We start from the raw sequence: 115,343 nt of genomic DNA on the forward strand, positions 1-115,343 counted from the left end.
CAAATAAAAGAGCATTCTATCAAAAAAAGAAGACAGTTGTATAATCAACAAAAATTAATAAATTTATAATCCGAAATACTCCTTAAGGATTTAACTGAAACTGTCCAATTTAGTTTGAAGACGTACAATTCTTGGTTAGATACAAATGAATATCCTTTCCCGCATTGGCAGGATTGAAAAAATAAGCCGATAATATATTGTTCCATTCTAAATATTTCATAATTCATTTTCCATAAATATCTCAATACGATGTAAACACATAAAATCTTTTTTTATCTAAAAAGCAAATAAAGTTTTGTGTTTTTTTGACCAGAAAATGCAATGATGAGGAAATAGATAAAATATTTCATAAGGTTAAAATTTAGTTTTAGTCTTTCAAACATAAAAAACTTCTTATAATTTTCCAAGAAAGAGCAATGAGATTTTGTTCCGGAAAAACTTATTTGCAGAAAAAAATCATCTGCAGCGAATTCTAAGAGATTTTTGAAAAAAAAGAACCATCCCTTATGAGGAAGATGGTTCGTTTGAAAGGATTGGGTCTTTTGGTTAGAAGAGACCTATAAAGAGGGAATGCGCAAATGTATTCAAAGTCTTTTGGATTTAACAAATAATTCCGGGAAACTTATACACCAAAACGCAAAATTATACACGAAAATATGGCAAACTTTACAAATGATAATTGCAGCTGTAAACTTTTTTCAGGATTATTATTCTTTCAACTTATTTTAGGTCGGAACATCAAAATTTCACCCCTTAGAGATGCTTCATAGATACTCCCTACTTAAGCCCAGTATAAGCCCACTTATCAACAATCTGAAATTCACAGTTAATAACTCATTTTTGTCATCAAAAATTCAAAAGTAAAATCTTCCAAATATTCCCAAAATCATATAAAATAAACAACAAAAAATCGAGGCTTTCTCCTTCGGTGAATCTGTCAAGCACGAACCGAAGGTTTGCTAGCGAAGCTAACGAGAAGAATGTCACTATTGTCACTTCGAGCATTTGCCCCCGATAGCTATCGGGGTAAGAGGAAACCCTCCACCGGAGGATTGGAAAAGATCGAGAAGCCAAATCCTCCCACATCCTCACAACGAATTTCTCAAAACTTTAACTCCAAAAATTTTGTCAGTCCCGCCAGAATGTTAAAATGGGGGTGTAATCAAATTTTTAATATGAATTATACAACCAAAACATTAAACGGAATTTCTTCCATAGAAATCGAAAAACTAACTAACTTCCTATATCACAACCTCGACCAGTATGGCGATACCAAATCCGCCATCAGAAAGGCAATCGAATACGCAGCCAAAGAACGCTCAGGCCTTGGCGGCTATCTGTTTACAATTGAAAGTAAAGACGAAATCGTCGGTGCTGTGGTCGTTAACAAAACCGGAATGGATGAATACATCCCGGAAAATATCCTCGTTTATATTGCCGTTCACAAAGAGCACAGGGGAGAAGGGCTCGGGAAACAATTGATGGAATATACTATCGAAAACTGCAAAGGCGATATCGCGCTGCATGTGGAAGCCGATAATCCGGCCAAACATTTGTACACAAAATACGGATTTGAAAATCCTTACTTGGAAATGAGACTTAAAAGAAGTAATTCAGCTTCTAAATCCAAAAAACCTTAGAAATGGCAGAGTTAATTATCAGAACCAAAAAGATACAGGACAATATTCGTTTTCTTAGTAATTATTTCGAGGATAAAAACATCCATTGGAGCCTGATTACCAAAGTCTTTTCGGGCGATAAAACCTTTCTCGAAACGGTTCTCACACCCGAAACCATTCAGTCAATCGGATCGGTTGGAGATTCCAGGCTTACAAGTCTTCGAAATCTCAAGGAAGTAAACCCCGAAATGCGTACGATTTACATCAAGCCTCCCGCAAAAATTTATGCGGAAGAAGTAGTGAAATATGCCGATATTTCCCTGAATTCTTCGTTCGAAACCATCTTGGCACTGAATGAAGCCGCTGGGAAAGCCAATAAAGTTCACCAAATTATCATTATGATTGAATTAGGCGAACTCCGCGAAGGCATCAACCGTGAAGACCTTATGGGATTTTACCAGAAAATATTTGAACTTCCTTTCATTGAAGTAATCGGCTTGGGCTCAAATCTTGGTTGTATGTACGGTATCATTCCTACTTACGATAAATTGCTTCAACTTGTGCTTTACAAAGAATTAATTTCAGCAAAATTTGATAAAGAACTTCCTTTTATTTCAGGCGGTTCGTCCATCACACTTCCTTTGCTGGAGCAGGAAACAATTCCCAAAGAAATCAACCATTACCGGATTGGCGAAGCGGCATTCTTCGGAATAAGTCCTTACGATAATCAAAAATTTGAGGGGCTGTCGGTCGATACTTTTGAATTCCGCGCCAACATCATCGAACTCGAAGAAAAAGAACTGGTTCCAGATGGCGTGATGGGCGAGGGGAATGTAGGGCACACGGCAGAATACAGTACCAAAGATGCCGGGGCTCATTCGGTAAAAGCCATTTTGGATTTCGGAATGCTCGATGTGGACAAGGCCGATATAGATGCGCTTAATGACGATTTGACTTTCGTGGGAATTACTTCCGATATGCTCGTGGTGGACCTAGGCGAAAATAAAGACGAAAACGGAAATCAGAAATACAAAGTAGGGGATCAGATTGCTTTCAAACCTTCTTATATGGCAGTTGCGCGTCTTTTGAATTCTAAATTCATCGACAAGGTTTTTGAATAATTGAATTTAACAAAGATTCAATTATTTAGAATTTAAATTGAATTATTCCAATAAAAAAACCGGTAGTTGAGGTTCTCGAAACTACCGGTTTTCACTATTATGACTGAGATTATTTCACGATTTTCATTTCATCAATCAGATAACCTGCACCGGCAAATTTATCGATGATAAACAAAATGTATCTTGCATCCACCATAATGTTGCGGCAGATTTCCGGATCATAATGAAGGTCGCTCATCGTTCCTTCCCAAACACGGTCAAAATTCAATCCGATTAAATTTCCGTCTTTGTCAAGCGCCGGACTTCCCGAATTTCCGCCGGTTGTATGATTTGAAGCAATGAAATTTACAGGCATTTTGGCTTTTTTCTTTTTGCCTTCGCCATAAATTCCAAAATCCTTATTTTTCTCCAATTCGATTAATTTTTGAGGCATATCGAATTCATAATCACCCGGAATATGTTTGGCAACTGCACCATCCAGGTAAGTCTGCGCATCATATCGCGGTTTGTCTTCAGGCTTGTATCCGTTTACTTTTCCATAAGTCACACGAAGTGTGGAATTCGCATCGGGGAAAAATTTCTTATCAGGAAAAACATCCAGTTGCGCCTGCATATAAGTTCTTTGCAATTGCGCAAGTTGATTTTGAATCGCGGTATATTTTGGCGAAACTTTATCTTCATAAGCTTTCAAAATCAGTCCGATTTCCTGAACCAAAGGATCACTTTCCAAAGCTTCCAAAAGTGCTGTGTTATTTTCAAATGCCTTGGCCGTATCATCCAGAATGCTCACGCCGTTTATCTTTTGTTTTCCGGTCAGAACCGAATTGGCAAAACTTGATGCATTGATATGAATGGCATTGTCGGGAAGGAATTGCGCAGGTACATTTTTCTTATACAAATCAATCAGCGCCAGTGAAACTTCTTGATCCAAAGCTGCATCATAATCCTTGTACAAACCTTTCAGATGGTTGACATATCTTTCTTTTAATCCGTCGAATTCAGGGGTTCCTTTTGCTTTGATTAAATTCTGCATCAACAAAGCCACACGGAAGGTTTCAGAATTTCGGTAAATCGCTTCGTCGAAATAAATTTCAGCCAGCTGATAAGCATCTCCGGCATCGTAAAGCTCATTGAATTCTTTCAGTAAATTACCATATTGGCTTTTCCATTGCGGATTGGCATTGATTCTTTGGGTGAATTCATTTTCATATTTCTGACGTTTTCCAACAGCATTGGATTTTTTTAGACCTAAACTTTCACCGGTCCATTTTTTATGATAATTCGAAATTCTTGCATATTTCGAAGCATATTTAATTCTTGTCGCATTGTCCTGACGCATTTTGGAATCCAGAATTCTCAAAGCCACATCACGGATTCCGATTCGGGCCGGATTGCTGGTATTCAGAATTTGTTCCAGTGCAGGCGACGGAAGGTATTCGTCAGTTGAGCCCGGGAATCCGAACACAAAAGTGAAATCGCCTTCTTTCACACCTTTGATTGAAATCGGTAGGAAATGTTTGGGTGTATAAGGAACGTTGTCCGGCGAATATTCAGCTGGTTTATTGTTTTTATCTGCATAAATTCTAAACAATGCAAAATCCCCAACGTGTCTTGGCCAGGACCAATTGTCTGTATCCATCCCGAAATTCCCGATTCCACCCGGAGGCGCTCCTACCAATCGCACATCACGATAAGTTTCGGTAATGAACTGATAGTATTTATTTCCTTTGTAAAATGCACGGATAAATACATCCTGATAGACTTCTTTTACCACATTTTTTGAAACGATTTCTATGTTGGATTTCACGAATTCCTGGCGTTTGTCTTCGCTCATATCGTCAGTTACACCTTGTAGGATTTTATCGGTCACATCTTTTATGTCAATGATAAAGGTTGCGGTCAGCCCTTTGTTGGGCAATTCTTCCGAAGCATTCATCGCCCAGAAACCATTTTTCAGGTAATCATTTTCCACGCTTGAATGGGATTGAATCTGACCATACCCACAATGGTGGTTGGTGAGCAGAAGTCCTCTGGAAGAAATTACTTCAGAAGTACATCCGCCGCCAAAGTGTGCAATGGCATCTTTGATGCTGGGTGCATTCGGGTTAAAAATATCCTGAGCCGATATTTTCATACCCATTTGTTTCATTTCTGCTTCGTTTAATTCTGTCGGAATCCACATTCCGCCGCCTTGTTGGGCAAAGGAAATTCCGCTGCAGAATACCGCAATCAGTGCAAATAATTTAATTCTTGTCATTTTTTTGATCATTTCCTCCAAAACTACATAAAAATCACGGAACCTTAAATAAAAAAGGGCTTCCATTGCGGAAACCCTTTCTTCATTTTATTGAATTAATTAATTATTTTTTAATCACTTTTATTACTTGAACATCGGTTCCTGAAGTGATTTTAACCAGATAAGTTCCTTGTTCGAATGAACGGAAATCAACCTGACCATTCTGAACTTCAGAAATATTCATCAGCTTTCTGCCTGTCAGATCAAAGATTTCTAAAGAATCAATCTGATTTTTACCTGTGATATTCAACACATCTTTCACCGGATTCGGATAATAAGCAAAAGCATTATTATTAAAATCACTGATACTTAATTCTTCAACCAGTACGGCAGTTGCTTCGCTTTCACATCCGTTAACCGTTTGAGTTACCCAATATGTGGTTCCGTCTACAATCAAAGTAGTATCAGGCAATACAGTTGTCAGATCTTCATCTGCATACCAGGTCAGATCACCTGTGAAATCAAGAGAATCTTCAAGGTCAGCCAATGTATCACCATCTTCGAAATAGAAATCACCTACCGCAAGAGGCGCATCTGGAGCCGGATTAACCGTAACCACAACTTCTGTCATATCAGATTCGCAGACAGTAATATCACCGGTCTGAACGGTCCAATTGTAGAAGAAATAATAAAGCGTATTGTTTGTTTCTGAATTGTTAATAGTTCCACCTATTACAGAACCTACATCACCAATCGGATAAGGGAATCCAGCATGTTCACTTGAGAATTCTCTTACCATAACAGGACTTGAAGCTGCAACCAGTCGGTAAGTATTTCCTGCTTCTACACTGAAATTCAAAGGAACTTCAAATTGAACAGGATTGGAAGAACTTCCTGCCGGACAAGCCACAGTGGTTTCTTCAAGAACCGCCCAGTTTTCATCCAGAAGCTGCATTACCAAATCGCCAGGATTATTAGATGCCAAATAAACATCCACAGAAGTAATCGTAAAGTCTGCAGTAGTGTCAAACGACAATCCCCATGGACTTGTTGCGGCTACTACCGATGAATTGGAATTGGAAGCCGGAGCTACGCGTGCACCACCTTCAATGATTTCACCATCACCGCCGGTCCCATAAGAAACTGCCTGAACCCAATAAGAAGTAGTTGCTGTCAGGGCAGGTGTTTCAAAAGTTGTTCCTGTGTAAATAGGAGTAGTGCCTGTCGCTGAATCATACCAGTTAACTTCATCTCCATTGGAAGTAGCCGTAAGCGTTGCGCTGCTTCCTTCACAGATTTCAGCATCTTCTACTGTCAGGGTAGGAGTCGTACAATCACTGTCATCAGGATTCAGAAGCGTAAAGAATTGTGCACCTCCAGCCGCTACTAATGTGCTGTTACCCGTTGCAACATCTAGTTTGAAAATACCGCTTCCGCTGGTCCAAAGAATATTACCATCACCGGTTTCAATCACACCACGGACACTGCTTTCGCTCCAGTAGTCAACTTGAGTTCCCGTAGCAGGATCAAAAATATAAACTCCGGAAGGGGAGCTGAAATTTCCAACTAATAGATTCCCTGAATCCATTAGCCACAATTGCTGAGCAAAGTTTAAAGTATTTGGGTTGACTACATTGTCGATGTAATTCCCACTGTAATCCCATCTTTCAATGGGAGAGCCACCGTCAATATAGGAAATGAAAACTTCGCCATTACCGGCATCAACCACATCAAAAGTCGAATTTCCATGAGTAGGATAAAAGCCCAGATAATTTCCGCTTGTGTCAAAACGGACAATGGCATCACCGGGAGCTCCGTTTCCTGAACCGGCATTCGTTACCCAAACTTCCGAATCATTTATCAACGCCAGTCCTTTGACGTTATCCATATTTCCTGTAATGGTGCTGAGATGTGTGCCACTCATATCAAAACGGAAAATAGCATCTTCGATCTGGTCAGAAACCCAGATTTCCGAACCTACCTGGATGATTCCTTTTGGCGTGCCGGCATCTACCAAAGAAAGGTCAATGAACTGAGGATCTTCAATGACTCCGGTTTCTGCATTCATTAATACAACATAGGGGTTCTGAATAACCGCAATCTGTTCCTGAGAAAAGACATTCGTGCAGTAAAAAAGAACTAACCCAAAAGAAAATAAAAGTTTTTTCATCTGATAAAATTTTAGAGTTATTAATTTGGGGTTAAATTACTAAAATATTTCAGCTTGAGACTTTAAACTATAATAGTTTAACATTATGATGCTGGCTCGCTTTGTATTTAGCAACTAACTATACTGATTTTTAATACGGATTTTATAACTTTACTCACTTATAAACTTATATGAAAAATATACTTATACTCTCTGTTACAGCTCTTCTAATGGTTTCATGCCAAATTACCGAAAGATTTTATTTGCAGGAATCGGGCGCCATTAAGTACGAAACGGAACTCAATTTCAGCGAAATGATGGCTTTCCTCTATGATGAACACACCAAAGACTCACTCAGACAAACAGGTGATTTCCCCTTGGATACCCTCATTAATTTTGCCGATCTCCAGGACTTCAACCAGATGAGTTCAGATAGCATAAGCCAGGCAGAGATTGATTTTATGCGTTCTATGGACAAAACAAAAGTTCATATGATTATAAATGACAATGAAGGGAAAATGATTATTCGTATTGAAGAGAAAAATATGAATGCTTTCAATCTTTATCTGGACAAAATGAATTCAGCTCTGGCAAAACTGGAAAAGGAAGATCCCGAAGCCGCAGCAGAAATGGGACAATCGGGACTGATGAAATCACTCGAAGTTAAATTTGATGGTAAAAACTTTCAGAGAATTGCAAAAAATCAAAATAAATTTCTGGATGAACTCGATGACAGTACAGCCGAAGCAACCCGACAAATGATGAATATGTTTCAATACAAAATGGAATACCATTTTCCAAAAAGAGTGAAAAAAGCTTCCATTGAAAATGCAACTTTCAGTATAGACGGAAAAACCATGACCGTTGATGTGCCTATGAGCGAATTATTGGAAAATCCGGATAAATATAATTTTACGGTTGAACTGGAATAAATGAGTGTAGGGCGTGTCATACTTTCCATACTTTTTCCTACGCTTGCCGTGCTGGACAAAGGATGTGGCTCTATTATCATCGTTTCAATCCTGACTGCCTTAGGATGGATTCCGGGCGTGATTGCTGCCTTAATTATTTTAAACAATCCCAACAGATGAATACCAGACTTATAGGCAAATATTCGCAATCACATCTGGCATATATCCATAAGGGGGTACTGGAAGAATCCGGACTGGACGTTTTTATTTTCGGGAATAATTTCATGAGTGTTGCGCCCAATTTAACAGGAATTCTGGATGCGGGAATTGAACTCAGGGTGAGGGAAGAAGATTTTGAAAAAGCCAGGGAAATTCTTCAGTTTCAGGAAGATGATAAAATGATTTGTGCCAATTGTGGTTCGGGAAATATAAAATTCAGCTATGGGAAAAATGGATTACTAGAGATAGTTTTTTCCGTCTTTTCGGCATTGGTTGTATCGACGCCTTTCGGCAATATAAAAAGACAGTATTTTTGCAAAGATTGTGGTTTTAAAAATCAAGACTAATGAAGGAGATTTTATTTAAAGATTTGGGAACAGATCAGGATTATCAGAAAACATGGGATTTTCAGGAATCTCTTCTGGCCGAATCGGTTGCCATCAAATCCCGAAACAGAGAAAAGGAAAAAAACGGACAAAAGGATTTTGAACAGACAAAAAATCATTTGTTATTTGTAGAACATCCGCACGTTTATACGCTTGGAAAAAGCGGACATATCGAAAACCTTCTCGCCAGCCAGGATTTTCTGAGTCAGATCAAAGCGACCTTTGTCAAAACGAACCGCGGTGGCGATATCACTTACCACGGACCGGGACAATTGGTGGGTTATCCCATTCTGGATCTGGACAACTTCAAACCCGATATTCATCTCTATATGCGGAATCTGGAAGAAGTCATTATCAAAACAATTGCCGATTACGGATTAAAAGGCGAACGTTCAAAAGGTGAAACAGGAGTTTGGCTCGATGTCGGGAAACCTTTTGCCAGAAAGATCTGCGCTATGGGCGTCAAAGCTTCGCGCTGGGTTACCATGCACGGGTTCGCCCTTAACGTAAATTCGGATTTGAAGTATTTCGAATACATCATTCCCTGCGGAATTCAAGACAAAGCAGTCACTTCTCTCGAGCGGGAATTAGGCCGGGAAGTTCCAATGGAGGAAGTAAAAGAGAAAGTGAAAAAATATTTCGCCGAAGTATTTGAAGCCGATATCCTAAATTAATCCGAATGAAGAAATTATTCCTACTGATTTTTTGCTTAAGCATCTTTCTAAAAAGTCAGGAGATTTCTTATGTGGATTACGTAAATCCCCTGATGGGCACACAATCGGTGTATGAACTTTCAAACGGAAATACCTATCCGGCGATAGGTGTGCCTTGGGGAATGAATTATTGGTCTCCTCAAACCGGGAAAATGGGTGACGGATGGATGTACACTTACACGGCCAATAAAATAAAAGGTTTCAAACAAACCCATCAGCCTTCACCATGGATGAATGATTACGGACAATTTTCCATCATGCCGGTCAAAGGTTTGAAAATAACCGAAACCGAACGTGAAAGCTGGTTTTCACACAAAGCAGAAATCAGTAAACCTTATTATTACAGCGTTTACCTGGCCGATCATGATATCACAACTGAAATCACGCCTACCGAACGCGCTGCTCAATTTCGTTTTACATTTCCCCAAACAGATGATGGTTGGGTGATTGTGGATGCTTTTGACAGAAATTCTTATGTGAAAATCATTCCCGAAGAACGAAAAGTCATAGGTTACAGTACGCGTTACAGCCGTGGAAATCTCATCAATTTCAAAAATTATTTTGTAATAGAATTTGATGAAAAGTTTACGGATTTCAAAGTCTGGGACGGTAAGAAAATTCAATCCGGAAAATCGGAGATAACAGCTCCTCATGCCATTGCAGCTGTTCAGTTTAAAACTAAAAAAGGTGAAACCATCCGGGCAAAACTGGCTTCCTCTTTCATCAGTTTTGAACAGGCTGAATTGAATTTAGAAAGAGAAATTGGCAATGATAAATTTGAAGAAACAAAAGAAAAGGCCAAAAATTACTGGAACGAACAATTAAGTAAAATAAAAGTGGAAGGAGGAACGGAGGAACAAATTCGGACTTTTTATTCCTGTTTGTATCGTACTTTGTTGTTTCCCAATAAATTATATGAAATAAATGAAGAGGAGAAAGTGGTGCATTGGAGCCCTTATAACGGTCAGATTCTTCCCGGTTATATGTTTGCCGGAACCGGATTTTGGGATACTTTTCGGGCACTTTATCCTTTGCTGAATTTGGTTTATCCCTCGATTAACAAAGAAATGCAGGCAGGTTTGGCCAATGCTTATTTGGAAGGCGGATTTTTACCCGAATGGTCCAGTCCGGGTTATGCCGATATCATGATCGGGAACAATTCGGCTTCCGTCGTAGCAGATGCCTACCTCAAAGGTTTGAGAGGTTATGACATCGATACGCTTTGGGAAGCAGTTATACATGGTGCCAACAATGAAGGCCCGATGACTGCAGTCGGTAGAGCAGGTGTTGATTATTACAATTCACTCGGATATGTTCCTTACGATGTGAAAATCAATGAAAATGCAGCAAGAACACTCGAATATGCCTACGATGATTTTTGTATCTGGCAGTTGGGAAAAGCATTGGGAAAACCTGATTCGGAAATAGATATTTATAGGCAGCGAAGTTTGAATTATCGGAATCTTTTTGATCCTGAAACCAAATGGATGCGCGGAAAAAATAAAAACGGAAGTTTTCAGTCGCCTTTTAATCCTTTGAAATGGGGTGATGCCTTTACCGAAGGAAACAGTATGCATTATACCTGGTCGGTTTTTCATGATGTTCAGGGCTTGATTGATCTGATGGGTGGGAAGAAAAAATTCGTAAAAAAGCTGGATGAGGTTTTTGAAATGAGCCCTGATTTTGATGAATCTTATTACGGACAAGTCATCCATGAAATACGCGAAATGCAGATTGTGAAAATGGGACAATATGCTCATGGCAACCAACCGATTCAGCACATGATTTACCTTTATAATTATGCAGGAGAACCTTATAAAACCCAATATTGGATCCGGCAGGTAATTGACCGCCTTTACAGTTCAGCACCAGACGGATATTGCGGAGATGAGGACAATGGACAGACTTCTGCCTGGTATGTTTTTTCGGCACTTGGTTTTTATCCGGTAACACCGGCGGTCAATCAATACGTGATGGGAGCTCCGCTTTTTGAGAGAGCCACAATTGAACTCGAAAACGGAAATTATTTTGTCATTCAGAAAAATGAAAACTCACCTGAAAAATTTTATGTGAACAAAGCCTGGTACAACGGAAAAGAATTTGAAAAAAACTTTATAAATTTCGAAGAAATCACAAATGGTGGTGTTTTTTATTTCGAAATGAATGATAAACCCAATAAAAAACGGGGAACTGACAATGCAGATGTTCCTTATTCGCTTTCAAATGAAAAATAAATGAAAGATTATCTTGACAAAAACCGGAATTCATGGAACAAACGTGCAGAGCTTCATATAGATTCTGAATTTTATGATGTAAAAGGATTTTTGGCAGGGAAATCCTCCTTGAATTCAATTGAACTTGAACTTTTGGGTGATATAAATGGAAAATCCGTTTTGCATTTGCAATGTCATTTCGGTCAGGATACAATTTCGCTCAGCCGGATGGGAGCAGAGGTTACAGGCGTTGACCTTTCAGATAAAGCCATCGAACTGGCAAAGGAACTGGCAGAAAAAGATAATTCTTCTGCTAAATTTATCTGTTGTGATGTTTATGATTTACCCAATCATTTGGACGAGAAATTCGATATTGTTTTCACATCTTACGGAACCATTGGTTGGCTGCCCGATCTGGATAAATGGGCAAAACTGATTTCACATTTTCTAAAACCGGGCGGTAAATTTGTCTTTGTGGAATTCCATCCTTTTATCTGGATGTATGACGATGATTTAAACCAAATTACCTATAATTATTTCAAAGATGAACCGATTGTTGAAGTCAAAGAATCTTCCTATACCGATGGGAAATTCTCAGATAAAATCGAAGATGTCAGCTGGAATCATAGTTTAAGTGAAGTAATTAATTCGTTGATAAATAATAACTTGAATATTAAATCTTTGAAAGAATTTGATTATTCGCCTTATGATATATTTGCCGATTCAATAGAGGTCGAACCGGGAAAGTTTCGTGTTAAGAAATTCGGGAATAAGGCGCCTTTGGTTTATTCTTTAATTGCAGAAAAGAAATCATTTTCTCAGGCTTAGTTTAAAGATTTTGAATAAACTCAATAAATAAATTCTTCAAATCCTCAAATTCAGCCAGATACAAGGATTCCGATGTGTCGAAAACATCGTGATAATGTCCCGGACCGCCCAGTGTATAAGTGAAAAACGATGGAACTCCTTTTTCATAAAAAGGACAATGATCGGAATTACAAGCTTCTCCGCGTTTCCGAATTTGTTTTAAATACTTCTTTTCGGAATTAATTTGATCAAGCAAAGCGTATTCTTTTTCAAAAATCGAACTGTTCACAATCTGAATTCCTTCTTCGCCGGCGCCCATGATATCGAAATTCAATAGAAATTTAATTTTTGCTAAATCAACCAAAGGATTTTCCACGAAATATTTAGAGCCAACAAGTCCGGCTTCTTCCGCAGCAAAACCTATAAAGACAAGGGAATATTTCGGTTTGTTCTGACTGAAATATTTAGCCAATTCCAACAAAAATGCAGTGCCGCTTGCATTGTCACTCGCACCTGGAAAAATCGTATTTCCAACTTTTCCCAAATGGTCAAAATGTGCAGTTATTAAAATCAGCGAATCCTTGTTTTCGCCTTCAATCAATCCGATTATATTTTTTGTTTTATAACTTACAATAAAGTCATTTTCAATTAAATAGTCATCTATGTTTAAACTATCACTATAAAAATTATCATTTACAAAAAAACGGCTAAAACTCTGTTCAGTCTGTGACAAAGAAGCCGTTAATTTATCCTTGCTGAAATGAAAAATCGCTCGGTTCCGGTTTTCTTCGGGGCGATAAAAATGAGGCCAATGTTTATAATATTGATTAAGTGAATCTACTTCGAAATGATGCGGCGGAAAGACGACGTGCTTTTCTTTTTGTTGAAGCATATCCGTCCTGATAAAATCAATAAAATCGCTTTCCTTATTCAGTGAATTCACAAAATCATTTGGATTGAAATAATAAATCGGTCTGGAATGAAAACTTTGGGATTTAGAGCCCGGATCGACCAGAAAATCAACTCCATACTTCAGTTCTTTTCCGTTTATTTTCAGTTTTGCTTCCTTGATGACGTTGATCGGCATTGAAAATTCCTGAAAATAAGAATCTCCGATTTTTTTCAGTCCGAATTTTTCAAATTCTTCGGCAATGAATTCGGCTGTTTTGTTCATTCCTTCGTCCACATAACCACGGCCTGCGTAACTTTCAGAAGTAAGTTGATTTATGACGGATCTTGCATAGTCTGAATCAGTTTTCTGGCTAAAACCAAAAATGGAGAAACTGAGGAGCAGAAATGAAAAATATTTAGTCATTTTTTCGGACTTTTTCAGGTGTTTTCCTTGAAATCAATCCAAAGAAAACGGCCAGTAATAAATGAATAACCATTGGGATTATACATAATAATTCCTGATTTCTAAAACTGAAATTCAGTAATATTAATCCGGTTATTAAGTTGAATGTCAGATTTGTAATGCTTATGGGTCTGCCATATATCCCTCCAATTAAACTGTTTCTGAAAAACCAGTTGAGATAAGCAAAGCTCAATATGGCCGCTCCAAATAACTGTGAAAAAAGAATTAATTCTTCTTCTGTATTAGAATGAATTTTTAAAAGAATTTCTTCCGGAAAGAAAAGACAGACAAGACCTGTGATGGCATAATAAAATGCAGAAAGTTTGATAAGATAAGCGGTTTTTTGCATTCTATTTCTGAATTATCTAACTGAAATTATCCGTTTATAGCTTCCACATTTTCGACTTTTCCGGGCATCATTTGTTTCAACATAGTTTCGATACCGTTTTTAAGCGTGATTGTGGAAGAGGGGCAACCCGAACAAGCACCTTGTAAAAGCATTCGAGCTGTTTTGGTTTCTTCTTCAAATTCAATCAGTTGTATATTTCCGCCATCTCCGGCAACTGCGGGCTGAATGTATTCAGAAATGATATCATTGATTTCCAGTTCAACGTCTGAATAATCCTTTTTAACGAATGTTTTTTCGTAAGGATTCTGAAGCGGAACATAGTTTTCACTAATAATTTCTTTATCGCTTTGCAAATAATCCAGCAGATAATAACGAAGTTCCAACGCGATTTCATTCCAATCGGCTTCCTGAACTTTTGTAATCGAAATATAATTCTCTGTTACAAAAACTTCTTTCACATAATCAAAGGAATATAATTCTTTGGCGAGAGGAAAATCTGCAACATCTTCCGGGTTTTTGGCTTCGGCAATTCCTTTGTACAATAATTTATTGGTCACAAATTTCATTACCGCCGGATTGGGTGTCATTTCTACATATAAAGTAAACGGATCTTCTTTTTGAAATTGTAAAAGGATAGTTCCTTCATTCAGGTGACGATTGACAATTTCCTTGATTTCATCAGCCACCATTTCCCATTCAATTCCATCTATTTTCTGAACGGCTACAAAATTGGCGGTAATAAAAACTTTGGATACAAAAGGAAATTGTAGAAGTTCCTGAGCGAGAAGTGATTCTTCGGCGGCATCTTCTTTGCTAATTTCAAGTCCGCCTGCAGTAAGGGTTTCATCGCAAACAAATTTCATTATGTTTGGATTGGGTGTCTGGTCTATATAAACTCTCATCATGCGGCAAAAATACGGCTTCTTTTGCTATATTTAGACCAAAATTTGATAGTTTAATTTTATGGCAGTTGTAAAAGAATTATTAGGCAAGAATCCCAAATTCGGAGAAAATTGTTTTTTGGCCGAAACCGCAGTGATAATCGGGGATGTGGAAATGGGTGATGATTGCAGTATTTGGTACAATGCGGTTTTACGTGGAGATGTTCATTACATCAAAATGGGAAATAAGGTCAATGTCCAGGACAATGCGATGATTCATTGTACTTATCAGAAATGCCCGACGAAAATCGGTAATAATGTTTCCATCGGTCACAATGCGGTGGTTCATGGCTGTACGATTCACGACAATGTGCTGATCGGAATGGGGGCAATTGTGATGGATGATTGTGTGGTAGAATCTTATTCGATTGTGGCGGCCGGAGCTGTGGTGACACAGAATACGCACATCCGCGAAGGCGAACTCTGGGCAGGAGTTCCGGCAAAAAAAATCGGAATGGTTTCTCAAAATCTGAAAGAAGGCGAAATCGAAAGAATTGCCAATAATTATGTGAAATACAGCAGTTGGTATAAGGAAGATTTATAGCTTACCTCACCCGAATTTCGGCCAGATAAGCATCGCCTTCTTTGAGGATTAAATCAGTTTTCAGGTTCTGTTTTTCAGCAAAATCACTCAGAATCAAATAATCCAGATAAAGCCATTTGAAGGGAACTTCTTTTTGGCCTTTGTAATAAAGATAATAATCAACTTCGCCATAATAATTCGCAAGCGGAATGGAGAAATTTCCATCCTGATTTTGATACATATAAAGCAAATCGGTTCCGTCGATGAGAATTTTTCCCTCTGGATTTAACAAAGAGGAAAGTTTATTCAAATAAATATCAATCTGATCCATCGTTTGAAAAATTCCGGTTCCGTTCATCAGAAGTAAAATCGTATCGAATTTTTCTTCGGGCGAATAGTTCAATAAATTTTCACAAACCGTTTTTTGAACACCTCGAAGTTTGCACACTTCAATGGATTTGGGTGAAATATCCAAAGCCGTCACGTCCAGATTTTTTTCGTTTTGTAAATACAAGCTATGCGAACCCGCACCGGCTCCAACATCCAAAACCTTTCCTTTTGCGAGTTCCAGCGCTTTTTGCTCAAGCAAATTCATTCCATCGAAATCCCGAAAAAGATATTCCACCGGAAGCTCATCCAGTTCGGAAATCGAAGTTTCGGTTTGAATATCCTCCGGCGAATTATCGTGGTAATAGTCCCAAATGGCCTGACCCATTAAATCTTTCATGCGATAAAATTAAGATTAAATTAATTATCGTTTTTCCCTGAGTTGAAACTCGGGGTTGCAAAGCCTTAAATTTTTGTGTGCTTTGTGTCAAAACTTTGTGTTCTTTGTGGTTAATCTTCGTTATGAATTTTAATTAATTATTTTTACGGCATAATTTTAAAAAAAATGAATAAAAAATACTTTTTCCTGATTCTGATTTTCTTAGCTTCAACCGTTTTTTCGCAGGAAATTCCCGAACATAAAGTCGATGTTTTGGTCGATAAAACCCTCGAAACTTTTAACGTTCCGGGTATTGCAGTCGGAATTGTTCACAACGGAAACCTTGTTCTGGCAAAAGGTTACGGCCTTGCCAACATCGAAACCGGAGAAAAAGTAAATGCCGATACCAATTTTGGGATTGCATCCAATTCCAAAGCTTTTACCACAACTGCCATTGCACTTTTGATCGACGAAGGAAAAATCAATTGGGACGATAAAGTCAAAAAATACATTCCCGAATTTAAAATGTACAATGATTATGTAACCGAAGAATTTACCATTCGGGATTTGGTGACGCACCGCAGCGGACTCGGACTTGGCGCCGGCGACCTGATGGTCTGGCCGGACGGACACGATTTCACGCCCAGAGATATCATTCAAAACATTCAGTTTCTAAAACCGGTTTCGGATTTCCGTTCGAAATATGATTACGATAATTTATTGTACATCATTGCCGGAGTGGTGATCGAAAGAGTTTCGGGAATGAGCTGGACCGATTTCATTCAAAAGAAATTTTTAGAACCTTTGGAAATGAACCGTACAGCGCCCAATTGGAATACGCTGAAAGATAAATCCAATGCCATTGCGCCCCATGTTCCGATTGACGGTAATTTAAAAGTCATCGACCGATATACCAATCCGATTTTTGATGCTGCCGCCGGAATTTATTCGAATGTCACTGACCTGACAAAATGGGTTCAGTTCCAATTGAATTACGGGAAAACGAAAGAGGGAATTCAACTGGTTTCGGAAGAGCGAATGCGCGAACTTTCCAAACCTCAGACTTTGATGCCGGTTACATCCAAAGAACCTTATCATTCTTTGTTTCGGGCATACGGACTTGGTTTTGTGGTGGAAGACATGGCCGGGAAATTACAGGTTTCGCACACGGGCGGACTGGAAGGAATTGTCACACAAATCATTATGTTTCCGCAGCTCGATTTGGGCATCATTGTTTTGACGAACCAACAAGAAGGTGCCGCTTTTATGGCGGTTTCCAATACGATTAAAGATTTCTATCTCGGACTTCCCGAAAGAGATTGGGTAAAGGAATACGACGAATTGATTTCCCAAAGAAGGGGCGATGCCGATAAAATCACTTCGGAAGTTTGGGAAACAGTTGAGAAGAATAAAAAATCAAAACAGCCCGACACCAAAGATTTAATCGGGACTTATCAAGACAATTGGTTCGGGGAAATTAGAATTTCAAACGAAAAAGGAAAACTTCGTTTCACGTCCAAACGATCAGGTCAGTTGAAAGGTGAAATGTTTTATTACAAAGACAATACCTATGCGGTGAAGTGGGACAATGCCTATCTGCACGCCGATGCTTTTGTTTTTGTCCAAACCGAAAACGGTAAAATCACCGGATTGAAAATGGAACCGATTTCTCCATTGACCGATTTCAGTTATGATTTTCAGGATTTGGATTTTGTGAAGGTTGATTAAATAAGATTTATAATTCACAAAATTGAATAGTGAATTGACAATTTAGTATTTAAAAATCATGAAAGTTTTAATTATCTCCTTTTTGATATTATTCATAACAAGTTCGTGTTCAACGAATGTTGTTGATAGTCAGGGAGTAAAAGAAAAACAATTCGCAACAGAATTTTCATTTTTGATAGCACAAAAAAATGACATCACGTTAAATGAAAATGACAATTACTTCATTGTTCGATATAATGATGAGGATTTTTATAAAAAAATGGAAAATGTATATATACTTTTTTTCTTTCATCAAAATGAACTTTCAATTCAGGCGTTTCATAATGAAAAAGAGTTTCAGGAAATAAAAGTAAACCCCGATCTATATTCTCAGCTTTTAAATGAAAATGTATCTAAATATAAATCTCAGAACTTTAAAAAGTTTACAACTGAAGATGGAAGTGAGATAAGTGTAAATAATACAGTTATTACAGAATATTACTTTAATTATTTAGGTAATAGATTTTATAAAGAAATTCGAGAGTTTGATTATTCTACCTTTGAAAAAATGAAAAACATAAATTCGGAGTATAATCTAAGTTTGTCATTATTGGAATTTGATACTTTTGTTAAGCAAGGATTGTTCTATTATTTTGAGAAAATTGATGAATAAGCAATTTTCAAATTAAAAACGAACTTCGAAAAAAATGAAGAAAAAAATAAAGAAAATGTTGATTGGATTTTTGGTGCTGATGACTTTGATGATCCTTGGAATTTGGGGTTATATGCAACATCCAATATTTGGGAAAGCACCATCGGGAGAGCGTTTGGAACGAATTCAAAAATCTCCGAATTACCGCAATGGACAATTTCATAACCTAACAGAAACACCTTCGTTGGCCGAAGGTTATACGATGTTTGGCGTTTTCTGGGATTTTCTTTTTACGAAATATCCGAATGTAGTACCGCTGGATTCTATTCCTTCTGTCAAACCCGATTGGAAGAATTTGGACCCCGATGAAGATTTGCTGATTTGGTTTGGGCATTCATCGTATTACATTCAATTAGAAGGAAAAAAATACCTGATTGACCCGGTTTTCAGCGGAAATGCTTCGCCGCTTGCGGGTACCAATCGTGCTTTTCCCGGAAGTGAAATTGCCACGGCCGCCGACCTTCCTGAAATTGATTATATGCTCATCACACACGATCATTACGATCATCTAGACCATAAAACAGTAATTGATTTGATTCCCAAAGTTAAAAAAGTGATTACCGGATTGGGCGTGGGTGCACATCTGGAACATTGGGGATATGCAAAAGAAAAAATCACTGAATTGGATTGGAACGAAAGTCTGAAACTGGATGATTCAATTCAGATTTATGCCGTTCCGGGAAGGCATTTTTCGGGAAGAACCTTTAAGCGAAACAACACACTTTGGGTTTCTTTTGTGTTGGAAACACCTAAAAGCAAAATTTTCATTGGCGGAGATTCCGGTTATGATTCGCATTTCAAAAAAATCGGTGAGGAATTCGGTCCATTTGATCTGGCGATTTTGGAAAACGGACAATATGATGAGAAATGGAAATACATCCACTTTTTGCCTGAAGAAGTTGTGAAAGTGGCGCAGGAACTGAAAGCGAAACGATTTATGCCGGTTCATAATTCCAAATTTAAACTGGGAAATCATCCTTGGGATGATCCGATGAAACGTGTGACTGTAGAGGCGGATAAACAAAATGCGTCTGTTCTTACACCAAAAATAGGTGAGAAAATTAAACTCAACGATGAGAAGCAAGTTTTCGAAAGATGGTGGGAATAGAATTTAATCCAGATTTAATTCGAGAATAAAATCATCCATCACATATCCGTTTCCAATGTCGAAAACACCTTCGTCAATTTTTTTGAAACCATTTCGTTTATAAAAACCAATGGAACCGGTATTTTCTTTATTGACATTCAGATAAATGTATTTTTTATGATTTAGCTTTGCTAATTCGATTGCGCGGTTCAGAAGTAATTTTCCAAAACCTTTTCCACGTGTTTCGGCTTTTAAGTAAATTTTTGAAATGTAAAGTTTTTCTTCCTCAAATTTACAAACCAAATAGCCAACCGGGTTATCTTTATCCATCAGCATTTCCCAGGAAATACCTTCTTCAATTTCAGTTCGGATTTTTTCGTCCGAATAAAACAAATCGAGCATATAATCAATCTGTTCCTGGGATAGAATTTTGATATAATGTTCGTCCCAAATTTCGCGTGCAAGTTGCTGCACAATTGGAATTTCTTTTTTATGAACGCTGATCAGTTTCAATTTCTAATGAATTAAAAATCAAAATTCAGCATTTAAAATTGAAAATTCAAAAAAACTTCCGTTGTCTGACTTCGACCAACCATCCAAAAACGATTATATTTGTTCACAACTTACAAATGCGAATTTCGAACATCGAACTTCGCAAAACGAAAAAAAAAATAAATATGTACAGCGAAAAATTCCGGCAGCATTTGGCCAACCAGTTAACCGATTTGGAAAATCAGGGATTATTTAAAAAAGAAAGAATCATCGCTTCGCCGCAAGCGGCTGAAATTACCTTGGAAAACGGAAGTAAATTATTGAATTTCTGTGCCAATAATTATCTGGGGCTTTCCGATAATCCGGAAGTGATCAAAGCATCGCAATCCACTTTGGACAATCGCGGCTATGGAATGTCGTCGGTACGCTTTATTTGCGGAACTCAGGACATTCACAAAGAACTGGAAGCCCGGATTTCAAAGTTTCTGGGTATGGAAGACACTATTTTGTATGCGGCGGCTTTTGATGCAAACGGCGGTGTTTTTGAACCTTTGTTTACCGATGAAGATGCGATTATTTCTGACGAATTAAATCACGCTTCTATCATTGACGGAGTTCGTTTGTGTAAGGCAGCCCGTTATCGTTACAAAAACAATAATATGGAAGATTTGGAAGCTCAATTAAAGGAAGCAGCTTCCAAAAATCATAGATTTACGATCATCGTGACCGATGGGGTTTTCTCAATGGATGGAATCGTTGCCAACTTGAAAGGGGTTTGTGACCTTGCGGAAAAGTACGGTGCGTTGGTGATGGTAGATGATTCACACGCGACAGGATTCATCGGGAAAACAGGAAAAGGAACGCACGAATATGCCGATGTGATGGGACGTGTAGACATCATTACCTCGACACTTGGAAAAGCTTTGGGAGGAGCAATGGGTGGATTTACTTCTGCGAAAAAAGAAGTAATCGAAATGCTTCGTCAGAAATCGAGACCTTATTTGTTTTCGAATTCTTTGGCGCCGGGAATCGTTGGTGCAGCTTTAAAAGTTTTCGATATGCTGGAAACCAATACTTCGCTGCGTGACAAAGTGATGGGAAATGCTGAGTATTTCAGAATCAATATGAAAGCAGCCGGATTTGACATTCCCGATGGTGATGCAGCAATTGTTCCGGTGATGTTGTACGACGCGAAATTATCACAGGAAATGGCCGATAAACTTTTGGAGGAAGGAATTTATGTAATCGGATTTTTCTTTCCGGTTGTACCTCGCGACAAGGCCAGAATCCGCGTTCAGCTTTCTGCTGCGCATACACGAGAACATTTGGACAAAGCTATTGCAGCTTTTACGAAAGTAGGGAAGGAGCTGGGGGTGATTTCCTGATATTTTAGTCTGAAAATTTAAGAAAATGGGGAATCTTAAGGCTTGGAATACGGATTTCATTTTAGCAAATGTTTAACAAGTAAGCAGACCAAAAAAGATTCCCTAACAAAGTTTTTTTATACCTTTAGCCACAAATTTAAACTGAATGTCAAAACAGAGCGATAAATTTAATCAGGGCCGGCTTCGTTCATCCAATATTACAGTTGTAATCAGTATAGCCTTGGTTCTTTTTCTCTTGGGTATTTTTGGATTAATTGTCATCAATGCGCAGAGTTATGCCGATTATATCAAAGAACAGTTGAAATTGGAAGCTTTTTTCAATGATGAATATGATCCGCGTGAACAGGACAAAGAATTGGCCAGGCAACAAGAGTTCATTGATTCTCTGAAAATTAAACATTCTTTTATAAAGAACACCGAATACATTTCAAAAGAAAAAGCATCTGAAATAGCCAAAAACGAATTGGGAATTGATGACAATGCGATTTTTGAAGCCAATATTTTTCCGGCTTCGGTACAGATAACACTACAGCCCGATTTTGTGGAACCTCACAAAGTGGACAGCATCAAACAAATCATTCAGGCAAATCCGATTATAAATGAAGTAGTTAATGATGATGAATTGATGACTACGGTTTACAATAATATTGATAAAATAAGATTCTGGCTGATGGTTCTCGCCGGAATTTTTCTGGTTATCGTAATGGTTTTGATTAATAACTCAATTCGTTTAAGGATTTACGCCAAACGATTCAGTATCAAAACGATGCAGTTAGTGGGGGCGAGGAGAAGGTTCATCATTCAGCCGTTCTTGTTACAAAGCGCAATATTGGGATTACTAGGCGCTGTCCTTGCCATTTTGGCTTTGGGCGGATTATGGTATTATTTTGCCGGAATTGTTTCTTTGCCTTGGTGGAACGACGATTTTTATTGGCTGATGTTGATACTTCTAGTAATAGGGGTGGTGATTGCGCTGATCAGTACCGGAATTGCAACCTGGAGATATCTGCGTTTGAGAACCGATCAATTATATTAATTCTGACTAAATATTTAGCATAAATGAGCAAAATGGCCAAAATTGACGATTCAAAATTCACCTTTCTTTTTGGTAAGAAAAACTATATATTCATGGCTTTGGGCGTTGTGGTAATTCTGATTGGATTTTTCCTGATGATGGGGGCTGATGCCAATACCCGTCCTGATGGAACTTTTGACCCGAACTATTGGAACGACGGAATTTTTTCGTGGAGAAGAATCCGTCTGGCGCCTTTCATTGTCCTACTTGGATTTGCCATCGAGGTTTATGCCATCATGCTGAATCCTGATAAAACCAAGTCAGAATGAGTGAAATCATCAAGGCGATTATAGTTGGACTGGTTCAAGGGCTGACTGAATTTTTACCGGTTTCTTCCAGCGGACATATCGTAATTGCACAGGAAATTCTCAATATTCATTTCGATGAAGAAGAAAATCTTTTGTTTGCCATCGTTCTGCATTTTGCAACAGCGCTGAGTACTATTGTAGTTTTCAGAAAGGATATTATTCAGATTTTCAAAGGTTTGTTCCAATTTAAAAATAATGAAGAATTCCAGTTTTCATTGAAAATTGTATTGTCGATGATTCCGGCTGCATTGGTGGGCGTTTTGCTGAAAGATACTTTGGAGGAATTGTTTTCAAATCTTTTGGTGGTGGGCTGTATGCTTTTGGTAACTTCGGGACTCTTGTTTTTTGCAGATCGTGCAAAAAACACCGGAAAACCGGTAGGATATAAAGATTCTTTTATTATAGGAATTGCTCAGGGGTTTGCTGCTTTATTACCGGGACTTTCACGTTCAGGTTCTACTATTTCCACTTCAATTTTGTTGGGAAATGACAAGGCAAAAGCTGCACGTTTTTCATTTCTTATGGTCTTGCCTTTGATTTTTGGAGCGACTGCCAAAATGTTTCTGGATGCATCTGAAACCGGCGGATTGTCAATTGGAGAAATGCCTGTTGGCGCTCTGGTTGGTGGATTTGCCGCAGCATTTCTTGCCGGATTATTTGCTTGTAACTGGATGATCGAACTGGTTAAGAAAGCCAAACTGACATATTTTTCTGTTTATTGTGTAATTGTAGGGTTGGTAGTTATTTCCTATTCTTTGTTTTTCAAATAAATGACCTCTGAAGAAATCCAAGAAGGAAAGATTTTTCTGATTGACAAACCACTTGACTGGACTTCCTTTGATGTGGTCAATAAAATTCGTTGGAACATCCGGAAAGCCTACAATCTCAAAAAAATAAAAGTTGGCCATGCAGGAACATTAGATCCGAAAGCCACAGGACTTCTGATTATTTGCACCGGAAAATTTACCAAACGAATTGATGAAATTCAGGCGGAATCAAAAGTTTATACCGGAACGATAAAGCTGGGTGTTACCACACCTACTTATGACACGGAATCCGAAGAAAATCAGACTTATTCGACCAATCATATTACCGAAGAATTAATCCATGAAACAACCCGAAAATTCGTCGGGGAAATTGATCAGCTGCCACCGGCTCATTCGGCTGTGAAGGTAGATGGGAAGAGGCTCTACGAATTGGCGCGTGCCGGAAAAGAAGTGGAATTAAAGCCACGACGAATTTTGATTCACGAATTTCGAATTACGAAAATTGAAATGCCTTTTGTTGAATTTGAAGTCCACTGCGGAAAAGGAACTTACATTCGTTCGCTTGCACATGATTTCGGGAGAGAATTGAATTCCGGCGGGTATTTAACGACGCTCCGTCGTACAAAAATTGGAGAATATTCTGTTGAGGATGCCGACAATGACCCTTTGGAAAAGAAATTTTTTGAAGATTAAATATTAATTTTGGTAACTTCCTGAAAATTTGCAGTATGCACACAACTAATTATTACAATGTGTTTATCGCGGCTTCAGAAGATTGTCCTGTTTTTGAATCTGAAATTCCCAAATTACGCGGCGAATCCAAATCTCTGGCTGTGCTTCAGTTTGAGATGATTTCGCAGAATCCTTATCGGTTTACATCAGATGAAGTTTTGTTTAGTATTCATGCCGTGCGAAATAATTTAAGTCAATCGGAGTCTGAAAAAGAAAAGTTTTTTTCAAAAGGTCAGGCTTGTTTCCGTGCTTCACCACTTGTGAAGCGTTATGGCTGGGGAATTCATTTTGATGAAAATGGAAAAATGGCACTTTACAATCTTGATTCGCCTGAATATCAGAAACTAAAATCAGATGAAAGTTTAAAGCAATTGGCTGGAATCAGAAGTAAAAGAAAGTAAGATTTGCTTCAGACTTCAGCGTTTATAAAATATATAATCGGAAACAATCGGTTCTAAACCTGATTCTCTGAACAATATCATCATTTGCCCACGGTGATAAGTAGTATGATTGATGATGTGAAAGAGAATATCTTCGGTTTTGTTTTCAAATAAATCGCCTTTTGAATTCCAGTAGCTTATAGTTTTGTTTAAATCGGAATTATTCAGAACAGACAAGCTTTTTTGAAAATTTGAATTATTAATTTCTTCTAAATCTTCAAACAGATGAATTTCCCAAACACCAAAAGGTTTTTCATTCAGAATCCTGCTCAGCCAGATTTGATGGGCATTTAAGGTATGATTGAGCAGAAAAAAAACAGCGTTCGGGAAGTATTTCTTTGTGAGTTTTCATCATTTCAATAACCTTATGGTTGAAGTGATGGGTGTATTCAAATAATTCTCCGAATTTTTCTTTCATGAAATATTGTAAATTACAAACCCTGTGCTCTGTATTTTTGAATGGCCGCACGAATTTTCTCCCGACGGTTTTCCGGTGCCGGATGTGTGCTTTGAAATTCCGGGACATTACTTCCGCCGGAAGCTGCTTCCAGAATGTCCATCACGCCAATTAGTGCTTCAGGATTATAGCCCGATTCCATCATAAACCGAACCCCCAGGTCATCGCTTTCCAATTCGTCTTCACGACCGTATTTCATATTGACCATATTGGCTACAACTTGAGCATAATAAGCCGAATTAGCGTCTCCGCCGGCAACACCTGCCGCTCCTGCGATTCCCTGCGAAAGTTCCTGTTTGGCCATTTGTTGTGCGCTGTGTCTTGCAATTACATGACCTACCTCATGCCCTAGAACGCCTGCCAGTTGGTCGATGTTTTCCAGTCGTCCGAGCAGTCCTTCGGTAATGAAAATTTGCCCGCCCGGTAAAGCAAAAGCATTTACAGTACGGTTATCTGCGAGCAAATGAAAGTCAAAGGGATATTGAGACTTTGCGGCTGCGCTTTTTCTGACAATGGTTTGTCCGATTGAATCCACCAGATAACGCGCTTGTGCATTCCGGCTGAGCCCGCCGAATTCAGCTGCCATCTGGGGTGCACTGTTGAGTCCTAGTGCGATTTCTTGTTCTTTATTGAGGCTTATATATTGTTTTTCGCCCGTAATTTCATTGACTTCTGAAGACGAATAAAATTTAATCAGGGAAAATATAACGATTCCGGCAGCAATTAAAATGCGTAACCAAAATCCTGAACTTCTGCTTCTCATGGTGTTAAGGTTTTACTAACTACTACCAAATATAAATATTTTATTGGTCTTATTTTGTAAGTTTGGTTTAGAAATCTAATTCAACTTTTATGTCATCCGAAATTATCATTCTGCTTTTTATTTTTTTGTTTTTCCTGTTGTTAATCGGCGGTATTTTTCTGATTGCTTATCTGGCAGCTCAAAGCCGTAAAAAGAAACAAAAGAAGATTTTGGAATCCTTACCCAACAATATGGATTTCTATGCATTTGTAAGATTCAATCGCGGAAATCAACAAGATAAAGTTTTGAAACTGAAAGCTTTTCAAGGAAGTGGTATAATTTATGTCATAGAGGATAAAGTTATTTTCAAAAGTACAACCGGATTTGAACATGAATTTGATTTGAGAAATTCAAAAGTATTTTGGGAAGGAGAAAACCTGATTAATGGACTTCTGAAATGGTTCAGTATCAACGACGGCCAGGAAAAACTTTATCTCAACGTGGAAACCGGGATGTTTATTTTTCATACGGGTGGAAGTAAGCCAACTACACGCAGTATTTATGAACAATTGTTGCTGAAGCAAGCAGCTTTAAGCTAGACAGGGAAGCAGCATTTAAACAAATTATTTGTATTTAGAATTAGGTGAAAATCCAAATAAATTTATAGTTTTGGTTTTAACTTAAATATTATGAAAAATCTTCTATTGATTCTTTTACCTTTCTCGTTTCCCTTAGTTTTTGGTCAGATTAAATATGAAAAGGGTTATTTTATAGACGAATCCAACAATCGCACTGAGTGTCTCATAAGAAATGTTGATTGGAAGAATAATCCGGCTGAATTTGAATACAAATTGAGTGAAGATGATAATGCTCAAAAAGGTACACTCAATAATGTGAGAGAGTTTGGAATATATGAGGATTCCAAATATGTAAAGCATAAAGTACAGCTGGACAGATCTAGTGATATTGTCGGGCGTCTCAGCGATACAGCGCAGCCTATATTCAATGATGAAACAATTTTCTTAAAGGTTTTAGTAGGAGGTCAGGCAAACCTGTATCAGTATACCGAAGATAATCTTATCCGCTATTTTTATGACATCAACAATGAAGAAGTAAAACAATTGGTGTACAAAAGATATTTATTAAGTTCCAATAAAATTGCAACCAACGAGCAATACAAAAGACAAATTTTCAATGATTTAAAATGTGATGGAATCACAAAAGAAAGAGTTGAAAAAATGGAATACAAACAAAATTCTCTGACGAGAGTTTTTGTGGATTTTAACAATTGTGGGAAGGAACCCGTTCAAGAGATAGGTGTAGCAAATAAAGGAAATATAAATTTAACCATAAGACCTCGTATTTATAGTTCATCCCTTAGCATAAACAATTCGACACTATCAGATCGTGACATTGACTTTGGCAACAAAATCGGGTTATCTGCCGGATTGGAGATTGAATATGTACTGCCCTTTAATAAAAACAAATGGGCCATTTTTGCTGAAGGCACATATATAACTTTTAAAGGTGAGAAAACTACGGATGCAGGAAATGTATCGGGCGGAAAGCTAACTACGAAACTCCAATACAATGCCATAAACATTCCGGTAGGATTCAGACATTATTTCTTCTTAAATGATAAATCCAAAATTTTTATTGATGCAGCTTATGTGGTTGAATTAGGAGTTGGTGACTCTTTTGTAGAGTTCACTCGCACTGACGGTTCCGGTCTTAACAAACTTAACCTCGAGGCAAATAATAACAATTTTACATTTGGATTGGGTTATAAATTTTTGGATAAATACAGCGCGCAGTTAAGATTGGATACGGGAAAAGATATCCTGAGCGGTTATTATAATTGGAGTTCAGATTATACCAATTTTTCCTTTATATTAGGATACACCATTTTTTAGGAAAAATAACACAACTTGATGTTTGGTCAAATCTAAAAGAAACACTACATTTGCAACCCAAATTAAAAATTATTTAAATGACTCATTACGAAACTGTTTTCATTTTAACTCCCGTTCTATCTGACGCGCAGGTGGAGGAAGCAGTAAAAAAAGTAGAAGATTTCCTTGCTGAGAGCAATGCGGAAATCGTGGCAAAAGAAAATTGGGGCTTGAAAAAATTAGCTTACCCAATTCAGAACAAACGCAATGGTTTTTACCATTTGCTTGAATTCAAAACTGATAACCATGAATTGGTGGCTGGTTTGGAATTGATGTACAAACGTGACGAACGTATTATTCGTTATTTGACTGTGAAATTGGACAAGCACGGTATTGACTGGGCTGAAAAACGCAGAACTAAGTTGAAATCAGAAAAGTCTAACGCTTAAAAAAGAGAATCATGGCAATTGATGAATTAGCAAAAAAAGCAGCCGAAGGAGGAGAAAGCGAAATCCGTTATTTATCCCAATTAGATATTCAGACACAAACAACCAAGAAATTCTGTCGTTTCAAAAAATACGGAATTAAATATGTGGATTACAAAGATCCAGATTTCTTGTTGCAGTTTGTAAACGAGCAGGGGAAAATTTTACCTCGCCGTTACACAGGTACTTCTTTGAAATACCAGAGAAAAGTTTCACAAGCTATCAAACGTGCAAGACACATGGCTTTGATGCCGTTTATCGGGGATCAGTTAAAATAAGTAAAACCTAAAAAAGAGAATAAAATGGACGTTATTTTAAAGCAAGATGTAGAAAATTTAGGTTTTGAATTCGAAATCGTTTCCGTAAAACCGGGATACGCACGTAACTTCTTGATTCCTCAGGGAAAAGCTGTTATTGCAACTGCTAAACAAAGAGAAGAATTAAACAAAACCCTTGAAACGCGCAAAGCGGAAGAAGCGGCTCTTATTTCTGCAGCGCAGGAAAAATCAGCAAAACTGGAAGGACTTGAAATCAAAATCGATGCGAAAGTTGGTTCAGGAGACAAATTATTTGGTTCAGTAAACAATGGTGATTTGGCGGATGCATTGAACGCTGCTGGTGTGGAAATTGAAAAGAAACACATCAAAATTCCAGGAAGTACAATCAAACGTCTTGGTAAGAACACAGCAAAAATCCGTTTCCACAGAGAAGTTGAAGTTGATTTCGAATTTGAGATCGTAGCAGACCAGGAATCCATCCAAAGAGCTGAAGCGGCTGCAAAAGCAAAAGCGGAAGTAGCAAGAATGGATGCGGAAAGAGCGGCTAACGCTAACAAAACTGATGATTCAGGTTTCAATTATGACAATCCTTTGTACGAAAAGAAACCAAAGACAGCAGAAGTTGAAGAAGTAAAAGTTGAAGAAGCACCAGCTGCTGAAACAACAGATACAAATTCTGAAGAAGCTTAATAAAGTTTTCAAAATAAAGAAAAACCACTCGGAAGAGTGGTTTTTTTGTTTAAAGTCCCGATTTATAAATTTCTTTTAGCTTAAAAATGGGATTATCATTTTTTATTCTCTCCCTATATTTTTCTAGTTCAACTTCATTTAATTCTTCCTCTGTGTCCAAATCATTAAATAAATAGCGAGCCTCTAGATTAAGCAAATCATCTATTTGGGAATAATAAATTCCATTTTCAATAACCAATGTCTGGATTTCGTCATGAATCCGATCTAATTGTTCATAAAAATTTTCTAAGTCACTTGAAATAATGATGCTTCTATAATCTTCTTTGATTTGAAGAATCCTTTTGTTAAAATTCAAAAGAAATTCAATTTCTTGGTGCGTCAGTTTTTTATTCAATTTTTGAGTCAGAATTGTGATGGTTTGTTTAAAATCCTTTGAAAAACTAATTTCCTTATTTTTGCGCGCCTTATCTGCGACTGTTTCCAGAATAAATATTAATTCTTTGAGATTAGGATTTCGAGGACTCCATGTTTTAGAGCTTTTAATTCCTGAATCCCAAATAGATAATAAATAAGTTGTCCCATCCAACCCTGAAGAATTGTCTGTTCGGAATTTTGTTTTGATGATGGCTGGATAAATCAATTGATAAAGAAGTGTATAATCTTCTTTTTTCAGTTTACTCGTATAAGTCGTAACATTAATATTAAAATCAGGATTCCCTTCAGTGATTCCCCAAATTGAACCTTCAGTTGGCTCTTTTACGATTATGTTATAATATTCAGTTGAATTTTCATCATTTTCAATTTGAAAAATATATTCTTTTGAAAAAGAAGGAAAAACAAGTAATCTAATTTTGGGTCTGTCATCTAATCCATTCAACAATAGACTTTTCACCTTTCCATAGTATTCATATTGATAATCATATAAATCAAAATAGTTTTTGGCCGGTTCCAAATGATTTTGTCCAAAAATGAACTGACTGAGAAAAAGAATACAAATCAAATTAAGTTTCATAGAAAAGTAATTTATTTAAATATATAAAAAAAGCCATCAAAAATGATGGCTTAGATATCTTTTTGTAGGTTTCTAAACGATCTCCGCACTCAAACCCCTGTCCAGCAAAGCGGTACACATGGGTTCCAGAAAATCAAAACTTCCGGTTTTGACTTCACATTTTCCTTTGTAGTGAACCAGCCAAGTGCATTGTTCAGCTTGTTCCATGGTATGCGCACAAACATCCACTAAGGAAACAATGACATAGTCAAACGTATTGTAATCATCATTGTGCAAAACCAAAACTTTCTTTTCCTCTTCTTCTGTCAAAACATCAACCTCCACATCTTCTTTCCAAAGAGGTTGAGTGTGAAATTTCAGATGTTCCATATTAATTAATCTTTTATAAATTTTAAAGCGATCCATTCGTTTCGCTGTTTTTTTGAAACAAATCTCAGACCATTTTCTTCGCATTTTTTGCGAATGTCTTCAAAATCTGTTTCCATTAAACCGCTCAGAATTAATTCTCCTGCAAAGTTAAGGACTTTTATGTATTTAGGGATGTCTTCCATGAGGATGTTTCGCTGAATATTGGCCAGGATTACATCAAAGTCCCTGTCTCCAAGCAATGAAGCATCTCCCAAACGAGCTTTTAGTTCCACATTGTTTCGTTCCGCATTTTCAATTGAATTTTCCACCGACCATTCATCAATGTCAATTCCTTCGGCATAAGCTGCGCCTTTCATTTTGGCAAGAATGGCAAGAATAGATGTTCCACAACCCATATCGAGCACGTCTTTTCCTTCGAACTCGGTTTCCAGAATGTATTCCACCATCAAATGTGTGGTTTCATGATGACCGGTTCCAAATGACATTTTGGGTTGAATCACGATTTCAAAAGGAATTTCAGGACGAGGTTCATGGAATTCCGCTCTGATGTAACAGCCGTCATTGACCAGAATCGGATGAAAATTGGATTCCCATTCGGCATTCCAGTTTTTTTGTTCAATTTCAGTCCGGACTAATTTTAAATCTACATCTGTCAAAAATGAAATTTGTTCATTTATAGTAGTTTTATCTTCCAAATTGGATTTTACATAAGCATTCAGGCCGTTTTCGGTTTCTACAAAACTTTCAAACTCGCATTCAGCCAGCATTGCCACAAGGATTTCACGCCATGGCTCAATAGGTGAGATGGTGAAATTGTATTCGATATAATTCATTGTAAATTTTTACTAATTTTTTATTTACGGGCAGAAATAATGGTTGTAAAATCATCAAAATTCAAAGAAGCACCACCCACCAAAGCACCGTCGATATCATATTGTTCAAACAAATCACGGGCATTTCCGGCGTTTACACTTCCACCGTACAAAATACTTGTATTATTGGCAACTGAAAGTCCATGTTGTCCACCGATGGTTTTACGGATAAATGCATGCATTTCCTGGGCTTGGTCAGGTGTGGCGGTTTTTCCGGTTCCGATTGCCCAGACAGGTTCATAGGCAACTATCAGATTTTTCAAATCTTCAGAATCCTGACGTTCCAGCGCGATGGTTATCTGTTCGCCGACCACATCAAAATGTTTTCCGGCATCACGGTCTTCCAGTTTTTCGCCTACACAAAGAATCGGACTCATGCCGTGTTCGTACAGATGGGTAATCTTTTTTCCGATATACTTATCCTGTTCGTAATGATAAGCTCTTCTTTCTGAGTGTCCTACAATACTCAGTTTGGTTCCTATTGATAATAATTGTTCAGCAGAAACATCTCCTGTATAAGCTCCATTTGGCATAGCCGATACGTTTTGTGAAGCTACGGTTATGTTGCTGTTTCTCAAATCTTTATTAAGTTGTTCTAAATATAAATGTGTCGGAGCCACGATGATTTCTGCAATTGGTTTATTTGCTTTTACCCAAGTGTTTAATCGGAGTGCTAACTCTCTTGCCTGTTGAAAAGTCAGGTTCATTTTCCAGTTTCCGGCTACTATTTTTCGTCTCATAGTCGTAAGTTTTTATGTTAATAAAGATTCAAATGCTTCAGTATAAATTTAAGAAAAAATCAAATGTGAAAAAAATCTTAATTTTAGTTTTTTATCTAATCTAACAAAAATCATTTCAACCGGACTTTCGGATCTAGAATTCCATATAATATATCGACAAGAATATTAATACAGATAAAGGTGGTGGCAATAATCAGTACAGCGCCCATCACGATGGGTAAGTCCAGCGTGTTCAGTGCATTCACGATTTCTTTTCCCAATCCGTTCCAGCCAAATATAAATTCCACGAAAACAGCTCCTGCAAGCATCGATGCAAACCAACCTGAAGTAGCAGTGATGACGGGATTCAATGAATTTTTCAAAGCATGTTTACGGATTATTTCTTTTCCTTTCAAACCTTTTGCATAGGCTGTACGAATGTAATCCTGGTTCAGGGTTTCCAAAAGCGAATTTCTTGTAAGCTGTGTGATAACTGCAAGTGGCCGGATTCCAAGCGTGAAGGCTGGGAGAATTAAGTTTTTCAATGTCAGATGTTTGCCTTCTCCCATATCGTCAATTTCGTATAAACTTCCGGTCATGGAAAGACCGGTGATGTGGTGAAGCAGAAACGCGAAAATATAGCCGATGATAATGGCTGAAAAGAAGGAAGGTGTGCTCATCCCGATGCTCGTAATAACCAGCAAAGCACGATCCCACCAACTGTCTTTGGCGAGCGCTGACCAGATCCCTAGTAAAATTCCGATGATTGTTGCGAAAACGATAGCAGAAACTGCCAGTATCAGGGTGTTGGGCAAAGTTTCTTTGATGATGTCCGAAACAAGTTTGCCTTGTTTCTGAAAAGAAACGCGCAAATACGGACTTTTTAACAAAACGGAAGTATTTCCAACAGAAAATAAGTTCAATCCCTCGTATTTTCCTGATTCCAGTGAAGTATAAGAATTTCCTGATTTTTCATGAAAAGAAACAGGTGAAAGGTCATTTAGATAATATAAATATTGCTTCCAAACCGGTTGATCTAATCCTAAATTTTTTCGAATTAATGCCAATTGCTCCGGATCTTCTTTCTGGTCGAGCATCATTCGTGCCGGATCGCCCGGAAGTACGGTAAACAAAAGAAAAACAATCGTGACAACGCCCAACAAAGTCAGGAAGCCGTAAACGATTTTATTCAATGTGTACCGAAGCATTTATTTTTTTATTAGTTGAAACTTTTCAGGATTTCAGCCGAGTCGGGCAGGGGATTGTCATGGAATTTCCCAACCACAGTTCCTTTTTCTAATGCAATGATGCCTGGATTATTTCTGATGATGGTCTTTAAAGTAATTTGATCCACAAAACAATACGGGAAATTATGATTTGTCAGATCTCCGTTTGTCAGCGCTGCAACTTGTACATTTTGTTTTGTGAGTTCCTCATACAATTTATTCAAATGAGAAATTTCTTCCGCGTTCACTTTATCGGAAAATGGAATGATAAAAAACACGACTTTTGGTTCATTCAGATAAAATTCAGTTTTGTCTTCGCCGTCGCAATCCAACATAAAATCTTTGACCGGCGGCTCATATCCGTTTGAAACCTTTTTACTTTCGGTCAGATCTGACTGGAATTCCCAAGGCGTTCCTTCAGCATACCATTTTTCGTCGCTTGTATATTCGGTATCGGAAATCTGAACAACTTCGCCTGTGTCTTTATTTTTTAAAGTATATAAAACCATATATTGAGGCGGTTCCAGACCCAATTCCTGTGCAGATTTCATTCCTTCAGTTATGTTTTTCCCTTCAGCGTAAGCGCGGAAATCAATGATAGGCAGATATTTAATTCCGGTAAATGCAATCCAGCCACAAATCAAAAGCACAAGTACAGAAATTCCGTAATTGACTTTCATATTGCTGATGAGCGGTTTGATGTGTTTTTGTCCGATGAAAATGATGAGAATCAGAATCAGTAAGAAAATATCTTTCCAGAAAGACTGCCACGGCGTAAGTTTCATCGCATCTCCAAAACAACCGCAATCGGTTACTTTGTTGAAATAAGCCGAATAAAAAGTCAGGAACGTGAAGAAGATAATCAGAATCAGCAAGGACCAATTCGTAAACTTTCTGAAAATTCCCAACAAAAGAAATACACCTAAAACAATTTCAAATATGCTGAAAAAAGTGGCTTGTGGCAAAGCCAAATCATGGAGAAAGCCAATGTTAAAAACGTCTGGCGCGAAATATTCTTCCAATTTGTAACCAAATCCAATCGGATCCACGGCTTTTACAAAGCCTGAGATGATGAAAATAATTCCAACTATAAATCTGCTTATTTGTACAATGTATTTCATTTTTATTTTTTTTAATCTTTAATTCTGATTGTATCCCGAATCACTTTTTCAGCTGAGAATTTCACATTCGGATATATTTTTTGAAACTCCTCTATATCTCTGTCGAAATTATTTCGGTGAATGATTCCATAGGTACTATTGTCTGAAAATTCGTCAATTATCAGATTTCCAATATATGTGATTTTACCCTCTTCAACATTAAAAGGAATTGAAAAGCCACTGAATACGGACGAGAAAGTAGTTGAAATTCCTTGTCCGGATACATCAATATGGTTAATTTCATAACTACCTTTCATTCTCTTAAAAACAATTAAGTATGTTTGACCATTGTCCAATTCGCCTCTATGCTTAGGTTTCCATAACAAATCAGGAATAATATTCACGGTTGTACTGTTTTGTTTTGCGATGTATTCATTTTCGTTTTTGTTAACGACCTGAATGCTATAATTGCCAAATCTAGCTCTTTCATGAACAAATGTCAGGGTTCCTACAACTAGCCCGGAAGTATTGTTTTCTGAGAAATACAATGGATTGGGCTCGATAGGTTTAGTCTGTTTTGATGATGTACAATTAAAGAATATGAATAATAAAAAAGTTAATACAAAGTACTTCATTTTTTTAATTCTTTTCATTCAATAAAATCAAAGCAAAAACCGCATAATTAATCATATCGAGATAGTTTGCATCCAAACCTTCGGAAACAATCGTTTTGCCTTTGTTGTCTTCTATTTGCTTGATTCTCAATAATTTTTGAAGAATCAAATCCGTAATGGAACTCACACGCATATCACGCCAGATTTCCCCGTAATCATGATTTTTGTTTTGCATGAGGTTAAGAGCTTTATCAACCTGAATATCATATTCCTGCATAGATTTTTCAATTGTAAAATCAGGGATTTCAACTACGCCGTATTCAAGCTGAATCAATGCGATGATGGAATAATTCAGGATGCCGATAAATTCGCCGGTTTCTCCCTCGTCCACTTTTCTTACATCCGATTCCTGAAGCGTTCTGATGCGTGCTGCTTTGATATATATCTGATCAGTCACCGATGGCAGTCTCAAAATCCGCCAGGCAGCGCCATAATCTTTCAGTTTGTTTTCAAAAAGTAATCTGCATTCAGCAATAACTGACTGATATTGCTCTAAGGTTTTTTCCATAACTTCGTTTCGGATTCAAAAATAGGATTTACGTTTTAATTTACCTAAAAACACCATGCGAATTAATTGTAAAGGAAAACTCGTGGACTTGACAGAACCCAAAATCATGGGAATTCTCAACACAACTCCGGACTCATTTTTTGCCGGAAGCCGAAGCCAGAACATTGATTCAGCTTTGAAAAGAATCGAAAAACTTCTGGAAGAAGGCGCTGATTTCATCGACATTGGCGGAATGTCCACACGCCCAGGTTCTGCCGAAGTTTCCGAAACCGAAGAACTAGAAAGAGTTGTGCCTGTTGTGGAAGCTGCCGTACACAAATTTCCCGAAATTTTGATTTCGGTTGATACTTATCGTGCCAAAGTTGCTCGGGAAACAATCGAAACAGGTGCAGCGATTCTAAACGATATTTCGGCCGGTTCTATGGATGAAAATCTTTTTCAGACCGTTGCGGCTTTACAAGTTCCTTATATTTTGATGCACATGCAGGGGACGCCACAAAATATGCAGCAAAATCCTGTATATGATGATGTTACTTTGGAAGTTAATCAGTTTTTATCTGAGAAAATTAGGGTTTTGAAAGAGCTCGGAGTTAATGATATCATCCTCGATCCGGGATTCGGATTCGGGAAAACAGTGCAGCATAATTATGAATTATTTAAAAATATGGATTTGTTGGGATTTGGGGAATTCCCTTTGCTGGTGGGTATTTCCCGGAAATCTATGATTACAAGATTATTAGATATACCGGCCGATGAAGCCTTGAACGGAACGACTGTTTTGAATACATTGGCTTTGCAGAAAGGCGCAAAAATCCTTCGCGTTCACGATGTGAAAGAAGCCCAACAAACCTTGATGATTTGGAAACAGTTTCAATAAAAAATGTCCGGAAGATATAATCAGCCGGACATTTATGTTATTGAATTCTAAATTATTGCGCAGTTGCTTTTGCGTAATTTTCGCTCACTACATTCCAATCCACTACGTCGAAAAATGCTGTAATGTAATCCGGACGTTTGTTTTGGTAACGCAAATAATAAGCATGTTCCCAAACATCAATTCCTAAAATCGGAGTTCCTGAAATATCAAGTCCGGGCATCAAAGGATTGTCCTGATTGGCCGTGCTTCCAACTGCTAACTTTCCGCTTTTGTCCACTACCAGCCAAGCCCATCCCGAACCAAATCTTTTTCCGCCTGCATCAGCAAGTTGATTTTTTAGTTCGTCAAATGAACCGAAATCTTTATTGATAGCATCAGCCAGAGCACCGCTCGGATTTCCGCCGCCATTCGGACTCAAAGTTGCAAAATACATGGCATGGTTATAATAGCCGCCACCGTTATTTCGCAGTGCAGAATTACTCATATCCATTCCTTTCATAATGTCTTCAATGGATTTTCCTTCCAACTCAGTTCCTTTTACGGCTTCATTTAATTTATTGGCATAACCCAAAAAGTGTTTTGAATAGTGAACTTCCATGGTTTTGGCATCAATGGATTTGTCTAGATCGGCATATCCGTATTTTAATTCCGGAAGTTGGAAAGGACCGCCGTCGGTTTTAACATCGGCCGGATTCCCCACGTTTCTTTCGGTTGTAAGTGTATCGGTTGAAGTGGTGTCTGTGTTTTCTGTTTTGGGTTGGTCACAAGAAATGATTCCCAATGCCAAAACAACTGAACTAATTACGATCGTTAATTTTTTCATTTTTTAAGTTTTTCTCAAATTTACCGCAAATAGAATTCCGTTTCTTAAGATTTGAATCCCATTATGTTAATTTTAACAATTATTTGAATTTGGATTGGGTTATTTTTTCACTATTTTTTTAGTAAATGTCCTCCCGTCAGATGTTTTGATTTTTAGAAGATAAATTCCTTTTGATAAGCCTGAAAAGTCTAGTTCTTTTGGATTATTATCATACTTCATAAGTAAGTTACCATTTAAACTGAACAATTTTATGTCTGAAATTTTATCTTGTGAATCAATTTTCAGTTTATCTGAAACAGGATTCGGGTACAGATTAACAAACGAATTATAATATTCATCTATCCCCATATCAGACCTGCTTAATTTGACAATCCACATATCATCTAATCCTTTATGATCAGATATGTCACCGTCACCTGACCGTGTATTTCCTACCAATGCTATGGTAGAATCACTTACCGCCATATCCCATACATCATCTGCCTCTGAACCTCCATAGGAATTTTCCCAAATAATATTTCCATCTGATGACATTCTGAAGATCCAGAAATCAGAACTGCCATGATTATTAGAAACATCGCCATCAATAGAAGAGCTCCTGCAAGCGACAATAATATCACCGTTTTCTAATTGATGCATAGCCATGGGAGTCTCAGATAAACTTCCTCCGAAATGATATTTCTGATGAATTAATCCAGGTTCTAATTCGAATAACCAGACATCGGAATGTCCGAAATTATTATCAAAATCACCATCAGTTGAATTTGAGTTTATACCCACCAGATATCGACCGTTGCTTAACTCAATCATCGAGTAAGTTTGGTCGCTTCCACTTCCTCCGATGATCATATGCCAGATTATTAGTCCATTTGGTGAAAAAGCAGCCAATAGAACATCGGTACCTGGTAGGGAATCTGAAAAATATCCGTCTTGAGAATTCCCAAATCCTGAAATTATAATTTGATCCATGCTGTTAATCAGAACATCGATTCCAAAATCATGCCCCGAACCACCTATAAGTTGTGACCATAAAAAATTGCCGGAATTATCTATTTTGACTATAGCAATATCAGAATTCCCATGATTATTTGAGAAAATTCCATCATTTGAGAATGAACTGCCAATTAAAACAAAATCACCGGATTCTGTTTCAGTAATCTTACTTAAATCATCAAAATTAGAACCTCCATAGGTCTTTTCCCATTCAATATTTCCGTCAGTGTCTAATTTTACAATCCAGAAGTCAGAAGCTCCGTTATTTTCAGAAATATCTCCATCAATCGAATCTGAATTACCTGCAAAAATATAGCCTCCATCATTCGTACTATGTATATCCCATATATAATCATTTCCGGATCCGCCATAGTTTTTCTTCCAAAGCAGATCTCCGTTCATACTATATTTCATTATCCAAATGTCAAGTTCACCTTGTGGATTTGAAATATCGCCGTCTACCGACAAAGCGGAACCACCAGCCACAATATTTCCATCATTGTCAATGATTACCGTATATCCGTAGTCTTCCTGTGTTCCGCCAAATGACTTTTCCCAATCAATAGCCGGAGCTTGGGAATATGAAGTAATTGAAAAAAACAGGAAACTAAGTAGTAGTATTTTCATTATGTTTGAATTTAGAGAATATAAATTTTAAGAACTAAATTTAAACAAAAAATAATCGATGGCCGAATTTGATCTGAATGATTTAGAAGAAATTTCGAAAAGTGAAGAAATCTTGGATTTACTCGTAGAAAAAGGAATTATCAAGGAAAAAAAGTTTCTGAAACAATTGAAATATGAAAAAGAGCTGAATCAATTGCAAAAAGAAATGCTGCGCCTTCAGGAATATCTGATTCAGAATAAAAAGCGAATGATGATTATCTACGAAGGTCGCGATGCAGCCGGAAAAGGCGGAACGATTAAAAGAACCATTTCGCAGATGAACCCCAAAAACTACAAAGTGATTGCGCTGCCCAAACCCACAGAAAATGAAACCCGACAATGGTATTTTCAGCGGTATATTGCTAATTTGCCGATGCAGGAAGAAATTGCGCTTTTTGACCGAAGCTGGTACAATCGGGCAGTTGTCGAACCTGTTTTTGGATTTTGCACCGAAGTGCAACATCAGAATTTCATGCAACAAGTCAATCCGTTTGAACATTTATTGATTGATGACGGAATCATTCTGATTAAATTATTCCTGAATATTTCAAAAGACGAACAGAAAAACCGTTTGGACGAACGTAAACAAGACCCAATGAAACAATATAAAATCGGCGGATTGGACGAGCAAGCACAGGAAAAATGGGATGATTATACTTTTTACATCGATAAAATGTTACAAGAAACTTCCACTGAGAAATCGCCTTGGATTGAAATCAAAACCGACAGCAAAAAATCAGCCCGACTCGAAACCATGAAATATATTCTCAAAAAAGTGAAAGGGTTTGAATCTAAATTGGATTTGAAAAATGATGATGAAATTGTGAAAATTCATTCCTAAAAAAAAAATCATAATAAATTCAAAAAGTAACAGTTATAATTACAATACTTTAAAACTTAAAATTATGAATTATAATGTTTTCAAACTGATCCCAATTTTATTATTTTCAGGGATGATGATTTCTTGTAATAATGATGATGATTCGTCTGAACAAATGGTGGAAACTGAGTTTTTCCCGTTGTCGGTTGGGAATTATTGGGTTTACAAAATGTATGAGACACCTAATCCTGAAACAGATGAACTTCTTTTTGCCAGCATAATTGATACTGTTAAAATTAAGGGTACAACTCTGGTGGATGACATCCAATATTTTGTCAAAGAAACAAAACGATATAATTCCAACATTTTGGAAGAAGAAAGTACGGAACTTATCAGAGTGAATGAATCCGGACATTTGGTTGCAGAAGGAGGAAAGGTGTTGCATCCGGGAAACGATATAGCTTACACAGTATCGCAGGAATGGATGGATTTTGTTTTAGAATATAAACTTGAGCAGGAATTTACTTGGAATTTCGAAGGATCGACATTTGCGGTTATGCCTTATGTCGGAAAACCTCAAAATGAAGATATTGTAAATCATCCCTATTTAGAAGGCAAAAAAGTAATATACGGCTATCAGGAAGGAATTGGTGAAGTTTATATGTCCTGTCCAGCAGTGTTCGGTACCTATTTATATGAAATGAGATTAGTAGACTTTCACTTGAATTAATAATGTTTAAGTAAAGTTTGGAGTTAGAAACTGAAAATGCTAAATTTTAACTAAATCTTCAAATTAGTTTCTGCCTGATACATTGTACTTTCTGCAATTTTTCGTACTTTTGCACCCTCAAATTTTTATATGCAAAACTTACGCAATATTGCGATTATCGCACACGTTGACCACGGAAAAACCACTTTGGTTGACAAAATTTTACACAGCACCAACGTTTTTCGCGAGAACCAAGAATCAGGCGAACTGATTATGGATAACAACGAGCAGGAGCGTGAACGTGGAATTACTATTTTCTCCAAAAACGTTTCGGTTGAATACAAAGGCGTGAAAATCAATGTGATTGATACACCTGGTCACGCCGATTTCGGTGGGGAAGTGGAACGCGTTTTGAAAATGGCAGACGGTGTTATTCTTTTGGTAGATGCCTTTGAAGGGCCTATGCCACAAACCCGTTTTGTTTTGCACAAAGCATTGCAGCTTGGTTTGAAACCTTTGGTGGTAATCAATAAAGTCGATAAACCTAACTGTCGCCCTGACGAAGTTCACGATGCGGTTTTTGAATTATTTTTCAATCTGGACGCGACCGAAGAACAATTGGAATTCCCGACTTTTTATGGCTCCTCCAAACAAGGTTGGTTCAATACAGAAAACGTTCCTACTGAAGATATATCGCCATTATTAGATGGTATCATTGAATATGTGCCTGAGCCTAAAGTATCTGAGGGTAGTTTACAAATGCAGATTACTTCGCTTGATTATTCTTCCTTTTTAGGCCGAATTGCTGTAGGAAAAGTTGCCCGAGGATCTGTCAAAGAAGGGCAGTGGGTAAGTCTTGTAAAACCAGACGGCACCATTTCGAAGCAAAAAGTAAAGGAACTTTATGTTTTTGAAGGACTTGGAAAGAAAAAAACAAACGAAGTACTGGCAGGCGATATCTGTGCGGTTGTGGGAATGGATAAATTCCAGATTGGAGATACCATTGCCGATGCCGAAAATCCGGAAGCTTTGGCCAATATAGAAATTGATGAACCGACGATGAATATGTCGTTCGGGATTAATAATTCACCTTTCTTCGGGAAAGACGGGAAATTTGTTACCAGCCGCCACTTGGTGGAACGATTGGAAGCCGAATTGGAAAAGAACCTTGCATTGCGTGTGGAGCCGACCGATGATTCCAATACTTATTTGGTTTACGGTCGCGGGATTATGCACTTGTCGGTTTTGATTGAAACAATGAGAAGAGAAGGTTATGAATTGACCGTTGGTCAGCCACAGGTTATCATCAAAGAAATCAACGGTGTAAAATCTGAACCTTATGAAACTTTGGTAATTGACGTTCCCCAAGATTTCGCAAGTAAAGCCATTGATTTGGTAACGCAACGAAAAGGGGATTTGTTGATTATGGAAGCCAAAGGCGAATCCCAGCATTTGGAATTCGATATTCCTTCACGAGGATTAATTGGATTGCGTTCTCAGATGCTAACAGCAACTGCCGGCGAAGCTGTGATGGCGCACCGTTTCAGCGAATACAAGCCTTTGAAAGGAAAAATTCCAGGACGTCTTGCAGGAGTTTTAATCAGCAAAGACCAAGGGGTTTCAACGCCTTATTCGATTGATAAATTACAAGATCGTGGGAAATTTTTCATTTCTCCAGGCGAGGAAGTTTACACAGGAATGATCATCGGAGAGCACAGCCGTGACAATGATTTGGTGGTAAACGTTGTGGAAGCCAAAAAGTTGAACAATATGCGTGCTTCCGGAAAAGATGATTCAACGGCGATCGCACCCAAAATTGATATGTCACTGGAAGAATGTATGGAATACATTCAGTCTGACGAATGTATTGAAGTGACGCCTAATTTCATCCGTCTGCGTAAAATCCATTTGAAAGAAGAAGACAGAAAACGTCAGCAGAAAGTTTTGGAAGGTTAAGATTTTTAGATAACATAAAAAATCCTCGTCATTCAGAAATGATGGGGATTTTTTTATGGTCTTATTCCATCATTTTCTTTGATGTATTTTCTAAAATTTGTTGAATTTTTTAATTCCTCAAGTGATTCTCCTCCGAACTCATAGAATTGTACTTCGCAACAATGCATACCACTACAAAATTCTCTTTCTCCATTTGGAAATTCATATATGGTTCCTCCTATATCATCAACTAAATGATGTGAAAGAAACCAAAATTTTATTTTCTCTCCATTTTTTAAATGCAAATATCCATATTGAATTAAACTATCTCTATTCGATTCCAAATTATTGCGCAGTGGATCTAGCTTAGTGAAGTCGTATTCGTATTTTTTAAGTTTTGATTCTAATATTCTCTGAGATTCCGATTTCCGTAATGTGAAGAATAGAACAATTCCAAGAATTATAATTCCTAGTCCAATTAATTTCTTTTGATCAGTACTTAATCTCAAAATATTGAATTTTAAAAGAAAGTAAACTTCAACGTCAGTTTCAAAAAGAAATTCTGGTCAAAACTTTCGTGCGCATAAGTCCCGAAACGATAATAAGTTCCGATTCCGAAAATACCATAAATCAACTGGTTGAACTCAATTCCTGCTTCCTGATAATATTTTTCAGCGGTTTGAAAGGTAATATTATGATGATCCCCCGGATTTTTCATATCGCCAATCAGTCCGCGGTAAATAAATTCGGGAAAAACTTCTTGTTTCAGGAATTTGAATCCGGCGATTTTATGGGCAATATTGAATGAAAAATAGCGATCTGAATAAAATTCTCCCGGCACCATCGTTTCGAAATTATTCAGTCCGGAAACGCCAAAATGCTTGAAAATCTGGTCGCCGCGTTTTGCATTTCCCATTCCTTCAAACCTATTCATAATCGGTGTTTCGCCAAAAACCGCTCCGGTTCTGACTTGCAGATGTGTCTGCCCAAACAATGTCTGAAATCTGTCCAAATAAGTGAAATCGAGTTTTGTCGGCGTATAATCAGCATTGAAAACATTCCAACCTTGTGTCAAAGTCAAGTAAAAAACAGGCATTCCGCTGCTGATGGTCACTTTTCCAAATGGCGTCCTTACATTCTGGTCTTTTGGCGCCCAGCGCAACGCGAGTTCTGTATCGAATGATAGAAATTTCTCGTCGGGTCGGTTGTTGAGGTATTGATAATCAAATTCTGCTGTTTTTTCGTTGTAAATTCCTGAAATACTAAAAGTTACATTTTGAAATAAATCCTGCTGATAACCGAGCTGAACTTTTCTATAACTGAAAAAATGATCGTTATAAATATTGGTCAGATTACCGCTTAGGAACTGTAAATAATTGTTTTGAAGTTGAATTGGATTTCTTCCGGAAGCTTCAACATCTTGTGCATAATTGGCAAATATTTTCCCTGAATAAGGTTTGTTGACCAACCAATCCACGCCACCGCCAAATTTGAATTTTTTATCCTGAAATCCATACGCAACATATCCGTTCAGTGAAATATTTTTATTGAATTTATAATTTGTATTACCGCCCAGCCCTAATCTAAGTCCTTCATAATCATTGTAGTTGATGATTTTAGTCAAATCGAGATCGTAATTTCCAATCGAATATTTTCCACCAGAACCCAGAATTCTAAGCAGCCGAATGTTTCGATCCATATTGTACTTTTCCCCGATAGAATCAATTTTCACATAAGTATTTTGTTCCATTTCGGTCAGCGCGTCATCCCGATAAGCTTCCAAAGTTGGCTCGGGATTTTCCATCGAAGCTAGATCAATTTCATTTGTATACCCCCGAAATTCTTTCGCTTCAAATTCTTTTGGCGAAACAATATCTTTAAAAGAAGTCGTAAGATGTAGCCAGACTTTTTCTTTCTTTTTGATAGTGTCTAGACGCAGGGTTCCGTCTGCCATAACGGAATCTTTCACACTCGGATAAGATAATTCGCCGCCGTCCATTCGGAAGCGTTGCTGTTTGGGAAACCAGTAATTTTTATAATTCGTCCAGTCCACTTCAAGTTCGGCTACACTTGTGTCAGAAAGGTTTTCGGCATAAAAATGAACCAGCGCTTTTTTATTTTTATCAATCCAGACGTTTCCTTTGATTTGTTGTTTATTCGGAATTCTTTTTTGCGGAAAAAATGAAACCACAATGATTTCTTTTCCTTCGTGCAAATCTTCATCTGAAATTCGGTAACGGTATTCGTTCAAACCGGCATTGGAAACCGGATTGATGAACTGACGAAAGAAGAAATTTATTTTTTCCTCATCGAAATTATGCGAAATCGGCTGCATCGCCACAAATTCATAAAGCGGAATTTTTGTACCTGAAATCCGGGTAGCTTTCACAATGTTTTTGTCGCCGTATTGACTTGAAAATTTATGATCCATCGCACGTTCGCCTAACATTAAATGGCTTTCATCCAGTAATTTACGTATGTCGTTATAACTGGAATCGTTTTCGTTTTTGGGAAAAAGAATATACGGCATTGAATCCTTGTTGGCCGTCACCAAAAATTTAGAATAACTTTTATATTCGTAGGTTTTCAGGTTTTGAATACTGTTTCTTTTACGGTTTTGAATGACTTCTCGGATGAGTTTTCGGGCTTCTGAATCGTCATTTGTGATTTCGCTGGAAGCTAACTGAATCGTAATTGGCTGAAGTTGAATAACTAAATCACGTCCGTAAACATATAATTTCTTTTCGTGATACCCTTCATAAAAAAGCGTTACCCGATTGATTCCTGCCGGAACTATAAAAATTCCCTTTGAATTTGTCTTACCCAATTCCTGGCGGTCATCGTTCAGGATGACTACATCCGCCATGGGTTGGTCTTCCATAAAACCGTCCATTACCGTGATTTTGGTTTGGGAAATCAGAGTAGAAGAGAGGATGATAAAAAGAAGCGGTAAAAGTTTGGACATAAGGGAATTCTAAATAATTAAAGGACAAAAATAACCATTAAATATGTTAAATTAAAGTATTTTGATTTGGCTTACCAACAATTCATCCACCAAAAATAACAATTCATCCCTAAGAATTTTTATTCGAAATTTGTCTGAGTCAACTTTGTGAAAAATCCAGATATGAAAACAATTTTCACTTCTCTGTTTCTATTGATTTCTCTGATCATTTTTTCCCAAACCACTGTTTCGGGAACGGTTTTGAATATTTCCGGAGAACCCGTAAAAAATATAAATATAAGTCTGAGCGGAACCTATGACGGGGCTTCCACCGATGAAAATGGATTTTTTACTTTCGAAACTGAAGAAACCGGTGAATTTGAACTCGAACTGGAAGGAAGCGGATTCTCTTCACAAACCTTATTCATCAGTTTACCTTTGGAATTACCGCTGGAAATCATAATGGATGAAGTCACTGAATTGGATGTAGCGATTTTCACAGCCGGCACCATGCGCGCGGTTGGGAACACCAACGAAACCATGATGACTTCACTTGATGTGGTGACAACTGCAGGTTCGGATGGAGATATCATTGCAGCTATGCAGACTTTGCCCGGCACCAATAATGTTGCAGAAGACGGACGACTTTTCATTCGGGGAGGAGAAGGCGAGGAAACCTCCATTTTCATCGACCGTCTGCGCGTTTTTCAACCTTATTCGCAAACGGCACCCAATACACCGGCGCGTGGCCGATATTCGCCCTTTTTATTCAAAGGAATGAATTTCAGCACAGGCGGTTACGATGCTTCGTACGGACAAGCCTTATCGGGAATCTTGAGTTTGGAAACCAATGATTTTACTCCCGAAAACAGTATTGATTTAGGGGTTATGTCACTCGGATTGAGTGCGGCGGCAAACCGTGTTTGGGAGAAAGATGCACTCACGGCAAGTCTGGCTTACTATAATCTCTGGCCGGTTTTTCAGATTCTTTCCACACGCGACGAATGGACACACGAACCCGAAGGTTATAGTGGCGAGGCCGTTTACCGTCATCAATTCAAAAACGGATTGTACAAGGCTTATATAGCAATGGAATATTCAAAACTCGGAATGAATTATGATGATATCAATTCGGTAGAAAAAATTCAGTTTAAATTAAACAATACCAATTTATATTTCAATAATTCCTATGTGCATAATTTTTCACGAAAGCTGGAAGGATTTCTCGGTTTTTCAATTTCGCAGTCCGATACCAATGTAAATCAATCTTTGGATGAATTTAAAAAAGACGAAACGGGATTTAATGGAAAAGCCGAGTTAGATTGGAAACTCAATACCAAAAACCATTTGCGTTTTGGCTCTGAGTTTGTCGGACGAAAAAATGAGAACCAAGACATTCTGAACAATCAGATTTCGGATTTAAGTGAAAATCTTTTTGCAGGATATGCCGAATATACCTGGTATTTCATCAAAAAATGGGGACTTAAAACCGGAATTCGCTCTGAATATTCTGACTACGTAAACGAATGGAATCTTTCGCCAAGAATTTCACTTGCGTATAAAATCAACCGATATCACAATGTTTCGGCGTTTTATGGTGAATATTTTCAGTCGCCGCTTCAGGAATTAGGCTATGTAAATCCGAGCGGTTTTATGAAGTCGAAACAATATTTGCTAAATTATTTTTACCAGAAAGAAAAACAAACGATTCGGGTGGAAGTTTACCGGAAAGATTATGAAGATTTGGTTCGAAATGAGGGTGCATTTAATTACATCCAAAACGGAAACGGTTTTGCACAAGGAATTGATTTTTTCTGGCGAAACAATGGCAGCCATTTTAAAAATTTACAATATTGGGTTTCCTATTCGTATATCGATACAAAACGTTTGTACAAAGACTTTCCGGTGGAAGCCCAACCCGGATTTGTCGCCAATCACAATTTATCGGTCGTAGGAAAATATTGGATTCAGGATTGGCGTTCACAGATCGGTTTGACCTATCAGTTTGCATCGGGAAGGCCTTATACAAATCCTAATACAGAAGGATTTTTAAATGACAAAACCAAAACTTTCAATATTCTGAATCTGAGTTGGGCTTATTTACTGGATCAGCAAAAAATCCTTTATTTTTCGGTTTCAAATCCGATTGGAATTAAAAATATAAACGGATACAATTATGCAGATTTACCGAATGAAAACGGTTTTTATGAACGAATGGAAATAAGACCGTCGATGGATCGATTTTTCTTCATCGGATTTTTCTGGACAATTAGCGAAAACAAACAAAGAAATCAGTTGGATACACTTTAAATCATGATTAGTAAATCAAATAAATACTTCCAATCAGAACGCCGACCAAAATCCCCAGCAAAATTTCCTGAACGGAATGTCTTTTCAGTTCAAATCTCGACCATGCCATCACTAATCCGAAAAAGAAAAAAACGATTCCGGCTGCAATGTTGATTTCAAAAATGAGAAATGCGAGAAAAATAGTCAGTGATACATGGAGTGAAACTTTGATGTAAAAGTTGAGTGTATAATTAATCAATATCAAAATCAATCCTAATAAAATTGGACGAATGATTTCTTCCGGTTGGTTGGTAAAATATAAAACCGCTGTCACAGCAGAAAGTAACAGGAGTACAAAAGGGTAGAAGGACTTCCTTTGCTGCCGGTCAGAAATATCGAAATTAGTATATCGGCCGGATTTTGTACCACGCCGGATTTTAATGAACATGGGAATGAAAATTCCCAGGATTATCAGCGTAGAAACCCAGATTGCTTTTTCTAGTGGCTGATTCATAAAAAGTATCAGAATGATAAAAACAGGAAAACTGAGCATAGGATGCCCGAAACCCGAAATCAATTCCGCTAATTTTTGTCGGGTCATTTTTTCAGAATTTCTTTTAATGCTGTAAATAATTTGTCTAAATCTTCTTTTGTATTGAAAGCATTAATTGAATATCGGATGAATGATTTATCACCTTGAACCATAACCGGAATTTCTATTTTGTATTTTTCAAGAAGTAAATCGTGCAGTTCTTTTGGATTTTTAGTTTGGATCTCACAACTAAACATTTGCGCGATAAAATCGTCATTTATTTTTGACAAAGGTTTATTTCCGGTGATTTCGCAAAGTTTTGATGCATTTTCCTGAACCATTTTTCTGCAATCTGCGCTTACTTCTTTCCAATTATTAGTTTCCATAAACTCAATACAGGCGGGAATGGTGCAAAAAGCTGAAAGATCTCGAGTACCCTGCATTTCATGATAATCCAAAAATTGGGAATCACTTGGGAGATCGGCATCGTAACCCCAACTGATGACCAACGGATCCAGAAAATTCTGATATTCTCTCTTTACATACAAAAAAGAACTTCCCTTTGGGGCCATCATCCATTTGTGACAGGCACCGACATAGATATCACAATCCATTTCGGTCAAATCCACATCAACTTGTGCCGGTCCGTGTGCGCCGTCCACAAAAGTCATCACACCCAATTTGCGAGCCGCTTTGCAGATTTCTTCCACCGGAAGTCGTAGCGCTGTCGAACTTGTGATGTGACTGATGAAAATAAGTTTTGTTTTTGAAGTAATCCCTTTTAGGAATTCTTCCACAAACTCTTCCTTTGTTTCCAAGGGGAAATTGGTTTTTCTCCGTACGTAATTTGCTCCCGATTTTTCAGCATAATATTTCCAGGTACGGTCACAGGCACCGTATTCGATATCGGTTGTCAGAATTTCATCTCCGGGGTTTAAATCCAGATTTTTGGCGACAATGTTTACACCATAAGAGGGATTTGTAACGCAAACAAGATCATCAGCATGGCAATTTAAATATTTTCCCAATGCAATTCGGGAATTTTTCAGATATTGCGGGGCGTTTCCTGCAATGAATTCAACGGGTTGCTGCTCTAGTTCCAGTTGAAATTTCTTATAAGTTTCAAAAACCGTTTTGGGGCAAGCTCCAAATGAACCGAAATTCAGAAAGCTGATGTCAGGACGCAGTAAAAATTGATCTTTCATGAGATTTGAAGATTATTTTTGGTATGTGATTTGAAATAGTAAAGTAAAACAAATAAAATCAGAAATTATGAAAAAAATAATTCCTTTCCTGGCCATTGCTTTTTTTGGTTTAATGGTTGTCAGCTGTACAAGCGATGACGATATTGCTTATGTGGATTATGACACTTATCCCGTTGTATATGATGTAAACAACGTAAATTTTGATAATGTGGGCGGAAGTTTTCAGATTGCAAGAACTTTCAATACGCCTATGTATGAAACTGATATGTTATTGGTTTATAAAAGAATTGGTACGACTAACAACAATGCACCTATCTGGCAACAGATTCCAATTACTTTTTATCTCAATGACGGAAATGAAGTAGACTATAACTTTGATTTCTCGAGATATGATTTCGTAATTTATGCAGGCGGAACTTTTAATCTGAGTAATACGGAATATGTTCTGAATCAGACATTCAGAGTTTTACTTGTCCCTGCAGATTATGCTAAAAATTCGGGAGTTGATTATACAGATTACAATTCTGTCATTAATTATTATAATATAGATGATTCCAATCCTAAGGAATTATAAACTGAGTTTTTGAAAATGAAAATGCGCTCAAAAAGAGCGCATTTTTTTATGGATTGAAATTCATGATCTTAAAATCATGCAGCCCGATTTCATAAATCATATAAGGCCAGATTTCAGTTCCCTTTGCACCGGGAAAAGAACCTACATTAGAGGTTTCCTGAAATTCTCCATCTTCGGAAATCAGAATATCTGATTGATAAGAAAGCCGGTATTTGGTGTAATTTTTCATTAAAAGTAGAACTTTCATGTTTTCTTCTCTTTCTTCATCAGTTTCTCCCCTTGTTCCCAAACAAAAATAAAACTCAATGCTTTCTTCATCTCCGGTTTCCTGAAATAATTTATCATTATCCCACATATCCACAACTTCATGGAAAGGTTCGAATCGTATGATTGAATAATCAAAATTTGCAGAATCTTTCGGATAGAGTTTTATTGTAAATTTTGAACCGATAGGAAAAGAAAATCCGTTTGCCGGTTCTGTGGGAAGTTCTTGGGAAAATCCAGAAACATTCAATAAAACAAACAGAATTATTAAAAAGTATTTCATGTTGGAGGAATTTAATTATTCATAAAGAAAGTCAGAATAAATGAAAAAGCAAATTATTTTTATAACCAAAAGAAAAAGGCAACCCAAAGGCTGCCTTCCAAACATTAATCTAAAATTATGAATAAATTTTTATGACTATTTCCAACCGCCACCCAGTGCACGGTACAATTGAACCATCGCATTCAATCTTCCGAATTCTGTATTGACAACAGCTAATTGTGCCATCAATGCGTTTTCTCTTGCCGTTAGAACTTCCAGATAACTCGCCATTCCGTAAACCTGTAATTCCTCTGAAAATTCAATGGCTTGTTTGTAGGCTTCGTATTCCTGCTGCTTCAACCCGATTTTTTTGTCATTGGTCTGATAGGTATAAAGCGCATCAGATACTTCACGGCTGGCATTTAAAACCGCATATTTGTAATTCAGCAAAGCGGATTCTTGTTGTGCCTTGCGCACTTCATATTCTGTTTTAATTTGTCTTCCGTTCAGAATCGGTTGAGCAAGCGAGCCCACAAGGCTTGCAAACAATGAATTTGCACTGAATAAATCTTCGAATTCCATACTTTGAAGTCCGCCGTTGGCCGATAAACGAAGCGAAGGATAAAAATTGCTTCGGGCTACATTGGTCAATTCAAAAGCATTGATCAGTCCATATTCCGCAACCATCACATCGGGACGATTGCTCAAAAGCTGAACCGGAACGCCATAGGTTAAATCCTGATTGATTTCCTGGTCACGTAAATTTGTTCTTTCAATCGTATGAGGATTTTCGCCCAGCAAAATACTGAAGGCATTTTCCAACAATTTGATTTCGTTGTTGATATCCAACAAAAGAGCTTTTGCATTTAATAATTGCGCTTCGGTTTGTCTTACCGCAACTTCCGTCACATTTCCTGCATCTTTCAATAAACTAATCGTTTCCAGACTGGCTTCGCGGTTTGAAATGGTTTCTTCTGCAATTCTTTTCTGTTCGTCAAGTGCCAACAAACGGAAATAATTCGAAGCAATATTGGCTACCAAATTGGATTTCACAGCTTGATGTGCCGAAACCGTTTGCAGATAAGTGGCAGTAGCTGCACGTTCAGAACTTCTGATTTTCCCCCAGATATCGGCTTCCCAGGAAAGTCCAAGCGAAAGTTCCGATTGTCCCAACCAGTCTCTTTCTCCCAATCCCTGACCTGAAATCGAATTCAGCGAAGGCGTTGTATAGGTATAACCTGCATTTGCATTCAGTGTGGGAAAATAAGCAGCTTTTCCTTGTTTCATATAAGCTTCAGCTGTTGCAATATTCTGAATCGCAATGCGAATGTCCAGATTGTTTGCCAACGCATTGTCAATGTGTTGCGTCAGTTTTTCGTCGGTGAAAATTTCTTTCCAAGATACAGTCGCCAAACTCAAACTGTCGGTTGAAATCTGATCCGTTCGGAAATATTGTTCATTCACAATTTCTTCCTGAGGCCGGCTGTAATCCTTTGCTACAAAACAAGACTGGAAAATCACCAAAGCAAGCGGTATGCTGATATATTTTAAATTTTTCATTGTCATTTTTCTTAAATCAAATTCAGTCTTAATGTGTTTCTGTTGAATTTTCGGGTTCAAATTTCATCGGTTTAATTTTTTCTTGCAACCATTGGAAAATCACATAAAGTACCGGAATATTGAACAACCCGATGATTGTTCCGATCAGCAAACCAAAGGCGGCTCCGGTAGCAATCGAACGGTTTCCTACATATCCGATTCCTGATGAGAAAACCAAAGGCATCAAACCGAAAATAAAGGCGAAAGACGTCATCAAAATCGGACGGAAACGTGCTTTGGCACCATTAAATGCCGAACTTGCGAGTGATTCGCCGTGCCTTCTCCGCTGAAGCGCAAATTCCACAATCAAAATGGCATTTTTTGCGAGAAGTCCAACGAGCATAATCAAGGCGATCTGGAAATAAATATTGTTTTCCAGGCCGGCCAATTTCTGCGCCCAGTAAGCACCCATCAATCCGCCCGGAATCGAAAGAATAACCGAAAATGGCAATAAATAACTTTCATATTGGGCCGAAAGAATGAAATAAACAAACACCAAACACAGCATAAAAATTAACAATGTTTGATTTCCTGAACTGATTTCTTCCCGTGTCAAACCGGCATAATCAACACCGTAATTGGTGGACAAAGTTGAACTCGAAACTTCTTGTATAGCTTGAATCGCATCTCCCGTACTATAACCCGGATTGGGTGCTCCCGAAATGCTTGCATTCGTAAACAAGTTAAATCGGTTGATAACCTGCGGACCGTAAATTCGGTTTAATTTTACGAATTGGGTAATCGGTGTCATATTTCCGTTGGAAGTTCGTACAAAAATTTTATTCAAATCCTGCTGTGTTGCACGGTCTTCCGGCAACGCCTGAACCATCACACGGAATTGTTTTCCGTATCGTGTAAAGTCAGCCGCATAGATTCCTCCGATGTATCCCTGCAAAGCATTGAAAAGATTGCTCACCGTAACACCGGATTGTTTGGCAAGTGGAATGTTCAATTCAATTTCATATTGCGCATATTTTGTACTAAAGGAAGTTTGCGCATACTGAATTTCAGGTCTTTGCATTAATTGTCCCACAAATCCCTGTGCCACATCGGCAAATTCGCTTAAATCTCCACCTGATCTGTCCAATAATTTTAATTCAAATCCTGATGACATACCAAATCCCGGAATGGAAGGAGGCGAGAAGAAAATCATATTGGCTTCGGGCATTTGTGCCGCCATTCCAAATAATTTTCCGACGACCGCATTACTTGAAGATTCGTCAGATTTTCTTTCGTCCAGACTTTTCAATCTGATCATTCCCATACCGTAGTTAGAACCTTGTCCCGAAACGAAACTGAATCCGGAAACCATTGTAACGGCATCCACTTCTGGCAATTGAGCTACTTTTTTCTGGAATTCTGCCTGCATCGCCGAAACACGGTCACCTGAGGATCCGGGCGGCAATTCGAAATTGGCCATAATAAAGCTTCGGTCTTCGCTCGGAACAAATCCTGAAGGCATAGTTTTGTCTGCCCAGAAAATCCCTAAACCACACAAAATTAAAATCAGGAAAGTTACCCATTTGTGTCGTAGCAAGAAACTGAAACTCTGGGCGTATTTGGTTGTCATCGCATTAAATGCAGTATTAAATCCGTCAAAAAAACGTTGAAGTAGATTTCGCTTTTTGGTTTCATTTTCATTGTGTGGTTTTAAAAGCAAAGCACACAAAGCCGGACTCAGTGTCAAGGCATTAACTGCCGAAATGGCAATTGCCACGATGAGCGTCACCCCAAACTGTTTATAGAAAACTCCGGTAGGCCCGCCGATGAAAGTTACCGGAATGAAAACGGCGCCCATCACAAGTGTAATGGAAATAATAGCACCCGTAATTTCGTTCATCGTACTGATGGCAGCTGCTTTTCCAGACAGATTTGTTTTTTCAATTTTGGCGTGAATCGCCTCGACGACGACAATCGCATCATCCACCACAATACCAATGGCCAGAACCAATGCAAAAAGTGTCAATAAGTTAATCGAGAATCCGAATAAATTCAGGAAGAAAAAGGTTCCGACAATCGACACCGGAACCGCAATCAGCGGAATTAAAGTGGAACGAATGTCCTGAAGAAATATGAAAACCACGATAAATACGAGGATAAATGCTTCAATCAAAGTTGTCAAAACCTTATTGATAGAGGAATCCAGGAATTCGTTGGTGTCAAACATGATTTTATAATCCACGCCTTTGGGAAGCGTTTTGGAAATATCATTGAGTTCTGCTTTCAATTCGTCAATGATTTCCTTCGCATTGGAGCCGGGGGTTTGGTAAATCGCCATCGCCACAGCCGGAAGTCCGTTCAATCGTGAAATCCCGGTATAACCTTGTGAGCCCATTTCGATTTTGGCGACATCTTTCAAATAAAGAATTTGTCCATTGTTCATTGATTTCACCACGATGTTTTCGTATTGTTCTTCCGTTTGAAATTTACCACTGTATCGAATTACATATTGAAAAGCTTCCCCGGCATTTTCTCCTAATTGTCCAGCGGCAGCTTCCAAACTTTGTTCGTTAAGCGCCGCAGTAATATCGGCCGGAACTAGTCCATAGGAAGCCATTTTTACCGGATCCAACCAAACGCGCATTGCGTAATTTCTTTGTCCAAATACATTGGCATCCCCAACACCGTTTACCCGTTTCAACTGTGGAACTACGTTGATATTCATATAGTTCTGGACGTAAAGTTGGTCGTAATCTTCGTTTTCCGAATAAAAGGAAACGAACATCAGCGCACTGGTTTGCTGTTTTTGGGTTACCACTCCTGAACGTGTTACTTCGGCAGGCAGAAGCGGAGTTGCACGTGCTACACGGTTCTGAACGTTTACCGCCGCGATATCGGGATCCACATTTTGTTTAAAAGTAATCTGAATGGAAGCTGAACCGTTATTAGTTGCAGTAGAAGAGATATAATCCATTCCTTCCACACCGTTTACTTGTTCTTCAATCGGGATGATTACACTCTCCAAAACCGTTTGTGCGTTTGCACCCGGATAATTGGCAGAAATCTGAACCGTTGGCGGCGCAATTTCGGGATATTGAGTTATGGGAAGTGAAATAATTCCAAGAATCCCCAAAATAACGATGATGACGGAAATTACCGTTGATAGTACTGGTCTTTCTATAAATGTCTTTAACATACTGAATTAAAATACGGGTTGAATTGGACGAGCGATTGAATCAAAATTTACCATCTGGGGCTGAATCGGAGCTTTATCTCTGAGTTTACCCATTCCTTGCACAACAATTTTATCTCCTTTCTTAAGTCCTGATTTAACGATTGCCAGATTGTCCACTCGATCTTCGATTTGAATTATGGTATTGTGAACTGTGTCATTTTCAACTTTAAACACATAAGTAAACCCTTGTTGTTCGTAAGTTGCTGTTTCCGGAATAATCACAGCATTCGGATAAGATTTCGGAATTCTCACCGTACCGCTGTTTCCATTGCTCAACAAACGTGCTTTGTTAGGAAAAGTCGCACGGAATTGAATAGTTCCCGTTTGGGGATTGATTTGTCCGGTAACCGTTTGAATTTTTCCTTTTTCATTGTACAATTGACCATTGGCCAACATCAAATCTACTTCCGGAATATTTTTCAGTTTTTCCTGAACTGTGTTTCCTTCGGTTTCGTTTAAGAAATCAAGGTATTCACTTTCGTTCATTGAGAAATAAGCATAAACGTCGCCCACTTCAGAAACCGTTGTCAGAGGAGTAGGGTCAGATGGTCCCACTAAACTTCCTTCCCGGAAATTGATCGCGCCCACAACCCCCGAAATTGGACTTCTCACTACGCCAAAGTCAATATTGGCCTGAATTCCACTGTAACCGGCTTGTGCCTGTTGTTCAGCGGCTCTCGCTTGTGCAAGTTGTCCTTCGGCGCGCATAAGATTGGCTTTTGCTGTTTCCAATTGAACGTTACTGATGATGTTTTTTTCTACCAGAGGAACCAATTTGTCCACTTCAACCTGAGCTGCATTGACTGCTGCCTGAGCTGCATTTACGTTGGCTTTTGCAGCACTTATTCCCGATCTTGCTGCGTTGGCGTCTTGTGCCTGAACAGTTGTTTCCAGTTTAAACAAAGGTTGTCCGGCTTTCACGACCTGGCCTTCATCCACATATACCTGCGTGATATATCCGGATATTTTTGCACGTACCGCATTGTTCACTTTTCCTTCAATACTTACCGGAAAAGCCTGATAGCCGACCATATCTCGCTGAGCGGTTTCAACAACCGGCAAAGAAAGGGTAGGAGCGTCCTGTGGCTGCTGTTCATTTTTACAGGATACAAAAAATGCAAGGCTTAATGCAAATGCTGAAATGGCTATTTTGTTTTTCATCTTATAATTTGTGGGTTAATTGTTCCAATTTATTTATTGTTTTTTCTAATCTTTCAATTGCTTTTCCAAGGTGTGCTATATAAATATTACCTTTTTCCACGCTTATTGGATCGGGCTGACTTACAGAACCAAAGCGGTATTGCATCAGTTTTTCCGATAAATATTTTTCGCGGGTTAATTCTTTTTGGATTTTTTTCAGCCGCAGCGGCAAATGCTGTGCCGTTATGCGGTAGCGACGCTTTCTTTCTCCGATTTTATTGAAATCGATGATGTAATCGTATTTTATGAGTAAATTTAAACTTGTGGAAACAGAACTTTTACTGACTTTGAAAATTTCAACCAGTTCATCAAAAGTATAACCCTCTTTGACTCCTTCTACCACAAGAAAAGAAAAAATCTTTGCGGAAAGCGGAGGCAAAGCAGTAGTTTGAAGATAATGCTGGGTGAACTCTTCGATCAATTCTATTTTGGATTCATCTTTCAATTTCACAAAATTTCTGCAAAAATAAAGTTTGTTCGGTAGTAACAAAACAAATCGAAGTTAATTAACATTTTTTTTATTCTATCGCCTGAAATCATTTCTTAACTTAGGTCAATGTTAGGAAAACGCACTGCCCGTACATTTGCAGTATAAGATTTAAGTTTAACATTAAAACAAAAAATTATGTCAGTAAAATGGAATTTAGATAAGACTCATTCAGAAGTTCAGTTCAAAGTAAAACACATGGTTATTTCAACTGTGTCAGGAGATTTCTCATCATTTGATGCACATGCAGAATCAGAAGATGAAAACTTTAAAAATGCAAAGTTTGAATTCAATGCAGACGTGGATTCGATCAGTACAAAAAATCCGCAGCGTGACGAACATTTAAAAAGCGATGATTTTTTCAATTCAACAGAATATCCTCAATTATCATTTAAAGGAAGTGAATTTGACGGAGAAAAATTAAACGGTGAAATCACTGTGAAAGGCGTAACAAAACCCATCACTTTGGATGCTGATTTTGGCGGAGTTATCACCGATCCTTATGGGAACCAACGTGCCGGATTTGAATTCACAGGACAGTTAAACCGTAAAGATTTTGGCCTGAATTGGAATGGTACATTGGAATCTGGTGGATTGGTTGTGTCGGATAATGTAAAATTATTTGTAAATTTGGAGTTCACAAAACAATAAAGCGAAATAACTAATCACGCACACACCTTGTTTCCCAATCAGGAAACAAGGTTTTTTTATTTCTAAAAAAATTAAATTCAAGTCATTAGAATCTCGCCAGAATTCCGAAGTGGATTTTGGAATTCCGAAAATCAAAATTAGTATCGGATTGTTTACCGACTGCGTAACTCAGGTTGAAAACGCCCAATTGCGTCAAAAAAGAAATCCCCGTTCCGATTCCCAGCAGGTTTTCATCGATTCCACTCGATTTATTTTCCACGAATCCATAATCGCCAAAAAGCGAGATATAAAAACCATCATTTGGCATATAACGATATTCCAAACTACCGATTCCATAAGCAGAAGCAAAAATACTTTCTTCATTGAAACCGCGTAAACTGCCAAATCCACCAATTCTGTACAATTCATTTTCAGAGAAAAATTCTTCTTCCCCAAACAGACCGAAACCTTCAATCTGGGTTTTCAATAAATGTTTGTCAAAGATTTTAAATATATGAAAAGCATTAATTCCGACTTCATATTGAGGAGCGCTGGTTTCCGTAATTTCTTCTGTCAACGGATCGGTTTCCCGGCTTTTTCTCGTAAGTGCTTTTCCCAAAAGGCTGATGGCCGATTTTCCTTCCAACAAACGGTTTTGTGCCGGCAGCATTAATTCGTAACTCAAACCGATTCCCGATTTATTGAAATCATCATACAGTATCGCTAATTCGGGATGGTCATCCAAAACGAAATTCGAACTTTCATAACTTAAATTAAGCCCGAGATTGGCGTTCATACTGATTTGGTAAAACAATCTTTCTTCGATTTTGGTATTGACAAAAACACTGTCTTTCCTGTACATATTGAAATTTGTTTCCGTTCCCACAGCAGAACGAAAAAGATAAGGCACCCGAACTTTTAAATCCAGGGAAGTGCTTTTGTCGGGCGTTGCAATCCAATTAAGGTGAATACGCTCCATACCGTTGAAATTATTGTTCAATTCAATTTTCACATTTCCGTTTAATTGAAATTCTCCGTTTTCATCATTTCCAAATCCCAAAACACCGTCAAAAATATTAGATTTTACTTTTTTTACGTACAAATAAACAGTTGTGGAATCAGTGTTGAAAAGGGTTTGAGGTGGACGGGCTTCTTCAATCAAATGATTAAAACTCATCCGCTCCGATATTTTTTTCAGTTCCGATTCATTGTAAATTTTTCCTTTTTTTAAGCCTAAACCGTAGCGAATATATCCCCTAGACAATTTTTCATAACCTTCCACATTTACGCCGTCAATCGTTCTTGCCCCAAATAATTGCAAATCGAGCGCGACCTGAGCTTCGCCGTCTTTGTAACCCAAAGGTTTAATTTTTATTTCCGTAAACGGAAAGCCTCTCTCGGCATAGCGGTCAGAAACCTTTTGAATCAAGGAATCCAGATTTTTGACTGCAAACCAATCTTCATTCTGCTGAAAGATCGTATCATTTTTCACCCAAATTTTTTTATACATTTTTCCTTTGTTTAGGTAAATGTTTTGATCCCGCACGGAATCGAGTTTGAGCGTATAGTAGCCGATACTTTTAAGTGAATCCAAAGTTTGATAAAGAACAGAATCCTGTGTGATGCGTTTCTGGAAATCGACTTCGTAATTCGATTTTTCCGGTTTGAAATCATAAAATTGATAAATGGAATCATTCTTCTCCTGCGAAAAAACAAAGGAAAACAAAAACAATACCCATATAAAAATCCAAAACTTCACTTTTCTGAAACGCTAATTAACGAAACAAATTATAATTGGCTCAAAGATTGTACGCTATTTTTGCACTTAGTAATTCATTTGAAAAATCATTTCATGCCGATTTTTAATTTTGACAATTCGTATCTTCAACTTTCTGATAAATTTTATCGGGAAGTGAAACCAAATCCTGCACCCCATCCTGAATTGCTTTTACTGAACAAGGATTTAATGAAAGATCTGGATTTGGAAGTTTTGGATGAAAACGAACTTGTTAAAATTTTGTCAGGAAATGGAATAGTAGAAGATTCTCAACCGATTGCGCAAGCTTATGCCGGTCATCAATTCGGGCATTTCACAATGCTCGGCGACGGACGTGCGATTTTATTGGGCGAACATTTAACGGAATCCAATCTTCGTTTTGACATTCAGTTGAAAGGAGCAGGGCAGACGCCTTTTTCTCGTCGTGGCGACGGAAAAGCGGCCGTGAAACCGATGCTTCGTGAATTCTTGATGAGCGAAGCCATGCATAATTTGGGCGTTCCTACTTCCCGAAGCCTTGCTGTAATTATAACCGGTGAACCGGTTTATCGGGAAACCGTTTTGGATGGTGCTGTTTTGACACGTGTGATGAGCAGCCACATTCGCGTGGGAACTTTTGAATTTGCGCGTTATTTTGGTGGGATTGAAGAAGTGCGTGAATTGATGAATTACACCATCAACCGACACTTTCCGGAATTAAACGACGCCCAAAATCCGGCTTTGGCATTGCTCGAAAAAGTGATGGATTTGCAGATGGATTTAATTGTAAACTGGCTAAGAATCGGTTTTATACACGGGGTTATGAATACCGATAATACTTCGATTCCGGGCGAGACTTTTGATTACGGACCTTGTGCTTTTATGGGCATTTATAATCCCGAAACCGTTTTCAGTTCCATTGATCGTGATGGACGTTATGCGTTTGGAAATCAGCCCAATATTATCAAATGGAACCTTTCCCGATGGGCCGAAACTTTATTGTCTTTGATTGATCCCGACGAAAAGAAAGCCATAGAATTAGCCACTGAAAAAATTAATTCTTTTGATGAAATTTTCACGCAGAAATGGTGGGAAATGATGTTTGCTAAACTTGGAATTTCAAATCCAAAACCAGGCGACGATGATTTGGTCAATGAATTATTGCGATTGATGGAATTGCATCAAAAAGATTACACCAACACCTTTACTTATCTTCGAATGCCGGAAATTTTCGATGAAAATCAATTCTTCTTGGATGAGAAATTCGAAGCTTGGATTCAGAAATGGAAATCCCGAATTAAGTTAGAAAACGGTGGAACAAACTTCGCTTTTGAATTAATGAAAAAGCAGAATCCTGTTTTAATTCCGCGAAATTATTATGTCGAAAAAGCATTGGACGAAGCCGAGAAATCTGATTTTTTATTCTTTCATTCTTTTCTGGATTTACTCAAAACACCCTATGAATTCCTCCCTGAAATGAAAGAATTTCTTCAAACGCCAGATGAATTCGATTCCAATTATATGACGTTTTGTGGGACTTAATCTATCGAACGCGGTTTTTCTCAAATACACCACGTGAAATAAACCAATAATAAATCAAAGAAATGGTACATGCAACTGCTGTGAGTAAGTACATATTTGAGAATCCATAGAGATCGCCTAAGTATGCACCGAGCAACATTCCGATTCCGATTCCAAGGTCAAATCCGGTCAGATAGGTAGAATTTGCCGTTCCACGTTTTGATGATGGTGCCATATTGATGTAAATCGTCTGCAAGGCAGGAAAAAGCGTTCCGTATCCGATTCCAATTATGAATGCCGATGCGCAGAAAGCATAAATACTATGAAATACGGCAAAACAAACAAAGCCCAAGGCAATTACAAAAAGCGCGGTAATCATGACTTTGTGTAGATATCCTTTGTCCACAAATCTACCGGAAGTTACTCTGGAAAGAATGATTCCGCCGGCAAGAAACAAAAAGAAAACCCCGGAATTATGGATTCCGGTCTCTTTGCCATATAGAACTGCAAAAGCAATCAGCGTACCCCAGCCAAAAGAGAGAAAAAGCTGATTGATGAAAATCGGGAAGCCTTTCAGTAAAAAGAAGCGGTCCAGTGAAAGCGGTGGGATTTCATCCAGCTTTTTTCGTGGAGGTACTTTGATAAAAATAACCACAAGAATTGATAAGAACCCCATAAAAAGTGCACAGGAAATTAGAAAGTGAAATCCGTAAGCATCATAAATATTTACTGCAACAAAAGGCGCAATCGCCATGGCGATGTTGGTATTTACACCAAAAAAACCGATTCCTTCCGCCCGGCGTGAAGCTGGTATGATATCAATCGCAACAGTATTGGAAGAAACCGTTGCAAGTCCCCAAAAAAGTCCGTGAATGAACCTTAGGATGACAAAAAACAAAACTGTAAATGCAAAATAGTAACCAAAGAAAGTTGCGATAAAAAGTGTTAATCCCAGCATAAACAGGGGCTTTCGAGAATAAACATCGACCCAATATCCGCAAAAAGGACGTATCAGAAGCAGCGCAATCGCATAAGAGGATAAAGCAATCCCGATTCTTGAAGCCGGAACACCTAATTCTTCCGACAAATAAATCGGGATGGTAGGCATCAATAAATTAAACGAGCAGGCGACCAGAAAGTTCGCAATACAGGCAATGATGAAATTTTGGTTCCAGAGTTTTTCTTTTCCAGGCATTTTTTCTGAATTGCTATGCAAAGTTATTGAAGTTTACAGCTAGTAAAAATTTTATACCAATTAATTTGCCAATCAGGTTATTTGGCGGTTTTTTTATTTAGATTTGGTATATGAAAAATCTTATTTTGCTTGTAATTCTAAGTATTTCAGGTCTTTTGTTTTCTCAGGAAAATCTGCTGAAATATGTAAATCCTTTTATTGGAACAGAAAAAATGGGACATACCTATCCGGGGGCTACAGCACCTTTCGGATCGGTTCAGCTGAGTCCGGATACTGATACTATTTCTTATGAGTTAAACGGTAAATACAATCCTGATGTTTACAAATATTGCGCAGGTTACCGGTATGAAGATAAAACCATTACAGGTTTCAGTCATACGCATTTTAGTGGTACAGGGCACTCTGATTTAGGGGATTTTCTTGTGATGCCAACTGTCGGCGAACTGAAAATGAATCCGGGAACGTCCCAAAATCCTGACAGCGGATTTCGTTCCAGATTTTCACATGATGAGGAAAAGGCTTCGCCGGGTTATTATGCAGTAAAATTGAAAGATTATAATATCAATGCGGAACTCACAGCTACAACACGAGTTGGGGTTCATCAATATACTTTTCCTGAATCAAAAGATGCTCATGTCATCTTGGATCTGATGTCGGGAATTTACAATTATGACGATAAAACTGTCTGGACCTATGTACGGGTGGTAAATGATTCAACCATTACCGGATACCGACAAACAAACGGTTGGGCCCGGACACGAACGGTTTATTTTGCGATGAAATTCTCCAAACCTTTCAAAACTTACGGACGAAAGGATTTTGATACGAATCAGGTTTACAGAGGTTTTTGGCGGAAGTTTAATCAGAATGAAAACTTTCCCGAAATAGCCGGACAAAAAATCAGGATGCATTTTGATTTTGATACAGAAGAAGGAGAGAAGCTGATGATTAAGTTTGCGTTATCACCGGTTAGTCAGAAAAATGCGTTAGAAAATATGCTGGCAGAAACGCCGGGATGGAACTTTGAGGAAATTAAAAATAAAACAGAAAGAGAATGGGGAAAAGAATTAGAAAAGATACAAATCAAAGCCTCTGAAAAAGACAAAATCAATTTTTATACGGCATTGTACCATACTTACCTGAGTCCCACTGTTTATATGGATGTAAATGGCGAATATAAAGGATTGGATCAGGAAATTCATAAGGCAGAAGGATTTACGAATTATACCACTTTTTCAATTTGGGACACCTATAGAGCATTGCATCCACTTTTCAATATCATTCAGCCGGAACGCAATAATGATATGGTAAAATCAATGATGAAACACTACGAACAGATTTCTTTGAATATGCTTCCCATCTGGTCGCATTATGCAAACGATAATTGGTGTATGAGTGGCTATCACAGCGTGTCGGTTGTAGCGGACGCCATTGTGAAAGGTGTATATGACGGAGATGAAAACCAAGCATTGAATGCCTGTATAGAAACTGCTAACAAACGTTTTTATGAAGGAATTGGTGATTATATTGATTTGGGTTACATTCCGGATGAGCATAATTCCACTTCGGTTTCAAATGCGCTGGAATATGCCTATGATGACTGGGCAATTGCGCAGGCTGCTAAAAAATTAGGTCGAAAGGATGTTTATAAAGTGTTTATGAAAAGATCCCAGAACTGGAAGAACAATTTCGATCCGGTCATCGGCATGATGCGTCCAAGGCTTAAGGACGGCTCTTTTCGGAATAATTTTGATATCAATGAAACGCATGGCATGGGATTTATTGAGGGAAACAGCTGGAATTATTCCTTTTTTGTACCTCATGACCCGGTGGGGCTTGCAACAGCTATGGGCGGTAAGAAAAAGTTTGCCGAAAAACTAAATACTTTGTTTACCATGCACTTACCAGATGAGTTTTTTGCCAATACAGAAGATATTTCCCGAGAAGGGATTCTCGGTGGATATGTGCATGGTAACGAACCGGCTCATCATGTGGCTTATTTATACAATTGGTCTTCAGAACCATGGAAAACACAAGAAACTGTAAGACATATTCTGGAAATGCAGTATAAACCCACGCCCGATGGTTTGGGTGGAAATGATGATTGCGGACAGATGAGTGCCTGGTATATTTTTTCGGCAATGGGTTTTTATCCGGTTGCGCCTGGAAGTGAAAATTATTCTTTGGGAAGTCCCTTGGTGGATGAAGCAAATATCAATTTCGGAAATGGAAAAGAATTTAAAATCAAAGCAATAAATAATTCAGCTAAAAATGTTTATGTGCAGAAAGTAATGCTCAATGGTGTTGAAATAACTGATTTTACACTCAATCATTTTGATTTAATACAAGGTGGAGAGTTGGTATTTTATATGGGCGGCAAACCTAAAAAGAAGTAATCCACCAAATATTTCCAAATGGATCTTTCACGCCGCAGCTTCTGCCGTAATCTTTATCGGAAGGCTCCATAATGGACTCGGCTCCCTGCTGAATTGCATGATTATAAACAAAATCCGCATTTTTCACATAAATAAACATTCCAGCATTATTGACGCCCCAGAATTCGTTGGACTGACCGATCATAATTGTACTTTCACCGATTTTTATTTCGGCATGAATAATCCGGTTGTCGTCGTCCAGATGTTCCAAGAGTATTTCGGCATCAAACACATTCTGAGCAAATTCCAAAAATCCCCTCGCATCCCCCAAGATGAGGTAGGGCATCAGAGTTTGATGGTTTTCAGGTAATTTCATGATTTTAATTTTTAAAATCTGATTGCAACTATTTTGCCTTTTTCATCTCAATGGTGTTGTATCCACCGGTAATTGTGGTTAGAATTAATCTGGATTTGTCGCCGATTACCGTATAAATCGTGTTTTCACTTCCGTCAAGATTTAGTTGGAATTTTTCATCCATGAACCATGTGCCGTCAGTCGTGATGATTTCTTCTCCAACTACTTCAGATTTTTGATAGTTTCCTTCCGGATGGAATTCAAACCAAGTATTTTCAATATTCTCTACCGGAATTCGATCTTCTACACTTTCAAATCTTTTTAAAATTACGTTCCATTTGCCTGAAGTTAGGAGTTGAACTGTTTCTTCATTTGACTTAACTTTAGGTACATGAACATAATGAATTAGCCCAATTTTAAATTTACCATTATCAACATAATTTAAAAGTAATTCTAACTCACTTATTTCTTCTACTAATGCGCGATATTTACTTTTTCCTTCTTGAAAGTGAATGGCATTTGTTTCGGTATTATAAACCCATTTTCCAACGATTTTTCCGGCAATTTCGTTAGGAACTTCGTAAGTTCCATCCTTATTGAATTTAACCCAGCTAGAACGGATTTTCTCATCGCTCTCTTCGTCCATTCTTTCACCTTCTGGCGTTATGTTGTATGAAATATTCCAGGTTGAAGAGGTTAATAAATCTTCAACATTTCCAGTTTGAGCCATTGAAATCAGCGGGAGCAAGAGTGCTAGTAAGAATTTCATCATAAATCAAATGTAGTGATTATTCGTCAAAATCTACTTCCACACTTTGTCGGGCGAGAAGTTGCCATCTTTCGCTTTCATAAATCCATAATTCCAAGATTTTTAAATCCACTTCAAAATCATAATCTTCAAGTTCTCCAATTGCAGTAAGTTTCCGTGCAATGGTTTTTAAATTTTCAGAAGAATGATGAATCTCCGGTTCACTAATTATTCGAAATTCGTGATAGTGGATCTTATTAGAGGGTAGATTTTTGAGTAAAGAAATTTTGGTTTCCCACCAGCCATTGGAATGTCCCAAAATCAAATCTTTATGAATTAATTTCTCAAGACTTGCCGTGTCTTTTTTTAGCAATGCATCGTCAAGCTCACTACTCATCGCCCAGACAGTGGAGGGAGCTGCATTGGGATTGGTTGAATGAATTTCTTGTGCAATAACTAATGAATTAGTTAATAAAATGACTAACAATGATTTAAATTTCCTCATATGAAGTTTTAATTAAATGATTTTATCATTCTAAAATTTCCCGATATGTCTTTTTTAAGTTCGGTATTTTTGAAATTATTTTGGAATAATTCTTTTGCTTCTTGGGCTAAATTCTGATTGATTTCCACATAAATTTTTCCGTTTGGTTTTAAATTATTTTTTGCTAACTCTATGATTTTCTCATAAAAAACCAAAGCATTTTGGTCAGGAACAAACAAAGCGGAATGCGGCTCAAATTTGACAACATTTTCATCCATTTCTGACTTTTCCGTTTCACCGATATAGGGCGGATTGCTTACGATGATATCGAATTCCGGCAATTCCTTGAAATCCATAGTCAGGAAATCATTTTGAATGAATTGAATGTCGGTTTGGTGATAATCCGCATTGATTTGGGCTGTTTCGATGGCTTTTTCCGAAAAATCCATTGCCCAAACTGATGCATTTGGTAAATTTTTCTTCAAAACAATGGGAATGCAACCGCTTCCCGTACCGATGTCGATTATTTTTAATTCAGCATTTTTAACATCATTTAAAATCCATTCGACCAATTCTTCCGTTTCAGGACGGGGAATCAACACATTTTCATTGACAAAAAATTTCATGCCGTAAAATTCCGTTTCGCCGAGGATATATTGAATAGGTGTATGATCTTTCAGAAGCACTAATTTAAATAAAAATTGGTTTTTCTTTTCTTCAAATTCCCACCATTCTTCCTCCAAAGCCAATCTTAAAATATGCTCCGGTTTATCCAGAATTTTCTCTGCAATCCAAAAGAAAATCCGGTCGATTTCCGAAGAAGAATAAATCGATTGAAGTTCTTTTTGATAGGTGTTTTGGAGTTCCAAAAGCTTCATTCTAACATTCTTTTATTCGTTTAATTAAAATTCGTAAGTTAATGAGAGTAAATACGATAAATAATCCAAATAAAACGTAATTCATGATGGTTTCTCCTTCCGGATTTCGTAAAATCACAAAGCGGTTGTAGGTGATATAAACACTCAAACCTACGATGACCACATATAAAAGAATCCAAATCAATTTTTTATTCATCCTGTATTTTTTGTAAAGATGCTAATTCTTGTTTAAATGTTCCGAACGGAAATTCATTTCTTTGTATATGCGAAAAATGAAATTGGAAATAGACGGAAATAATTTTCAAACGATAGAAGGTTTTTATGCGGAATTGAATCGTTTGACGATGGCCGATGAGGATTGGAAACTGGGTGCGAGCCTGGATGCTTTTCATGATTTTTTATATGGTAGCTATGGAAGTTTAAAAGGATTTGAACTACTAGAAATCATTTGGTTGAACAGTGAAAAGAGTCAAAAAGATTTGGGTTTTGAAGCGACGCTTCAGTATTACCAAAATAAATGGGACCAACCGGGAAAATTCAATTCTGAATTTGTCCAAAAGAAAATGGAAGAATTGCAGGCGGGAACCGGAAAAACTTATTTTGAAATTCTTCTCGAAATCATTTCAGAACATTCAGATGTTCAATTGGTTTTGAAATAAAAATCCCTTGCAAAAATTGGCAAGGGAAAAACAAGAACAAACATTCAGAATGAATTAATTGAAATCAACCGGTATAAGCGTTTTAATTCCTAAAATCACTTCCAAATAAACCGGTTTTTTGAAGGAAATGATACAGAATCCATCTTTCAGCGAAGACTTTAAATATTCCAGATTATAGTTTCTCGATTTAAAAGTTTTCCCCAAATACCTTGTGTGCAGGCTTCTGTAAATGACATCGTTTAATTTTTTGTCGGGGTTATCATTGGGTTGGTGCGTCACCAAACGGTTGTATTGGTTAACCAATTCCAAATCATCCAATTCCAGCAGGAAATTAAAATCATATTCAATCATAATGTTAAGTTTTAAAAAGAAATAACCGAAACCGATTCATTTTCCAGCCATCCTGAATTTTTCAAATCGCTCAGGCGGATGGTTCCGGTAACATATTCATATTCTTTACTTTGGTAGGATTCTTCGATGTTTTGAAAAATCTCTTTATTTAATTTTTGTCCCGGCTTGAAACCGACATAAAATTTTTTTTCCACGAAATATTCTCCGTGAAATCCGTTTTTGATTCCCTTTCTCAATTCGTATTTGTAATCATAACGAAGCGCAGAAATATCGCTTAAAACGGCCGATGAAGTAGGGTAGCGGCCGGCGCCTTTACCATAGAGAAATTGTTCGTCGGCCAACGCACTGCCTATTAAAACACCGTTGTATTCATTGTTTACCAAACCCAAAGTTTTTGATTTTTCAATGAAAGTCGGAACGACAATCGGTGTTAAATTTCCGGATTCATCCAAAGCACATCCTGCTATCAATTTGATGATCAATCCCTTTTCAGCAGCATAGATGAAGTCTTCATTTTTCAATGCGGTGATTCCTTTTTTCAAAATATCATTTGGAGAGACCAATCGTCCGAAAGCATGTAAAATAATGATGGATAGTTTGTTAGCTGCATCTGTGCCTTCTACATCAAGCGCAGGATTACTTTCCGCAAAACCGTTTTCCTTTGCCGATTTAAGTGCTTTCTCATAACTTTCATTTTCCGATTTCATTTTGGTCAAAATGTAATTGGTCGATCCGTTAACGATTCCCTGAATATAGTTAAGCAAATCGTTGTCATAATATTCTTCCAGATTCCGCAAAATGGGAACGCTTCCGCATACCGCGGCTTCATATAGAAAAGAGACTTGATTTTTACGTTGTAACTCAATGAGTTCCAAATGGTGTTCGGCGATCATTTTTTTATTGGCACTCACCACCGATTTCCCTTTGTTTAAAGCTGTTTTCACGATTTCAAAAGCAGCATCGGCATCATCGATTAATTCGACTACGATGTCAATTTCCGGATCGTTTAGGATATCTTCTGCTTCGGTAGAAAATAATTCAGTCGGTGCATTTCTTTGTTTATCAGGATGTTTGATGACGATTTTTTTGATGTTTGTATTGAGCTGGGATTTTTCGGAAAGCACTTGGTAAATTCCTTCTCCCACCACACCAAATCCAAATAAACCGATGTTAAGTTTTTTCATTTCTTATCATTTTAAAAATTGGCCGATTACGTTATTAATTAACTGAGGAAGTCTTATTTAATATTTGTGTGATTCTTCGGCCAATCATTGGTTAGCATTCCTTAAAAATCAACTTTTCTTTTTTATTCAACGCTGCATCCAAATCTGCGATCAAATCTTCTACATCTTCAATTCCGCAGGAAAGTCGTATCAGAGAATCCTGAACGCCAGATTGTAAGCGTTTTTCTCTCGGAATGGAAGCATGTGTCATCTGTGCCGGATGGCAAAGCAAACTTTTGACACCACCCAAACTTTCGGCGAGCTTGAAATACTTTGTGGATGTAACAAATTGATTGGCAGCTTCCACTGTGTCATCTTTCAGACTGAAGGAAACCACGCCGCCAAACAGCCCGTTTTGTTGTTTTCTAGCAACTTCATGATTTTTGTGTGTAGTTAATCCGGGATAATAAACCTTATCCACTTCTTGCCTCGTTGTCAGATATTTTGCAATTTTGATTGCATTTTCGCTTTGTTGTCTGACCCTTAATTCAAGCGTTTCGATTCCACGAATGGCTAAAAAACAATCCCACGGGCCGAGTATTCCTCCGGTGGCGTTTTGTATAAATTTTATTTTTTCTGATAATTCTTTGGTTTTGGTCACAACCAAACCGGCAACCAAATCGGAATGCCCTGCCAGGTATTTGGTTGCGCTATGGATGATGATGTCGGCACCCAATTCAAAAGGAAGTTGGGCGACAGGACTCGCAAACGTATTGTCCACCACGAGAAGTGAACCGAAAGGTTTTGCGATTTCTGAAATTTTTTGAATGTCCGAAACTTTTAAAGTCGGATTGGTAGGGGATTCGATCCAAATCAATTTGGTCTTTTCATTGATGAATTCCAAAATGTTTTCGGCATCGGTCGTGTCCACATAATGGATTTTAATCCCTAATTTTTCATAAATATGGGTGAACAACCGATAAGCGCCACCATAAATATCGTCCACCGCGATGATTTCATCTCCGGTGGAAAGTAGCTTGGCAACGGCATCTATGGCTGCCAGACCGGTCGCAAATGCAAAGGCATCATCGCCGCCTTCTAATTTCGCAACGATGTTCTCCAGTGCCTTTCTTGTGGGATTATTGCTTCTGGCGTAGTCATAGCCTTTGTGCACACCCGGCGCTTGCTGAACGAAAGTGGAAGTTTGGTAAACCGGAACGGAAATCGATCCTGTTAATTCGTCTACAGGGACGGAATGAATGATGTCTGTAATTCTGCTCATGATATTTGTGTTTTTTAGTTACTTGTTGTCAAAACCTTATCAAGAGCAGCTTCAGAAAAAGTCCAAAAAAAAGACCCTTCTGATAAGTCAGAAGAGTCCGTTATATTTTGTAATTATAATCTAAACTTTACTTCACTTATCTTTCTGCCATGCGGCGGATGGATGTAGCACCTTGTCAAAAGACAGGTTGCTAAAGCTTCATTGGGCCATTTCCCTCAGCTTTTCTTGATAAGACAATTTTTGTATGAACTTCTCGGATGCAAATTTAATTTCGAAATAATGGAATTTCCAAATATATTTTTGTTAAAATTTTAAATTATGATATAATTACCTGAATAAAAATTAGTTAAAATTTTATAATTGATATTTAAATTCATTTTCAATTCATTCAAAACCCAACACTTACGCCCAAAATAGGTCGCAATCCGGTGGAGAATAAACTGGAACTTTTATCGTACAAAACATTGTACATCAAACCTGCGTATAACTGAACTTTTCCGGTGGTCCGATAACCACCACCCAACCAAAGCGCTGATTCATTAAAATTGTATTTGAAATTATCGGACTCAAATTCATATTCGATTTCGTTGGTTCCCGTATAATATTCGTAATGCGCACGGGCAAAAAGTGAAGGAATCGGATAATAATTTAAATAAGGCCCCGCGTTAAAAAGATTTTGTTTGGAGTCGCTCCATTTTGAATATTGATAACCCACTGTAAGTCCACCTTCCAGTTGAGGAATGATTTCGTAACCGACAAATGGAGAAATGGCAAATCCAAAATACCCATTACTCCCAAATCCCAAACCCAATCCACCACCGAAACGCCATTTGGAAGGTGAATAATCTTCTTTTGTCATTTCTTGGCAAAACCCTGTTAATGATATACTTAAGATAAAAAGGCAGATAAATTTTCTCATAATAAATTCTTTTCTGATGTGGGACATTTTTATTTCAGACAATATTAGCTAATTTTATTAAAAATTAAGCATTATGTCGTTAAAAGAAGAAATTAAAAATCGGATTATTGAAATCGAAAAAGAAGAGCTGAAAGGTTTGAAAGATATGTATGAAACCTATTCAGAAGCGGCAGATTTGGATGAAGAATCTTCCCTTGATCCCGAAGATTTTTCTAAACAAGACCAAAGCCGAGAATCAGCAAAAAGTTTAGAAATTCGTATTAATCGCGCAAAAATGGCTTTGGACAGTTTTTTAAATTTAGATTTTGACGCTAAATCAGAAGTGGAACCAGGCGCTTTGGTGCTAACCGATTCTCTGAATTTCTTCATCGGAATTTCGGCCACAATGTTTGATCATGAAGGAAAAAAATACATAGGACTAAATGTGGATGCGCCTATTTATGCAGCTTTGCAAGGTGCAAAAGCCGGTGATGAAGTGGAATTCAACAATCAGAAATATAAGATCAAAGAGATTTTCTAAATTTGACATTCACAATCCTTACTTCTGAAGTATAAATATAGAATTCAATAAAATCTGAAGCTTGTTTTTTTAAATTTAAATATAATTAAAATAAATTTTGTAATTTTGCGCCCGTTTTCCGGGTGGAAAACACGAATGTAAAAGATTCATTTTGGGTTTGATAGGCTGCGTGGCCGTTTGATTTCATCTTTCGCATTCGATTTTTAACAAAAATCTCCGGTGCGAGGATAAATGGACCAGTTACCGGCTAAAAAAATTAAAATGACAACATTTCAAGAAATGGGCTTGAATCCTGCGATTCAAAAAGCCATTGACGAACTTGGGTTCGTCGCACCTACGCCTATTCAGCAACAGGCAATTCCTCAAATTTTAAGTTCCGAACAGGATTTAATCGCATTGGCGCAAACCGGAACCGGTAAAACCGCTGCTTTTGGATTACCAATTTTGGATCAACTTAGTGTGGAAAGCCGTACCATTCAGGCAATCATTCTTTGTCCGACTCGTGAACTTTGTTTGCAAATCACCAAAGATTTGGAAGTTTATTCCAAATACTTGGGAAATGTGATGATCCAATCTGTTTATGGAGGAGCTGATGCACAAAAACAAATCAACGGACTGAAGAAAAACCCGCAAATCGTCGTCGGAACTCCCGGTCGAACTTTGGATTTAATTAACCGAAGAGCGTTGAAAATCAACCATGTAAATTGGGTAGTGCTGGACGAAGCAGACGAAATGCTCAACATGGGTTTCCGTGAGGACATTGATGCGATTTTGGAAACAACTCCCATCGAAAAACAAACTTTGCTTTTCTCTGCAACGATGCCAAAGGAAGTTAGAAGAATTGCCAGCGAATATATGCACAAGCCGGTTGAGATTTCAATGGGGAAATCAAATGAGGCTTCCAATGATGTTGAACATCAGTATTTTATGGTGCGTGCCAACGACCGTTATTTGGCACTGAAACGAATTGCCGACATCAATCCAGATGTCTATGGAATCGTTTTCTGTCGTACAAGACGTGAAACAAAAGAAGTTGCAGATGCACTGATTCAAGATGGATACAATGCCGATGCTTTGCACGGGGATTTGTCTCAAGCACAGCGTGATACGGTGATGGATAAGTTCAGAAGAAAACAATTGCAGTTGTTGGTGGCTACCGATGTTGCTGCGCGTGGAATTGATGTAACCGAACTTACCCACGTCATCAATTATAATTTGCCCGATGATCCGGAAGTATATGTACACCGAAGCGGTCGTACAGGGCGTGCCGGAAACAAAGGAATTTCTATCATCATCGCACATTCAAGAGAAGGCCGAAGAATTAAAGATTTAGAAAAATTAATTCATAAAAAAATCGAGCGCAAACAAGTTCCAAACGGTCAGGAAATCGTGGAAAGACGTTTGTTTGCAACGATTGATAAAATTGAGAAAATCGAAGTTGACGAAGCGCAAATTGAGCCGTATATGGACACCATTTCCCAAAAATTGGAATGGATGGACCGTGACGAATTGCTCAGAAGATTTGTTTCGATGGAATTCAATACTTTCCTTGATTATTACAAAGATGCCAAAGATTTGAATGTCAGCGAATCGGGTAGAGGAGAGCGTGAAAGCAGACGCGGAAACGTTCGCGGATTTACTCGTTTCTATATCGGAATTGGAGAAAAGCAGAAACTGAAAGCGCCCAATCTGATTGGTTTGATCAATGAAGTTACCAACAAACGCGACATCGAAATCGGGAAAATTGAAATTCTGAGAAACTTTTCATTTTTTGAAGCCGACAGTGAATATGAAAAACTGATTTTGGACTCTTTCGCAAACGAAGAAGCCGATGTTCAGATTTCAAATCCTGAAAACAAAGACAGTGGCGAAAGAAGAGGTGGCGATCGAGATAAAAAGCGAGGCGGAAAATCTTTTGGTGGAAAACGCGGTGGATTTGAAGGCAAAAAAGGCGGATATTCACGTTCCGGTGGAAAACAAGAATTCGGCGGTGGAAGAAACAAAGGCCGTAGCGGCGGCGGAAGAAGCGGCGGCGGACGTAGAAGATAATTATGTTTAATGAATTGAAAGCCTGTATTTTACAGGCTTTTTTTGTGTTCTGATTTAAACTTTTTCCCACATTTATTTTAAGATGAATAAGATTTTAAAATCATTTTTCTTTTTGAGACTATATTATGTAGGTGTTAATTTATTTGGTACAAATATAAAGATCGAAAATATACTAAATTTATAGTGCAAAGCCGGATTTATAGTTATATCTTTCGCCAAATTATAATTTTATGAATAAAGGTACTGTCAAATTCTTCAATGAAACCAAAGGTTACGGATTTATTAAAGATGACGAGTCAGGTAAAGAGTATTTCGTTCACGTAACCGGATTGGTTGATAAAGTTAGAGACAACGATGAGGTGTCTTTTGACTTGGAAGAAGGAAAAAAAGGAACGAATGCTGTAAATGTTAGAAGAGCTTAAGAATTAGGTTTATAAGATTTACGAATGACAAAAAAAGGTTTCGCTGAGTATCGCGGAACCTTTTTTGTTTTTTTTTATTAAATGGATTGAAACTTAATCATCAATTCTCAGGAAATCACCATTTAAACTAAATTCAAGATCAATTCCGTTGGTGAGTTCAACTTCATATTTGTTACGATCTTTTTCAATTTTTGAAACTTGATGGGGTGCGAAATTTTGGGTGATATGCTGAACAATTTTTCTTGGAATAAATCCTTCTGGCAAAGCTTCTTTATTTTTCGCATCTACTTCTTTCCAATTTCCTTTATTGTCAAATTCAATTTCGGTTCCGTTGCTAAGCACAATTTCATAATCGGTTCTATTACCGTAATTATCTTTTTCTGCCTGAACAACTCTTTCGTTAATGAAGTTTTCCTTTAAAAATGTCTGTGCCGATTTTGGCAAGTCTTCTTTGGTGATGTTCGATTTTTGTGCATTCAATCCGGCTGATAAAAACATTGCCATCATGGATAAAGTCAGGGTTTTGTAAATAGATTTCATATTAATTTTTTTAATGAATAATCGCTGAGAAATCAGCATCTAAATTTCCAAAACAAACCGCCATGGTTTGTTTTTCCAGACTTCTCCTGCATAATCTATACCAATTCGGGGTGTGGAAATAATTTTTCCGACAGACTCTGAATCTTCCACCCAAATTCGGTTTGAACTTTCCAGGTTTTCACCATAAAAAGATTTATCAAGTTCTAATAATTTACCTAATTTGCCCGGGCCGCTGCAAGCTTGAGTTCCTCGGATCAAAACGGCCTGTGGTTCATTTTGATTGCCTGTCACAAAATTCAGCATCCAATACATTCCATAAATCAGATACACATACACCAATCCGCCTTCCTCAAACATCACCGAAGTTCTCGCTGTTTTTCCTTTGCTTGCGTGACAAGCCAAATCTTCAGGACCGATGTAGGCTTCTGTTTCGGTTATGACGGAACGAAAGATATCACCGTTTCCGAAATCTCGCACCAAAGTTTTACCCATCAATTTTTGTGCGATAAATAGCGCATCGTTTGATTGGAACCAGGATTGAGAAATTCGTTCTGACATAAATTAAAATTAATAAAAAAACGCTGTCAGATTTCCAACAGCGTTTCAAATATTTTCAAATAACCTTAAACGGTCATAATTTCTTTTTCTTTTAAGGCTAGAATATCGTCGGTTGATTTGACGTATTTGTCCGTAAGTGTTTGGATGTTGTCTTCGTATTGTTTTTTCAAATCATCAGAAGCATTTTCTTCTTTTTTGATGTCGTTATTGGCATCTTTTCGCGCATTTCTGATACTTACTTTTGCGTTTTCTGCTTCTGCTTTTGCCAATTTCGCCAATTCTTTACGTCTTTCTTCTGTTACCGGCGGAATGCTGATGATAATCATATCTCCGTTGTTAGAAGGAGCAAAGCCAAGGTTTGCATTGATGATTGCTTTTTCCATTTCAGGAATCAGGTTTTTTTCCCAAGGTTGAACTGTAATTGTTCGTGCATCTGGTGTGCCGATGTTAGCAGCTTGGCTCAAAGGAGTCGAATTTCCGTAATAATCAAATCTCACGGTAGAAAGCATCGCAGGACTTGCTTTTCCCGCACGAAGTTTGGTCAGTTCTTTTTCCAAATGTTCCAATGCTTTTTGCATCTGATCTTTTGCTTCTTCTACTATAAAATCTAATTCTTCCATTTTAATTTATTTTTTAGAATTCCGAAATTCACTGTTTGCAGTGCGAATATATTAATTCAAACCACAAGATTCAAAATTTACTTGACTAAAGTTCCGATGTTTTCCCCTTTCACCAATTTAGTCAGATTACCTTTGGTATTCATGTCAAATACGATAATCGGTAAATTATTTTCTTGGCTAAGTGTAAAAGCCGTCATATCCATCACATTGAGCCCTTTTTGATAAACTTCTGCAAAAGTCAAAGTATCAAATTTGGTGGCCGATGTATCTTTTTCCGGGTCAGCGGTGTAAATTCCGTCCACTCGGGTTCCTTTCAGAATTACGTCAGCACCGATTTCAATGGCACGTAATGTAGCCGCAGTATCGGTCGTAAAATAAGGATTTCCCGTTCCTGCGCCAAATATTACCACACGTCCTTTTTCCAAATGTCGGGTTGCACGTCTTTTGATAAAAGGCTCAGCGATTTGTTCCATTCGTATGGCGGTTTGAAGTCGGGTATAAACGCCGGCTTCCTCTAGTGCTGATTGCAAGGCCATAGAATTGATAACCGTAGCCAACATTCCCATATAATCGCCTTGCACACGATCCATTCCCTGTGCCGCTCCTGCAACTCCACGGAAAATATTTCCTCCGCCGATTACAATTGCAACTTCTACTCCCAATTCCACAACCGATTTAATTTCCTGGGCGTATTCATTCAGCCTTTCAGGGTCAATTCCGTATTGACGATTTCCCATCAGCGCTTCGCCACTTAGTTTCAGGAGTATTCTTTTGTATTTCATTTTTCTTGAATTGAATTTTGCACTGCAAATATAGGAAAGCAAAAAGGGATTTATTTTGAATTTTGAATTAAAAATTTGAAATGTTTAAAATCCGTAGGAATGAATTCTAATTCAGTTTAATAACCCAGGAAAACTAAATGTGTGCGGGAAAATCATCTTATACAACATACGACCTCGTCTGAGGTCGTACATTTGGATCTTAAGTTTTAGTAGATATTGGATCCTTGGTAAAGATTAAGAAGTATTTTTATGCGTTCAACTTAATTTCATTTATATTTTACATCCACACTTCCCGAAACCGGAGATCTGTTTTCTTTACTCATCAATTCGTGTGCGACTCCTTCAAAATCAAAACGAATTTTGTCTTTGCTTAATTCATGAACGGTGAGAGTACCTTCTTCAAAAATCAAACGTTTGTTTATGGATTTTTCTACACTTCTTCCGGAGTCAAAGAAATTCAAATCGATTTTAATGATACCTCCAAAGTTATCTTGTGGAAATATGTAGGTGATGGGTATTTTATCCAGAATATCCTTTTCATAGAAGTTCAGATTGATTTCAAATTTATCAGCATTTTTTACAGTGTGTGTTTTTCTGAACAATGTTTTAATCGGATGTTCATTAAAATTTATAGTGTCTTTTACACGTTCATTAGCGCTGATGGTTCGGGTGTTACCGTCAATTGTGAAAACGATGGATGGGTTATCATTGTTTTTGATAGTTATAGTTTCTGCAAGGTTTTCCGCTTTTTCATTTTTGGAGTCATTGCAGGAAATAAGTGTGAGAATACTTATCAATAATGTTGATTTAATTAGATTCATTTTTCAATTTTTACAGGTTTTTAAAAAGAAAAATCAAACAGCCTTCTTTTAAAAAGGCTGTTTGTGGTTAACAAATAATTACAACTATTGAAGTGCTGTGACTTTAAATTTATAGGGTGTGAGCCAGGTATCCGGCAAAGCTTCACCGTCATCAAAATCCGCTGTTTTGTGCCCAAATACCATATAGGCTTTAAACTCTATATAATAAACACCGGGTTCTAAAGTATTATTTGAGGTTTTATAGTATAAAGATCCAGCCTCTGCACCAGCGGGATTCCCTGAAATGGGTGTTAGATAGGTGACTATAGTTCCACCCGGCGAACTGTCTCTAAACATTCTAAAAGTAATAAAATTATCTGAGGGACTTTGTTGCAGCTCTACTTGTAATTTTGCAGGCTGATGGAGTACTACTTTATAGAAATCCTGGTGTTCTTCTTGAATGCCATATCCTTCATTGTTAATGTTGGCAAATGCTTCAATGGTTTCGTTTTTTGGAATAAATTTGGCTTGATCAAAATCATTGTTATACTCGTAACAGTCCATAATTCCTACATATTCCCATGTAATGGTATAAGTTTCGGGAAAGCTGCTTCCATTGAAGAATGGTTTTACCATCACATCATAACTGATGCCCGGATGCGCCGCAAAGGCTACTTTTCTTGTGGTATTGTCCGTCGTGCCGTTTGAACCGTTGATGATAGCCGCAGCGTCACCTGCAATTCTTATATCTATCCATGGAACAGATTCTTCAGCTTGAAGCGTTACGATATAATAGCCTCCTGCTGGGTCGGTGCTTGCCGGTAATAAACCGGGATATACGTCTTCTTCGTTGGGTTCAGACCAAGTACCGGAAATAGAATTGGTAAAGTTATCTGGTTCGTAGGGAGTACATTCGTTGAGCTCAGGTTCAGGTTCAGGCTCTGTGTAGGTTCTTACCCATTTTTGCATATTTCCGGCACCGCTATGACCTACACTAATTCGCAACGTGTCATCCTGTCCTAATTCCATAAAGCCTTCGTAATAATTGCCGTCTGAGCCCAATTCGCTATGTTGGTATTTCTTAATATCGGTGGCTATTATGTCTTTCCACTTTACACTATTGAGTGAGAAACTTGACCCGGCGGCATTGGTGACTTTCCCTTGATCACCCGTAACGGTTACTTCCATACCGTCTGAATCGGGATTGTTACTGTAAGCTCTATACCATTTTCCTTGAAGGTCATCTAGATTGTATTGGGGAGTTTCTTCACCACCTCCAGTGTCGTCATCGCTTGTGCAACTGACAACCACAGTTGTTAGAAAAATTAAGTACATAAATCTTGTAATAGTTTTCATAATTAAATTGTTTTTTTTTAGGTTATTAATTGTTAATACATTATAGGAATTACCTCTTTCTATTTTCATTAAAACAGGTCGATTCTACTGGTGTAAAACTATTTAATTATTGATAATGAGAATATTACAAATGTTTCAAAATTGCGAACAAATGTTTTTTTGAATAAATAATTGCATTTTGGAAACATATCATTGCCTTGCAAAAACATATTTTGATAAATGACCTAAATGAAAATTTAAAATGGGTCTTGCTGAAACTCTGCCGGTGTACAACCGAAGGTTTCTTTAAAGCATTTGGAGAAATAAGAAGGGGTATTGAAACCTACCAAATAGGAAATTTCCGAAACATGGCGTTGGCTTTTGAGTAATTCTTTGGCCATTTTCAATCGTTGGGAACGAATAAACTCTGAAGTAGAAACGCCCAAAACTGCGTGTAATTTTTTATGCAGTTGCGAACGACTCATGCCCATTAAACGAGAAAAAACCTCACTGGAAAGCGAAGGATCGGTAAGATGTTCTTGCGTCACTTTTTCCAATCTTTCCATAAACATTTGTTCGGTAGAAGTCACAAAAAGTTCCGGAGAAAGATGAAAAGTCTTTGAATAGATTTCTTTTAAATGCGCTCTGGACTGCAGTAAATTTCTGATTTTAAGTTTTAGAATTTCTTCGTTAAATGGTTTGGTGATATAATCGTCTGCTCCGGAAAGAAGCCCTTTGATTTCGTTTTCGTCGCCTACTTTTGCGGTAAGTAGTAAAATGGGAATATGGCTCGTTTGCTCGTTAAATTTAAGTTCGCGGCACAAATCAATTCCTGATTTAACCGGCATCATCACATCGCTGATAATCAGACTGGGAAAATTTTGAATGGCCACTTGAACTCCTTCCACGCCATCATTCGCTTCTATAATTTGATAATCATTTTTCAATATTGATTTTATGAACATCCGCATATCCGGATCGTCTTCTACCAGTAATACTGTGTTTTGATTATTGGTATCTTCAGAAATTTCATCCAAAGAATCTTCAAAATCCATGGGGAGTTCTGAATATTCCGATTGAACTGGACTTTTTTGCAGATTTTCCAATTCATTTTCATTAAAAAAAGTATTTGAAACCGGCAATTCAAGCAGAAAACTTATTTCATTCTCTTTAAACGACCGAACGCTGATATTTCCTTTTGCCAAAGTCGACAATTCTTTTACCAATGAAAGTCCGATGCCAATGCCGTCTGTGTTCTGTTTTCCAAAATAAAACCGATCAAAAACACGCGCCAATTCTTCGTCAGAAAGTGTATTGCCATTATTGTTGATGGTAAAATTGAACCAATCTTGGTTTTCAGAAGCTTGGATTTCAATAAAACCGTTTTCAGGCGTGTATTTTACGGCATTGCCAATCAAGTTAGTCAATACTTTTTCCGTCAGTTCTTTGTCAAACCAAACATTTTCAAGTCCTGTAACCCGATAGTTAAAATCAATCTTTTTTTGCTTGGCTTTGTATTCAAAATTACCAATTAGCTGATGAAGAAAAGAGTTCAAATTTCCCGGTGATATTTTTAATTGGACATGACCTGTTTCTAATTTGGCCATATCCAGCATTTGGTTGATGAGGTTGAGTAGTCTTTTGGAATTTCTTTTGATTAAATTTAATTCTAATTCATCCTCTACCGAATTATTCGGTCTTTTGAGTTGGTTTTCCACCGGTCCGGAAATCAGGGTTAACGGGGTACGGAATTCATGTGAAATATTATTGAATAACTTGGTTTTTAATTGATTAAGGCTTTCAAGCCGTTCCCGTTTGCGATACTCCATTTCCAATTGCATTTTTACTTGCCAGCGCCATTTAAAATACCGATAAACAAAATAAACCAGCACGCCGAATACCAACAAATAAAATCCCCATGCAGCGTAAGAAAGGTACCAAGGTTTGAGTATCTTGAAGCTAAATGTAGCCGGAATTTCACTCCAAATTCCATCATAATTGCTTGAAAGAACCTTAAATGTGTATTTCCCGGAAGGTAGATTGGTATAATGGGCAGAATTTATATTTCCGGATTCGATCCAATCGCTGTCATAATTTTCGAGTATATATCGGTATTGATTTCTTTCGGGTAATGAATAATGAAGGCTTGAAAAGGTGAAAGTAACCGTGTTTTCATTGGAATTGAATTTTTGAAAATCATGAAGTGAAACCGGTTGGCTGTGTATTTTAAATTGGGAAATAATGGTTTTAGGCTTGATTGGACTAAAAGACAAATCATTGGGATGAAACCAGTTTAAGCCTTCCAACCCACCAAAATAAAGCGTTCCGTTTGTGTCTTTGTAATAAGCTCCAGTGTTGAACTCATTGGTTTGCAAACCATCATAACTGGTGAAATTTTCTATACTGACGATAGAATCTCCAATCATAGTTGCCATCGTCAGTCCTTTGTTAGAACTCAGCCATAAATTGCTTTTTTCGTCTGGGAGTATGCCGTAAATGACGTTATTTGCCAGCCCTTGCTCAGTGGTAAAATGCTTTATTTTTTTTGTTTCTGAATTGTAAGCTTTCAATCCATTTCCGTTGGTGCCAATCCACAAAATTCCGTTGTGATAAAACAGTGATTTTATTCGGTCAGGGATTTGCTTTATTTTGGTAATTTGATCGGATTCAGTATCTAATAAATACAAACCTTCGGCTTCGGTTCCAATCCATAATTCATTTTCTTTACCTGATTCAACCGTACGTATTCCGCTGGAAAACAGATTTCTATTTTGTTCATTATACCTTTTTATTATTCCTTCCTTTTCGTTGAATAAAACCAAACCATTCAAGGTGCAAAGCCACAAATTTCCATTTTTAGCATTATAAATCTTCCACACAGACATTCCTTGGGTAGCTTCAAAAGTTGTAAAATGGTTATCCCCGGTCATTTTCTGCAAACCGTGATTTTGATGACCAATCCACAATCCCAAACTATTGCTGTGCAAACTCATAATTCTATTGCTGGAAAGTTTAGAATTGGAAGTCGTCAGTGTCTGGTATTCTTTTGTTTTAAAATCTACAGAGGTAAGTCCAAGGTTAGAAGTTCCCAGCCATATTTTTCCGTCTTTTTTAGAAATAGCTCTCACAAAATCGATGTTGAAATCATTGGGAATTTGTTTATTGGTCAGCACGTTAAATTTCACCAAATACTCATCGTAATAGCTCAAACCTGAACCGTCAGTTCCCAACCAAACCGTTCCGGTAAAGTCTTCGTAAAGACTGAGAACATCGTTGTAATGCAGGGCATACGGGTTGGTTTTATTGGCAACAAAATTCTGAATGGTCTCTTTTTCGAAATCTACTAAATAAGCACCTTTACCATAGGTAGCAATCCAAAGTTTATCACTGCTGTCAATCAGTATATCCTGTATAATCAAATTGGTGGGTAACGGGTTATTTTCAAAACCTGTAAACGGTTGAAAATGCATAGATTCGTCTGCGACAAACAAGCCATTTCCATAACTTCCCAAGAAAATTTTATTTTGAGCGGTCGATTTAGCAAAGGAACTAAAATTTGTGCCGGGTGCCACTTCGATAAATTCATAAGCTTTATTGTCAAATATTTTGATAATTCCTCCGGAAGTTGCTGCTAAGACAAAGTTTTTATATGGAAATAAATCATAAGTAGTTAAATGTATATCCGAAGGTTTTAAGATTTGCAGGGTATCTTTGGTTGTGGAAGAAATTTTATAAATTCCTGAACCATAAGTTCCTAAATAGTAATTTTTGGAAGAGTCCTGAATTAATAGACTTACATTTTCTATATTTTTGACCTGTTCAAATTTTTCTGATGCTTTATTTTGTTTGTGAAGAATTCCTGAATTCGTGATAATCCACACAACATCCTCATTGTCAACAAAAACTTTCCCTAATTTGCTATAAGTATTTCGGGTGACATCTTCAAACTGGTAAGGATAATATTGAAAATGTCTGCCGTCGTATTTGTTCAAGCCATCCTGAGTTGCAAACCACATAAAGCCGGTTTGGTCCTGGGTCATACTTACAATACTATTTTGCGACAAACCGTTATCAACCGTCAGGTTTCGGAAAGAAATTTGTTTTTCATTTTGTGCAAATCCTACAAAATTGGATAGAAAAAATAGTAAAAGAGGTAGTAGGGGTTTCAAAATCGTTTTTTTTTTTCAAATTTAAGAAATTACTTAAAAATGAAATAGATAGGGACTAAAAGAATGCTTTTAAAGTATTTCCAAAAACCTCATCGTATCCACACGATCTGCATAATCTGTCAAAGATGGTTTTTGGGTTTCTCCGAATTTCACTTCGAAATCATTTCCCACCACACATTGAAGTTTTTCTTCGTTTTCTTTCAATTCTTTTTTTACTTCTTCCAAATCTTCATAAAACTCAAAATGAACCACCCCAATCGGACTGTGAAAATCTTTGGCTTCTTTCAGAATTACAAAATTATTATCCAGAAAAGCTTGTTGTTCCATCAGATAAATCGCGCGGTTATAGTCGTAATTATTGGAATATTTGGTGTGATTGATAATCGGGCTCCAGTCATAAAATGCTTCAAAAATCAAATCGGTATTGAAACCTTTGGGCAGATAAAGTTTGGTAACATTTCGGCAACCCAAACCAAAATATCGGAAAATATCTTCGCTTAATTTTTTTAAATCTTCATTTGACTCATTTCCGGTTAAAACAGCAACAGAAGTTCGGTTTTTTCGAATGATGTGCGGAATATCCTTGAAATAATATTCAAAATAACGCGCCGTATTATTACTTCCGGTCGCAATCACAGCATCTTGATTTTGAAGTCGTTCTACTTTTTGAATGGATTGATTTAAATCTTCGTTTGAATTTTTTAAATAATTCATCACAAAATCCATCAAAACATCGTCTTTGGAAGAAGCTTTCACCATGGCTTTATGACCCGAAACCAAGACTGAAATCAAGTCGTGAAAACCCACCAGCGGAATATTTCCGGCCATAATGATCCCGACATTTTTAGGATTTTGGGCTTCGGAATAGTTTTTGACCCAATCTTTTAAGTTCTTTTCCGTCAAGGTTTTTCCCCATTGCGAAAGGCAGTAATTCAGATTGTCTTTCGTAAACCAAGGATTATGAATTTCAGCCGAATTCAGAACCGAGATAAATTCCTCTTTCAGGTATTCGTATTTGGCTAAATTCTCCGGTTTATCGGTTTCATTTTCAGTTATAAAACTAAAAAACTGACCTAAATCATAAATCGCGGAAATACGGTTGTGAATTGCCATAAAGTATAAAAAAATGTGGTAATTTTGTGGTGCAAATGTAAGGAAATTTGAAGTTAGAAGTCCATTTTCTGTCTAACTCCTTTTAATTTAGAATATTCAATTTAAAACCAATAAAAATGGCAATCATAATCACTGATGAATGTATTAATTGCGGCGCGTGTGAGCCTGAATGCCCAAATAATGCAATTTATGAAGCGGCTGTGGACTGGCGATATGCAGACGGAACCAATCTAAGCGGTCCGATTGTAAATATCGACGGTCAGGCTTTTGACGCCGATGAAGCGCAGGAACCCGTGAGCGATGAAGTTTATTTTATAGTCCCCGATAAATGTACCGAATGCAAAGGCTTCCACGAAGAACCACAATGTGCGGCAGTTTGTCCTGTCGATTGTTGTGTGCCCGATGATGACCACGTGGAAAGCGAAGAACGCCTGTTGAAGAAAAAGGCGTTTATGCACGGCGAATGATTAACCCGGAAGTTGAAAACGCAAACTAAATGAATTAATAAAGCGGATTTCGAACTTCGGATTTCGCAAAATGCATAAATAACTATGAAAATCCACAATTTCAGTGCAGGTCCCTGCATTCTTCCTCAAGAAGTTTTTGATAAAATGGCGCAGGCCGTTTTGAATTTCAACAATTCGGGTTCTTCCATCGTGGAGATTTCACACCGAAGGGCAGATGCACAAGAAGTAATTGATACGGCGATTTCGCTGGTCAGAGAACTGTTAAATGTTCCCGATACCCACGAAATTATTTTCACACAGGGCGGTGCTTCACTTCAATTCGTGATGCTTCCTTTTAATCTGATGAAACTCGACGGTGGAAAAGCAGCTTTTACCGAAACAGGTGTTTGGGCGCAAAAAGCAATCAAAGAAGCCAAAAGATTAGGACACGTGGAAGTCGTGGCTTCCTCATCCGATAAAAATTTCAATTACATTCCCAAAGATTTTGTAGTTCCGGATGATGTGGATTATTTTCACTGTACCTCCAACAATACAATTTTCGGAACGCAGATGAAATCTTTTCCTGATGTCGATGTACCGCTGGTTTGTGATATGTCGTCCGATATTCTTTCCAAACCGATTGATGTTTCCAAATTCGATGTCATTTATGCCGGAGCACAAAAAAATATGGGACCCGCAGGAAGTGCCGTAACCATTATCAACAAAGAAGTTCTGGGAAAAACAGGACGCGATATTCCAAGTTATCTTAATTATCAGACGCATATCTCAAAAGGAAGTGCCTTCAATACCTGGCCGGTTTTATCGATTTATGGTGTGATGCTGAACCTTCAATGGCTTAAAAACTTAGGAGGAGTGCCGGCGATTAGTAAAATCAATCAGCAAAAAGCGGAATTAATGTACAGCGAAATCGATCGCAACGGAATGTTCATCGGAACAGCTGAAAAAGAAGATCGCTCCGAAATGAACGCAACCTTTGTGCTGAAAGATGAAAATCTAAAACCGGAATTTGATAAAATCTGGAAGGGAGCCGGAATTTCCAGTCTGAACGGACATCGGGATGTGGGCGGATACCGTGCGAGTATGTACAATGCTTTGCCCTTGGAAAGTGTGCAAGTTTTGGTGGATGTGATGAAGGAATTTGAAACGAAATTCGGATAGATTAAATTTAATTGATAAATGAAAATATTAGCAAACGACGGGATTTCATTGGGTGGAAAACTGATGTTGGAAAAAGAAGGTTTTGAAGTGATTACCACTTTTGTTGCCCAAGATCAACTTGCCAATTTCATCAACCAAAATGAAATAGAAGTGCTTTTGGTGAGAAGTGCGACCAAAGTTCGTCAGGATTTGATAGATGCGACCCAGCTGAAAATCATCGGAAGAGGAGGAGTTGGAATGGACAATATCGACGTTGAATATGCTCAATCCAAAGGAATTCAAGTCATCAATACACCCGAAGCTTCCTCGGCTTCCGTAGCCGAAATGGTGATGGCGCACGTTTATTCGCTCTTTAGAAATCTTCACGATGCCAACCGAACCATGCCGCTCGAAGGTGAAACCAAATTCAAAGAACTGAAAAAAGCTTATGGCAAAGCCCATGAATTGAGAGGGAAAACCATGGGGATTATCGGTTTTGGTCGAATTGGTCGTGAGGTGGCCAAAAATGCAATTGGCGCAGGAATGAAGGTAATTGCTTACAATAGAACGCAAAAAGAAATGGAAGTTCCGATTGAATTTTTCGACGGACAAAAAGTCGTTTTTAAATTCAAAACCCAATCATTTGAGGATGTTTTGGCGCAATCCGATGTGATTTCTTTGCATATTCCGGCTCAGGAAAAACATATCATCGGCGCGGAAGAAATTGAAAAAATGAAAGACGGAGCGATGATTATCAATACGGCGCGTGGCGGTGTGGTGGATGAAGAAGCCTTGTTGGAAGCGCTGGATTCCGGGAAAATTGCCGGAGCAGGTTTGGATGTTTTTGAAGATGAACCCAAACCAAGTGTGCGTTTGCTGATGAATGAAAAAATTTCAATGTCTCCGCATTTGGCAGGAAGTACAGAGGAGGCTCAAGAAAGAATCGGGATGGAGCTTGCCGAACAAATCACTAAAATTTATAAAGGTTAAAAGAACTATAAAATTGCTAAATTTGCACCATGCCGGAATTCAAACCGTTTAAAGGAATACGGCCCGTCAAAGAAATTGCGGGCTTTTTTTCAACAAAATCCATCGACAGTTTCACATTGGAGGAATTGGAAAAGGAAACCGCTCAAAATGCAGATTCTTTTCTCCAAATCATTAAACCGACTTGGGAAAAAGCCAATGAAGATCCAGAAGTTAGACTAAAGGAAATCGCAGAAAACTTCCAGAATTTTGTGAAAAGCAGTAATTCAGAACAGGATAAAACTTCTTTTTACATTTATCAGCTTACCAAGCCCGACAAAGAGCAGGTGAGGGGAATCATCGGTTTGGTAAATCTTGAAGATTACAAATCTGGGAAAATTAAAAAACACGAAGAAACACTGACCAAAAGAGTAGAGCTTTTTGCTAGTTATCTTGAAAATGTGCATTTCCATTCCGAACCGGTTTTGTTGACTTATCCGCACAATCAAAGAATTGATTTGTTGATGGAAGTCGAAATGAAACGTCTTCCCGTAGCGGTTTTTAAAGACAAGGATGAAAATCAGCATCAATTGTGGCAGATAGAAAATCGTCTGAACCTACAGCAAATCAAAGATTCGGTTGAGAAATACGATGCACTTTACATAGCCGACGGCCACCATCGGATGGAAAGTTCTTTGGTGTATTCCGAATTGATGCGAAGCCAAATGAAAGAGGTTTCAGAACATCACCCGGTGAACTATACAATGGCTATGTTGGTTTCAGATAGGGAATTGATAATCAGAGATTATAACCGTGTGATTACTGATCTAAATGGTCTGGACGAAGAGGGATTTCTGAAAGCCATCCAAGAAAAATTTGATATGGCTGAACGGGGCCAAAACCCCTTTTTCCCGACCAAAAAACACAATATTGGGATGTATTTAAACGGAAAATTTTACAGTTTGTTTGTCAAAAGAGAGGCTTTGTCCATAAAAGGTTTGTCAGAACTCGATACTTATCTTTTAGAAGAATTGGTTCTAAAACCGATTTTGAATATCCAAAATTCAAGTGACGATAGCCGGATAGGATTTGTGCGAGGATCAGGTAATACAAATGGAATTAAAAAACTTCAAAAGAAAGTCGATTCAGGAAATTTTAAACTTGGCTTTTTCTTTTATCCCGTGGCCGCTCGTGATTTGGAAATGATTGCAGATCTCGGGTTAAAAATGCCTCCAAAAAGTACATATATTGAACCAAAACCCCTTAGCGGATTGAATATATTTCAGTTGAAAGAGTAATTGAATGATTGAATAACAGAATGATTGAATAATAAAATGAACGGGATAGCAGAAAATATTAATTATTTCAATGAAAAGTTACCACAGGAAGTTACGCTCGTAGCGGTTTCCAAAACCAAACCGGCCGAAGACGTTCAAACGGCTTATGATGCTGGGCATTTGGATTTTGGCGAGAACCGTGTGCAGGAAATGGTCGAAAAATATGAAGCTTTGCCTAAAGATATTCGTTGGCATCAAATCGGTCATTTACAGAAAAATAAAGTCAAATACATTGCGCCCTTTATTCATTTGATTCATAGTGTGGACAGCGAAAGTTTGTTGAAAGAAATCAATAAACAAGCGCTGAAACAAGAGAGAATCATTCTTTGTTTGCTTCAAATTAGCATTGCAGACGAGGAAACAAAGTTCGGAATGGAACAGGAGGAAGCCCAGCGAATTTTGGCCACTTATGAATCAAATTTTCCTTTTGTGAAAATTGTAGGTTTAATGGGAATGGCGACTTTTACGGAAGACGAATCTCAAATCCGCAATGAATTCCGAACTTTAAAAACTTTTTTTGATCAACTTAAAACTCAAAACCCGGAACTCAAAACACTTTCCATGGGCATGAGCGGTGATTATGAAATCGCTGTTGAAGAAGGAAGTAATATGATTCGTGTTGGAAGCTCAGTTTTTGGTGAAAGAAATTATCAATAAAGATTATTATTTGTTGATTTAAACGATTCATCCGTTTATTTTTACAGTTCATCCGAAAGTTTTTTGATAAATTTATTTCTCGGGCGAATTTTGTCCCAAGAAATTCAAAATCAAAAATTATGTATCGGATTATTTTATTTATGACAATTTTGGTTAGCAGCTGGTTTGTAAATGCGCAAACCAAATACGAAACCGAAATGACCAAAGCGCTGACTTCTTTCAAAGAAGCCCAATCGCCAGATGATATGGAGAAAGCTGCACAGCATTTTGACCGAATTGCCAAAGTAGAAACCCAAAACTGGTTGCCGCTGTATTATTCGATTTTCATCAGAACCTTAAATGCATTTTCGCAAGAAAAATCAAAAGCAATCAAAACGGTTGATGAATTGGAAACCAAATACCAACTTTTGGACGAACTCGCGCCTGATAATTCGGAGGTACTGACGCTCAGAGGATTATTCCGAACGGTAAAAGTAGCCAAAGACCCTGAAACTTATGGCATGCCACTTTCCGGAGCGATTATCAAAGATTATGATGATGCCTTGAAAATTGATTCAAAAAATCCGCGTGCCTTGTACCTAATGGCGCAATACAATATGGGCGGAGCCGAATTCTGGGGCAAAGATCCAAAAGAATATTGTCCTCAAATTGAACGTGCAAAAGCACTTTTTGAAGTTGAAAATAAAGAGAACTTTGAACCCGGATGGGGCGAACAGCAAGTCGATGAAATTCTGAATTCAACTTGTAAAAATTAAATCTCAAAAATTAATTTGAATCAAGTGTCCTGATGAAAAATATGCCCAAACATATCCGCAATATTTCCGTGATTTCGGTTGTGATTACTTTATTTTTCCTTTTGCTTTATATCTTGAATAATAGTCAATTACCTGGTTGGGGAGAGGTTTTGGGTAACTTTTTATGGACGCTTTTTTTTACCACCGGTCTCTATTTGGTTAATGCGCCTGTTTCGGTTTGGGCAGAAAAAGTATTTCCCGGATTTGATTGGAAAAGCTTTGCTAAACGTTTGTTGGTGGGCATTTTTGGGAGTAGCGTGGTAACCCTTTTGGCAGGAGGTATTCTCTATTTTATAATGTTACTTGTTTTGGGAAATGACCTGAAGGATTCTATGAATTGGTTACTTTCCATGAAGTCTTGGGATTCTCTAAGTAGGTTGATTTGGATTGCGACGACCATTGCTGCCATTTTTCATGTAATCGCCTTAATTCAGCATTATCAGACCAATAAATTAAAAGAACAAAAAGAAAAAGTAATTCAGATTTCCACTGAACACGAATCACTGAAATCACAAATTGGGCCGCATTTTTTGTTCAATAGTCTGAACGTCCTAAATGGATTGATTGAAGAAAATCCCGATAAAGCTCAGGAATTTGTTGGTGAACTTTCATTGGTTTATCGGTATGTGTTGGAGCAAAAAGACAAGGCATTGGTTTCACTTGAAGAAGAAATTGATTTCAGCCGGACCTATATGAATCTGGTTCAAAAAAGATATGAAGACGGACTTGAATTTGAGATGTCTGAAAATCTACCGAAAGGTTTGCAGATTGTGCCGTTATCGTTACAGATTTTATTGGAAAACTGCATAAAACACAATCGGATTTCAAGCGAAGAACCCTTGAAAGTTAAAGTTTTAGTTGAGAATGATTATTTGTTGATAATTAATAATTTACAAATCAAAAATCAAATACATAACAGCACAGGGAAGGGGCTTCAGAACATCAAAGATCGTTATAAATCCTTTACCCGAAAAGAAGTTGAAATCAGTCGTACGGCTGAAGAATTTATTGTCAAAATACCCTTATTAACCGAAAAAATTATAGCTATGGAAGTTCATCAAAATTATACAGAAGAAGAAATTAAATCAGCGCAAAAGCGCGTGAAAGATGTTCAGGATTTTTATTGGAATCTGGCGAGTTATATCATTGTGAATTTGTTTTTGACCTTTTTGGATTTGCGAGACGGCAGTTATGACTGGGCTTTTTGGTCGCTGCTCGGATGGGGAATGGGTGTGTTTTTCCATTATGTGGAAGTATTCGGATTTTTCAATTCGAGTTCGTGGAAAGATCAGATGATTAAAAAGGAACTGGAACGAAGACAACGCGAACGTAATCAATTTTTGGATTAAAATAAATCAGTATGAAAATTCAGAAAATAACAGAAAAGGAATTTCGATACATTGAAAAAACCGTAAAAGATATTCAGGCTTTCTATCTGATTTTAATCGGCTATATAGTGATGCTGAGCTACCTGCATTGGTTGGATTTGAGAGATGGAACTTATGATTGGGCGTATTGGCCGGCGATAGGATTTACGGTAAGTATGATTTGGTTTGCCTTTGTTTTGTTGCCTGGAAAATTCAAGGATATATTGATTCGAAAAGAACTTAGAAAACAAAAAAATAAAGACAATGGAACCGAAACATAATTATACGACGGAAGAATATCAGCGAGCCAAAAAGGCAGTGGAAGAAAAAATAGGTTTTTACATCCATCTTGCCTGCTATCTGATAGTAAATGGTTATTTTGCCTTTTTAAGTCTGAAAGACGGAGGTCATTTTTGGGCGATTTACCCGATGGCAGGTTGGGGCATAGGGCTTGCTTTTCACGGTTTAGGCGTTTTTGGATTTTTCAATAATTCAGCCTGGAAAGAACGTCAGGTGCAGAAAGAGTTGGAAAAACAACGCCGAATCCGAGACGGAAAATAATCCGATAAATTCAAAACCCAATGAAAACAATCATCATAGAAGACGAAAAACCGGCAGCCCGATATTTGATGAAATTGCTTCAGGAAGAAGGAATCGAACCGCTTGCAATGCTGAACAGCGTGAAAGAGTCTGTCCGGTGGTTTGAAAATAATCAAGAACCGGATTTGATTTTTTTGGATATACAACTCGGTGACGGAGTCAGTTTCGAAATTTTTGGACAAGTCCAACCCAAAAGTTCAATTATTTTCACGACTGCCTATGATGAATACGCGCTTAAAGCATTTAAATTCAATAGTATAGATTATTTATTGAAACCAATTAATAAATCGGATTTACGCAAAGCTATCGAAAAATACCGTGAACGGGCAAACCCTGTGGTTTGGGATGCTTTTCAGCTTCAATCTTTATTGAGCAATAATTTCGACAATAAATACCGCGAACGCTTTTTGATAAAAGTTGGATCGAATCTGAAAACTATTCATACCGAAACTATTTCCTGTTTTTGTTCAAAAAACAAAGCAACTTATCTCTTTACTGAGAATCGTGAATATCCGATTGAACAAAGTCTGGGAGATTTGGAGTCACAATTAAATCCTAGAGATTTTTTCAGAATCAGCCGGAATTCGATTGTGAATCTCCGACATATAGAAAACATTACAACACATTCAGGAAGCCGTTACCAGCTTTATATTAAAGGAGTTGAAGAGGATCTGATTGTTTCGCGCGAGCGTGTAAATGACTTTAAAATCTGGCTGGAGAATTAGGTTATAAAAAAGGTGGAAATTAATCCACCTTTTTACAATTATAATTTAATTCAATTTTTTATTTCTTAATGATTTTCTTGGTGATAACACCTTCATCAGATTTTATGTAAATCATATAAGTTCCTGAAGGGAAAGATGAAAGATTGATGTTTTGTTTGTTTTTCAAGGAATCAAATTCATTCATATAAACAATTTGTCCCATTTGATTGAAAACTTTTACCTGAGCATTTTTCAGCGTTTTGGTTGTCTGAATGTTCAGATTATCAATCACAGGATTGGGATACAAAGCAATAACGTCGTCTAAATTAACATCTGTTGTTCCCATAACTGATTCAATTCCTGTAATTACAATCGCAAATTGTTGAGAATTGTTGGTTAGGGAGCCTTTATGACCAACTGTCAAGGTATAGGTTTGGCCTGCAACGGGATTTTCAATGAATACTTGTTCCACGTTGTCTACAATATTATCTTCCTGAGTTGCAGCAGCAGTAGGAGAGTCGGGATTTAATTTCCATGGATAATAGGTAGTTCCGTTATTAGAAAGACGTAAATCCAAATCATTTACAAGTAATGGAGTTCTGTCATTCAGAGTCATGGGGCGTGGTGTTGCTGCCGGATCCAGCCATACGATGGTGGCTTTAAGAGGTTCATCGCCAGAAGCAACTACACTGCTTGTATATGTTTGCCCATTTGCAATTGTTTTATTTGCGGTAAAAGCATTGTTATTTACATTCAGCATAGTTTCAGCTGCTCCGAAAGCATTGATTAAACCATATCCAAATTTGTAATCGGGTCCCAATGAAGTACCGGCCTCAAAAGCTGTATGAATAAGCAAGGCTTTCATCATGTCTGAACGAAGATATCCACCGTCCAATTCATTTTTAACTTGTTGTAAAAGTAATCCTACACCTGCGGCAGCCGGTGATGAGAAAGAAGTTCCAGCATTTGAACCATAACTTGTGTTTGAGTTTGAGGAAGGAGAAATAACACCTGATCCAATTGCTGTGATGTCGGGTTTGATTCTCCCATCGTCAGTTGGTCCGAAGCTGGTAAACCAAGTGGCAACAACGTCAGATGGTTCTTCATAACGATTATCTCCACCTATCGGATTAATGGCGCCTACCAGGATAATATTTTTGGCAACTGAACCGGACCAAGAGATACAATCATATCCACCTTGGGTCATACAATCATTGGGGCGGGATACTCCAGTATGTAAAACCCACTGATTGGTAGGGCTGTAGGCGTAATGATCCACAACTCCACCGGGACCTTCAGTTCTGTTATTTCCGGCAGACTTAAACATGCTGTGTTGCGGCGCATTATAGGCTATTTCATCCCAATCTGAATCAGTAGAAGAATAGTAACCAAATAATACGGATTCTGTTTCTGAGATATGTGGATAGCCATACCAATACCAAGTATCATTATTAGAATTGAAATACCAACCTGTCAATGAACCATAGGAATGATTCGATATCATGTAATTTGAGTTTGCAGGATCACTAGAAGCCGATGATATTTCATCAATATTGTTTGTAAAGTTATACCCTAGCAGATTCGCTTCATAAGCAATACCCTTTGCTGCAGGCGTCATACCCGATGCGATGATAACTCCTGCTACTGGAGTTGAATGGCTTCCTGAACCTGTGTTTTCAACGTTCGTTGCACGGCCTCCAAATTCTTGATGGGTAGTACGTATAGCGCCTCCATCCCAAATATAGGCAGTAAGCCCGGAACCTGTAACTTCTACGCCAGGAATGGTTCCATCATAAAGATAGTCAGCATTCATTGAGTTGATTTGTGTTTGACTATCCACAGATAAATATTCAGGAATTCCTGTAGAGGTAAATCCTTCAAATGAAACTTCTTCCGGAAAACTATGCACTCCTTCTGAATAGGCCTCCTTATGGAGTTGTGCCTCTTGGTTTTTTATCTGTGCTTCCTCAGAAATCTTCTGAAGCGCAGCTTGGTTTACTTTATCCTGCGCGTTTATTGTAATCCCTACAAGCAGAGAAGCCACAAGTACAATTTTTTTCATATTACCCTTTATTGTATTTTATAGACATCAAATATAGAAACTTTTGCAGTAAATTGACCATAATTTAATACAATTGATTTACCCTCAATCTTTTCCACCGTTGCTACGCTGTTACTGTCTTTTATTTTTACGCGATCACCAACTTTCAGATTTTCAATTGTTTGTTTTATAATCTCTTTTTTCTTTTGTTCAATTTTCTTTTGCTCCTCAACGATCGTTTCCTTATTTTTCTTTAATTCTTTTTGAATTTCTTTCTGAACGATTTTTTCCTTCTTCTTTTCAACTGCAAGTGATTTAGTTTTCTTGGAATTCTCCATTTCAACCCATTTCAGGAATTCTCCGATTAATTTCTTCTTGTTTTTTGATTTCAAATAATCATCGGCCCAGTCTTTCATTTTCTTACCAACTTGAAGCGTTTTCAATTCATTGTCGTACAGCTGCTGAAAATCAACGAGTTTCTCCCGGATTTTCTCGTGGGTCGATTCCAGTTCTTTGCTCTGAGATTCTGAAGTTTGTTTTAGTTCCCGGACCTGATCTTTTGTTTTCTGAATTTCAAACTTTTCCTGCTGAAGTTTCAAAATGGTTTTATCAAGACGAACTTTGTCCTGTTCCACTTTCTTTTTGGCCCGATTGATCAGACGAAACGGAATTTTGTTCTTTTCCGCCACTTCAAAAGTAAACGAACTTCCGGCCTGACCAATTTCCAGTTTGTACAAAGGATTCAGTGTTTTCTCATCAAAAAGCATACTGGCATTGATGGCCTCTGGCAAATTTTCCGCTGCAATTTTGATGTTGGTATAATGTGTGGTAAAAATTCCAAAAGCTTTTCTCTCATAGAATTCTTCAAAGAAAACTTCGGCCAAAGCTCCACCGAGTTCCGGATCCGATCCGGTTCCGAATTCATCCACCAAAAGCAAGGTGTTATCGTCAACATTTCTAATGAAATAAGACATTTGCTTTAAACGATAACTATAAGTGCTTAATTGATTTTCAATCGACTGATTATCGCCTATATCTGTAAATATTTTATCGAAAAATCCAACTTCGGATTTGGGATGAACCGGAATTAAAATTCCGCTTTGAATCATCAGTTGATTTAATCCGATGGTTTTCAAGGTTATACTTTTTCCGCCTGCATTGGGTCCCGAAATGATGATAATTCGCTGATTTTTATCCATTCGCAGTGTCTGTGGAATGGTTTTTAATTTCTTTTCTGAATTGGACAAATAAAGCAATGGATGATAAGCATCGGTCAGATTGAGGATTTTTTCGGGTTTGATTTCGGGAAGTGTTCCTTTGATTTTCAGTGAAAACTGAGCTTTTGCCTGAGTAAAATCAAAATATTCCAATAAGTCTTCATATTCTTCCAACAGGTTTTTGTGAACCGCAATTACAGCCGTTAATTTTCGAAGAATTTTAATGATTTCCCGACTTTCTTCTTCCTTTAATTCTTCCAATTCACGATTGGGTTTTTGTACGCTTTCGGGTTCGATAAATGAAATCGAACCGGTTTTGGAAGTTCCCAAAAGTCTTCCTTTGACTCTTTTCCGAACCGAAGATAAAACGGCCAAAACTCTTTTGTCGTCCACTACGGTTTCTTTGATATCATCCAGAAAACTCAGATTGTGTGTGATGGATTTTTTAAACAAATCAGAAATTCGTGCCGAAACCTGTTTCATTTGTTTTCTGATTTCGAAAAGTTCGGGACTTGCGTCGTCTTTTATTTCGCCGTGCCGATTAAAAACGGCATCAATTTCCTTGACGATTTCCTTTTCATATACGACTTCAGAAACGAGAGAATTTAGTTCGGGAAAATACTCTTCAAATTTTGAAATAAATTTGGTTATTTCTTTGATCTGAAGCGAATTGGATTTGATTTGAAAAAACTGTTCTGCATTAAGGTAATAGTTTTCGATTTCCAGTCGGGGCAGAAAATCCTTCATATAATAAAATTCCGAAAAAGGAATTCGGTTTTCGCTTTCAAAACTTGAAAGATATTCGTTTGTCGTATTTAAATCCTGAATCAAATGTGAAATATTTTGGTAGGGTTTTAACTCCAAAATCAATTGGGAAGTTCTTTCATTAAAAGCAAATTCCGCAATTTTCTCCAAAATCTTCGGAAATTCCAAGTCGTGTAAAGTCTGTTCAGATACCTGCATCCCTGCAAAATTAAACTATATTTGGAAATCAGAATTTAAATTTAATGGATGTAAAGATTGAACCTTCCTGGAAAGAAGTGTTGAAAGAGGAATTTGATAAATCTTATTTTAAAAATTTGGTCGAATTTGTTCGTTCGGAATACCAATCCCAAAAAGTTTATCCGCCCGGAAAACTCATTTTTTCGGCTTTTGATCATACACCTTTTGACAAAGTAAAAGTTGTTTTGATTGGTCAGGATCCTTATCATGGAGCTGGTCAGGCGCATGGACTCAGTTTTTCGGTTCCGGAGGGAATTGCACAGCCGCCGAGTCTGAAAAATATTTTCAAAGAATTGAATGCTGATTTAGGAATTCCGATTGCAAAAAGCGGAAATCTGGAAAGATGGGCAGACCAAGGCGTTTTATTGTTAAACGCAACTTTGACGGTTCGGGCATCGCAAGCCGGCTCTCATCAGAAAAAAGGTTGGGAAGAATTTACCGATGCAGCCATCCGGAAATTATCAGAGCAAAAAGAAAATCTGGTTTTTATTTTATGGGGTGCTTATGCGCAGAAGAAAGGAAGCATTATCGATACCGAAAAACATTTTATCATCAAATCTCCACATCCATCTCCCTTTTCTGCTTACAACGGATTTTTTGGCAGTAAACCTTTTTCTCGAACCAATGCTCACCTTAAATCTTTGGGAAAAGAAGAAATAAACTGGTGATTTAAATTGGATTTCTTGGGGTTTATTCGTCAGTTAAGCTTTAAATCCTTAATTTTGAACTCCAAAAATTTTAAAGCAAATCAATATGAAGTCATTCATTCAATACGAAGAAAACTCAGATTTTTCCATTTATAATATTCCCTTTGGTGTGGGTATTTTTTCAGATGATGAAATTGCCTGTGTCACTCGAATTGGGGATACGGTTGTCAATTTAGCGGTTTTATATGAAAACGGATATTTTGAAGAATTCAATTTGGGAGAAAATGTTTTCGAAGCTTTTACTTTGAATGAATTTATTTCTCTTGGAAAATCGGTTACTGTTCCGGTTCGTGAGCACATTCAGAAATTATTATTGGAAGGATCTGAGCTTTCAAAAGACGAAGAAACTCAATTGGAAGCTTTTCACAACATCGAAAAAGTATCGATGCAATTGCCGGTTCACGTTCCGAATTACACCGATTTTTACAGCAGCATTGAGCACGCGACCAATGTTGGTAAAATGTTCCGCGATCCCGATAATGCACTTCTTCCCAATTGGAAACATTTGCCGGTGGGCTATCACGGAAGGGCTTCTTCGATTGTGGTTTCGGGTACGCCGATTTACCGTCCAAAGGGTCAAACCATGCCGCCCAATGCCGATAAACCCGTATTTGGTCCAAGCCAAAGACTGGATTTCGAATTGGAAATGGCGTTTATCACAAATTCCTATACGGATTTAGGTGAAACGATTTCCACTACTGAAGCAGAAGATCATATTTTCGGGATGGTTTTGTTCAACGATTGGAGCGCGCGTGATGTTCAAAAATGGGAATATGTACCATTGGGGCCATTTTTGGCGAAGAATTTCGGATCTTCAATTTCGCCCTGGATTGTAACATTGGAAGCTTTGGATCCTTTCCGAGTGAACGGTCCGGAGCAGGAGCCTGAAGTTTTACCTTATCTGAAATACGAAGGAAAGAAAAATTTTGACATTCATTTGCAGACTTTAATTCAGCCGGAAAATGGAGAAGAAAATCTGATCTGTACCAGCAATTTCAAATATATGTATTGGAATATGGCGCAACAACTGGCGCATCACACTGTGAACGGATGTAATCTGGAAGTGGGCGATATGTATGCGAGCGGAACCATCAGCGGAAAAACGGAAGATTCTTTTGGATCCATGCTGGAACTGACTTGGAGCGGAAGCAAACCACTCAAATTAAAAGATGGTTCGGAGCGAAAGTTCATCGAAGACAATGACACAGTAATTATGCGTGGATGGTGCGAAAAAGATGGAATTCGAATTGGATTTGGAGAGGTTTCCGGGAAAATTCTTCCGGCGAAAGATTAATTATAGTTTTTTCAAATAATAAAATGCTCGCTTTTGGCGGGCATTTTTGTTTTTAGGCTAAAATTTCTTCGAGTTTTAAGTTAATTTTTTAATTAAATCCAAAAAGGATTTCTTAAATTTATTTCAAATTATTCATTATGAACTTACTACAAGAATTACAAAAGGACCTTACCACCGAATACGAAATCACCAAAAAGTTTATCGAGCGTTATCCCGAAGAAAAAAATGATTGGAAACCACATCCGAAAAGCATGCCAATGATTCATCTCGCCATTCATGTGGTGGAAATTTTTGGTTGGCCGGATTTTATGCTCAAAACCGAATATTTGGATTTTGCCGAAAATCCTTATTCGCCCGCCCGCATTTCCAGCAAATCAGAACTTATAGCACATTTAGAAAAATCCTATCAAGCCGGTGCAGAGGCCTTGCGAAATATGAGCGATTCTGATTTTGATAAACGCTGGCAACTGCGTCACGGCGGAAATGTTTTGTCAGATTGGACTATTTATGAAGCTATTATGCAATCCTTTAAACAGATTACACATCATCGGGCGCAATTAGGGGTTTATTACAGGCTCAACGATATTTTTGTTCCGGGAAGTTATGGACCATCAGCCGATGAGTTAGAACAAATGGGGCAATCATGATTTTTATCATATGGAATGATTGTTGTAGATTTAGGAATATATTAACTAAAATCAATTATTATGAGAAGTATTCTTTGGTTAGTTGCCGTAATCTGTATTATTGTTTGGGTGCTCGGTTTGATGGGCATCGGTGGTGGTATGGGTATGGGTAATCTCATTCACATTTTGCTTGTGATTGCAGTTATTGTTATTTTGTATAATTTAATTGCAGGCAGAAGGCCGCTTGATTAATTTGTAATTTTTTAACTCTTTAATGAAAATGTGTCAAACAAAAGTTTGACGCATTTTTTTATCCGATGCGGCTCCAGATAAATTGATCTTGATGATTTTGAATAAAATGCTTTTTGATAAACTGATTTTCGGGAGCGTTTAATTCCGGATCTTTTTTAAGAATTTCCTCCGCTATAAATCTTGCGGTATGCAGCATTTTTTGGTCTTTTGCGAGATTGGCCAATTTAAAATTTAAGATACCACTTTGTTGGGTTCCCATCAAATCACCAGGACCGCGAAGTTGCATATCGACTTCTGCTACTTCAAATCCATCATTGGTTCGACACATAGTAGAAATACGCTGATAAGCGTCGTCGGTAAGGAAATCTTTGGTCATCAAAATACAATAACTTTGGTCTGCGCCGCGCCCAACACGCCCACGAAGTTGATGCAATTGCGATAAGCCAAATTTTTCTGCACTTTCAATTACCATAACTGAAGCATTCGGCACATTTACACCGACTTCAATTACCGTCGTTGCCACCAAAATCTGTGTTTGACCTTTGACAAAGCGTTGCATTTCAAAATCTTTATCGGCAGGTTTCATTTTTCCGTGTACGATGCTGACGGCATAATCGGGCAGGGGAAAGGCGCGTGAAATGCTTTCAAATCCGTCCATTAAATCCTTATAATCGAGTTTTTCAGACTCTTCGATGAGCGGATATACAATGTAAACTTGTCTCCCTTTTTGGATTTCATCTTTCAAAAATCTGAACAATCCCAAACGGTCTTTGTCTTTTTTGTGAACGGTCATAATCGGTTTTCTTCCGGGCGGAAGTTCATCAATCACTGAAATATCCAAATCGCCATACAGACTCATCGCAAGTGTGCGTGGAATGGGCGTTGCGGTCATCACCAAAACGTGTGGCGGAAGGGTGTTTTTCTTTAGAAATTGGGCTCTCTGAGCTACGCCAAATTTATGTTGTTCGTCAATGATGGTCAATCCCAAATTTTTAAAAACCACATTGTCTTCGAGCAAAGCGTGTGTACCCACAAGAATATGAAGTTCGCCCGAATTTAATTTTTCAAGTAATTCTCTGCGTTCTTTAGTTTTTGTTGAACCAGTCAGGATTCCTACTTGAATATCCATTTCCGATAAATAGCCGCTCAGTGCCTGATAATGTTGTTGCGCCAGAATTTCTGTGGGCGCCATAAAAGCAACCTGATAGCCGTTGTCAATCGCAATCAATGAGGAAAGCAGTCCTACCATTGTTTTTCCGCTGCCCACATCACCCTGCAGCAGACGATTCATTTGAACTGGTTTCGCCAAATCGGCGCGGATTTCTTTGATTACGCGTTTTTGCGCATTGGTCAATTCAAAAGGTAAATAATGAGTATAGAATTCATTAAAATAATTTCCAATTGAACCAAATTCATAACTTTTGAATTTATGCTGATGATTTAATTTTTTAATCAATAAGCCCAATTGCAGGAAGAAAAACTCTTCGAACTTCAACCGGTTTTCGGCTTGTTTGAGTTCTTCAGGATTTCTTGGAAAGTGAATCTGACGAAAAGCTTCCAGACGTTTTGGTAATTTTAGTTTTGAAATGATTTCGGGAGAAAGGCATTCTTCCATCTGCGTGATTTCTGACAGCAGCTGAAACTGAAGTTTTTGCATCACGCGGTTTGAAATTCCTTTTTTCTGAAGTTTTTCTGTGCTGGAATAAACAGGGTAAAGACCTTGTGGCGATGATTTATGGTTTTCCAAGGTTTCCATTTCCGGATGTACAATGTTGATTTTACCGTTGAATTCATTGGGTTTTCCATAAATCACAATGGGTTTGCCAACATAACTTTCAATGGACTCTTTAAGCCATTTCGTATAACGAAACCAAACCAGTTCCAACTGACCGGTTTCATCTTCAAAAATTGCGGTTAGTCTTTTTCCTCGGTTTTGTCCGATTTCTCTTAGATTTTTAATTTGCCCGATGATCTGAATTTCGGCCAAGGAGGGAACTAGCTCATTAATTTTATAATACTGGGTACGATCCACGTGGCGAAAAGGAAAATAGTTCAGTAAATCTTCGTATCGGAAAATACCTAATTCGGACTGAAGAATTTTGGCTCGCTCAGGTCCAACGCCTTTCAGGTATTCAATCGGAATTTTGAGAATATCGACAGACATTCTGCTAAGTTAATCTGAATTTTTATTTTGAGAAAATCCGGAGATTATTAAGGCTTATTCAATGCCCAAATCAGTGCTTTTTCTTTTGTAGCCCGAAAGATTGTATTGTGTTTTTCTTTGGGTTCATCGGAATATTTCCAAACCAGATTTTTTGGTGCATTTTTTTCAAATTCTTTTGCAAGATTATTAACCGATTTGGAGATATCCTTTGCGCTGGAACCCGCAAACCAAAAGCGTTTGGGTTCGGATGTGAATTCAGTTAAAATTTTCTCCGAATTTTTTAGTAAATCTTTGTCGTTCCACCATAGCGAAGGGTCAAATGCGATATAAAAATCAAATAATTCGGGTTGAACCATTAAAGTTTCGGTTACAAAAAGTCCGGCAAGTGATTCGCCGATAATTCCTTTTTCAGCTGTAGTTCTATAATTTGAATTTACATAAGGAATCAATTCGTTTTTAATAAAAGCTCTGAATTCTGCTGAACCGCCTACAATAGGCGCAATTTCTTTGTCTTTTTCAACTTGTGTTGGTGGGGTGAGATCTTTTCGTCTTTGGGTGTTTTCAATTCCCACCAAAATAAAAGGAGGAATTTTTTTTGTCTGAATCAGTTCAGAAAGCGTATTGGCGATATGTGGGAAATCTTCCTGAATACCACCATCGGGCATATATAAAACGGGGTAGGAGAGGTCGCTGGTTGCGTAATCTTCCGGTAGCCAAACATTTAAGTTTCTAATTTCGCCTACTTCTTTTGAATCAATAGTAAAACTTTCGTGAGTTGGAATCGGATCGGGAGTTTGTCCTTTACAGCTTATAAAAAATAAAATAATCGTCAACAAAGGGAATGCTTTTACCATAAGTTAAAATTTATTAAAACTAAGATAAAAGAATTTTTTTTTAAAAAGAGAGTTTTTTTTAAAACATAGCCGGATCCGATTCGGCAGGTTCTTTTTTGCCTTTGTAAGGACGAATGATAAGCCGAACGCTTTTGTTGTATTGAAAATATTGAACTACCCAGTTCATCAGCGCTACCACTTTATTCCTAAATCCCACAAGTGAAACCAAATGCACAAACATCCAGACAAACCAAGCAAACCATCCGGCGAATTTCCATCCGGGCAAATCCACCACAGCTTTGTCTCGTCCGATGGTTGCCATCGAACCTTTGTCTTTGTACTTAAACGGTTTCATTGGTTGGTTTTCTTTTAACCTTTCAAAATTATCGGCCAAAAGTTTTCCTTGTTGAATCGCAACTTGAGCGACCATAGGATCTCCTTTTGGGTTTTCGGGCGTAATCATCAAAGCAACATCTCCTAGTGCAAAAATATTTTCAAATCCTTTGATTTGATTGAATTCGTTGACTACATATCGTCCGCCTACGATTACACCTTCGCCCTCAATTCCCGGAATCAGACTTCCTTTCACGCCGGCCGCCCAAATCAGGGTTGTGGCTTCAAATGGACGTTTGTCGGTGGTAATTACATTTCCGTCATAATCTTTTACCATCATATCGAACCAAACCTGAACACCCAATTCTTCAAGATAGGTGAAGGCTTTATCTGAAGCGTTCTGAGACATAGTCGGCAATAATCGGTCTGCGCCTTGGATTAGGTGAACATTCATTCTTCTTATATCAAGATCCGGATAATCGTGGGGAAGAACGTGTTTTTTCAATTCGCCCATTGCACCCGCGAGCTCCACTCCTGTAGGTCCGCCGCCAACAATTACATAATTCATCAAACGCGAACGTTCATCTAAATCATTGGTCAACAAAGCTTTTTCAAGATTCTGGAGAATCAAACTTCTCAAATCCAAAGCTTCGGGAATGGATTTCATTGGCATTGCATATCGTTCAATGTTTTTATTGCCGTAATAATTTGTATCAGAGCCGGTTGCGATAACAAGATAATCATAATGTATGTTGCCGATGTTTGTAGAAATCGTTTGGTTGGAAGTATTTATTTCATCCACATTTGCAATCCGGAAATAGAAATTTTCCTTTCCGGCAAATACCTGACGAATCGCATGGGCAATCGAATCAGGCTCCAATCCGGCTGTTGCCACTTGATAAAGCAGCGGCTGAAAAGCATGATAATTGTGCTTGTCCAATAAAACAACCTGATAATCTTTGGTAGATAATTTTTTGGCCAGACGAAGTCCGCCGAAGCCACCTCCGATTACGACAATTCTTTTTAAATTAATATCTGGAATATTCATTTTAATTTTATTTATAATTCTGATAAAGAATACTTTAATTATTTGTTTTATAAACCCTTGTTAAATCCAATAATTTGACAGGACTCATGGAGAATCCTTTTATATTTTTTTGTATAAAAATACTGGTCTGATCATAAAATAAAGGCACTATTGGTGCTGATTTCATCATCAGACTATCCATTTCTCTGTATATTTTTTCACGTTTTTTATCATCGCTTACGTTAAACGAATTCAGATATAACTGATCAAATCTTTCATTTTTATAATGCGAATAATTGGGTCCTTCCGGTGCGAAATTTTTACTATAATACAGCGAAAGGAAATTTTCAGCATCGGGATAATCGGCACCCCAATTGGCTCTAAAAAACTGAAATTTCCCTGTTGATTTGCCATCACGCATCGTCGGGCCGGGCACCACGTTTATTTCAATATTCAAGCCAATCTTGGCCATTTGCGCCTGAATATATTCGCAAATATCGGCATATTCCTGAACCGTTGTCAGTTGAATAATCGGAAGCTTTCCTTTTTCATTTTGATAAGTTCTGATTAATTCGCGTGCTTTCTGTGGCTGATAATCGTATCCGGCATTTTCGCTGAATCCGGGAAGTCCTTTTGGGATGAATCCGCCTTCGGCAGCAGTCGCCATTCCGTTCATCATATATTTGACCATTTTGGGTTTGTCAATCCCATAATTAATGGCCTGACGCAGTTTTTCATCAACCGGATTTCCGTCGTCAAGATAAAAACACAAATAAACCGTACTCAGATAATCGTATTTGTGAAGATCGAGAATATCATCGTATTTGGGATTAAGCCCACCAAGCGGTGTAAGAATTTCATTTTTATAAGAAGGATCCAAATCCGCCATCATATCAAGATTTCCCTGAATTAATTGTAAGAATTCGCTGTGTTTTTCTGGCAGAAATGTCATAGAAACCGCTTCCAGATAGGGTAAAGAATTGCCCTTTTCATCTTTTTCAAAATAAAGAGGATTTTTTCTAAGCACTAATTTTATGTTGTCTTCCCAAAGTTGATATTGAAAAGGACCTGTTCCAATCGGATTTTTTCTAAATTCGTCTTGTCCGTTCTGGAACATTTCTTCGGGAACTACTGAACAATATTTCATACTCAATAATCCGAGAAAAGGAGGAAAGGGCTCTTTTAATCGAATTTGAAATAGGGAATCATTTAAAGCTTTGAAGTTTTCTACATTATTCAAAACCCAACTTCCTGCGCCACCAACTTTTGGATCAGTCAGCCTTTTGAAACTGTATTCAAAATCGGAAGCGACTACAGTTCGCGTTGAATCTTTGCCGAAAACCGGATGTTTATGAAAATAAACATCATTTCGAAGTGTGAATGTATAAGTTTTTCCATCCTCCGAGATTTTCCAACTTTTGGCAATATCGGGAACGATTTCCAGGCTATCATTCAACTTTACGAGACTGTTGTACATCAGATTACAAACCCAATTATTGGCTTGGGTTCGGGCAAAAGTCGGATCAAGTGACGAAATATTGTCGTAACGATTCAGCCTGAAAATTTTTGAATCGTCGGCTTGATTGTGCTCCGAACAAGAAGTGAGAATTACACTCAGAACCAAAAAAAGAAAAATGCTTATCCCGTTTCCTTTCATTTGGCTAAAATAGGGCTAATTTCAGAAGTTTGAAATATCATAAGTCAAGATTAAATTAAGCTTTTAGTAAGTTTTAAAGATTAAAATTTTCAATCTGAGTTAAAATCATTTTCTGAATCACCGAAAGTTTTTAAATTGGCGGTATGCAAAATCCATACGACGTTGTGATAATAGGGGCCGGCCCCATCGGGATGGCTTGTGCGATTGAAGCAAAGCGCAAAAACCTGAATTATCTGGTGATTGAAAAAGGTGCTTTGGTCAATAGTCTTTACAATTATCCATTGTATATGACTTTCTTTTCAACTTCCGAAAGACTGGAAATCGGTGAGGTACCTTTTACGAGTATTTCGTTTAAACCGGGACGACAAGATGCGCTGGAATATTACCGAAGAGTTCAACAGCATTTCGGGTTGAATATTCATTTGTATGAAGAAGTTTTAAGTATTGAATCAAAAAATGAATTGAAATTCGTAAAAACCAATCAATCAGAATATTATTCAAAAAATATAATCATTGCAACCGGATTTTATGATTTACCTATTTTACTAAATATTCCGGGAGAAGATTTACCAAAAGTTTCGCATTATTACAAAGAAGCGCATCCATACGCAGGTCAGAAAATCGTTGTTGTCGGAGCCAATAATTCTTCGGTGGATGCTGCGTTGGAATGTTGGCGAAAGGGTGCGGAAGTAACTATGGTCATTCGGAAAGGAGAAATTCACGAACGGGTAAAATATTGGGTAAAACCTGACATCGAAAATCGGATTTCGGAAGGAAGTATCAAAGCTTATTTTTATTCGAATTTGAAAGAAATCAAGGAGAATTCTGTCAAAATTTCAACGGCTGAAGGCGAATTGGAAATTGAAAATGATTTTGTGTTAGCTTTGACAGGTTATCGTCCGAATTTTGAATTTCTCCAATCCTGCGGGATTGAATTATCAGACGACGGTTTATTTATTCCAAATTATAATCCGGAAACGATGGAATCCAATGTGAAAGGAATCTATCTGGCAGGCGTAGTTTGCGGCGGAATGGAAACCCACAAATGGTTCATTGAGAATTCAAGGGTTCACGCGGGGATGATTTTGTCGAGTATTTTGGATAAAGAGATAGAAAATAGAGGATAGAAAATAGACTTCTTTCATTTAAAAACCTTGTCAAGGTTGGAAATTAAATTATTTTATAGCATCAGCAGAATAATAATGTCCAAAAGTATATAGACTATCATTTGGCACATCATAATTTACCAAATCTTCATCGCTTGTAATAACGATTTCAAAGCGATTATTTTCAAATTGCCCAATTGCTCCCAAACCTCGTTCTGATTTATCTTTAACGGTAATTCCTTTGGGTAAATAAATAAAAGAGCTGTCTCCTTTAAAAATTCCAACTTTTACATCGGTTTTAAGCACTCCTAGTTTACCGGACGGCGAATTCATCTGATTAAATAAAAAAAGTATAATAAAAACTATATTTAAAAAGATGGAAATTCCAAACAACCATTTGTATTTCATAAGTTTTCTTTTTATTTAAAAACCTTGTCAAGGTTATCATCGTGATGAATATTAACCTTGACAAGGTTATGGAATAAATCATTTAATCAACCCAATTTCTCTCAAACGCTGCGTCAGAAACTCTCCGGCAGTGATATCCTCAAATTGTTTGGGATTATTTTCATCGACACAATTTTCCAATACCGACAAATCCATTTCACTTACGGGATGCATAAAGAATGGAATGGAAAATCTTGGTTTTCCCCATTCTTCCCGCGGTGGATTCACGACCTGATGTATCGTCGATTTCAGTTTATTGTTAGTATGTCGGGAAAGCATATCGCCTACGTTGATGACGAGTTCGTCGGGTTCGGCAATGGCATCCACCCAACCGCCGTCTTTGCGTAAAACTTGCAATCCGCCAGCAGAAGCACCCATCAGAAGCGTAATCAAATTGATATCGCCGTGTGCGCCCGCCCGGACGGCTCCTTTTGGTTCTTCTTTGATGGGCGGATAATGGATGGCACGCAAAATAGAATTCCCTTTTTCCACTTTTTTGTCGAAATAAAATTCGTCTAAACCTAAATACAAAGCCAAAGCCCGAAGCACGTAAATCCCCGTTCTTTCCAATTGCTGATAGGCTTCTTTTCCGGCCGAATTGAATTCGGGAACTTGCACTACTTCGATATTGTCCGGGTAATCAAACTTGTCTTTGTCTTCTTCGTCTAAATATTGTCCAAAATGCCAAAATTCTTTCAAATCGCCTTCCGGTTTATCTTTTGCATGTTCCTTCCCGAATGAAGTATAGCCGCGTTGGCCGCCAATTCCTTCAATTTCATACAATTCTTTGGTTTCCGTTGGGAGTGCAAAAAATTCTTTCACATTGGAATATAATTTTTCAACCAATTCATCGGAAAGAAAATGCCCTTTCAAAGCGACAAATCCGATGTCTTCATACGCTTTACCGATTTCGTTTACGAATTTTTGTTTTCTTTCGGGGTCGTCAGAGATGAAATCATTCAGATCCACCGAAGGTATTCCGTTTTGTTTCATGGTGATAATTTTAAACTAAATTTAAAAATACGTGAATTTTATTAATAATTCTTCATTAATACCGAAAATCAGTCAAGAATCATTTAAAAGGATTTTTTGGAACTGAAGTAAATTCTTATTTTTGTGGACTTTAGAATTCGGAATTAAATTAATTTGAAAATACGATTTACATAATGGAAAAAATTAAAGTAGTAAATCCCGTTGTGGATTTGGATGGAGACGAAATGACGCGCATCATTTGGCAATTTATCAAAGACAAATTGATTTTGCCCTATTTGGATATCGACATTAAATATTATGATTTGGGAATGGAAAACCGCGATGCAACCAATGATCAAGTGACCATTGACGCGGCTGAAGCCATCAAAAAATACAATGTCGGAATCAAATGTGCGACCATCACACCGGACGAAGCCAGAGTAGAGGAGTTCGGACTGAAAAAAATGTGGAAATCTCCAAACGGAACCATCCGAAACATCGTGGGAGGAACTGTTTTCCGTGAACCTATCATCATGAAAAACGTTCCGCGTTACGTTCAGGGTTGGACGCAGCCGATTGTAATCGGGCGTCATGCTTTCGGTGACCAATACAAAGCAACCGATACGGTAATCAAAGGAAAAGGTAAATTCACTATGACTTTTACGCCAGAAGGTGGAGGAGAGTCACAAACTTGGGAAGTTTATGATTTCCAAGGAGATGGTGTGGCAATGTCGATGTACAATACCGACGAGTCGATTTACGGATTTGCACATTCCTCTTTCCAAATGGCTTTGACCAAAAAATGGCCTTTGTATCTTTCTACAAAAAATACCATTTTGAAAGCTTATGACGGACGTTTCAAAGATATTTTCCAGGAAGTTTACGAAGAGCATTACAAAGCGAAGTTCGAAGAAATGGGAATTACTTACGAACATCGTTTGATTGACGATATGGTGGCAGCTGCCATGAAATGGAACGGAGGATTTGTTTGGGCTTGTAAAAATTATGACGGTGACGTTCAGTCCGATACTGTTGCACAAGGATTTGGTTCATTGGGATTGATGACTTCTGTTTTGGTAACGCCTGACGGAAAAACCGTAGAAGCGGAAGCGGCTCACGGAACTGTAACAAGACATTATCGTCAACATCAACAAGGAAAAGAAACTTCTACCAATCCGATTGCTTCTATTTTTGCTTGGACCAGAGGTTTGGCGCACAGAGGAAAGTTAGATGAAAATCAGCCATTGATTGATTTTTCACATAAACTGGAAGAAGTTTGTATTGAAACCGTGGAAAGCGGAAAAATGACCAAAGACCTTGCAATGTTGGTTCATGGAGATAAAATGACTTCAGACGATTACCTGACAACTCAAGAATTCTTGAATGCGTTGGATGAAGGTTTGAAAGCGAAATTAGCTTAAGAATTATTATATATAAAGAAAACCCGCTCAGTGAGCGGGTTTTTTTATTAAGAGTGGTTAACTAAATATTATTCAGTTATTGTAATTGAATTGTCGAAGGCTTTTACATCTTTCACTTCAAACTCTTGCGTCTGAGGGTTTTGTTCGCCTAATAAAATGTACGGATAATAAGTTCCGGCAGCCGGATTTGTTTCAGATGCCCACAAAGTTACATAAGCTTGACCTGTTTTTGTTTCGCCAGCTGCAATTGGATTAACGTCAATGGCAGAATAAACATTTCCAACAAATTCTGGATTATTTACATCAAAAGGTTTTTGAGCTAAATAAACCATCAAACGCAAATTGTTTGAAGTAGCTTCCCCTTTATTACTCAGGGTTCCGCCTGTTAAAACGATTTCTCTTTTGGCAAGATCCAAATCAAATTTCCAAGCTCCATCAAATCCTACTGTTCTTTGAAATCCTGAATTTTCAACTTTTGAAGTTGCTGTATACACCTCAGTGGTGTCCCTAACCACAATTTCTTTTCCCTGTTCTAGTGCCTGAATAGCCTCCGTTTTTTCAGCAGCTACTTCCTTTTCTTCAATAGCGGTCGCAGCATTTTCAACAGCTACTTCTGCCGGATTTAAAGGTGCTTCGGGATTTGTTTTACCTTTTTTATCTTTTTTTACCTTCGCTTCTTTTACTTTTTTACCCTCCTTTACTGTATTAGCCTTTGCTGCTTTTACAGGGTCTGATTTAACCTGAATTTCCTTTCCTTCTTCAACAGCTTGAATAGCTTCTGACTTTTCTGCAGCTACTTCTTTTTCTTCAACTGCAGTCGCAGCATTTTCTTTTTTCACTTGCTTCGGATCCAATTGTGTTTCTTGGGCATTTCCATAGAATAAGAAACCGGCAAATGCTGCTATAAAAAATACTCGTTTCATAATTTTGTTTTTATTTTTATAATTTTTCAACAGTGCCAAAAAACAAATCCTATTCCAAGAGTTCTTAAAAATATGTTAAAATGAAATATCTGATTGTTTAAAAGAGTTTATATGAGAGCATTTAAGTTAGATTTGTGAAGATGTTTTTTAAGAAATTAAACGGTATTTTTTTATCTTTTTTGGGTCTTATCTTTTCGATTCTATTGATAAGAGTTATTTCTGTATTTACCTCATTTCCAGATAATTTATATCCTTATATCCAATCATTTTTCTCCCGAATTTTATTCGGAATTAGCAATAAAATTCCATTTTCCTTGGGAGATGTTTTTTATTCTGGATTGGGACTCTTCATAATTTTATTTTTAATCTGTATTTTTTTTATAATCCGAAGAAAGAACTGGAATGTGTTGAAGAAAATGACAGCCAGAATGATTTGGTTCGTTGTGGTTTTTTATTGGATTTTCCATTTAGTATGGGGATTTAATTATTATAAAAAACCAATCAAAGACGATTATAACATTCAAAATATTTCTTTAGACGAATTAAAAAATCTTGCTGAAATGTATTTCAACCGAAGTATTGAATTAAGGAAATTAGTGAGTGAAGATGAGAAAGGCGTTTTTAAAATTGAATTAGGGTGTAATTATTTGATACAGGAAATTCAAAATTCGGCAGAAAAAATCAAAGCAAAATATCCTGAAATTAGATTTATAAATTCAACACCACCAAATCTTAAAAAATCATTATACAGTACGCCGTTTAGTTATATGGGTGTGGCAGGTTATTATGTTCCTTTTACTACTGAAGCTCAGTACAATTCAAATATGCCAGATACGAAACTTCTTTTCACACAACTTCATGAAACGGCTCACCAATGGGGATTTGCTCCGGAAAATGAAGCGAATTTCGTGGGGTTTCTTTTGGGAAAGGAGAGTGGGCACGCAGATTTGAATTATGCAAGTAATTATCGAGCTATGCGAAGTATTCTGAACAGAATATTGCTTGAAGACCCTGTTTATGTTCAGATTATGCTGATTCGTTATTCAGATGGTATGAAGAGAGATCGTAAATATGAAAGGGAAATCAATGAAAAATATGCCGGAAAGGGCGACGATGCTTTTTCTCTAATGAATGAAGCCTTCCTGAGAATTAACAATCAGGAAGGCTTGGAATCTTATAGTCGTTTTGTTGAACTTTTAGTTGGATTCAACCGCAAATATTCAAAATCAGAATGATATCGTGTCCAAAAATGCTCTTTTGGTTCTCACTACAGAATTACCATTTTCATCTTTAACAGACAAAGTCAAAAGGATGTGATAAGTCCCGTTTTGAGGTATTGTGGTCAGATTTGTTGTAATAGTTGTATCCACAAACTTTTTATAGCTTTCAATTTTATTGCTTAATTCAGCCGAAGCAATGTGTACAGCGTCAAAATTCGAAATAACCTGATTCTGAACATCTTTGGTAAGGAAAACATCAAGAACCACATTATTCAGATCGCGACTGGTTTTATTTGAAATATCACCGCCTATAACTTTTACCATAAAGTTTTTAAAATCGACTTCAACCTTCCATTCGTTTTCCAATGCAATAGAATTGTCTTCCTTTATATCCATTTGAAAAGAAGGATACAAATCTGGGGTTTTCATCACTTTTCCATCAGGAGTCAGAGGAATGTTTTTTACTGCAATTTTTGATCCATCAGATTCAACCACACTGTTTACTTTTTGATAAGTCAAAACTTTTCCGTTTTTGTCGGTAAGAATCAAAATTGCATCATAAAGTCCTGCAGGAGGAACTTCAGAAACTTCATTTTCAATGTTTACACCAACAAGACTTGATTTCTTTGCAACATCCTTAAATGGAACTTTTGTTACATGAAAACCTTTAATGGCACCGGCGGTTTGTTTCAATTTTTGAGGAACTAAGTATAATTCTAAATTGATGTTTCTCACATTCTTATTAGACTCGTTCTTAATGTTTCCATTGTAAATCAATACAGAATTGTTCTCAATTTTTGTAATCCAGTTTGTAGATAAAACCAACTGGCTTTCATTGATTTCGTTTGTTGTATAATTTACAGATTGTAGTTCCTGAGCAAAAACACCGGAAACACAAAAAACAAACATCGTTGTTAAAAAGATTTTTTTCATAATTACTATAGGTTAGTTTTCAGTTAATACTTTAGTTTGTAAAAATATTCATTATTTTCTAAACATCATAAAAGTTCGGTTCAAAACTTCAATGGCTGCGTATAAATCTTCTTCTGAAATGACCAAAGGCGGTGCAAATCTAATTATGTTTCCATGTGTAGGCTTAGCAAGCAAGCCATTGTTCATCAATTCTACACACAAATCCCAGGCAGTAGAACTTTCTGGTGAATCATTAATCAAAACTGCATTCAATAAACCTTTTCCTCTTACTGACTTCAGGAAAGGATACTTCGGAATCATTTTTTCAATTTCGGACCGGAAAATTCTCCCGAGGTTTTCTGCTTTTTCAGCCAGATTTTCATCGATAATAACTTGTAAAGCTTCAACTGCAACAGCACAAGCAAGCGGATTCCCGCCATATGTGGAACCGTGCTGCCCCGGTTTTATCACATCCATAATTTCGTCGTCTGCCAAAACAGCTGAAACCGGATAAACTCCTCCAGATAGTGCTTTCCCGAGAATCACAATATCGGGTTTCAGATTTTCGTGATCCACCGCAAGCATTTTTCCGGTTCGGGCAATTCCCGTCTGGATTTCGTCGGCAATGAATAAAACATTGTTTGCTTTACAGATTTCATAACAAACGGATAAATAACCTTCGTCAGGAACATTTACACCAGCCTCTCCCTGAATGGGTTCCACCAGAAATCCACAAATTTTGTCTTTGTCTTTTTCGATTGCAGAACGCAAAGATTCTACGTCATTATATTCTACCGAAATAAATCCAGTGGTATAAGGATTAAAGTTGTTTCGGGCATCATCATCATTCGAGAAAGAAATAATCGTAGTGGTTCTTCCGTGGAAATTCCCACTGCAAACCAAAATTTTCGCTTCACCGGACGGAATTCCTTTCTTTTCGTACCCCCATTTCCGAGCGATTTTGATGGCCGTTTCCACAGCTTCGGCTCCGGTATTCATCGGTAAAACTTTTTCGTATCCAAAAAGTTCTGTGATGTATTTCTCGTATTTTCCAAGTTCCGAATTGTAAAAAGCACGCGAAGTCAATGTGAGTTTCTGAGCTTGTTCTACAAGTGTTTTGATGATTCTCGGATGACTGTGACCTTGGTTTACTGCTGAATAAGCAGAAAGAAAATCGAAATATTTTCTTCCTTCAATGTCCCACACAAATGCACCTTCACCACGATCCAAAACGACCGGAAGCGGATGATAATTATGAGCACCGTACTGGTTTTCTAATGCGATTAATTCTTTGGATGTCAAACTCACTTGGATAAATTTTTCGCAAATGTAGGAAATTCGTTTAACTCCATAAATAGAGATTAAAGCCTTTTCAATTCCAGAACAATAGATTTTCCGAAAAACTGTTTGGCGAGTTTGGCAAAATTTTCTGTATAATCCGAAAAATAAAAATGATAATCAGGTTCTTCGGTAAAACCCATCAGATTATTTTTCTGCATTTGATGAATCAATTCATTGACTACAATTAACGGAGAATCAATGACTTTCACACGTCCCTGAAATGCTGCCTGAACTTCTTTTTCGATAAGCGGATAATGTGTGCAACCCAAAATGATGGTGTCGATGTTTTCAAATTTTTTATGAGCCAAATAGGTTTCGATTGTACTTTTTGAAATGGAAGTATTTTTGAACCCCTCTTCAATAATAGGAACCAAAAGCGGCGTTGCCATCTCGATGACTTTTAAGTGACGGTTGTATTTTTTGATGTATTTTTTATAAGCATGTGAATTGACGGTCGCTTTTGTGGCAATTACACCGATGTTCTGATTCAGTTCATAAGCAACTTTTTTTGCCACCGGCGAAATCACATCGATCACCAAAACATCTCCGGCAGCTTCTTTAATTTCTTCAAAAGAATTTGCAGTTGCGGTATTACAGGCTATCACAATGGCTTTGCAATCCTCTTTTACAAGAAATTTGGTGATTTTTTTACAAAACTTTGTGATGGTTTCTTTGGATTTATCTCCGTAGGGAAGGTGTTTGGTATCCCCAAAATAAATGATGTTTTCATTTGGTAATAATCGTTTGATTTCTTTTGCAACGGTTAATCCGCCTACCCCTGAGTCAAAAACCCCAATCGGCCTGTTGTCGTTCATTTAGCAAATGTATTTAAAAATTGGAACTTAATATAACCTTCGATTTTTCAATAAATTCAACATTTTCATTGATCCCATTGTGTCTTTGCCCTTTTAGTGTGATGTATTCATCTTTTTCTTTTAAATGTTCTTTAAGCTTCACAGCATCTTGATAAAAAATAGTTTGGTCTTTATCTCCGTGAAAAATATAAACGGGACAGTCTGTGTTATCGAGGTGAACATTGTTTTCAAATTTATATTTCAACAAAAAGGCAGGAACGAAAGGCATCCGTGTTTTGCTTATTTCAGTCAGATTATAATAGGGAGCTTGCAGAATTAATAATTTTGGTGAATTTTCACTGGCCAAATAAGATGCAACACCAGTTCCAATGGAGTAGCCGATTATTGCTATTTCATTTTCCGGGTAACTATTTTTTATAAAATCATATCCCAACTGAGCATCACTATAAA

Annotated in this window: 113 protein-coding genes, 1 pseudogene and 1 riboswitch (1 of these 115 running past the window's edge); of the genes and pseudogenes, 53 read left to right on the forward strand and 61 right to left on the reverse strand. The window is 37.6% G+C overall.

The annotated features are described in order from the left end of the window. Positions 1–1,175 precede the first annotated feature (1,175 nt). Positions 1,176–1,640 (forward strand): GNAT family N-acetyltransferase, encoded by a 465-nt coding sequence (locus tag WBF63_RS02855; RefSeq protein WP_424368185.1) that lies wholly within the window; start codon positions 1,176–1,178, stop codon positions 1,638–1,640. A gap of 2 nt (positions 1,641–1,642) precedes the next feature. Next, positions 1,643–2,740, forward strand: a complete 1,098-nt coding sequence (locus WBF63_RS02860) for an alanine racemase (protein WP_424368186.1) — start codon at positions 1,643–1,645, stop codon at positions 2,738–2,740. 109 nt (positions 2,741–2,849) lie between these two features. On the opposite strand, the gene WBF63_RS02865 is transcribed toward WBF63_RS02860, so the two are convergent. Together WBF63_RS02865 and WBF63_RS02870 are read right to left on the reverse strand one after the other, a co-directional pair. Beyond that, the gene (locus WBF63_RS02865; protein ID WP_424368401.1) at positions 2,850–4,997 is read right to left on the reverse strand and encodes a S46 family peptidase; all 2,148 of its coding nucleotides are present in this window, start codon (positions 4,995–4,997) and stop codon (positions 2,850–2,852) included. A gap of 103 nt (positions 4,998–5,100) precedes the next feature. Next, the gene (locus WBF63_RS02870) at positions 5,101–7,146 is read right to left on the reverse strand and encodes a T9SS type A sorting domain-containing protein (RefSeq protein WP_424368187.1); all 2,046 of its coding nucleotides are present in this window, start codon (positions 7,144–7,146) and stop codon (positions 5,101–5,103) included. Positions 7,147–7,316: 170 nt separating this feature from the next. On the opposite strand from WBF63_RS02870, the gene WBF63_RS02875 reads away from it, so the two are divergent. Genes WBF63_RS02875 through WBF63_RS02900 form a run of 6 tightly spaced genes read left to right on the forward strand, consistent with a single transcriptional unit; the run spans position 7,317 to position 12,395 of the window. After that, positions 7,317–8,057 (forward strand): hypothetical protein, encoded by a 741-nt coding sequence (locus tag WBF63_RS02875; protein ID WP_424368188.1) that lies wholly within the window; start codon positions 7,317–7,319, stop codon positions 8,055–8,057. Next, on the forward strand, positions 8,058–8,216 hold the full coding sequence (locus WBF63_RS02880) for a YqaE/Pmp3 family membrane protein (protein WP_424368189.1): 159 nt from the start codon (positions 8,058–8,060) through the stop codon (positions 8,214–8,216). Further along, the gene (locus tag WBF63_RS02885) at positions 8,213–8,602 is read left to right on the forward strand and encodes a DUF2007 domain-containing protein (RefSeq protein ID WP_424368190.1); all 390 of its coding nucleotides are present in this window, start codon (positions 8,213–8,215) and stop codon (positions 8,600–8,602) included. Before WBF63_RS02880 ends, WBF63_RS02885 begins: the two co-directional genes overlap by 4 nt. Beyond that, the gene (gene lipB / locus WBF63_RS02890) at positions 8,602–9,315 is read left to right on the forward strand and encodes a lipoyl(octanoyl) transferase LipB (protein ID WP_424368191.1); all 714 of its coding nucleotides are present in this window, start codon (positions 8,602–8,604) and stop codon (positions 9,313–9,315) included. Before WBF63_RS02885 ends, lipB begins: the two co-directional genes overlap by 1 nt. Before the next feature lie 5 nt (positions 9,316–9,320). After that, on the forward strand, positions 9,321–11,588 hold the full coding sequence (locus WBF63_RS02895; protein WP_424368192.1) for a GH92 family glycosyl hydrolase: 2,268 nt from the start codon (positions 9,321–9,323) through the stop codon (positions 11,586–11,588). Next, positions 11,589–12,395, forward strand: coding sequence for a class I SAM-dependent methyltransferase (locus WBF63_RS02900; RefSeq protein WP_424368193.1), 807 nt, complete (start codon positions 11,589–11,591; stop codon positions 12,393–12,395). A gap of 1 nt (position 12,396) precedes the next feature. Here WBF63_RS02900 and WBF63_RS02905 read toward each other — a convergent pair whose 3' ends face one another. Genes WBF63_RS02905 through WBF63_RS02915 form a run of 3 tightly spaced genes read right to left on the reverse strand, consistent with a single transcriptional unit; the run spans position 12,397 to position 14,982 of the window. Continuing rightward, the gene (locus tag WBF63_RS02905; RefSeq protein ID WP_424368194.1) at positions 12,397–13,689 is read right to left on the reverse strand and encodes a M28 family metallopeptidase; all 1,293 of its coding nucleotides are present in this window, start codon (positions 13,687–13,689) and stop codon (positions 12,397–12,399) included. Further along, entirely contained in the window at positions 13,682–14,077 is a 396-nt protein-coding gene (locus WBF63_RS02910; protein WP_424368195.1) for a hypothetical protein, read from the reverse strand. Before WBF63_RS02910 ends, WBF63_RS02905 begins: the two co-directional genes overlap by 8 nt. A gap of 26 nt (positions 14,078–14,103) precedes the next feature. Continuing rightward, a complete protein-coding gene (locus WBF63_RS02915; RefSeq protein WP_424368196.1) occupies positions 14,104–14,982 on the reverse strand; it encodes a NifU family protein in 879 nt (292 codons plus the stop codon). A 58-nt stretch (positions 14,983–15,040) separates the two neighbouring features. On the opposite strand from WBF63_RS02915, the gene WBF63_RS02920 reads away from it, so the two are divergent. Next, positions 15,041–15,562 carry a gamma carbonic anhydrase family protein gene (locus WBF63_RS02920; RefSeq protein WP_424368197.1) on the forward strand — a complete coding sequence of 174 codons (522 nt, stop codon included), beginning with the start codon at positions 15,041–15,043 and terminating at the stop codon, positions 15,560–15,562. A 1-nt stretch (position 15,563) separates the two neighbouring features. On the opposite strand, the gene WBF63_RS02925 is transcribed toward WBF63_RS02920, so the two are convergent. Further along, positions 15,564–16,268 (reverse strand): class I SAM-dependent methyltransferase, encoded by a 705-nt coding sequence (locus WBF63_RS02925; protein WP_424368198.1) that lies wholly within the window; start codon positions 16,266–16,268, stop codon positions 15,564–15,566. Positions 16,269–16,433: 165 nt separating this feature from the next. Between WBF63_RS02925 and WBF63_RS02930 the strand changes: the two genes are divergently transcribed. From WBF63_RS02930 to WBF63_RS02940, 3 genes are read left to right on the forward strand one after another with little or no spacing between them, the layout of a single operon-like run. After that, positions 16,434–17,975, forward strand: coding sequence for a serine hydrolase (locus WBF63_RS02930; RefSeq protein WP_424368199.1), 1,542 nt, complete (start codon positions 16,434–16,436; stop codon positions 17,973–17,975). A 58-nt stretch (positions 17,976–18,033) separates the two neighbouring features. After that, positions 18,034–18,627: a hypothetical protein gene (locus WBF63_RS02935; RefSeq protein ID WP_424368200.1), complete on the forward strand. Its 594-nt coding sequence runs from the start codon at positions 18,034–18,036 to the stop codon at positions 18,625–18,627. A 34-nt stretch (positions 18,628–18,661) separates the two neighbouring features. After that, positions 18,662–19,774, forward strand: coding sequence for an MBL fold metallo-hydrolase (locus WBF63_RS02940; protein ID WP_424368201.1), 1,113 nt, complete (start codon positions 18,662–18,664; stop codon positions 19,772–19,774). 3 nt (positions 19,775–19,777) lie between these two features. Here WBF63_RS02940 and WBF63_RS02945 read toward each other — a convergent pair whose 3' ends face one another. Then, positions 19,778–20,266 (reverse strand): GNAT family N-acetyltransferase, encoded by a 489-nt coding sequence (locus WBF63_RS02945; protein WP_424368202.1) that lies wholly within the window; start codon positions 20,264–20,266, stop codon positions 19,778–19,780. Between the two features lie 164 nt (positions 20,267–20,430). Between WBF63_RS02945 and kbl the strand changes: the two genes are divergently transcribed. The 6 genes from kbl (at position 20,431) to WBF63_RS02975 (ending at position 24,913) form a co-directional block, all read left to right on the forward strand. Then, on the forward strand, positions 20,431–21,630 hold the full coding sequence (kbl, locus tag WBF63_RS02950; protein ID WP_424368402.1) for a glycine C-acetyltransferase: 1,200 nt from the start codon (positions 20,431–20,433) through the stop codon (positions 21,628–21,630). 145 nt (positions 21,631–21,775) lie between these two features. After that, positions 21,776–22,666, forward strand: a complete 891-nt coding sequence (locus WBF63_RS02955) for a cell division protein FtsX (RefSeq protein WP_424368203.1) — start codon at positions 21,776–21,778, stop codon at positions 22,664–22,666. Between the two features lie 23 nt (positions 22,667–22,689). Next, positions 22,690–22,974, forward strand: coding sequence for a DUF3098 domain-containing protein (locus WBF63_RS02960; RefSeq protein WP_424368204.1), 285 nt, complete (start codon positions 22,690–22,692; stop codon positions 22,972–22,974). Continuing rightward, positions 22,971–23,783 (forward strand): undecaprenyl-diphosphate phosphatase, encoded by an 813-nt coding sequence (locus WBF63_RS02965; protein ID WP_424368205.1) that lies wholly within the window; start codon positions 22,971–22,973, stop codon positions 23,781–23,783. Before WBF63_RS02960 ends, WBF63_RS02965 begins: the two co-directional genes overlap by 4 nt. Next, the gene (truB, locus tag WBF63_RS02970) at positions 23,784–24,473 is read left to right on the forward strand and encodes a tRNA pseudouridine(55) synthase TruB (RefSeq protein ID WP_424368206.1); all 690 of its coding nucleotides are present in this window, start codon (positions 23,784–23,786) and stop codon (positions 24,471–24,473) included. A 35-nt stretch (positions 24,474–24,508) separates the two neighbouring features. Further along, complete coding sequence (locus WBF63_RS02975; protein ID WP_424368207.1) at positions 24,509–24,913, forward strand: DUF6157 family protein; 405 nt, start codon at positions 24,509–24,511, stop codon at positions 24,911–24,913. Between the two features lie 15 nt (positions 24,914–24,928). Here the strand turns inward: WBF63_RS02975 and WBF63_RS02980 are convergent, their stop codons facing one another. Genes WBF63_RS02980 through WBF63_RS02990 form a run of 3 tightly spaced genes read right to left on the reverse strand, consistent with a single transcriptional unit; the run spans position 24,929 to position 26,172 of the window. Continuing rightward, complete coding sequence (locus tag WBF63_RS02980; RefSeq protein ID WP_424368403.1) at positions 24,929–25,261, reverse strand: DinB family protein; 333 nt, start codon at positions 25,259–25,261, stop codon at positions 24,929–24,931. After that, positions 25,206–25,370 (reverse strand): hypothetical protein, encoded by a 165-nt coding sequence (locus tag WBF63_RS02985; RefSeq protein WP_424368208.1) that lies wholly within the window; start codon positions 25,368–25,370, stop codon positions 25,206–25,208. Before WBF63_RS02985 ends, WBF63_RS02980 begins: the two co-directional genes overlap by 56 nt. 13 nt (positions 25,371–25,383) lie before the next feature. Beyond that, entirely contained in the window at positions 25,384–26,172 is a 789-nt protein-coding gene (locus tag WBF63_RS02990) for a M48 family metalloprotease (protein ID WP_424368209.1), read from the reverse strand. Between the two features lie 89 nt (positions 26,173–26,261). On the opposite strand from WBF63_RS02990, the gene WBF63_RS02995 reads away from it, so the two are divergent. From WBF63_RS02995 to rplI, 5 genes and pseudogenes are all read left to right on the forward strand, one after another. Then, a complete protein-coding gene (locus tag WBF63_RS02995; RefSeq protein WP_424368210.1) occupies positions 26,262–26,750 on the forward strand; it encodes a hypothetical protein in 489 nt (162 codons plus the stop codon). A 90-nt stretch (positions 26,751–26,840) separates the two neighbouring features. Then, positions 26,841–28,064: a tRNA modification GTPase gene (locus WBF63_RS03000; RefSeq protein WP_424368211.1), complete on the forward strand. Its 1,224-nt coding sequence runs from the start codon at positions 26,841–26,843 to the stop codon at positions 28,062–28,064. Positions 28,065–28,141: 77 nt separating this feature from the next. Further along, positions 28,142–28,492: a 30S ribosomal protein S6 gene (rpsF, locus tag WBF63_RS03005; protein WP_424368212.1), complete on the forward strand. Its 351-nt coding sequence runs from the start codon at positions 28,142–28,144 to the stop codon at positions 28,490–28,492. A gap of 11 nt (positions 28,493–28,503) precedes the next feature. Next, the gene (gene rpsR / locus WBF63_RS03010) at positions 28,504–28,806 is read left to right on the forward strand and encodes a 30S ribosomal protein S18 (RefSeq protein ID WP_424368213.1); all 303 of its coding nucleotides are present in this window, start codon (positions 28,504–28,506) and stop codon (positions 28,804–28,806) included. Positions 28,807–28,830: 24 nt separating this feature from the next. Continuing rightward, positions 28,831–29,328 (forward strand): annotated as a pseudogene (gene rplI / locus WBF63_RS03015) (50S ribosomal protein L9); the annotation flags it as partial. A 217-nt stretch (positions 29,329–29,545) separates the two neighbouring features. Here rplI and WBF63_RS03020 read toward each other — a convergent pair. The 8 genes from WBF63_RS03020 to WBF63_RS03055 form a co-directional block, all read right to left on the reverse strand. Beyond that, complete coding sequence (locus tag WBF63_RS03020) at positions 29,546–30,508, reverse strand: hypothetical protein (protein WP_424368214.1); 963 nt, start codon at positions 30,506–30,508, stop codon at positions 29,546–29,548. Positions 30,509–30,580: 72 nt separating this feature from the next. Then, positions 30,581–30,877: an ATP-dependent Clp protease adaptor ClpS gene (locus tag WBF63_RS03025; RefSeq protein ID WP_424368215.1), complete on the reverse strand. Its 297-nt coding sequence runs from the start codon at positions 30,875–30,877 to the stop codon at positions 30,581–30,583. A 5-nt stretch (positions 30,878–30,882) separates the two neighbouring features. Then, the gene (gene prmA, locus WBF63_RS03030; protein ID WP_424368216.1) at positions 30,883–31,710 is read right to left on the reverse strand and encodes a 50S ribosomal protein L11 methyltransferase; all 828 of its coding nucleotides are present in this window, start codon (positions 31,708–31,710) and stop codon (positions 30,883–30,885) included. A gap of 20 nt (positions 31,711–31,730) precedes the next feature. Next, the gene (gene tpiA, locus WBF63_RS03035; protein ID WP_424368217.1) at positions 31,731–32,489 is read right to left on the reverse strand and encodes a triose-phosphate isomerase; all 759 of its coding nucleotides are present in this window, start codon (positions 32,487–32,489) and stop codon (positions 31,731–31,733) included. Positions 32,490–32,599: 110 nt separating this feature from the next. Beyond that, entirely contained in the window at positions 32,600–33,676 is a 1,077-nt protein-coding gene (locus WBF63_RS03040) for an ABC transporter permease (protein WP_424368218.1), read from the reverse strand. 11 nt (positions 33,677–33,687) lie between these two features. Next, positions 33,688–34,815, reverse strand: a complete 1,128-nt coding sequence (locus WBF63_RS03045; protein WP_424368219.1) for a BT_3928 family protein — start codon at positions 34,813–34,815, stop codon at positions 33,688–33,690. An 11-nt stretch (positions 34,816–34,826) separates the two neighbouring features. Continuing rightward, positions 34,827–35,429, reverse strand: a complete 603-nt coding sequence (locus tag WBF63_RS03050; protein ID WP_424368220.1) for a hypothetical protein — start codon at positions 35,427–35,429, stop codon at positions 34,827–34,829. Between the two features lie 4 nt (positions 35,430–35,433). Beyond that, a complete protein-coding gene (locus tag WBF63_RS03055; protein WP_424368221.1) occupies positions 35,434–35,976 on the reverse strand; it encodes a DUF1599 domain-containing protein in 543 nt (180 codons plus the stop codon). Positions 35,977–36,031: 55 nt separating this feature from the next. Here WBF63_RS03055 and folP point away from each other — a divergent pair, with 55 nt between their 5' ends. Beyond that, complete coding sequence (gene folP / locus WBF63_RS03060) at positions 36,032–36,853, forward strand: dihydropteroate synthase (RefSeq protein ID WP_424368222.1); 822 nt, start codon at positions 36,032–36,034, stop codon at positions 36,851–36,853. Positions 36,854–36,905: 52 nt separating this feature from the next. Here folP and WBF63_RS03065 read toward each other — a convergent pair whose 3' ends face one another. Continuing rightward, complete coding sequence (locus WBF63_RS03065) at positions 36,906–37,676, reverse strand: superoxide dismutase (protein ID WP_424368223.1); 771 nt, start codon at positions 37,674–37,676, stop codon at positions 36,906–36,908. 99 nt (positions 37,677–37,775) lie between these two features. Beyond that, positions 37,776–39,296, reverse strand: coding sequence for a T9SS type A sorting domain-containing protein (locus tag WBF63_RS03070; RefSeq protein ID WP_424368224.1), 1,521 nt, complete (start codon positions 39,294–39,296; stop codon positions 37,776–37,778). 58 nt (positions 39,297–39,354) lie between these two features. On the opposite strand from WBF63_RS03070, the gene ppk2 reads away from it, so the two are divergent. From ppk2 to typA, 3 genes are all read left to right on the forward strand, one after another. Then, complete coding sequence (gene ppk2, locus WBF63_RS03075; RefSeq protein WP_424368225.1) at positions 39,355–40,176, forward strand: polyphosphate kinase 2; 822 nt, start codon at positions 39,355–39,357, stop codon at positions 40,174–40,176. A gap of 64 nt (positions 40,177–40,240) precedes the next feature. Continuing rightward, positions 40,241–40,885: a hypothetical protein gene (locus WBF63_RS03080; protein ID WP_424368226.1), complete on the forward strand. Its 645-nt coding sequence runs from the start codon at positions 40,241–40,243 to the stop codon at positions 40,883–40,885. 129 nt (positions 40,886–41,014) lie between these two features. After that, positions 41,015–42,820 (forward strand): translational GTPase TypA, encoded by a 1,806-nt coding sequence (typA, locus tag WBF63_RS03085; protein ID WP_424368227.1) that lies wholly within the window; start codon positions 41,015–41,017, stop codon positions 42,818–42,820. A gap of 53 nt (positions 42,821–42,873) precedes the next feature. Here typA and WBF63_RS03090 read toward each other — a convergent pair whose 3' ends face one another. Then, complete coding sequence (locus tag WBF63_RS03090; RefSeq protein WP_424368228.1) at positions 42,874–43,308, reverse strand: hypothetical protein; 435 nt, start codon at positions 43,306–43,308, stop codon at positions 42,874–42,876. 11 nt (positions 43,309–43,319) lie between these two features. After that, positions 43,320–45,764, reverse strand: coding sequence for a DUF5686 family protein (locus WBF63_RS03095; protein WP_424368229.1), 2,445 nt, complete (start codon positions 45,762–45,764; stop codon positions 43,320–43,322). A gap of 162 nt (positions 45,765–45,926) precedes the next feature. Here WBF63_RS03095 and WBF63_RS03100 point away from each other — a divergent pair, with 162 nt between their 5' ends. Beyond that, positions 45,927–48,053, forward strand: coding sequence for a TonB-dependent receptor plug domain-containing protein (locus WBF63_RS03100; RefSeq protein ID WP_424368230.1), 2,127 nt, complete (start codon positions 45,927–45,929; stop codon positions 48,051–48,053). A 7-nt stretch (positions 48,054–48,060) separates the two neighbouring features. Here WBF63_RS03100 and WBF63_RS03105 read toward each other — a convergent pair whose 3' ends face one another. Together WBF63_RS03105 and WBF63_RS03110 are read right to left on the reverse strand one after the other, a co-directional pair. Next, positions 48,061–48,633 (reverse strand): hypothetical protein, encoded by a 573-nt coding sequence (locus WBF63_RS03105; RefSeq protein ID WP_424368231.1) that lies wholly within the window; start codon positions 48,631–48,633, stop codon positions 48,061–48,063. Then, positions 48,630–49,769 (reverse strand): aminotransferase class V-fold PLP-dependent enzyme, encoded by a 1,140-nt coding sequence (locus WBF63_RS03110; protein ID WP_424368232.1) that lies wholly within the window; start codon positions 49,767–49,769, stop codon positions 48,630–48,632. The genes WBF63_RS03105 and WBF63_RS03110 overlap by 4 nt, the downstream gene beginning before the upstream one ends. Positions 49,770–49,836: 67 nt before the next feature. On the opposite strand from WBF63_RS03110, the gene WBF63_RS03115 reads away from it, so the two are divergent. Next, positions 49,837–50,343, forward strand: coding sequence for a hypothetical protein (locus WBF63_RS03115; RefSeq protein WP_424368233.1), 507 nt, complete (start codon positions 49,837–49,839; stop codon positions 50,341–50,343). Positions 50,344–50,389: 46 nt separating this feature from the next. Here WBF63_RS03115 and WBF63_RS03120 read toward each other — a convergent pair whose 3' ends face one another. The 5 genes from WBF63_RS03120 to WBF63_RS03140 all read right to left on the reverse strand — a co-directional run bounded on the left by WBF63_RS03120 (position 50,390) and on the right by WBF63_RS03140 (position 57,294). Next, positions 50,390–50,890: a hypothetical protein gene (locus tag WBF63_RS03120; RefSeq protein ID WP_424368234.1), complete on the reverse strand. Its 501-nt coding sequence runs from the start codon at positions 50,888–50,890 to the stop codon at positions 50,390–50,392. A 135-nt stretch (positions 50,891–51,025) separates the two neighbouring features. Beyond that, positions 51,026–52,429, reverse strand: a complete 1,404-nt coding sequence (locus tag WBF63_RS03125; protein WP_424368235.1) for an efflux transporter outer membrane subunit — start codon at positions 52,427–52,429, stop codon at positions 51,026–51,028. Between the two features lie 28 nt (positions 52,430–52,457). After that, complete coding sequence (locus tag WBF63_RS03130) at positions 52,458–55,604, reverse strand: efflux RND transporter permease subunit (protein WP_424368236.1); 3,147 nt, start codon at positions 55,602–55,604, stop codon at positions 52,458–52,460. A gap of 6 nt (positions 55,605–55,610) precedes the next feature. After that, entirely contained in the window at positions 55,611–56,804 is a 1,194-nt protein-coding gene (locus tag WBF63_RS03135) for an efflux RND transporter periplasmic adaptor subunit (protein WP_424368237.1), read from the reverse strand. A gap of 1 nt (position 56,805) precedes the next feature. Next, a complete protein-coding gene (locus tag WBF63_RS03140; RefSeq protein WP_424368238.1) occupies positions 56,806–57,294 on the reverse strand; it encodes a hypothetical protein in 489 nt (162 codons plus the stop codon). A gap of 174 nt (positions 57,295–57,468) precedes the next feature. On the opposite strand from WBF63_RS03140, the gene WBF63_RS03145 reads away from it, so the two are divergent. Beyond that, positions 57,469–57,981, forward strand: coding sequence for a YceI family protein (locus tag WBF63_RS03145; protein WP_424368239.1), 513 nt, complete (start codon positions 57,469–57,471; stop codon positions 57,979–57,981). Positions 57,982–58,066: 85 nt separating this feature from the next. Here the strand turns inward: WBF63_RS03145 and WBF63_RS03150 are convergent, their stop codons facing one another. Then, the gene (locus tag WBF63_RS03150; RefSeq protein ID WP_424368240.1) at positions 58,067–59,719 is read right to left on the reverse strand and encodes a BamA/TamA family outer membrane protein; all 1,653 of its coding nucleotides are present in this window, start codon (positions 59,717–59,719) and stop codon (positions 58,067–58,069) included. A 93-nt stretch (positions 59,720–59,812) separates the two neighbouring features. Here WBF63_RS03150 and WBF63_RS03155 point away from each other — a divergent pair, with 93 nt between their 5' ends. Continuing rightward, positions 59,813–61,258: a protein adenylyltransferase SelO gene (locus WBF63_RS03155; RefSeq protein ID WP_424368241.1), complete on the forward strand. Its 1,446-nt coding sequence runs from the start codon at positions 59,813–59,815 to the stop codon at positions 61,256–61,258. A 1-nt stretch (position 61,259) separates the two neighbouring features. Here the strand turns inward: WBF63_RS03155 and WBF63_RS03160 are convergent, their stop codons facing one another. Further along, positions 61,260–62,432: an MFS transporter gene (locus WBF63_RS03160; RefSeq protein WP_424368242.1), complete on the reverse strand. Its 1,173-nt coding sequence runs from the start codon at positions 62,430–62,432 to the stop codon at positions 61,260–61,262. A 110-nt stretch (positions 62,433–62,542) separates the two neighbouring features. On the opposite strand from WBF63_RS03160, the gene WBF63_RS03165 reads away from it, so the two are divergent. After that, positions 62,543–64,828, forward strand: a complete 2,286-nt coding sequence (locus tag WBF63_RS03165) for a GH92 family glycosyl hydrolase (protein ID WP_424368243.1) — start codon at positions 62,543–62,545, stop codon at positions 64,826–64,828. Here the strand turns inward: WBF63_RS03165 and WBF63_RS03170 are convergent. Genes WBF63_RS03170 through WBF63_RS03190 form a run of 5 tightly spaced genes read right to left on the reverse strand, consistent with a single transcriptional unit; the run spans position 64,815 to position 67,468 of the window. After that, positions 64,815–65,183 carry a VOC family protein gene (locus WBF63_RS03170; RefSeq protein ID WP_424368244.1) on the reverse strand — a complete coding sequence of 123 codons (369 nt, stop codon included), beginning with the start codon at positions 65,181–65,183 and terminating at the stop codon, positions 64,815–64,817. The two genes, WBF63_RS03165 and WBF63_RS03170, sit on opposite strands and share 14 nt — an antisense overlap. A gap of 28 nt (positions 65,184–65,211) precedes the next feature. After that, entirely contained in the window at positions 65,212–65,934 is a 723-nt protein-coding gene (locus WBF63_RS03175) for a hypothetical protein (protein ID WP_424368245.1), read from the reverse strand. Positions 65,935–65,950: 16 nt separating this feature from the next. After that, complete coding sequence (locus WBF63_RS03180; protein WP_424368246.1) at positions 65,951–66,415, reverse strand: nuclear transport factor 2 family protein; 465 nt, start codon at positions 66,413–66,415, stop codon at positions 65,951–65,953. 8 nt (positions 66,416–66,423) lie between these two features. Then, on the reverse strand, positions 66,424–67,272 hold the full coding sequence (gene prmC / locus WBF63_RS03185) for a peptide chain release factor N(5)-glutamine methyltransferase (RefSeq protein ID WP_424368247.1): 849 nt from the start codon (positions 67,270–67,272) through the stop codon (positions 66,424–66,426). Position 67,273: 1 nt separating this feature from the next. After that, positions 67,274–67,468: a hypothetical protein gene (locus WBF63_RS03190; RefSeq protein WP_424368248.1), complete on the reverse strand. Its 195-nt coding sequence runs from the start codon at positions 67,466–67,468 to the stop codon at positions 67,274–67,276. A gap of 76 nt (positions 67,469–67,544) precedes the next feature. Between WBF63_RS03190 and WBF63_RS03195 the strand changes: the two genes are divergently transcribed. Beyond that, complete coding sequence (locus tag WBF63_RS03195) at positions 67,545–67,931, forward strand: barstar family protein (protein ID WP_424368249.1); 387 nt, start codon at positions 67,545–67,547, stop codon at positions 67,929–67,931. 54 nt (positions 67,932–67,985) lie between these two features. Here the strand turns inward: WBF63_RS03195 and WBF63_RS03200 are convergent, their stop codons facing one another. The 4 genes from WBF63_RS03200 to WBF63_RS03215 all read right to left on the reverse strand — a co-directional run bounded on the left by WBF63_RS03200 (position 67,986) and on the right by WBF63_RS03215 (position 71,586). Then, positions 67,986–68,282, reverse strand: coding sequence for a hypothetical protein (locus WBF63_RS03200; RefSeq protein WP_424368250.1), 297 nt, complete (start codon positions 68,280–68,282; stop codon positions 67,986–67,988). A gap of 11 nt (positions 68,283–68,293) precedes the next feature. Beyond that, positions 68,294–69,466 (reverse strand): homoserine dehydrogenase, encoded by a 1,173-nt coding sequence (locus WBF63_RS03205; protein ID WP_424368251.1) that lies wholly within the window; start codon positions 69,464–69,466, stop codon positions 68,294–68,296. A gap of 91 nt (positions 69,467–69,557) precedes the next feature. After that, positions 69,558–70,727, reverse strand: a complete 1,170-nt coding sequence (locus WBF63_RS03210; protein WP_424368252.1) for a trans-sulfuration enzyme family protein — start codon at positions 70,725–70,727, stop codon at positions 69,558–69,560. 133 nt (positions 70,728–70,860) lie between these two features. Next, a riboswitch (SAM riboswitch) is annotated at positions 70,861–70,962 on the reverse strand. 153 nt (positions 70,963–71,115) lie between these two features. After that, positions 71,116–71,586 carry a hypothetical protein gene (locus tag WBF63_RS03215; RefSeq protein WP_424368253.1) on the reverse strand — a complete coding sequence of 157 codons (471 nt, stop codon included), beginning with the start codon at positions 71,584–71,586 and terminating at the stop codon, positions 71,116–71,118. A gap of 133 nt (positions 71,587–71,719) precedes the next feature. Between WBF63_RS03215 and WBF63_RS03220 the strand changes: the two genes are divergently transcribed. The 3 genes from WBF63_RS03220 to WBF63_RS03230 all read left to right on the forward strand — a co-directional run bounded on the left by WBF63_RS03220 (position 71,720) and on the right by WBF63_RS03230 (position 74,637). After that, positions 71,720–72,166, forward strand: coding sequence for a hypothetical protein (locus WBF63_RS03220; RefSeq protein WP_424368254.1), 447 nt, complete (start codon positions 71,720–71,722; stop codon positions 72,164–72,166). Between the two features lie 261 nt (positions 72,167–72,427). Next, the gene (locus WBF63_RS03225; protein ID WP_424368255.1) at positions 72,428–74,215 is read left to right on the forward strand and encodes a DEAD/DEAH box helicase; all 1,788 of its coding nucleotides are present in this window, start codon (positions 72,428–72,430) and stop codon (positions 74,213–74,215) included. A gap of 230 nt (positions 74,216–74,445) precedes the next feature. Beyond that, the gene (locus WBF63_RS03230; RefSeq protein WP_424368256.1) at positions 74,446–74,637 is read left to right on the forward strand and encodes a cold-shock protein; all 192 of its coding nucleotides are present in this window, start codon (positions 74,446–74,448) and stop codon (positions 74,635–74,637) included. Between the two features lie 93 nt (positions 74,638–74,730). Here WBF63_RS03230 and WBF63_RS03235 read toward each other — a convergent pair whose 3' ends face one another. The 8 genes from WBF63_RS03235 to WBF63_RS03270 form a co-directional block, all read right to left on the reverse strand. Beyond that, positions 74,731–75,177, reverse strand: a complete 447-nt coding sequence (locus WBF63_RS03235) for a PepSY-like domain-containing protein (RefSeq protein WP_424368257.1) — start codon at positions 75,175–75,177, stop codon at positions 74,731–74,733. A gap of 39 nt (positions 75,178–75,216) precedes the next feature. After that, positions 75,217–75,735 (reverse strand): DNA-3-methyladenine glycosylase, encoded by a 519-nt coding sequence (locus WBF63_RS03240; RefSeq protein ID WP_424368258.1) that lies wholly within the window; start codon positions 75,733–75,735, stop codon positions 75,217–75,219. A gap of 65 nt (positions 75,736–75,800) precedes the next feature. After that, positions 75,801–76,355 (reverse strand): ribosome recycling factor, encoded by a 555-nt coding sequence (gene frr, locus WBF63_RS03245; protein ID WP_424368259.1) that lies wholly within the window; start codon positions 76,353–76,355, stop codon positions 75,801–75,803. 77 nt (positions 76,356–76,432) lie between these two features. Then, positions 76,433–77,137, reverse strand: a complete 705-nt coding sequence (pyrH, locus tag WBF63_RS03250; RefSeq protein ID WP_424368260.1) for a UMP kinase — start codon at positions 77,135–77,137, stop codon at positions 76,433–76,435. 266 nt (positions 77,138–77,403) lie between these two features. Then, a complete protein-coding gene (locus tag WBF63_RS03255) occupies positions 77,404–77,958 on the reverse strand; it encodes a hypothetical protein (RefSeq protein ID WP_424368261.1) in 555 nt (184 codons plus the stop codon). Positions 77,959–78,042: 84 nt separating this feature from the next. Further along, the gene (locus WBF63_RS03260) at positions 78,043–79,293 is read right to left on the reverse strand and encodes a hypothetical protein (protein WP_424368262.1); all 1,251 of its coding nucleotides are present in this window, start codon (positions 79,291–79,293) and stop codon (positions 78,043–78,045) included. Between the two features lie 236 nt (positions 79,294–79,529). Next, positions 79,530–83,441 (reverse strand): hybrid sensor histidine kinase/response regulator transcription factor, encoded by a 3,912-nt coding sequence (locus WBF63_RS03265; protein WP_424368263.1) that lies wholly within the window; start codon positions 83,439–83,441, stop codon positions 79,530–79,532. A gap of 69 nt (positions 83,442–83,510) precedes the next feature. Next, positions 83,511–84,554, reverse strand: a complete 1,044-nt coding sequence (locus tag WBF63_RS03270; protein WP_424368264.1) for an acyl-CoA reductase — start codon at positions 84,552–84,554, stop codon at positions 83,511–83,513. Between the two features lie 116 nt (positions 84,555–84,670). On the opposite strand from WBF63_RS03270, the gene WBF63_RS03275 reads away from it, so the two are divergent. From WBF63_RS03275 to WBF63_RS03320, 10 genes are all read left to right on the forward strand, one after another. After that, positions 84,671–85,021 carry a 4Fe-4S dicluster domain-containing protein gene (locus WBF63_RS03275; protein WP_424368265.1) on the forward strand — a complete coding sequence of 117 codons (351 nt, stop codon included), beginning with the start codon at positions 84,671–84,673 and terminating at the stop codon, positions 85,019–85,021. 84 nt (positions 85,022–85,105) lie between these two features. Further along, entirely contained in the window at positions 85,106–86,179 is a 1,074-nt protein-coding gene (gene serC, locus WBF63_RS03280) for a 3-phosphoserine/phosphohydroxythreonine transaminase (RefSeq protein WP_424368266.1), read from the forward strand. An 18-nt stretch (positions 86,180–86,197) separates the two neighbouring features. Then, positions 86,198–87,148: a D-2-hydroxyacid dehydrogenase gene (locus WBF63_RS03285; protein ID WP_424368267.1), complete on the forward strand. Its 951-nt coding sequence runs from the start codon at positions 86,198–86,200 to the stop codon at positions 87,146–87,148. A gap of 29 nt (positions 87,149–87,177) precedes the next feature. Continuing rightward, entirely contained in the window at positions 87,178–88,422 is a 1,245-nt protein-coding gene (locus WBF63_RS03290) for a DUF1015 domain-containing protein (RefSeq protein ID WP_424368268.1), read from the forward strand. A 36-nt stretch (positions 88,423–88,458) separates the two neighbouring features. Further along, positions 88,459–89,118 (forward strand): YggS family pyridoxal phosphate-dependent enzyme, encoded by a 660-nt coding sequence (locus tag WBF63_RS03295; protein WP_424368269.1) that lies wholly within the window; start codon positions 88,459–88,461, stop codon positions 89,116–89,118. Between the two features lie 140 nt (positions 89,119–89,258). After that, positions 89,259–89,873, forward strand: a complete 615-nt coding sequence (locus tag WBF63_RS03300; RefSeq protein WP_424368270.1) for a hypothetical protein — start codon at positions 89,259–89,261, stop codon at positions 89,871–89,873. A gap of 41 nt (positions 89,874–89,914) precedes the next feature. Further along, positions 89,915–91,261, forward strand: coding sequence for a histidine kinase (locus WBF63_RS03305; protein ID WP_424368271.1), 1,347 nt, complete (start codon positions 89,915–89,917; stop codon positions 91,259–91,261). A gap of 11 nt (positions 91,262–91,272) precedes the next feature. Then, positions 91,273–91,560, forward strand: a complete 288-nt coding sequence (locus tag WBF63_RS03310) for a 2TM domain-containing protein (protein ID WP_424368272.1) — start codon at positions 91,273–91,275, stop codon at positions 91,558–91,560. Then, on the forward strand, positions 91,544–91,840 hold the full coding sequence (locus WBF63_RS03315; protein ID WP_424368273.1) for a 2TM domain-containing protein: 297 nt from the start codon (positions 91,544–91,546) through the stop codon (positions 91,838–91,840). Before WBF63_RS03310 ends, WBF63_RS03315 begins: the two co-directional genes overlap by 17 nt. A gap of 20 nt (positions 91,841–91,860) precedes the next feature. Continuing rightward, positions 91,861–92,604: a LytR/AlgR family response regulator transcription factor gene (locus tag WBF63_RS03320; RefSeq protein WP_424368274.1), complete on the forward strand. Its 744-nt coding sequence runs from the start codon at positions 91,861–91,863 to the stop codon at positions 92,602–92,604. Between the two features lie 58 nt (positions 92,605–92,662). On the opposite strand, the gene WBF63_RS03325 is transcribed toward WBF63_RS03320, so the two are convergent. Beyond that, the gene (locus tag WBF63_RS03325) at positions 92,663–94,645 is read right to left on the reverse strand and encodes a S8/S53 family peptidase (protein WP_424368275.1); all 1,983 of its coding nucleotides are present in this window, start codon (positions 94,643–94,645) and stop codon (positions 92,663–92,665) included. 8 nt (positions 94,646–94,653) lie between these two features. Further along, the gene (locus tag WBF63_RS03330) at positions 94,654–96,804 is read right to left on the reverse strand and encodes an endonuclease MutS2 (protein WP_424368276.1); all 2,151 of its coding nucleotides are present in this window, start codon (positions 96,802–96,804) and stop codon (positions 94,654–94,656) included. 44 nt (positions 96,805–96,848) lie between these two features. Between WBF63_RS03330 and WBF63_RS03335 the strand changes: the two genes are divergently transcribed. From WBF63_RS03335 to WBF63_RS03350, 4 genes are all read left to right on the forward strand, one after another. Beyond that, on the forward strand, positions 96,849–97,511 hold the full coding sequence (locus tag WBF63_RS03335) for a uracil-DNA glycosylase (protein WP_424368277.1): 663 nt from the start codon (positions 96,849–96,851) through the stop codon (positions 97,509–97,511). 85 nt (positions 97,512–97,596) lie between these two features. Then, a complete protein-coding gene (gene fahA / locus WBF63_RS03340) occupies positions 97,597–98,844 on the forward strand; it encodes a fumarylacetoacetase (protein ID WP_424368278.1) in 1,248 nt (415 codons plus the stop codon). Positions 98,845–98,981: 137 nt separating this feature from the next. Beyond that, positions 98,982–99,491, forward strand: coding sequence for a DinB family protein (locus WBF63_RS03345; RefSeq protein WP_424368279.1), 510 nt, complete (start codon positions 98,982–98,984; stop codon positions 99,489–99,491). A gap of 60 nt (positions 99,492–99,551) precedes the next feature. Next, entirely contained in the window at positions 99,552–99,722 is a 171-nt protein-coding gene (locus tag WBF63_RS03350; protein ID WP_424368280.1) for a lmo0937 family membrane protein, read from the forward strand. A gap of 58 nt (positions 99,723–99,780) precedes the next feature. Here the strand turns inward: WBF63_RS03350 and recG are convergent, their stop codons facing one another. Genes recG through WBF63_RS03370 form a run of 4 tightly spaced genes read right to left on the reverse strand, consistent with a single transcriptional unit; the run spans position 99,781 to position 105,736 of the window. Beyond that, on the reverse strand, positions 99,781–101,886 hold the full coding sequence (gene recG / locus WBF63_RS03355) for an ATP-dependent DNA helicase RecG (RefSeq protein WP_424368281.1): 2,106 nt from the start codon (positions 101,884–101,886) through the stop codon (positions 99,781–99,783). Positions 101,887–101,933: 47 nt separating this feature from the next. Further along, positions 101,934–102,740, reverse strand: a complete 807-nt coding sequence (locus WBF63_RS03360) for an alpha/beta hydrolase (protein WP_424368282.1) — start codon at positions 102,738–102,740, stop codon at positions 101,934–101,936. A gap of 58 nt (positions 102,741–102,798) precedes the next feature. Then, positions 102,799–104,100, reverse strand: coding sequence for an NAD(P)/FAD-dependent oxidoreductase (locus WBF63_RS03365; protein WP_424368283.1), 1,302 nt, complete (start codon positions 104,098–104,100; stop codon positions 102,799–102,801). A gap of 34 nt (positions 104,101–104,134) precedes the next feature. Continuing rightward, a complete protein-coding gene (locus WBF63_RS03370) occupies positions 104,135–105,736 on the reverse strand; it encodes an ABC transporter substrate-binding protein (RefSeq protein ID WP_424368284.1) in 1,602 nt (533 codons plus the stop codon). Between the two features lie 143 nt (positions 105,737–105,879). Here WBF63_RS03370 and WBF63_RS03375 point away from each other — a divergent pair, with 143 nt between their 5' ends. Next, positions 105,880–106,863 carry a YpdA family putative bacillithiol disulfide reductase gene (locus WBF63_RS03375; protein ID WP_424368285.1) on the forward strand — a complete coding sequence of 328 codons (984 nt, stop codon included), beginning with the start codon at positions 105,880–105,882 and terminating at the stop codon, positions 106,861–106,863. 48 nt (positions 106,864–106,911) lie between these two features. Here WBF63_RS03375 and WBF63_RS03380 read toward each other — a convergent pair whose 3' ends face one another. Together WBF63_RS03380 and WBF63_RS03385 are read right to left on the reverse strand one after the other, a co-directional pair. Beyond that, positions 106,912–107,250: a hypothetical protein gene (locus WBF63_RS03380; RefSeq protein WP_424368286.1), complete on the reverse strand. Its 339-nt coding sequence runs from the start codon at positions 107,248–107,250 to the stop codon at positions 106,912–106,914. A gap of 78 nt (positions 107,251–107,328) precedes the next feature. Further along, positions 107,329–108,282, reverse strand: coding sequence for an isopenicillin N synthase family dioxygenase (locus WBF63_RS03385; protein ID WP_424368287.1), 954 nt, complete (start codon positions 108,280–108,282; stop codon positions 107,329–107,331). Between the two features lie 173 nt (positions 108,283–108,455). Here WBF63_RS03385 and WBF63_RS03390 point away from each other — a divergent pair, with 173 nt between their 5' ends. Next, positions 108,456–109,682, forward strand: a complete 1,227-nt coding sequence (locus WBF63_RS03390) for an isocitrate dehydrogenase (NADP(+)) (protein WP_424368288.1) — start codon at positions 108,456–108,458, stop codon at positions 109,680–109,682. A 68-nt stretch (positions 109,683–109,750) separates the two neighbouring features. Here WBF63_RS03390 and WBF63_RS03395 read toward each other — a convergent pair whose 3' ends face one another. After that, positions 109,751–110,605: a hypothetical protein gene (locus WBF63_RS03395; protein ID WP_424368289.1), complete on the reverse strand. Its 855-nt coding sequence runs from the start codon at positions 110,603–110,605 to the stop codon at positions 109,751–109,753. 140 nt (positions 110,606–110,745) lie between these two features. Here WBF63_RS03395 and WBF63_RS03400 point away from each other — a divergent pair, with 140 nt between their 5' ends. Then, positions 110,746–111,840: a DUF3810 domain-containing protein gene (locus WBF63_RS03400; protein ID WP_424368290.1), complete on the forward strand. Its 1,095-nt coding sequence runs from the start codon at positions 110,746–110,748 to the stop codon at positions 111,838–111,840. Here the strand turns inward: WBF63_RS03400 and WBF63_RS03405 are convergent. The 4 genes in view from WBF63_RS03405 to WBF63_RS03420 are tightly spaced (at most 53 nt apart) and all read right to left on the reverse strand, a layout consistent with a single transcriptional unit that may run on beyond the window. After that, positions 111,832–112,758, reverse strand: a complete 927-nt coding sequence (locus WBF63_RS03405; protein WP_424368291.1) for a hypothetical protein — start codon at positions 112,756–112,758, stop codon at positions 111,832–111,834. The genes WBF63_RS03400 and WBF63_RS03405 overlap by 9 nt on opposite strands. Positions 112,759–112,809: 51 nt before the next feature. Further along, complete coding sequence (rocD, locus tag WBF63_RS03410; protein ID WP_424368292.1) at positions 112,810–114,045, reverse strand: ornithine--oxo-acid transaminase; 1,236 nt, start codon at positions 114,043–114,045, stop codon at positions 112,810–112,812. A gap of 53 nt (positions 114,046–114,098) precedes the next feature. Then, on the reverse strand, positions 114,099–114,893 hold the full coding sequence (gene murI / locus WBF63_RS03415; RefSeq protein ID WP_424368293.1) for a glutamate racemase: 795 nt from the start codon (positions 114,891–114,893) through the stop codon (positions 114,099–114,101). A gap of 13 nt (positions 114,894–114,906) precedes the next feature. After that, positions 114,907–115,343 carry the 3' portion of an alpha/beta hydrolase gene (locus tag WBF63_RS03420; protein WP_424368294.1) on the reverse strand. The gene runs 376 nt beyond the window's last position, so 437 of the gene's 813 nt are visible here — the last part of the coding sequence; its start codon lies beyond the right edge, outside the window — the gene reads right to left on this strand; its stop codon occupies positions 114,907–114,909.

This window comes from Moheibacter sp., from assembly GCF_049672845.1.
In the GTDB taxonomy this organism is placed as follows: domain Bacteria; phylum Bacteroidota; class Bacteroidia; order Flavobacteriales; family Weeksellaceae; genus Moheibacter.

What these genes read in the sequence shown, in the direction of transcription:
- WBF63_RS03305 (WP_424368271.1), top strand. Translation starts at nt 89,915, where the DNA reads ATGCCCAAACATATCCGCAATATTTCCGTGATTTCGGTTGTGATTACT.
- WBF63_RS03105 (WP_424368231.1), bottom strand. Translation starts at nt 48,633, where the DNA reads ATGACCCGACAAAAATTAGCGGAATTGATTTCGGGTTTCGGGCATCCT.
- WBF63_RS03020 (WP_424368214.1), bottom strand. Translation starts at nt 30,508, where the DNA reads ATGAAACTTAATTTGATTTGTATTCTTTTTCTCAGTCAGTTCATTTTT.
- WBF63_RS03065 (WP_424368223.1), bottom strand. Translation starts at nt 37,676, where the DNA reads ATGAAAAAATTAACGATCGTAATTAGTTCAGTTGTTTTGGCATTGGGA.
- WBF63_RS03045 (WP_424368219.1), bottom strand. Translation starts at nt 34,815, where the DNA reads ATGAAATACATTGTACAAATAAGCAGATTTATAGTTGGAATTATTTTC.
- WBF63_RS03180 (WP_424368246.1), bottom strand. Translation starts at nt 66,415, where the DNA reads ATGAGGAAATTTAAATCATTGTTAGTCATTTTATTAACTAATTCATTA.
- WBF63_RS03345 (WP_424368279.1), top strand. Translation starts at nt 98,982, where the DNA reads ATGAACTTACTACAAGAATTACAAAAGGACCTTACCACCGAATACGAA.
- tpiA (WP_424368217.1), bottom strand. Translation starts at nt 32,489, where the DNA reads ATGAGACGAAAAATAGTAGCCGGAAACTGGAAAATGAACCTGACTTTT.
- WBF63_RS03145 (WP_424368239.1), top strand. Translation starts at nt 57,469, where the DNA reads ATGTCAGTAAAATGGAATTTAGATAAGACTCATTCAGAAGTTCAGTTC.
- WBF63_RS02885 (WP_424368190.1), top strand. Translation starts at nt 8,213, where the DNA reads ATGAATACCAGACTTATAGGCAAATATTCGCAATCACATCTGGCATAT.
- WBF63_RS03210 (WP_424368252.1), bottom strand. Translation starts at nt 70,727, where the DNA reads ATGAGCAGAATTACAGACATCATTCATTCCGTCCCTGTAGACGAATTA.
- WBF63_RS02905 (WP_424368194.1), bottom strand. Translation starts at nt 13,689, where the DNA reads ATGACTAAATATTTTTCATTTCTGCTCCTCAGTTTCTCCATTTTTGGT.
- prmC (WP_424368247.1), bottom strand. Translation starts at nt 67,272, where the DNA reads ATGAAGCTTTTGGAACTCCAAAACACCTATCAAAAAGAACTTCAATCG.
- WBF63_RS03100 (WP_424368230.1), top strand. Translation starts at nt 45,927, where the DNA reads ATGAAAACAATTTTCACTTCTCTGTTTCTATTGATTTCTCTGATCATT.
- WBF63_RS03200 (WP_424368250.1), bottom strand. Translation starts at nt 68,282, where the DNA reads ATGATTGAATATGATTTTAATTTCCTGCTGGAATTGGATGATTTGGAA.
- WBF63_RS03160 (WP_424368242.1), bottom strand. Translation starts at nt 62,432, where the DNA reads ATGCCTGGAAAAGAAAAACTCTGGAACCAAAATTTCATCATTGCCTGT.
- ppk2 (WP_424368225.1), top strand. Translation starts at nt 39,355, where the DNA reads ATGGCCGAATTTGATCTGAATGATTTAGAAGAAATTTCGAAAAGTGAA.
- WBF63_RS02965 (WP_424368205.1), top strand. Translation starts at nt 22,971, where the DNA reads ATGAGTGAAATCATCAAGGCGATTATAGTTGGACTGGTTCAAGGGCTG.
- WBF63_RS02870 (WP_424368187.1), bottom strand. Translation starts at nt 7,146, where the DNA reads ATGAAAAAACTTTTATTTTCTTTTGGGTTAGTTCTTTTTTACTGCACG.
- WBF63_RS03300 (WP_424368270.1), top strand. Translation starts at nt 89,259, where the DNA reads ATGACAATTTTGGTTAGCAGCTGGTTTGTAAATGCGCAAACCAAATAC.
- WBF63_RS03235 (WP_424368257.1), bottom strand. Translation starts at nt 75,177, where the DNA reads ATGAAATCTATTTACAAAACCCTGACTTTATCCATGATGGCAATGTTT.
- WBF63_RS02985 (WP_424368208.1), bottom strand. Translation starts at nt 25,370, where the DNA reads ATGAAAGAAAAATTCGGAGAATTATTTGAATACACCCATCACTTCAAC.
- WBF63_RS03325 (WP_424368275.1), bottom strand. Translation starts at nt 94,645, where the DNA reads ATGAAAAAAATTGTACTTGTGGCTTCTCTGCTTGTAGGGATTACAATA.
- WBF63_RS03330 (WP_424368276.1), bottom strand. Translation starts at nt 96,804, where the DNA reads ATGCAGGTATCTGAACAGACTTTACACGACTTGGAATTTCCGAAGATT.
- WBF63_RS03040 (WP_424368218.1), bottom strand. Translation starts at nt 33,676, where the DNA reads ATGCTTCGGTACACATTGAATAAAATCGTTTACGGCTTCCTGACTTTG.
- fahA (WP_424368278.1), top strand. Translation starts at nt 97,597, where the DNA reads ATGAAGTCATTCATTCAATACGAAGAAAACTCAGATTTTTCCATTTAT.
- WBF63_RS03115 (WP_424368233.1), top strand. Translation starts at nt 49,837, where the DNA reads ATGAAAAAAATAATTCCTTTCCTGGCCATTGCTTTTTTTGGTTTAATG.
- WBF63_RS03175 (WP_424368245.1), bottom strand. Translation starts at nt 65,934, where the DNA reads ATGATGAAATTCTTACTAGCACTCTTGCTCCCGCTGATTTCAATGGCT.
- murI (WP_424368293.1), bottom strand. Translation starts at nt 114,893, where the DNA reads ATGAACGACAACAGGCCGATTGGGGTTTTTGACTCAGGGGTAGGCGGA.
- WBF63_RS03080 (WP_424368226.1), top strand. Translation starts at nt 40,241, where the DNA reads ATGAATTATAATGTTTTCAAACTGATCCCAATTTTATTATTTTCAGGG.
- WBF63_RS02900 (WP_424368193.1), top strand. Translation starts at nt 11,589, where the DNA reads ATGAAAGATTATCTTGACAAAAACCGGAATTCATGGAACAAACGTGCA.
- WBF63_RS03365 (WP_424368283.1), bottom strand. Translation starts at nt 104,100, where the DNA reads ATGAATATTCCAGATATTAATTTAAAAAGAATTGTCGTAATCGGAGGT.
- WBF63_RS02940 (WP_424368201.1), top strand. Translation starts at nt 18,662, where the DNA reads ATGAAGAAAAAAATAAAGAAAATGTTGATTGGATTTTTGGTGCTGATG.
- WBF63_RS02875 (WP_424368188.1), top strand. Translation starts at nt 7,317, where the DNA reads ATGAAAAATATACTTATACTCTCTGTTACAGCTCTTCTAATGGTTTCA.
- WBF63_RS03270 (WP_424368264.1), bottom strand. Translation starts at nt 84,554, where the DNA reads ATGGCAATTCACAACCGTATTTCCGCGATTTATGATTTAGGTCAGTTT.
- WBF63_RS02920 (WP_424368197.1), top strand. Translation starts at nt 15,041, where the DNA reads ATGGCAGTTGTAAAAGAATTATTAGGCAAGAATCCCAAATTCGGAGAA.
- WBF63_RS02960 (WP_424368204.1), top strand. Translation starts at nt 22,690, where the DNA reads ATGAGCAAAATGGCCAAAATTGACGATTCAAAATTCACCTTTCTTTTT.
- WBF63_RS03110 (WP_424368232.1), bottom strand. Translation starts at nt 49,769, where the DNA reads ATGAAAGATCAATTTTTACTGCGTCCTGACATCAGCTTTCTGAATTTC.
- folP (WP_424368222.1), top strand. Translation starts at nt 36,032, where the DNA reads ATGCGAATTAATTGTAAAGGAAAACTCGTGGACTTGACAGAACCCAAA.
- WBF63_RS03260 (WP_424368262.1), bottom strand. Translation starts at nt 79,293, where the DNA reads ATGAAAACTATTACAAGATTTATGTACTTAATTTTTCTAACAACTGTG.
- WBF63_RS03170 (WP_424368244.1), bottom strand. Translation starts at nt 65,183, where the DNA reads ATGAAATTACCTGAAAACCATCAAACTCTGATGCCCTACCTCATCTTG.
- WBF63_RS03230 (WP_424368256.1), top strand. Translation starts at nt 74,446, where the DNA reads ATGAATAAAGGTACTGTCAAATTCTTCAATGAAACCAAAGGTTACGGA.
- prmA (WP_424368216.1), bottom strand. Translation starts at nt 31,710, where the DNA reads ATGAATTATATCGAATACAATTTCACCATCTCACCTATTGAGCCATGG.
- WBF63_RS03315 (WP_424368273.1), top strand. Translation starts at nt 91,544, where the DNA reads ATGGAACCGAAACATAATTATACGACGGAAGAATATCAGCGAGCCAAA.
- WBF63_RS03375 (WP_424368285.1), top strand. Translation starts at nt 105,880, where the DNA reads ATGCAAAATCCATACGACGTTGTGATAATAGGGGCCGGCCCCATCGGG.
- WBF63_RS03385 (WP_424368287.1), bottom strand. Translation starts at nt 108,282, where the DNA reads ATGAAACAAAACGGAATACCTTCGGTGGATCTGAATGATTTCATCTCT.
- pyrH (WP_424368260.1), bottom strand. Translation starts at nt 77,137, where the DNA reads ATGAAATACAAAAGAATACTCCTGAAACTAAGTGGCGAAGCGCTGATG.
- WBF63_RS03380 (WP_424368286.1), bottom strand. Translation starts at nt 107,250, where the DNA reads ATGAAATACAAATGGTTGTTTGGAATTTCCATCTTTTTAAATATAGTT.
- frr (WP_424368259.1), bottom strand. Translation starts at nt 76,355, where the DNA reads ATGGAAGAATTAGATTTTATAGTAGAAGAAGCAAAAGATCAGATGCAA.
- WBF63_RS02860 (WP_424368186.1), top strand. Translation starts at nt 1,643, where the DNA reads ATGGCAGAGTTAATTATCAGAACCAAAAAGATACAGGACAATATTCGT.
- WBF63_RS03135 (WP_424368237.1), bottom strand. Translation starts at nt 56,804, where the DNA reads ATGAAAAACAAAATAGCCATTTCAGCATTTGCATTAAGCCTTGCATTT.
- WBF63_RS03155 (WP_424368241.1), top strand. Translation starts at nt 59,813, where the DNA reads ATGCCGATTTTTAATTTTGACAATTCGTATCTTCAACTTTCTGATAAA.
- WBF63_RS03070 (WP_424368224.1), bottom strand. Translation starts at nt 39,296, where the DNA reads ATGAAAATACTACTACTTAGTTTCCTGTTTTTTTCAATTACTTCATAT.
- WBF63_RS03295 (WP_424368269.1), top strand. Translation starts at nt 88,459, where the DNA reads ATGAACGGGATAGCAGAAAATATTAATTATTTCAATGAAAAGTTACCA.
- WBF63_RS03205 (WP_424368251.1), bottom strand. Translation starts at nt 69,466, where the DNA reads ATGAAAAAACTTAACATCGGTTTATTTGGATTTGGTGTGGTGGGAGAA.
- WBF63_RS03220 (WP_424368254.1), top strand. Translation starts at nt 71,720, where the DNA reads ATGTCGTTAAAAGAAGAAATTAAAAATCGGATTATTGAAATCGAAAAA.
- WBF63_RS02915 (WP_424368196.1), bottom strand. Translation starts at nt 14,982, where the DNA reads ATGATGAGAGTTTATATAGACCAGACACCCAATCCAAACATAATGAAA.
- WBF63_RS02995 (WP_424368210.1), top strand. Translation starts at nt 26,262, where the DNA reads ATGTCATCCGAAATTATCATTCTGCTTTTTATTTTTTTGTTTTTCCTG.
- WBF63_RS03130 (WP_424368236.1), bottom strand. Translation starts at nt 55,604, where the DNA reads ATGTTAAAGACATTTATAGAAAGACCAGTACTATCAACGGTAATTTCC.
- WBF63_RS03165 (WP_424368243.1), top strand. Translation starts at nt 62,543, where the DNA reads ATGAAAAATCTTATTTTGCTTGTAATTCTAAGTATTTCAGGTCTTTTG.
- lipB (WP_424368191.1), top strand. Translation starts at nt 8,602, where the DNA reads ATGAAGGAGATTTTATTTAAAGATTTGGGAACAGATCAGGATTATCAG.
- WBF63_RS03225 (WP_424368255.1), top strand. Translation starts at nt 72,428, where the DNA reads ATGACAACATTTCAAGAAATGGGCTTGAATCCTGCGATTCAAAAAGCC.
- WBF63_RS03025 (WP_424368215.1), bottom strand. Translation starts at nt 30,877, where the DNA reads ATGGAACATCTGAAATTTCACACTCAACCTCTTTGGAAAGAAGATGTG.
- WBF63_RS02865 (WP_424368401.1), bottom strand. Translation starts at nt 4,997, where the DNA reads ATGACAAGAATTAAATTATTTGCACTGATTGCGGTATTCTGCAGCGGA.
- kbl (WP_424368402.1), top strand. Translation starts at nt 20,431, where the DNA reads ATGTACAGCGAAAAATTCCGGCAGCATTTGGCCAACCAGTTAACCGAT.
- WBF63_RS02990 (WP_424368209.1), bottom strand. Translation starts at nt 26,172, where the DNA reads ATGAGAAGCAGAAGTTCAGGATTTTGGTTACGCATTTTAATTGCTGCC.
- WBF63_RS03290 (WP_424368268.1), top strand. Translation starts at nt 87,178, where the DNA reads ATGCCGGAATTCAAACCGTTTAAAGGAATACGGCCCGTCAAAGAAATT.
- WBF63_RS02930 (WP_424368199.1), top strand. Translation starts at nt 16,434, where the DNA reads ATGAATAAAAAATACTTTTTCCTGATTCTGATTTTCTTAGCTTCAACC.
- WBF63_RS03320 (WP_424368274.1), top strand. Translation starts at nt 91,861, where the DNA reads ATGAAAACAATCATCATAGAAGACGAAAAACCGGCAGCCCGATATTTG.
- WBF63_RS03350 (WP_424368280.1), top strand. Translation starts at nt 99,552, where the DNA reads ATGAGAAGTATTCTTTGGTTAGTTGCCGTAATCTGTATTATTGTTTGG.
- WBF63_RS03390 (WP_424368288.1), top strand. Translation starts at nt 108,456, where the DNA reads ATGGAAAAAATTAAAGTAGTAAATCCCGTTGTGGATTTGGATGGAGAC.
- WBF63_RS02880 (WP_424368189.1), top strand. Translation starts at nt 8,058, where the DNA reads ATGAGTGTAGGGCGTGTCATACTTTCCATACTTTTTCCTACGCTTGCC.
- WBF63_RS03255 (WP_424368261.1), bottom strand. Translation starts at nt 77,958, where the DNA reads ATGAATCTAATTAAATCAACATTATTGATAAGTATTCTCACACTTATT.
- WBF63_RS03240 (WP_424368258.1), bottom strand. Translation starts at nt 75,735, where the DNA reads ATGTCAGAACGAATTTCTCAATCCTGGTTCCAATCAAACGATGCGCTA.
- serC (WP_424368266.1), top strand. Translation starts at nt 85,106, where the DNA reads ATGAAAATCCACAATTTCAGTGCAGGTCCCTGCATTCTTCCTCAAGAA.
- WBF63_RS03310 (WP_424368272.1), top strand. Translation starts at nt 91,273, where the DNA reads ATGAAAATTCAGAAAATAACAGAAAAGGAATTTCGATACATTGAAAAA.
- typA (WP_424368227.1), top strand. Translation starts at nt 41,015, where the DNA reads ATGCAAAACTTACGCAATATTGCGATTATCGCACACGTTGACCACGGA.
- WBF63_RS03400 (WP_424368290.1), top strand. Translation starts at nt 110,746, where the DNA reads ATGTTTTTTAAGAAATTAAACGGTATTTTTTTATCTTTTTTGGGTCTT.
- WBF63_RS03370 (WP_424368284.1), bottom strand. Translation starts at nt 105,736, where the DNA reads ATGAAAGGAAACGGGATAAGCATTTTTCTTTTTTTGGTTCTGAGTGTA.
- WBF63_RS03195 (WP_424368249.1), top strand. Translation starts at nt 67,545, where the DNA reads ATGAAATTGGAAATAGACGGAAATAATTTTCAAACGATAGAAGGTTTT.
- WBF63_RS03215 (WP_424368253.1), bottom strand. Translation starts at nt 71,586, where the DNA reads ATGACAAAAGAAGATTATTCACCTTCCAAATGGCGTTTCGGTGGTGGA.
- WBF63_RS02955 (WP_424368203.1), top strand. Translation starts at nt 21,776, where the DNA reads ATGTCAAAACAGAGCGATAAATTTAATCAGGGCCGGCTTCGTTCATCC.
- WBF63_RS03000 (WP_424368211.1), top strand. Translation starts at nt 26,841, where the DNA reads ATGAAAAATCTTCTATTGATTCTTTTACCTTTCTCGTTTCCCTTAGTT.
- WBF63_RS02935 (WP_424368200.1), top strand. Translation starts at nt 18,034, where the DNA reads ATGAAAGTTTTAATTATCTCCTTTTTGATATTATTCATAACAAGTTCG.
- WBF63_RS03360 (WP_424368282.1), bottom strand. Translation starts at nt 102,740, where the DNA reads ATGGTAAAAGCATTCCCTTTGTTGACGATTATTTTATTTTTTATAAGC.
- WBF63_RS03275 (WP_424368265.1), top strand. Translation starts at nt 84,671, where the DNA reads ATGGCAATCATAATCACTGATGAATGTATTAATTGCGGCGCGTGTGAG.
- WBF63_RS03095 (WP_424368229.1), bottom strand. Translation starts at nt 45,764, where the DNA reads ATGTCCAAACTTTTACCGCTTCTTTTTATCATCCTCTCTTCTACTCTG.
- WBF63_RS03125 (WP_424368235.1), bottom strand. Translation starts at nt 52,429, where the DNA reads ATGAAAAATTTAAAATATATCAGCATACCGCTTGCTTTGGTGATTTTC.
- WBF63_RS03405 (WP_424368291.1), bottom strand. Translation starts at nt 112,758, where the DNA reads ATGAAAAAAATCTTTTTAACAACGATGTTTGTTTTTTGTGTTTCCGGT.
- WBF63_RS02925 (WP_424368198.1), bottom strand. Translation starts at nt 16,268, where the DNA reads ATGAAAGATTTAATGGGTCAGGCCATTTGGGACTATTACCACGATAAT.
- truB (WP_424368206.1), top strand. Translation starts at nt 23,784, where the DNA reads ATGACCTCTGAAGAAATCCAAGAAGGAAAGATTTTTCTGATTGACAAA.
- WBF63_RS03190 (WP_424368248.1), bottom strand. Translation starts at nt 67,468, where the DNA reads ATGAATAAAAAATTGATTTGGATTCTTTTATATGTGGTCATCGTAGGT.
- WBF63_RS03285 (WP_424368267.1), top strand. Translation starts at nt 86,198, where the DNA reads ATGAAAATATTAGCAAACGACGGGATTTCATTGGGTGGAAAACTGATG.
- WBF63_RS02975 (WP_424368207.1), top strand. Translation starts at nt 24,509, where the DNA reads ATGCACACAACTAATTATTACAATGTGTTTATCGCGGCTTCAGAAGAT.
- WBF63_RS03050 (WP_424368220.1), bottom strand. Translation starts at nt 35,429, where the DNA reads ATGAAGTACTTTGTATTAACTTTTTTATTATTCATATTCTTTAATTGT.
- rpsR (WP_424368213.1), top strand. Translation starts at nt 28,504, where the DNA reads ATGGCAATTGATGAATTAGCAAAAAAAGCAGCCGAAGGAGGAGAAAGC.
- WBF63_RS02895 (WP_424368192.1), top strand. Translation starts at nt 9,321, where the DNA reads ATGAAGAAATTATTCCTACTGATTTTTTGCTTAAGCATCTTTCTAAAA.
- WBF63_RS03055 (WP_424368221.1), bottom strand. Translation starts at nt 35,976, where the DNA reads ATGGAAAAAACCTTAGAGCAATATCAGTCAGTTATTGCTGAATGCAGA.
- WBF63_RS02855 (WP_424368185.1), top strand. Translation starts at nt 1,176, where the DNA reads ATGAATTATACAACCAAAACATTAAACGGAATTTCTTCCATAGAAATC.
- WBF63_RS03335 (WP_424368277.1), top strand. Translation starts at nt 96,849, where the DNA reads ATGGATGTAAAGATTGAACCTTCCTGGAAAGAAGTGTTGAAAGAGGAA.
- WBF63_RS03395 (WP_424368289.1), bottom strand. Translation starts at nt 110,605, where the DNA reads ATGAAACGAGTATTTTTTATAGCAGCATTTGCCGGTTTCTTATTCTAT.
- WBF63_RS02910 (WP_424368195.1), bottom strand. Translation starts at nt 14,077, where the DNA reads ATGCAAAAAACCGCTTATCTTATCAAACTTTCTGCATTTTATTATGCC.
- rpsF (WP_424368212.1), top strand. Translation starts at nt 28,142, where the DNA reads ATGACTCATTACGAAACTGTTTTCATTTTAACTCCCGTTCTATCTGAC.
- WBF63_RS03120 (WP_424368234.1), bottom strand. Translation starts at nt 50,890, where the DNA reads ATGAAATACTTTTTAATAATTCTGTTTGTTTTATTGAATGTTTCTGGA.
- recG (WP_424368281.1), bottom strand. Translation starts at nt 101,886, where the DNA reads ATGTCTGTCGATATTCTCAAAATTCCGATTGAATACCTGAAAGGCGTT.